Below are 115,343 nucleotides of genomic sequence, written 5' to 3' on the forward strand. Positions count from 1 at the left end.
TGCCCGAGGGCCGGATCTTCGGAGATCTTTTCCAGATCTTCAGCTCCGATGAGCGACTCTTGCCGCACGTCCACAGGAAGGGCGACCGGGGCGAGTACCACGGGACTTTCCAGCGACGAGAGGATGTCCGACACTCTCTGTTCTGGTGTGCTCGTGTCGATCGGAACATAGGGATGGCCGGAGCGTGTACAGGCCAGAAAGCAGACCGGCATGAGCGCCGATTTATGGCCGTAGACCGGAACGGGCTGATGCTCTTTCAGGCCTTTAAGCTGGAGGAGATAATTGGCCAGGCGTCCCGATTTTTCCCAGAGCTGGCCGTAGGTGATCCCTTCACCGGAGAACTGAAAGGCCGTCTTGTCCGGGTCGGATGCTGCGTGTTTTCTGATGGTTTCTATAATGTCCATAGATATGGCTCCTTTGTTTTACTTTCAGGATACGGCAGGCTTCTCCACGGCCGTGAAAAGACCGCCGCCGCTTTTGAACAGTGCCAGTATAGAAGCTTTATCTTAATTGCCCTTAAATTGATTCTTAAGTCTTGATTAATGTTACAATGGCATGTATAAAAAAAGACCTGAGGCAGTTCGACGTGAAACGGATAAGCGACGAAGGAGACAGAGGGGTAATACCGGACAGGATGGAAGGCGAAATGGAAACGAAACAGAAAAAAAGAGAGACTGATCAGGGGCTCCGCACGCTTCCTCTGTCGTGGCGCCCTGACAGAGGAAGGCTGAACAGGCCAATATACAGATCGATCGCCCAGATGATGGAATCGGACATAGAGAACGGATACCTGACGCCGGGGACCAGGCTCCCCGCTCAGAAGGAACTGGCAGAGTACCTGGATGTGAACACGACCACCGTTACCAGGGCCTACAGCTTCTGCCAGGAAAAGGGGATGGTGTATTCCGTGCCGGGGAGCGGCACGTACGTGGCTGGATCCGTCCACTTTCCGGAGCCGGAGGGTGTCATAAAGTTTCGCAGAGATCAAGTGGACCTTGCATCACCTGCGTATTTTGACAGGTTCAACGACGTGGTCACCGAAGGGGTAAGGAATGTCGTGATAACCTCAAGCCTGAGGGACCTTCTCGACTATTCATGTCCCGAGGGGATACCATCTCACAAGGCTGCCGGCATCAGCTGGCTGAGGAACGTGGGTCTGCGCACCGTGCCGGACCACCTTGCAATAGTTCCCGGCGCGGCCGAAGCACTGAGCATAGCGATGCTCACTCTTTTCCGGGCGGGAGACAGGCTGGCGGTGGATCCATTCGTGCCGGAGCGTCTGATAACTCTGGCGCGGCTCATGGGGATACAGCTGGTGCCCGTGCCTTCAGATAACCACGGGATGATCCCTGGGGAGCTGGAGATCATCAACAGGCGGACACCTATTACGGGAGTGTATCTCATGCCGTCATGCAGCGACCCGGCCGCGATCTATATGACGGAGGAGAGGAAGCGGGCACTTGCGGGCGTCATACTGAGAGGGTCCATGATACTGGTGGAGAACGATCCGTTCGCCTTTTTCACCGCGGACGTGAATCCCGACTACCAGGGGCCTGTGGCCAGGCTGGTGCCGAACCGGGCGGTGTACATCAGTACCGCGGCTGAGCCGGTGAGCGGCAGCCTCAAGGCGGGGTACATGGTGGCCGGAGACATGGTGAGAGGCCGGCTTTTCAGGGGCCTGGAGGCCATGGACCTCAGGACATCTGCAGTGAGTGCCGCGGTCCTCACCAGACTGGTGACCAGCGGAGCGGCGAGGGAGATAGTGGGCAGGAAGCGGAGGCTGGCCATCGCAGCCAACAACATCTTCGACTCCTGCATGAACAAGTTCTACTCGCCGTCGAAGAGGAACGTGGGCAACCCGCTTTCCTTTTACAGGTGGATCCCCCTCAAAGGGCGGACCAGCGGGACAACGATAGAGAACGACCTGGAGGATCTGGGAGTAAAAGTCGCCCACTCCTCCCGGTTCGCAGCGGATCCGGAGAACAGGGACTCGTTCCTGAAAATAACACTGTCAGGAGCCCACACAGACCTTCAGCTGGAGCTGGGCCTGGAGACTGTTTTCAGATATATTAAGAGCAAAGGACTGTAAACTTAGGAAAGCTTTGATTCGAAGGGAGAGACCACAATGAGAAGCATCATTTCAGTTATCGGGAAAGACGAGGTAGGGATCCTGGCCAAGGTCAGCACGCTCTGCGCAGAACACAACGCCAACATTGAGGCGGTGACACAGCATGTCGTGGAAGGCTATTTTTCCATGACGATGATAGCCTGCGTGGACGACATGGACTGCTCCATCGGGGAGCTCCAGGAATTCCTGGACAAGGTCCTGCCGGAGACCAAGAACCACGTGATGCACGAGGATATTTTTCACGCCATGCACAGGATCTGAGCCCGAGTGGAGGAGAACATGTTTGAAGTAGGAGAAATAAGAGAGACCATCGACATGATCGATGAGGAAAATCTGGACGTCAGGACCATAACCATGGGCATATCCCTGCTCGACTGCGTGGACAGCGACATCGACCGGTCCTGCCGCAAGGTGGTGGAAAAGATAAAAAAATGTGCCGGAAAGCTCGTGGAGACCGGCGAAATAATAGAAAAGAGGTACGGGATCCCGATCGTCAACAAGAGGGTGTCCGTGACTCCGATAGCCATGCTGGCCGGTGCCAGCGGCGGCGACCCGGTTAAATACGCAAAAGCTCTGGACGAGGCAGCCCGGGCCATCGGGGTGAACTTCATCGGAGGTTATTCCGCACTTGTGCAGAAGGGCTTCGGTCCTGGAGACAGGGAGCTGATCGAGTCCATCCCGAGAGCCCTTGCGGAGACCGAAAGAGTGTGCTCTTCGGTCAACATAGGGAGCACGAAGGCGGGCATCAACATGGATGCTGTAAAAACCATGGGCACCGTTGTCCGTCAGTGTGCGGAGCTCACGGCTGACAGGCAGTGCGTGGGCGCCACAAAGCTGGTGGTTTTCTGCAACGCGCCGGAGGATAATCCGTTCATGGCGGGAGCCTTCCACGGAGTGGGAGAACCTGACTGTGTTATAAATGTTGGAGTCTCCGGCCCGGGAGTGGTGAGGGCCGCCATCGCTTCCATGGACGATGATGCGGACCTCCAGCAGGTAGCTGAGAAGATCAAAAAGACCGCATTCAAGGTCACCCGTATGGGCCAGCTGGTGGGTACAGTCGCCAGTGAGATGCTGGGAGTTCCGTTCGGGATCGTGGATCTGTCCCTGGCCCCGACCCCTGCCGTGGGAGATTCGGTGGCCCACATCCTGGAGGAGATCGGCCTGGAAAGAGTAGGTGCCTGCGGCACCACCGCGGCTCTCGCCATGCTTAACGATGCCGTGAAAAAGGGCGGTGTCATGGCCTCCAGCACCATCGGCGGCCTGTCCGGTGCCTTCATCCCGGTGACAGAGGACGCGGGGATGATAAGGGCTGCCAGGGAGGGAGTCCTGACGGTCCAGAAGCTCGAGGCCATGACCGCCGTCTGCTCGGTCGGCCTGGACATGATAGTCATCCCGGGCGACACCACGGCCGAGGTTATATCCGCCATCATCGCAGACGAGGCAGCCATCGGCATGATCAACTCCAAGACCACCGCGGTCAGAGTGATCCCTGGCATCGGTCTCAAGGAAGGCGATGAGTTCGACTACGGCGGCCTCTTCGGATCCGGCCCTGTGATGCCTGTCTCAACACTTTCGCCTGCGAAGATGATAAACAGAGGCGGGCGGATCCCGGCACCGATACAGAGCCTGAAGAACTGATCGGCTTGTGGATCTGACGGCTGGGAAAAATCGTTGGATAGAATATAGAAATAAGCAGAAAGATCTCCCTCTCGGGTAATGTAGAAGCACCCGGGAGGGAGATCTTTCATTTTGTCACGAAAAGGAAGGCGGCAAAACCACCCGTCCCTCTAAAAACGTAAAAAACTTTTTTCCAGAAAACTCTTGACATACCGTACAGCATGTATTAATGTCTTATTGTATTAAACACGTAATACAATAAGACAGACCAAAAGAGAAACACCTGTAGCGCCGCAGGCCCGGAGCAACGCAAGCGTCGCGGGCGTATGCAGGCACTGGAGGCCAAGTTATCAGAAAAAGATTGGGAGGAAACAGATGGCATGGGAATTTAAGAACGGCATTCCCATCTATACACAGATAGTGGACGAGATGGTAATGCGCATCGTCTCAGGCAAGTACAAACCAGGGGAAAGGCTCCCTTCCGTAAGGGACCTGGCTCTTGAGGCAGGAGTGAATCCGAATACTATGCAGAGGGGACTCGGAGAGCTGGAGCGCCGGAAGCTCATCTACACAGAGAGGACGAGCGGGAAATTCATCACAGAGGATGAAGAGGTTTTGAAGGAGTTGAACAACAAGATGGCAGAGAAATACGTATCCCGGCTGATCGAGGAGCTCAGCAGCATGGGACTGGACAGGGATCAGATCATACAGGCGGTGATGGCCGGGCTGGAAGAAGAGAGTGCGAGATCCGGAGAGAGCGAGTCGTCCGGGAGAGGTGAGAAAGAAAGGAAGGAAGCGTAATGGGCATTTTGCAATACAGGGAAGTAACAAAGAGATACGGAAGCAGCCTGGCCCTCGACCACCTGGACCTGGATCTGGAGCCTGGAAGGATCGTAGGGCTCCTGGGGCCGAACGGAGCCGGCAAGACGACCATGATCAAGATGGCGGCCGGACTTATCAAGCCATCTGCGGGGACCGTCCTGGTGGACGGCATGGAGCCCGGGAAGGAGACCAAGGCCGAGACGGCCTACCTGTCCGACAGGGTGGTCTTCAGCGATTACATGACCGCGCAGGACCTGGTGAAGATGCATGAGGAGTTCTTTAAGGACTTCGACAGGAAAAAGGCCGTGGACATGCTCATCTCCCTGGGGATAAAGGGGAGCATGAAGGTCGGCGAGATGTCCAAGGGCACGAAGGAAAAGCTCCAGCTGATCCTGGTGATGAGCCGCAGGGCAAAGGTTTATCTGCTGGATGAGCCGGTCGGGGGCGTTGACCCGGCGGCCAGGGACTACATCCTGGACACAATAATCACCAACTACTCTCCGGACGCGCTGGTGGTGATCTCCACCCACCTCATCAGCGAAGTGGAATCCGTGCTGGACGACATCGTCTTCGTCAAGGAGGGAAAGATCTTCCTCCACAGACCGGCGGACGAGCTGAGAGAAGAAAACGGCAAGAGCGTAGAAGAACTGTTTAAGGGGGTATTCAAATGCTAGGACATCTTTTGAAATACGACATTCGCTGGACAGGGAGAAGGATGCTCCCTCTGTACGGACTGATAATCGCGGTGACGGCCGCCATGAGGATAATGGATCTGATAAAGGTCGGAGGGCCGGTCTCCACACTGCTCCAGATCGGCTACGTAGTACTGGTGACGGCCATCTTTGTGATGACCCTGGTGGTCATCGACAGGGGCATCAAAAATCTCCTGGGCGATCAGGGATACCTTTTCCTCACCCTGCCGGTAAAGACGAGCACGCACCTGTGGTCCAAGATCATAAACGGTCTCCTTTGGGTCATCCTGTCCATGATCACAGGGTTTATCACCATCGTTATCATGACGCCGTACGAATCGGGAGAGTTCTTCAGTTTGGATTCCAATCTCCAGTGGAGCAGCGAGCTCACTCGATATACCGTATACGGTGCAGGCATCATCATCTGGATGCTGCTGGCGCTTTCCCTGGGGATCCTGATGATCTACGCCGCAGAGACGATCGGACACCTGGTGAGAAAATACAGGGCACTTCTCAGCGTGGCGGCCTTCCTGGTGATGTTCATAATAGAGGTCAACATCACGGTGAAACTGTTCTCAGTTCCGACGGATGTCCACTCTGTCGGGATCTTCCTGGGGGCGAATATAGCGATCACGACAGCGTTTTTCGCAGTGCTCTTCCTGATCACGAATTACCTGCTCAAGAATAAGATAGATCTTGATTAAAACACGCCGGGAGCTTATATGGCTCCCGGTTTCTGTTATACTGGTGCCGTAGCTAACATGCGAGGAGGCCATATGAAGATTTTTCACCTGTCAGATCTGCACATCGGTAAGCGTGTATACGAGTATTCCATGATATCGGACCAGGAGTACATCCTGGCCCGGATCCTGGAGATGATCCGTGAGGAAAAGCCGGACGCACTGATCATAGCCGGCGACGTGTACGACCGCCCGGTGCCGCCGAGGGAGGCTGTGACCCTGATGGACGTTTTCCTGGAAAAGGCAGCGGAGCTGTGCCCCGCTGTTTTCATGATCAGCGGCAATCACGACTCTGCGGAGAGGATCGCCTTTGGCGGGGGCCTCATGGAAAAATCTGGCGTCTATCTCTCCCCGGTGTACGGCGGCAGCCTGAAGAGGGTCAGGCTGGAGGACGGAGAGGGGCCGGTGGACTTCTACCTGCTGCCTTTTGTGAGGCCCGTCAACATACGGAAGGCTCTGGAAGCGCAGGGGTCTGAAAACGGAGGATCGGCTGAAACGCCGGATGCGCCGGAGTCTCTGGGTGAACTGGAGATCGCGGGAGCCCAGGAAATGCAGGATGCGCAGGAGATCCACACGTATACGGAGGCTGTGGCCCGCGCCCTAGAGGGTCTACCTGTGGATCATGAGGCCAGGAACGTGCTGGTCTCCCACCAGTTCGTCACAGGAGCTTCCAGGTGCGAGTCCGAAGAGGTGAGCATCGGAGGCCTGGACAACGTGGATGCCAGCGCATACAAGGGCTTCGACTACGTGGCACTGGGCCACATCCACAGCCCGCAGAACGTGGCGGGGGAGGAAGACCAGGTCATCAGATATTCGGGTACGCCGCTGAAATATTCTTTTTCGGAGGCCGGCCAGGAGAAGACGGTCACTGTCGTAAACCTGGAAAAGGGGAAAAAGCCCGCGGTGGAGACGCTGAACCTCACTCCTCTCAGGGAGATGGTGGAGCTGAGGGGGAGCTACGAAGAGGTGACGGCGAGGAGTTTTTACAAGGGGACGACCTGGCAGGAGGACTACGTCCACATCACCCTCACGGACGAGGAGGACGTTCCGGATGCCGCGGCCAGGCTCAGGACCATATACAAGAACCTGATGCGTATCGATTACGACAACAGGAGGACCAGGAGCAGCTGGACGCCGGATGGCGGCGAAGAAATAGCAGAGAGGTCGCCTGAGGAGCTGATAGACGAATTTTTCCAGAAGATGAACGACCGGGAGATGAGCCGGGACCAGAAAGACTTGTGTACAAGTATACTGAGATCCCTGGACGAGCAGGAGCCGGAGAGATAGGAGGGGAAGTATGAGACCTGAGAAACTTGTTTTGTCCGCCTTCGGACCCTACGCCGGGGAGACCGTGATCGACCTGAGCAAGCTGGGCACTTCCGGACTCTATCTCATAACCGGAGACACGGGAGCGGGAAAGACCACCATTTTCGACGGGATAATGTACGCGCTCTACGGCAGGACCAGCGGCGACGACCGCTCCGGGGCTATGATGCGCTCCCGCTACAGCTCGCCGGACACCGCGACCTACGCAGAGCTCTTTTTCCAGTACAGGGGAAAGCACTACAGGGTCAGGAGGAACCCGGGTTACATGCGCCCTAAGAAGCGGGGGATGGGCATGGTCGAGGAGAAGGCCGACGCCCAGCTCGAGCTGCCCGACGGCACAGTGGTCGCGGGGATCTCCAACGTGAACCGTGAGATCCAGAGCATCATCGGGCTGGACGACAGGCAGTTCTCCGGGATCGCCATGATCCCACAGGGTGAGTTCCGTAAGCTCCTGTACGCCTCGACGGATGAGAGGATAAAGATATTCAGGCAGCTTTTTCACACGGAGCTTTTCAGCGATTTTCAGAGGGAGCTGAAAAAAAGGGAGATGGAGCTGCGGAGGGAGAACGAGGACCTGCACACGAGGATCAGGCAGATAGGCGACGGCGCAGACAAGAGGGTGATCGGGATCCCTGCTGAGCCAGGCTGCGAGGGCGGAAAGGACGGTGGCACCGCTGATGCCGCGGCGGATGTCGGGCCGGACGAGACCGAAGCGGCAGAGGCTGAGACTTATGAGGCAGATACGGCAGAAGCCGTCGAGGCCATAGAGAAGGCTGCCGCAGGCGATGCGCCACTGGAGGACATGCTCACCGCCATGGACGTGCTTATAGCAGCCAACGAAGAGAATTCCGGGCGGCTGGAAAAGGCCAGAAAAAAGCTGGACGGTGAGATCTCTGAGCTGGACCTCGTGATCGAAAAGGGTCGCCGGCGGGACGAGCAGGTCAGAGAAAAGGAACAGGCACTGAAGGACATCGAAAAGTGGCAGGCGTCACTCGAGACCGCCGAAGGGATCCGCAAGGAGTGTCAGAAGAAGGTCAAGGATGCCGCGGATCTGGACCGGAGGGCGGCGCTGCTGCAGGACTCGCTCGGTGATTACGAGAAGCTGGATGGACTTTGTTCCAGGATAAAGAGGCTGAAGTCCCGGGGAGATGAGCTGGCCGGGGAGTCGGAAAAGCTGAAGGAGGAGGAACAGGAGGTCGCCGCCGGGATCCAGCGGGGACAGGATAGAGAAGCGGCCGTCCAGGGATGCGAGGGCAGGCTTTCAGAGGCCTTCAACGCCGGGACCATGCTGAAAAAGGAGATACAGGACCTCCAGCAGGCCGTGGATTCAGCGGAAAAGGTCGGGAATCTCATGGAAAAGAGGAAGCTGGCCGTCGGGCGCTTCGGCAGGGCGCAGTCCGCGGAAAAAGAGGGAGATCGTAGATACGAGGAGCTGTATCACGGCTTCCTTGAGTCCCAGGCCGGGATCATGGCGGGCGAGCTAGAGGAGGGCCGGCCGTGTCCGGTGTGCGGGTCTGTGGAGCACCCGGCCCCGGCCGTCAGGAAGGAGGGCGGCCCGGAGAAGGCTGATGTGGAGGCCGCCAGGAAGGATCTGGAGGGCCTGCGCAAGGCTCTTGACCGGTGCAGCCGTGAGGCGGCCCAGGTTGGCGGTGAGCTTTCAGCGGCCGCTTCTGAGCTCAACAACAGGGCCGGGGCCCTGGGGCTCGAGGCAGCTGTTGACATTTCGGTGCCGGCCTCTGTGGAGGCTGTAATAAGCGAAGCCTCTGAGATAATTAATAAGAAGGAAGAGGAAAAAGCTGAAAGGGTCAGGGAATACAAAGCTGCAAAGGCGCAGGTCGACGAGCTGGAGAAGCTCAGAGATACCCTACCGAAGCTCAGGGAGAAGGAAGCGGACATCAGGAACAGCATAGCCGGGAACCGGGCGGAGTCTGTGAAGAATGAGACCGAGATGAAGGCGGCACAGGATTCTGCCGGGCAGCTTTCTGGCAAGCTGGAATATTCTGGCAAGGCAGAGGCGGAAAAGGAGATAAGGAGGATACAGGATCTGCAGGGCCAGCTCAGGAAGGCAGCTGAGGATGCAGATAAGAGATCCAGAGATGCAGAGGGCGAACTCAGGAAGGCAGAAGCCCGGCTCGGAATGCTGGAGGGGGCGCTGGCCCGCCTGCCCGTTGTGGATACGGAAAAGGAAACGGGCAGGCGGCAGGTCCTTGCCGCCAGGCGCGAGCGGCTGGAGGGCCTGGCGGCGGACCTGGCAGGCCTCGTCCGAGGCCTGGACCTGGCAGGCCTCGTCCGAGGCCTGGCCGGCGCCCGGCGCAACGGCGAAAAGCTGATCCGAGAGGAAAGCAGAAACCGGGAACAGTGGAAAGAAGTGAAAGACCTTTCCGACACCTTCAGCGGAAGCGTGACCGGCCGTGACAAGATCCAGCTGGAGACCTATGTCCAGATGCACTACTTCGACAGGATAATAGCCCGGGCAAACACCCGGTTCATGGTAATGTCGTCAGGGCAATATGAACTGAAGCGCAGAGCCGCTGCCTCAGACAGAAAAAGCCAGGCCGGCCTCGAGCTGGACATCATCGATCATTACAACGGCGCGGAGAGGGAAGTTAATACCCTCTCCGGAGGCGAATCCTTCATGGCTTCGCTTTCTCTGGCCCTCGGCATGGCCGACGAGATACAGGCATCGGCGGGAGGCGTTCAGCTGGACACCATGTTCGTCGACGAGGGCTTCGGGACGCTGAGTCCCGAGTTTCTGGATCACGCCATACAGGCGCTGGGAGGTCTGGCCCAGGGGAACCGTCTGGTAGGGATCATCTCCCACGTGGCGGAGCTCCGGAATCGCATAGACAAGCAGGTCGTCATAACAAAGACCCCGTCACAGGGCTCGGTCGTAAACATAATAAGCTGACAGCACCGCGGCGGCCCCGGGCAGCCGATGCCTGGTTATAGCATTGCGCGGCGGCGGTTCCGGGCCGCCGATCCGGAACACTGATCTCGAGCTGATTATCTGTAATTTGTGCTTTTTGCTATTTCTTTGAAGTACAGATCCCTCGCAAACGGCCGTTGTACTGGGGAATACGAAAAAAACTCTTTTCATCTGTATCTTGAAGGAAGACCGGAAAAAGCTTAACATATTCAATGACGTTGGTGGCGCTGAACGTGCCGCTGTTTTTTTGGAGGATGATGATGAAAAGGATAGTGACGATCCAGGATATTTCCTGTGTAGGCCGGTGTTCCCTAACGGTGGCTCTCCCGATAATATCGGCAATGGGCATCGAGACGGGGGTCATCCCCACGGCGGTGCTCTCGAACCACACGGCATTCGAGGAGGGATTCACATTCCACGATCTCACCGATGAGATCCCGGGGATCCTGGACCAGTGGCACAAGAACGGGTTCAGATTCGACGCCGTATACAGCGGATACCTGGGCTCGAAGGAGCAGTGCGATCTGGTGATAAGGCTGTTTGACGAATTCACGGACGAGGATGCCCTTCGCTTTGCAGATCCTGCCATGGCAGACTTCGGCAAACTGTACCCGGGCTTTTCCCGGACTTTTCCACAGGACATGAAGCGCGTCTGCGAAAAGGCGGATGTGATCGTTCCCAATCTCACGGAGGCATGTCTGATGACGGGGACTCCCTACAGGGAGGACTACTCCAGGGACGAACTGAAGGAGCTGATCAGGTCTCTGGCGACCGGCAACGTTAAGTACAGCGTTCTCACCGGTGCGCCCAACGGGGATGACCGGCTCGGCGTGCTGTGCTACGACAGGTTCGCGGACGACTTCCACGAGTACTACAACGAGAAGGTGCCGATGCAGTTCCACGGTACGGGGGATATTTTTGCAAGCACCATGGCGGGTGCTCTGACAAAGGGCCTCGGCATTGACGAGGCCATGAAGCTGGCGGTGGATTTTACACTTGAGTGTATGAAGAAGACCATGGCAGATCCCGACAGAAAATGGTACGGAGTGAATTTCGAGGAGGCGATCCCTTTCCTCGTGGGAGAGCTGGAAAAGCGCGCTCAGAGCGGAAAATCTGTATAACGTGCACAAAAAGTGAAAGGCTTTTTCACAGACCTGTCACAACAAATGAATATAAAACCGATATCTTTTTAACTGATAGCAGAAGTTTTATGACCCATCGGAGAAGGACAGCGGTTTTATATGAACAAAAGAGTAAAAAAGTTGACTGACGAGCTGCTTATCACTTTCATCGCCATGGCCATGGTGCTGCTGTTTTCCATGACTCAGATGGTCCTCGTGGCCCACGCCCAGAGCGAGCCTGAGGTCGATGTCGTGGAAGGGATCGGGGACGTGATCACCCAGGCGGGGACCGATGCTGCGGTGAACGCCGGAGGCCAGAAGTCGGTGGTACAGCGGTCAACAGAGCAGATCGCGGCGTCCACTGAAGTCCAGAGCGTTATTCAGGAACAGGAAAAACAGAAGGAAGAGGAGGCCAAGGCTGCGAAGAGGCAGGAGGTCGTGGACTTCGCCATGCAGTTCATCGGCAATCCGTACAAGCTGGGAGGCATCAGCCTCACCGACGGATGTGACTGCTCAGGCTTCGTTTACTCCGTCTACCGCCACTTCGGATACGACATGCCGAGGGTTGGCTTTGAGGACCGGTTCACCAGGGTGTCCTTCGACGAGCTCCAGCCTGGAGACATCATCTACTACACAGGCCACTACACCATCTACATCGGCAACGGCCAGGAGATCAGCGCGGAAAACGAATCCAACGGCATTCGCGTCAGGGACCTGAGCTTCAGGTACGGCAGGAGGATCTGCGCCTGCAGAGTCATCGTCTAGGTCAGCCCGGTGAGGGGTTGCCATAAGCAGTGTGCCGCACCACAACACAAAAGAAGAACGGCCGGGGATCGTCTCTCAAGCGAGAGGTGCTCCCCGGATTTTTTATGTGGCCAGCCCCGCCCGGCTGTTATAAAATGTTTCCGAAGGTTGCACTCTACAGAAAACAACAGCGAGGTAACAGCTATGAAAAAATACAGATGTCTGGTCTGCGGAGCGGTTTTCGAGATCGAGGACGGCAGGGAACCGGTATGTCCTGTCTGTGGCGCTCGGGGAAAAGACCTTGAGCTTCTGTCGGCAGATGGCGAGAATGAGTCGGAAGTGCGGGCTGCGGCCGCTGCGGAAGCCGCGGGAGTGTTCGAGTCCCACTGCGAAGATGAGCCGGATCTGAATTTTACAGCACCGTACGAGCGACACGACGATTCCATCCCTCACATGGACGACATCCACCGCATGGCGGTGACGGGGGAGCCGATTTCGGGTGCAATGGCCACGGATCTGCCCCTTCCGAAGTGGGACGATATCCTCATCCTGGGCGGGCAGCTGGCACACATGCCTCTCGAGAACGACGAGCCCGTGTCCACCACTACGGTCATCGGCAAAAATGCGAAGAAGCCCATGATCCTCGACAGTCCTGTTTACGTCACCCACATGTCCTTCGGAGCCCTTTCAAAGGAGGCGAAGGTGGCTCTCTCCAAAGGGAGCGCCATGGCGCATACGGCAATGTGCTCCGGCGAAGGCGGCATTCTTCCGGAAGAGATGGCGGCTGCGTACAAATACATTTTCGAGTACGTCCCAAACCGATACAGTGTGACGGACGAGAACCTTAAAAACGCCGATGCCATCGAGATCAAGATCGGCCAGGGCACGAAGCCGGGGATGGGCGGTCATCTCCCCGGGGAAAAAGTCACTCCGGAGATCGCCAGGATCCGGGGAAAGAAGGAGGGGGAGGACGTGCAGAGCCCTTCCCGTTTCCCTGGCATCAACAGCAGAGAAGACCTTAAAGCTCTGGTGTCTGAGATCAGGAGCCGCTCCGACGGACGCCCTGTCGGCGTGAAGATCGCCGCCGGACACATCGAGGAGGATCTGGACTTCATACTCTTTTCCGAGCCCGACTTCATAACCATCGACGGCAGAGGGGGAGCCACCGGCTCCAGCCCGAAGCACCTCAGGGACGCCACCAGCGTGCCTACTATATATGCTCTCAGCCGTGCCAGAAAATTCCTGGACCAGCGCAAGTCCGACGTGGAGCTCGTGATCACGGGAGGCCTGCGGATCTCCTCTGACATAGCAAAAGCCCTGGCCATGGGCGCCGACGCCGTCGCCATTGGCACAGCCGCAATGATCGCTGCGGGCTGTCAGCAGTACAGGATATGCGGTTCCGGAAAATGTCCGGTCGGGATCGCCACACAGGATCCCGAACTGAGGAAGCGCTTCGACGAGGACGCCGCGGCCAAGAGAGTAGGCAACTTCCTGAACGCCACGAAGGCGGAACTCAGGACTTTTGCCAGAGTCACCGGCCACAGGATCATCCACGACCTCACCACAGGAGACCTCATAACTCTGGACAGAGACATCGCAGAGATAACGGGGATAAAGAGGGGCTGACAACGGCAGTGAGATCAGTAGAAAGATCCTCTTCCGGATGCTGATCATCCGATTAGAACAGAAACATGATACTGTTCTGTCTCGATAAAACAATTTAAAAGAAGCTCATCCTTCAGCCTCTCTGGCCATCGGATGAGCTTCTTTCAATTACCCGATCATTCAATTTTTGAACGATTCAGCTTCGATCACCGTGTGCCGTAGCTAGACGATGACTCTGCATGCGCAGATCCTTCTTCCGAACCTGAAGCTCAGCGTCCTGATCTGTATGCCGTTTCTCTCGTTCTCTGCACTGATCTCCTGGTTGTTTCCAATGTAGATCGTATAGTGGGTGTCGTAGCGGATGATGTCTCCCGGCTGCAGGTCGCTGAAGGAGACCCTCGTGTACTTGTTCTCGAATCCCAGTCTTGGCACGTTGTATCCGAAGTGCCTGTACACGTAGTAAACGAATCCGGAGCAGTCGGCGCCACCCTTTGTAGGGTCGGTGCCGCCCCACTTGTAAGGGTAACCTACATATTGTTTAGCAAAAGCGACCAGATGGAGGCGCTTCTGTGCGGTGCTCTGAGCCGCAGCCTTTTGAGCGGCCTCCTGAGCGGCCTTCTGTGTAGCGGCCTTAGCAGCAGCTTCTTGGGCAGCCTTCTGTGCAGCGGCCTTCTGCGCGGCTTCCTGAGCGGCCTTTTCCTGGGCAGCCTTCTGTGCGGCTTCCTGAGCGGCCTTTTCCTGAGCAGCCTTCTGTGCGGCCTTTTCCTCTGCTGCCTTCTTAGCAGCAGCTTCCTGGGCAGCTTTCTGAGCTGCGGCCTCCTGAGCAGCCTTTTCCTCTGCTGCCTTCTTGGCAGCGGCTTCCTGAGCGGCCTTCTGCGCGGCCTCCTGAGCAGCCTTTTCCTCTGCTGCCTTCTTGGCAGCGGCTTCCTGAGCGGCCTTCTGCGCAGCAGCATCCTGTGCGGCCGTGCTGTCAGAAGAAGCAGACTGACCGGAAGAACCGGACGTCGTGGATCCGCTGGTCTGTGTCTCCTGGTTGGTCGTGCCGGAACTCTGGCCATTGCTCTCGTTCTTAGCCGATTCTTCCTTTGCGGCCTCGGCAACGTTGAGCGGTGCGTTCACGCTGGTCTCGATCACTGCCTTGCAGGAACTCAGGGCCGTATTGGAGCCTGTTGTTACCGTCGCCACATCCGTGCTGGAGATAACTCCATCAGAGGAAGCCTCTGATGTCTCAGTCCCCTCATCTGTGGAGGCTGTGGCTGTTGAAAGCCCGCTGAGCCCGGCGCTGTCCGCCGCCTTGGAAAGGATCTGAACGGCCGGCTGTGACTTATCGGCGATCGTCGTGGTGGCGTTTTCCAGGAAAACACCTACTGTATCTGCTGCCTCAGCAGAACTTGTTTTTGCCACCGATACCACGTGGCCAAACTGAGCCTGCTGGACCCAATCAGCGTCTGCGTAAGGCTGAATGATGTCCATAGCCATGAAAAACACGGCTCCCGTAGCTACCGCAGTAAATGTGGCCAGGTACTTTTTAGTCTTTCTCTTCATCTCTCCATCCTCACAAATAACGAATTATAAAATATTATCGTCAAATCACTGAGATAATACCATAAAACTTTTATTGTAACAATACCAAATTAATATTATCGTAAAGTTATCGGCAATGAGCATGAGGCGCCAGCACTTAGCAGTTGCGAAAGGATGGGATTATACGAAGCTTTTAGGTTTGCCGCGGCATTTGCGGGCTGTCTGCTGATCTGAACACATGCTTTTCCAGTAAAAATTGTTGTTTTTCGGCGTTTCCCTGGAAAATTGCCGCCGTTTATCACGTGAAAAAAGTACATGAGCGTACAATCTAGTGTGTTTATCCTTATTACTACATACATATTCACATCGTGCGATATTTGCCATAGCCTGTACCATAAACATCACACGATTTGGTCACAGCAGAATAAATATCTACCTTACTGTGACCGCACTGTGAGACACCTTGTAGATCTCTGAGCCTCAGCATCTCAACTATTCCCAAAAATTCCAGGGGAAACGCCGAAAAACGGGCATGTGGAGTGGAATCAGGATTCTGCATAAATATTATTTCGAGGATCTGACAACTGTACTCATCGTTTTAGCAGAAATTCTATGGAACTGTATATTGACTTTTTTGCAGATCTGAGATCTGCTCCATCCGGATTCTAATAGTTTTCAATTAAGTTCACGATCATGCCATCTGACAGCCTTGAGGTCGGCCACATCAGCACGAATTCGCATTTGACATGCACATTCCTGGTAGTGTACTATGACATAACATGTGACAAGACAGTTAGATCCCGTTGGCACGCGACGTTTCGCGATCCACAGAATCTACGGGCAGGAAGAGTTCATCTGATCAGCCCGCCAATTCGCTGCGTCTTGCGATCCACAGCGCTTAGCTTCATTGTGCGATCGCAGTATCTTGCGCACCGCAGCGCCACCTACCAGAACATCAACAGAAAGGCATGACACTCATATGGAAAATTTCAGAAAGTTTCTCAAACGCAAAAACATAGAGATATCCCTCCGGCGATACGGGATCGACGCCCTGGGCGCCATGGCCCAGGGCCTTTTCTGCTCGCTGCTGATCGGAACGATAATCAACACCATAGGAACCCAGTTCGGCATACGGGTACTCTGTGACCCGGTGGCCACCGTTGGAGGAATAGAGTATACGGTGGGAGGTCTCGCTTCCGCCATGAGCGGACCTGCCATGGCCTGTGCGATAGCCTACGCGCTGCAGGCGCCGCCGCTGGTGCTCTTTTCCATGATAGCAGTGGGCTTTGCCTCTAATGCCCTCGGAGGAGCGGGCGGGCCGCTGGCCGTGCTCTTCGTGGCCATCGTCACAACAGAAGTGGGAAAAGCCGTTTCCAAGGAGACGAAGGTAGATTTGTTGGTGACACCGCTCGTGACAATAGGTCTGGGCGTCGCGCTTTCCGCCTGGTGGGCGCCGGCGCTGGGGGCCGCGGCAATGAAAGTGGGGGCCGTCATCATGTGGGCTACGGAGCAGCAGCCGTTCCTCATGGGAATGATAGTGTCCGTCGTTGTGGGCATCGCTCTCACGCTTCCGATATCCTCGGCGGCCATCTGCGCGGCGCTCAATCTCACTGGCCTCGCCGGCGGTGCTGCGGTGGCGGGATGCTGCGCACAGATGATAGGCTTTGCGGTGATATCCTTCAGGGACAACAAGTGGGGAGGTCTGGTCTCCCAGGGCATTGGAACGTCCATGCTCCAGATGGGCAACATCGTGAGGAACCCTAGGATCTGGATAGCCCCGACTCTTGCCTCGGCGGTGACAGGACCGATGGCCACATGCCTTTTCCACCTTGAAATGAACGGAGCCGCCGTTTCCTCCGGCATGGGCACCTGCGGCTTCGTGGGACAGATCGGAGTCTACAGTGGATGGGTGGCGGACATTGCCGCGGGAACCAAGGCCGCCATCACGGGTATGGACTGGGCCGGACTCATACTCATCTCCTTCGTCCTGCCGGCGGTACTGTCGCTCGTGATAAACGGCTTTCTCAGAAAAGCCGGTTGGGTAAAAGACGGCGACATGAAGCTGGACTGATGGCCAGGGTGGATCGGCGGCATTACTTGGTGATATTGTATAAAATAATGTGTAAGATTTTATTGAAAAAGACAAAGCCATTTGCCCCACAATACGGTATAATACTTTAGCGCGTTAAAGCAACGCGCTTTTTGAATATCGCAAATCGGAGGGTATTATGGATGAGATGAAGAAGGCCGGGGGCGGCATGGAGACCACGACCCTGGCGGAAGTTCCCATGGAGGAACGAAAGAGCTGGATAGATGTGGCGATGATCCAGGCCGGGATCATGATCTGCGTTCCGAGCCTGATGCTGGGGGGAATGCTCGTCGAGGCGATGTCCTTTAAAAACGCTATCATATCTGGCGTGATCGGGTATATCGTAGTCGCGGTGCTGTTCTGCCTCATGGGAGTGATCGGCAGCGACATCGGCCGCCCGACCTGCGTTACTGCGATCGCAGGATTTGGCAGGACGGGTACCCGCTATGTAATCAGCACGCTGATCTTCATCTCGATGATAGGATGGTTCGCGGTGCAGACGAGCGTCTGCGGAAATGCGTTTTCAAACCTGATCAAATCGTCATCGGGAGCGGACTTTCCGCCTCAGGCCAGCATGGCGATATGGGGACTTATCATGCTGGTCACCGCGGTATATGGCATCAACGCACTGGACTGGCTGAACAGGATCTCGGTACCTGCTCTGTTTGTGATCACGATCGTGGGAACGGTCCTGGCTGTACGCAAATTCGGCACGGGCAATCTGTTCAATGACCCTGCGGACCCGAGCATGACTATCGCAGACGGGATCGTCCTGACCGTCAGCTTCATGGCGGCAGGGTGCCTGGCGGCTTCGGATATCACTCGTTTTCAGAGAACGAGGAGAGACACGATCCTCTCCAGCGTTCTCGGCGTTTCGCCGGCGGGGATCCTCATGGTCGTTCTGGGAGCCATCATGACACGTGTCGCACAGCAGTACGACCTTACACAGGTATTTGTCATGGTGGGGCTGCCGATACTGGGAATGATAGTCCTGATCGCGGCAACGTGGACGACGAACACGACTAATGCATATTCAGGCGGCATCAATGCCGTCCTCATGCTGAGGCTTGCAGATGACAAACGCTGGCTGGCGACGATGGTCTCCGGAGTCCTTGGGACGATCTGTGCGCTGCTCGGGCTGGCTGATCACTTCGAGGCGTTCCTGTATATCCTCGGCGACCTGCTCCTGCCGACGATGGGCGTGATCCTGGCGGACTACTGGATCCTGGGAAGAGGAAAGCCCGAGAACTTCCACATGCCTATGGGCTTCAACTGGCTCGGGATCGTATCATGGCTCGCAGGTTATGCGGTGATCAAGCTGATACCTTACGGCATCCCGTTCGCACAGGGGATCATCGCAGCCGGACTGCTTTATGTAGTTCTGACGAAGCTCATCGGGCGGCCGCAGGATAAGCCGGGTTACGTTGACACTGAGCTGACGGACAGGCTGTAGCGGATCCGTTTCTTGATAAAGTATTGGTATATACGGGAGGTAAAAAATGTTCAAGTATGAGCTGCAGAATGCGGCGGACTGTCTCGTGAAGGACATGTTCCAGGTGAAGAGAGGGGAGACCGTGGTGATCACTGCGGATACCTGCTCCTATGAGGACGTGGTGGATGCGGTGGCCTCCAGTGCGACGGCGGCCGGTGCGAAGCTGCTGGTCATCAACATGCCGACACCGGGAGGCGTGGGAAAGGCCGCCGATCCGGATCTGCCGGTAGAGGCGCTGTCGGCGGTGCTCACGGCGGCAGACGTCTGGATGGAGTTCAATCACCAGTGGCTGCTTTATTCCACGCCTTTTGAGAACGCCATGAGGGACAACGAAAAACTGCGTTACATGTGCCTCGTAGATATCGATGCTGCGGTATTCACCCGCATCATCGGATCTGTGGATCTCAAACAGCTGAAGAAGTTCATGATCGCGGCGAGAGAAAAACATCTTGGAGCGAAAGTCATGAGGGTGACCACGCCGGCCGGTACAGACGTGTCCTTCGAGATCGACCCAGACCATCTGATGCAGCTGGACTACGGTGACGCCTCGGCCCCGGGGATGTGGATGGCGCCGGGACAGTTCAACATCGTTCCGCGGTTCGGGACCGTTAACGGAAAGATCGTCTTCGACGGCACGGTGACGCCGCCTTTTGGCAAGAAGCTTTCGGAGAACATCTCTCTGACCGTGGAAAAGGGAGTGATCCAGAAGATCGAAGGCGGAAGCGAGGCGGCCCAGTATGAAGAATGGCTTAAGAGCTTCGACGATCCGGGAATGTTCAAGATGGCTCACATCGCCTACGGATTCAACCCTGGAGCGATCCTGACCGGGAACGTGGTGGAAGACGAGCGCGTATGGGGATGCACAGAGTGGGGCATCGGATACGTCAGCCCTGTGGATGCGCCTCCTGCCGGACAGGATGCCGCCTCCCACACCGACGGGATCTGCCTGAACACCAGCGTGTGGCTGGATGGAAAGCAGTTCCTGGAGGAAGGGCACGTCGTGGATCCTGAGCTTAAAGCTATTTCTCCGATCAAATAGAATAAGAAAAAACATCGTGAGTTTCATGTGATCACCAAAAGTCAGACTTTTTTCTCCAGCGTTGATCCGCTGGAGTTTTTTGCGTGGGCGCTGTGAAAAACCTGTTCGTTTTGCCCCTGTGCAAGTTGAAAAATTTTATCATGGCGAATAGAATGAAGAGGAGTTTATCCGGATAGCAGAGAGGAAGGTATTCATGACATCGGACAGTAAGCACTCAATTGATATGCTTAATGGACCAATACTGGGAAAACTCAGTTCACTCGCACTTCCAATAGCGCTGTCGAGCATTCTGCAGCAGCTCTTCAACTCCGCGGACACGGCGGTAGCTGGAAAATTCGCTTCCAGCCAGGCCATGGCGGCGGTGGGAAGCAACGCTTCCGTAATAAATCTGATAATAACCCTTTTCGTAGGGCTTTCCATAGGAGCCAACGTGGTGGTGGCCAGCTTCATAGGAAGAAATGAGCACCACAGGATCCGGAAGGCCATAAACACATCTATGATAGTTGCCGTTGCGAGCGGGGTGTTCCTCGCGGTCTTCGGCATGATCGTGGCTCCGGAGATCCTGAAGCTGATATCCTGCCCGCCTGATGTTATAGGAATGGCGACACAGTATCTCAGGATCTATTTCCTGGGCATGCCATTCGTGATGATATACAACTTCGGCAGCGCCATACTCCGGGCCGACGGGGATTCGAGAAGGCCGCTTTACGCTCTGATAGTGGCGGGGATCGTAAACGTCTTTCTGAACCTGTATTTCGTGATCGTGTGGCACATGGCCGCCGCTGGAGTCGGCCTCGCCACCACCATTTCCAATATCATCAGCTCCATGATGATCCTGACGTTTCTTTTGAGAGAAAAGGGCTATCTCCGCCTGGACCTCAGTAAAAAGCTGGAGTTCGACAAGGGCATTTTCAGGAAGATGGTGGCCATCGGCCTCCCGGCAGGCCTGCAGGGAGCGGTGTTCTCCCTTTCCAACGTCGTGATACAGTCGGCGATAAACAGCTTCGGCTCAGACGCCGTTGCGGGATCCGCCGCAGCCCAGAACTTCGAGTTCATCTGCTGGTTCATGATAAACGGCTTCGGCCAGGCGGCCACGACTTTTACCAGCCAGAACTTCGCCGCGGGCGACAGGGCGCGGTGCAGGAAGATATACATCAGAGCCACCATGGCGGGCCTGTCCCTGACGCTGGCGATGTCCCTGATATTTTTCATCGGGAGATATCCGTTCCTGCACATATTCACATCTAACGACGTCGTCATGAAATACGCACTGACGAGGCTGTGCGTTGTCGCGCTGTTCGAGCTCCTGACAGGTACCTACGAGATCCCTGGGGCCTGCCTGAGGGGAATGGGAATGTCCATGATACCGGCGGTGGAGACGCTCATCGGCTCCTGCCTGCTGAGGATACTCTTCGTTGTGACCATATTTCCGCACCACCACAGCTTTACGCTGCTCATGGCGGTGTATCCTATGAGCTGGGTGATCACGGGTATAATCGTGACGAGCACCTATCTCCTCACGAGAGAGAAGATCTTCGAAAAGATGTCGAAGCACATCTCTTGATCCGGATGACACACAGGAGGCTTTTTGAGAATGGAGACAAGAAGATTCACCATAGCCCAGATCCAGCAGAAGGTCAGGGCAGATAAAATGGAAAACGTGGAGCAGCTCGAGAGGGCGCTCGATTCTGTAAGCGGAAAGGCTCAAGTGGCAATGGCGGGCGAGATGTTCTGCTGCCCGTATGAGACGAAAAACTTCCCGGTCTACGCCGAGGAAGAGGGCGGCCCGGTATGGCAGCGCCTGAGCAGGGCGGCTCGTGACAACGGACTCTATCTGGTGGCCGGCTCCATGCCGGAGAGGGACGGCGCGGGAAGGATCTACAACACCTCCTATGTCTTCGATCCGCAGGGCCGCCAGATCGCGAAACACCGCAAGATATACCTTTTCGACATAGACGTGGAGGGTGGACAGAGCTTTCGGGAGTCGGACACCCTCACCGCGGGAGATCAGGTCACGGTCTTTTCCACGGAGTTCTGTACAATGGGACTCTGCATATGCTTCGACTTCAGGTTCCCGGAACTCGGTAAGCTCATGGCGAAAATGGGGGCAGAGGTGATTCTGGTGCCCGCTGCATTTAATATGACCACAGGCCCGGCTCACTGGGAGCTGATGCACCGCCAGCGTGCTGTGGAGGACCAGTGCTTCGTGGCGGCAACATCCCCGGCCAGAGACATGGCGGCTTCATACCACGCATACGGAAATTCCATGCTCGTATCCCCTTGGGGTGAGACAATATACAGGCTGGGAGGAGAAGAGGGCATCATGATCAACGAGGTCGACCTCGGCCAGGTGGACAAGGTCCGCCGGGAGATCCCGCTCCTGAGCAGTGCAAGAGATGATGTTATCTGTCTTGAGAAAAGAAGGAAGGAAAAGTAAAAATGGACGATCAGGAAAAAGCCCGAATACTGTCGGCGTGCGACCACACTCTGCTTAAGCAGACTGCGTCCTGGGACGACATCAGGATCCTGTGCCAGGAGGCTGTGAAGTGGAGGTGCGCATCAGTATGCATTCCCCCATGCTACGTCAGAGACGGAGCGGATTATCTCCGGGAACTCAAGGAAGAGCAAGGCGTGCCCGAGGATCAGGTGAAGGCCTGCACAGTGATAGGGTTCCCGAATGGCTACAGCACCACGGAGTCCAAGGTCTTCGAGGCCCGGGATGCCATCGAGAACGGCGCGGACGAGATCGACATGGTGATCAACGTGGGCCGGGTGAAAGCCGGGAACATCGGCCAGACCGCAGAGGAGATCCGCCAGGTGAAGGAAGCGGCAGGCGACAGGATACTGAAGGTCATCGTGGAGACATGCTTTCTCACGGACGAGGAAAAGAAGCAGATGTGCCACGCGGTGATGGACGGGGGTGCGGACTTTATCAAGACGTCCACAGGCTTTGCCACCGGAGGCGCCACCTTCGGCGACATCCGGCTCATGGCCGGAGAGATCCAGGGCAGGATCGGCATCAAGGCCGCCGGTGGTATCAGATCATTTGAAGATGCGGCCCGTTTCATGGAACTCGGGGCTACGAGGCTCGGCACCAGCCGCCTGGTCAGGCTGGCCGAGGCGGAGGAAAAGAAAAGATGATCTGCGGGCGTTTCCGGGAGCCTGAGATGGCGGCGTGAAGTGCAGGATTTAGCACTTCACCGGACACACCAATTGTGTTATACTTTTACGCAATCTAGCATTTTTCTGATGAGCTCAGTAGTGCCGGAACGCGTGCGCGCTGCAGACTCGTCATTTTTTGTAAATATAAATCTTTTATTTCTTTTTATTCTATCTTAGTAAACAATTTGGCACACCAATCACGCTGACCACCAGCAGGCACAAAGAAAGGAAAGGTACAAAATGGCAACAGTACTGTCGGAACCATCAAGAACTTTTAACGAGTATCTGTTAATTCCCGGATACTCCAGCGCAGAAGCAAGACCGGAAAACGTATCTCTGAGAACGCCGGTGACGAAGTTCAGGAAAGGCGAGGAGCCGGCCATTACAATGAACATTCCTCTGGTTTCCGCAGTAATGCAGGCCGTTTCAGACGACAATATGGCCGTTGCACTGGCCAAGGAGGGCGGCATCGCCTTCATCTACGGCTCTCAGTCCATCGAGAGCCAGGCCGAGATGGTGAGAAGAGCCAAGGCATACAAAGCAGGATTCGTGACATCAGATTCCAACATCAGGCCTGACCAGACTCTTGCGGACATCCTGGACCTCAAGAAGAAGACGGGCCACTCCACAGTAGCAGTTACCGAGGACGGCACATCCAACGGAAAGCTCCTCGGAATGGTGACGAGCAAGGATTACAGAGTAAGCAGACTATCCCAGGACACCAAGGTATCCGATTTCATGACGCCTCTGGACAAGCTGGTGTGCGGAAAGACCGGCATCACCCTCTCTGAGGCCAACGACATCATCTGGGAGAACAAGATCAACCAGCTTCCTATCATAGACGACGACATGAGACTCCAGTATTTCGTGTTCAGAAAAGACTACGATACCCACAAGGAGTATCCAAATGAGCTCCTTGACGAGAACAAGAGCTACGTCGTAGGCGCCGGCGTCAACACCAGAGACTATGAGGAGAGGATCCCGGCCCTGGTGGAAGCCGGAGTAGACGTGCTCACCATTGACTCCTCAGAGGGATATTCCGAGTGGCAGGCCAGGACGCTTAAGTGGGTGAGAGACACCTACGGAGATAAAGTGAAGATCGGTGCCGGTAATGTCGTTGACGCCGAGGGCTTCAACTTCCTGGTGGAGAGCGGCGCCGACTTTGTCAAGATCGGTATCGGCGGCGGCTCCATCTGCATCACCAGAGAGCAGAAGGGTATCGGCCGTGGACAGGCTTCCGCTGTTCTGGACGTTGCAAAGGCCAGAGACGAGTACTACGAGAAGACAGGCATCTACGTGCCGATCTGCTCCGACGGCGGCATCGTATACGATTACCACATGACGCTGGCCCTGGCCATGGGAGCTGACTTCCTCATGCTGGGCAGATACTTCGCCCGTTTCGACGAATCCCCTTCCGCAAGGCTCATGGTAAACGGAAACTACGTGAAAGAGTACTGGGGCGAGGGCTCCGCAAGAGCGAGAAACTGGCAGCGCTACGACCTGGGCGGCGACGCGAAGCTGAAGTTCGAGGAAGGAGTGGACTCCTACGTTCCTTATGCAGGATCCCTCCACGATAACGTGAATCTGTCTCTGGACAAGGTGAAGTCCACAATGTGCAACGTGGGCGTTCTCAGCATACCGCAGCTCCAGAAGGAAGCGAAGCTGACACTCGTATCTGCCACATCCATCGTGGAGGGCGGAGCACACGACGTTATCCTCAAAGAGAGCAGAAGCAATATCAGGTAGGTAGTAAACATGGCCCAGAACAAAATTTTGATCGTGGACTTCGGTGGTCAGTACAACCAGCTCATCGCCAGAAGAGTCAGGGAGTGCGGCGTGTACTCCGAGGTCCGGAGCTACGAAAACGTGACACTGGAGTCCATCAGGGAGTTCGACCCGAAGGGCATCATTTTCACGGGTGGTCCTCAGAGCGCATACCTCGAAGGCGCCCCGTCCATCGACAGCGAAGTCTTTTCCCTGGGACTCCCTATCCTGGGGATCTGCTACGGCGCACAGCTCATGGCATATAAGCTGGGGGGAAAGATCGCAACAGCTCCTGTCAGCGAGTACGGCAGAACAGATGTTGTTGTTACAGGAAAAAAAGGCCTGCTCAAGGGCGTAGATGACGAGACGGTATGCTGGATGAGCCACACGGATTATATCCAGCAGGTGCCTGAGGGCTTCGAGATAACTGCGCACACCGAAAACTGCCCTGTTGCCGCAATGGAGAACAGAGAAAAAAGATTTTTCGCAGTACAGTTCCATCCTGAGGTAAATCACACCATTCAGGGAAGCATGATGATCCGCACCTTCGTCAGGGACATCTGCAGCTGCGAAGACGACTGGCAGATGGGGTCCTTTGCGGAGAGGCAGATCAAGGCTATCAGAGAAAAAGTCGGTGATGGCAAGGTGCTGTGCGCTCTCTCCGGCGGAGTGGATTCCAGCGTTGCAGCGGTTCTTCTTGCAAAAGCCGTCGGCAAGCAGCTCACCTGCGTGTTCGTGGACCACGGCCTTCTGAGAAAAGACGAGGGAGACCAGGTGGAGTCCGTATTCGGACCTGACGGGCAGTATGACCTGAACTTTATCCGAGTGAACGCCCAGCAGAGATATTACGACAAGCTGGCAGGGATCACGGAGCCGGAGGCGAAGAGAAAGGCCATCGGAGAGGAGTTCATCAGGGTCTTTGAGGAAGAGGCAAAGAAAATTGGAAAGGTGGATTACCTGGTACAGGGCACCATCTATCCTGATGTGATCGAGAGCGGCCTCGGGAAATCCGCGGTGATCAAGTCCCACCACAACGTCGGCGGACTGCCGGATCACGTGGACTTCAGGGAGATCATCGAGCCACTGAGGATGCTTTTCAAGGACGAGGTGAGGGCGCTCGGCACCGAGCTGGGATTGCCTGACTACCTGGTGAACAGACAGCCGTTCCCGGGCCCTGGCCTTGGCATCAGGATCATCGGCGAGATCACAGCGGAAAAGGTGAAGATCGTTCAGGACGCAGATGCTATTTACCGTGAGGAGGTAGATAAGGCCGCGGCGGAGTATGCCGAGGCGCACGACGGACAGCAGCCTTCATGGAAGCCGGCCCAGTACTTCGCAGCTCTCACAAACGTCCGTTCCGTTGGGGTCATGGGAGACTTCAGGACCTACGACTATGCGGTGGTTCTGAGAGCCGTTGAAACATCAGACTTCATGACAGCCACGGCAGTGAATATTCCGTGGGACATCCTGCAGAAGGTAATGAACAGGATCACAAACGAAGTAGATCACGTAAACAGAGTATTCTACGACCTGACCTCAAAACCGCCGGGGACAGTGGAGATGGAATAACTTAACATTAAATATAAAGATCCCGAAAGCATTGAAATGTCAATACTTTCGGGGTTTTGCTTTTCTCTGGTAAGTTTTTTTCTGCTCATTGCTGAAGTGTCGCCTGAAGCAAAGAACTTATATGCACGGGCTCCAATGACTTTTGTTTCCGCCATGTTTAGACCGCCACCTATAATAGCACCTACGGATGAAGATGGCCTGTTTCGCAACAGATACAGGTCGTGGATAAATCCGGGCTCCCTTTGTATCTGTCGGTCAGGACGATGTATCACATTCACGGGGATGGAATCGAATTCGTTGTTGTAGAGCTTCCTGATCATTTCGACTTTCGTATTCGCCAACTGGAGAGACAAATCGAATTATACAAAGGACATTTTAAAACGAATGTGGCATTTTCACTCGAGCATATTTCCCGATATCAGAGAGAAGTACTGATTGGTAATGGAGTACCATTTGTATGTATCCCTGATCAGATCTATCTTCCGTTTCTGGGGATGCTGCTGACGAACCGGTTTCACGATAATGCATCAGTAGATGCGGACAGACTGTCGCCAACCGCCCAGGCTTTATTCTTGCTTCTGGCATACGGAAGTGAAAGCGATCGATACAGTAAGACCCGGGCTGCCAAAATACTTGGTGTTACAAATACCACGATGACCCGCGCCAGCAAACAGCTTAACGCAGCAGACGTAACTCTGGAGGAAACCGAAGGGACGAAGACATATATACGTAAGGCGGTTCAGGGGGCAGATTTTTTTGAGGCAGGAAAGCCATATCTTATCGATCCGATACAGCGAATTGCATATGTCAGAGAAGCCGATGATATGTGGGATCTACCGGAGGCAGGGGAGACAGCACTAAGTGTTTTGTCAATGCTCAATCCACCTGCAGTTAAAACCAGAGCGATCTGGAAGAATGACATGAAATCGAAAGACTATATCATGGTTGATCCGAAATTTGAGACTGCAGATGACTATATCCGTTTGGAGGAATGGAAATACTCACCAAAACTTTTTGCCAGAGATGGAAAAGTAGATCCGATTTCTTTGTACTGTGCCCTGCGTGATGATCCGGATGAGCGCATTCAGTGAGAATTAGAACAAGTGATGGAGAATATTAAATGGCTGTAATGGGAATGGAAGCCTTCAAAAGATCTTTTGAAGGTTATGAGGACTGCTACACAATTATAGGCGGAACTGCTTGCGATATTCTGATGTCTGAAGCACAACTGGATTTCAGAGCTACAAAAGATATCGATATGATTATCCTATTGGAAGACCGGTATCAGAAATTTGCTCAGAAGTTCTGGAGCGGGGGCAGAGTCAAGGGACAGTACGCTGGCCACAGGCGGGTCAGACTTGCTCAAACCAATTAGCAGGATGGGCAATTTACACACGATTCAAGACTTGACCAGTTCGCAAAGCCGATACAGAGGGATTTTAGATAGTACGCAAATTCCGCTGTAAAATCAGCAAAAAATACAGCGGAATAGAGAGAAAGTGCAAATCCCTCTGTACGGCCACACCTGCTCATATGTCAGCTCGCAAAGCCGATACAGAGGGATTTTAGGTAGTGCGCAAATTCCGCTGTAAAATCAGCAAAAAATACAGCGGAATAGAGAGAAATGTTGTGACCCCAAAAAGTTAGACCTGAGAGAGACTGTTTCAAAGTCTGTGTAAACTCAAAATTACTAACGTAAGATAAGTTGATATTTCTGTGGTCAGGCGGTCATTTCAGGCCATCCTAACCTTAACAGCATTGTAACGTAAGATTATTACATGTCAATATGGGGATTCTCTTTGGCTTTGTGTCGCCCAGAATCCCCGTATCAATGCCAGTCTGGACTGCCTTTAAACAGGTCCAGACTGGGCATTTTTAATAACTGTGTCCTTCTAGCCGTTCCTCAAAATAGATTTCCAGCTGGGAATGGATCTGCCCCCAATCCTGGCGGTGCCCCGTCCATTTCTTTGTAATATCGATTATCGCCAGATACAGCATCTTCAGCAGGCTGTCGTCCGAAGGAAAGACTGTTTTTGATTTCGTCACTTTCCGGAGCTGACGATTGAATCCTTCAATCGTATTGGTCGTATAGATCAGACGCCGCACAGCTTCTGGATATTTGAAATAAGTTGCCAGATTCGGCCAGTGTTCATTCCATGACTTTGAGATTTTTGGATACTTGACGTCCCATTTTTCTCCAAATTCATCCAGATTTGAAAGGGCAGTCTGTTCATCTGGAGCAGCATACACTTTTTTCAAATCGGCCATGAGCTTTTTCAAGTCCTTGTATGATACATATTTCGTAGAATTGCGAATCTGGTGGATAATACACTGCTGGACCTCCGCATGCGGATAGACGGCTTCGATCGCCTGTGGGAACCCGGTCAGGCCATCTACGCAGGTGATCAGTATCTCCTCCACACCGCGATTCTTCAGGCTGTTCATGATGGAAAGCCAGAATTTTGCGCTCTCGTTTTCCCCAACGTACATGCCCAGAACATCTTTTCTGCCGGACATATCAATACCGATAGCAATGTAAACGGCTCGTTTCACAATACGACCTTCGCTGCGTACATGGTAATGGATCGCGTCCATGAAAACAACCGCATAGACTTCTTCCAGGGGACGTTCCTGCCATTCTTTGACGATTGGAAGGATCTTGTCCGTGATCCTGCTGATCGTGCTGTCAGAGATCTCGATATCGTAAAGATCACGCATATGGCTCTCGATGTCCGCTGTTGTCATTCCTTTGGCGTACATAGAAATGATTTTCTCTTCCATGTCCTGCGTAATGGTATTCTGATACTTTTTGATAACCTGGGGCTCAAATTCCCCCTTTCGATCTCTGGGAACATCTATCTCCATGTCACCGTAGCTGGTATGCATGGTCTTCTTTGAATAACCATTCCGGCTGTTGTCCGTTTCTTTGTTCTTGTAATCATATCTGGAATAACCGAGTTCTTCGTTCATCTCAGCGTCCAGTGTACCTTCCAGGATGATGGACATCATATCTCTCATGATCGAATTGACATCTGTACCATCTTTGATGTGAACGTCATTCTCTTTCAGATAGTTGCTCATCATTTCTCGGAGAGCAGCCTTTTGCGGTGAATCTGATCTTCGTCTGGCCATAAAAAACCTCCATACTCGTAAGTCAATCTTACGTTAGTACAGAGGTTTACACAATCTTTGGGATACTCCCACCTGAGAGCGTAGCAGATTTGATTGCTGCTACTCAACTTATTTATGCGGCCTGATGACTGAGTCGGTATTGTACCGGACTCATCCAGCCAAGCTTCTCTTTGATTCGTCGATTATTGTAGTATTCAATATAGTTCTCAATCGCAGTTTTTAAGGATTCGTAACTGTAATAGATCACTCCATAGTATATCTCCTGCTTCAGGAGCCCGAAGAAGTTCTCCATAACAGCATTATCGTGACAATTTCCCTTGCGTGACATGCTCTGGAATATTCGTTCATCCTTCAGTCTCTTTGTATAATCTTTCATCTGGTAAGCCCAGCCTTGATCAGAGTGAAAAGTTCGTCTGAATTTGCAATCTGCAGTGATCTTTACAGCCTCATCAAATGCCTTCATTACATTTTCTGCCGAGGGTTTTCTATCGATTCCAAAGCTTATTATTTCTCCATTAAACAGATCCATGAATGGATCCAGATAGAGCTTTCGTGCTACGATCCTTCCGCCGGGTTTCCTCTCGTAATACTTGAATTCTGAGGTGTCCGTGGTTATCTTCTGGTGCACGATGCTTGTATCGAATCTTCTGTTGATCCTGTTCTTTGCAGTCTTTCCGACCTTTCCCTTGTAGGAGTTGTATTTCCGGTTCTTGCGGCCGAACGAAGTCACCTGCAGACCGTATTTCTGCATGACCCGCTGCACTCTCTTCTTGTTGACTCTGTATCCCTGATTCCTCAGCTCGGCTGTCATTCGCCGGTATCCATAATTCTTATTTTCTTTCTTGATCTCGATGATCTTTTCCACTAACTCCTTATCGGGGTCCGCCTTGCCAAAGCGTTTCTGCCAATACATGTAGGTAGCTTTTGGCATATGTGCATATGAGAGAAGGTCTTTTAGTTTGAATTCTCCTCGGAGGCTGTGGATGACGAACGCCGTTCTCTCATTTCCTTTTCGTCCTCCAAGCGCAGTCTCCTCACGGCTTTTAAAAAAGCATTCTCCAGCCTTAAATGCTCGTTTTCTTTTTCCAGTTCTTTTATGTACTCAGCAGCTGTTTCAGTAATATCTGTCTCTGCTGACTGCAATTTCTGTTCTTTTAATTGTTTTGCCAATACTTCTCTTTGACCTTTCCTGTAAGGCTTTAAAGCATCCGGACCAGCCGCACGATAACGCTGTACCCAGCTTGTGATCACGCTTGGGTTTCTGATACCTTCCTGTAAAGCCAGTTTTCTATACGACATGTTACTTGACAAATACAACTCTACAACAGAAAGCTTTTTTTCGAAAGTGTAAACTTCTGGCTTCGTTTGACGCTTGAGTCCCGCATCACCAAACCTTTCATATGCGTGGACCCAATTTCTTACACATGCGCAACCAAGCCCGTATCTATTTGCGAGGACCCGGAATCCTCCTTCACCGTTTAAATAAGAATTGATGACCTTCTTCTTAAATTCAAAATCGTACTTAGACATAAAGATTGACCTCCAATCGCTAGATTCTTGATCTAACTTTTTGGGGTCAGCTCAAAAGTGCAAATCCCTCTGTATGGCCGGATAACCCGGTTCGATTGGCTCCAAATCGCATTCTGTGTTATCAGTTATACAATGTGCAGAAAATAGCGTATAATATGACCAAAAGAGTCCATATACAAAATGTTGATTATCCATACTTTTTGTGAGCCCATAATGTTGATACAGGCAACGTATTGAATAAATAAAATGTTGGCTTAAGACAGAACGGGAAATACGATTGGATCGTGTGAAACCTGGAATGTCTGATCGTGCAGGGTGCAAGGCAGGTCGGAAAGACCTTTGCAGTTGAACGATTCTTTTCCAGACAGCTGCTGGACAAAGAAAATCATTAATTTCAGTACTTGGAAGGTATCTGTCACGTAAGTATCTAACATGGGTAAGAAATCATCCTGTCTGCTATATATTAAAAGGCAGTGGTTCAATTCCCACTCTGCGTAGATAGCATGGCTCCGAATGGTGTGCTAAGATTTTTTAGCAGAAGGGAAGCGTGCTTTTCCTGGAAAAAGAAAGTAGCTTTATGCGGAGGTTGGTTGAATGAATAGTTCGAAAATATCAAAACAAGACGGCCACATCGTTCCGGTGGTCTGCGAGGTGCCGGAGGAGGCGGATTCCGTCGTCATAATGGTCCACGGGTTTACCAGCAGCAAGGAATGTCCCACTGGGGAGCTCCTGCTCCGGAGGATGCCTGAGGCGGGGATCGGAGTCGTGCTTTATGATCAGCCGGGACACGGAGAGGAAGAGGCGAAGGAAGATCCGTTCAGGATAGAGAACTGCATGGACAGTCTGGCTGCCGTGGAAAAATATGTCCGGACGAACTGGCCGGAAAAGGAGATATTCTACTTTGCTTCAAGTTACGGGGCATATCTGACGGGACTCTATCTTGAAAGGAGAGACCACGTCGGCACACACCTGCTGATGAGGAGCGGGGCCGTGATAATGCCGTGGCTTTTCCTCGGTGCACCTGGATCGGATCCTGATCCGGCGACTTTGAAGGAGCTCGACGAAAAGGGATATCTCATGCTTGGGATGCCCGGGACAAAGCAGATCAAGGTCCCTAGGGGCATGTTCGAGGATATGATGCTTCCGGAGAATGACCTCTTTGGGAATTTTGGAGAGTCAGACCACGGAAATACCAGGGTAGCCATGGTCCACGGGGAAAAGGACCAGGTCGTTCCTGTTCAGTTCGCAAGACAATTTGCAGAAAAATACCATCTGCCGATCACGGTCTTTGAAGGACAGGGCCATTCGCTCAGCGACGACCCGGCTTGCCCCGATAAGGTGGCCGACCTGGCGATAGAATTTTTCAGGGAATAAAAGCTCTTTCATCGCAGCCGAAGAGATAAACAAAAGGCAGAAGGAGCATGATCAGCCCCTGTACCCCTCGAGCAGGTCTGCAACGCGGCGGGAGACCTCTTTTTCCAGGTCGTCCATCCCGTCCTGAGGGGTGTCAGGCCACAAAAACTGCGACACGAAATAAAGCCCGATCAGAGCGTCTGCGATTTCTGACGGGTCTATTTTTTTGTTCAGCTCGCCCTTTTCCTGGCCGCGCTCCACGATCCGCACGAGGATCTCGGACATCCGCCTGCCGGTGTCGTAGAGTTCGCTGTCGGTACGGGCGTTCATGTAGGTTATGCGGCGCGCCAGGTCCGGGTATTTTGCCGAGGCGCAGACGAAAACAGCCAGGGTCCTGCTGAGGCAGTCCACGGTGCTGAGCCCGTCGGAGTCAGCCACCAGCTGGGCCTCGCCGGCTTCCAGCACGTCCTCGCAGGTCCCGATGAGCAGGCTCTCCTTGTTCGGAAAATAATTGTAAACGGTGGCCTTCGTCAGCCCCACCCTGCCGGCGATGTCCTCCATGGTGGTCTGTTCATACCCTTTTGATGTGAACAGCCGCCGGGAGGCCTTCAGGATCTGCTCACGGTTATTGATCTTATTTTCTTCTCTTTTTGACAGTGTTTCGTTTCTCATACCCGGCCATTATAGCGTATCAGGTGAAAAAAATGCAATCGGTTTGCGGACTGGTCCGGCATCCCGCGGATGGAATGAGGGGCGGGTTGCTGTTTTGTACGTATTGACAAACAATTTTACTCAAGTATAATTATTACAAACAAATTTTACTCGAGTATAAAATTTTTTGAAGGGCAGTGAGACGGTGCAGAGCGGCACCAGGCAGGGGCGAATGAGGCCTGGGCGCCGGCTGCGATGACAGAGATGGTCGGATAACAACAAAATAATATGAGACAGTGTGATCAAGCTGGGAGGCGGTGATCTCTATGAAGGTTATCACTTACGATGTCGGCACCACGGGCTTCAAGACGGCAATGTTTGAAATATCCTCGGAAGAGGGTATCCGCCTTGTTGCGGATGCTGTAGGCCACTACAAGCTTACCATCCTCCCGAACGGAGGGACTGAGCAGGACCCGAAAGACTGGTGGCGCGCCATGTGCAGTGGGACTAATGAGGTCCTGGAGAAGTCGGGCGTACCAGCCTCTGAGGTCAAGGGTATTTCCTTCTGCTCACAGGTGGGCACCCTGGTCATGGTGGACGAGCATGGGAATGCCCTGAGGCCGGCGATGAACATAATGGACACCAGAGCCACAGCCCAGTTCGGCCGGATAATGGGCTCAGGAGTGAAGGTGGAAGGCCTCAATGCGAAGAGACTACTGACGTTTCTGAGGATCACAGGGCTGGCCTCCACCAGCGCAAAGGATTCTGTCTGGCGATATCTCTGGGTCAAGGAAAACGAACCGGAGATTTTTTCGTGTACTTATAAATGGATAGACACAAAGGAGTATCTGATATTCAGAGCCACAGGCAAACTGATGGCCAGTCGTGATGATGCCTATATGACATTTCTCTATGACTACAAGAAAAAAGAGTGGAGCCGGGAGCTTTGCAGAATGACCGGTGTAAACATGGACCATCTGCCGGAGGTCTGTGATTCTACGGCGGTGGTAGGGGAACTCCTGGAAGGTCCGGCAAAAGAGCTGGGACTGGAACCAGGCACGGCTGTAGTGTCCGGTGGAACTGATATCAGCTTGTGTCAGGTCGGTGCAGGAGCCGTCCGCCCTGGAGATGTGTCCATATGCGGAGGAACATCGGGATGGGTGTGCACCACAGTGGACAAGATGACGGTGGACGTAGCTTCGGGCATCGGAAGTGTCGTTTGTGCGGATCCCAGGACGCTGCTTTATACAGCAGACTGTGAGACAGCTGGAAAATGTCTTGAATGGGCAAAGGAGAGACTTCAGGGGACGCCATTCGACTCATACAGAGAGATGTTCGACGCAGTGGAAAGGGCTCCGGCGGGAAGCCACAATGTGGTGTTCTCACCGTGGATGCATGGTAACAGATGCCCGTTTGAGGATCCCCTTTCGAGAGGTGTTTTCTTCAACGTAGATGTGAACTGCCATTCGAGCGACCTCATCCGGGCTGTGGTAGAAGGCGTGGCCATGCACATGCGGTGGCTTCTGGAGACCAGCGAACGCAACGTGAAGACCAACCCTGCTCTACGATTCGTCGGAGGTATCGCGAGAACACCTGTCGTGGGACAGATCATGGCAGACGTTACGAAACGCACTATCGAGGTGCCTGAAGTCCCGGAACAGTCCGGTACGGCCGGGGCAGCTGCAGTCCTTGCTGTGGCCTTCGGTATGCTGGACAGCATACAGGATGTCCGGGAAATAATAAAGATCCGGGACAGATTCGAGCCGGATGAGGCGAATATAAGAGTATATGACCGCATTTTCCCGGTATTCAAGGAACTATATAAGGCTAACAAAAAAGCCTATCAGACGCTGAACGGGCAGGAGCCCGGAGCGGCGGGGGAATAGAATGATGGATGGCAACGACAACGAAGAAAGGGGATACAAGGTATATCCGTACAGATGGGTGGTACTGACCGTGTTCCTTCTGATCAGCGCCATGATCCAGCTGCTGTGGGCAACGTTTTTCTCCATTACCACTGCAGCGTGGAAGTATTTCGGGTTCGCGTCGGCAGACAGCGGAGAGAGGGCCATAAGCCTTTTGTCGGTGATATTCATGATCGGCATGGTGGCACTGTCAGTACCGGCATTTGCCGCCTTTGAAAAATGGGGATTCAAAAAAGCCGTGAGCTTCGGGGCAGCCGTAATGGGCGTCTGCGGAGTGATACGTGGCATCGGTGGAAACTCCTACAGGGTGGTGCTGGCCATGACCATAGGATTCGCCGTAGCCCAGCCGTTCATTATGAACGCTCCCGGCCTGGTGGCAGGAAAGTGGTTCCCGGAGAGCGAGAGGGCCACGGCGAATGGTGCGGGCCTGCTGGCGAACTACGTAGGAATGTCCGTGGGGCTGATCGTGACGCCCCTCCTGTACGAGCACGGGATGGGCATCAGAAGCATATTGCTTCTGTACGGCGCCGCCTCGGCAGTGTCGGCGGTATTGTTCATCGCCTTTGCGAGGGAAAAGCCGCCTACGCCGCCTTGCTCCGCAACGGACGCGGAGAGACTGGACTTTCGCGAGGGCCTGAGAGGCGCTTTCAAAAAGAAAAACTTCCGCGGATGCCTTCTCTCGTTTTTTCTGCTCTTCGGGATCTTCAATACGGTGTTCACCATGATAGAGCCGCTCATGCACACCATGTCTGGAGGTACGGTGGGCAGCACCCAGTCGGGAGTCATCGGCGTGGTGATCCTCATAGTTGGGATCGTCGGAAGCCTGGTGATCTCCATGATGTCTGACAGGGATACCCTCCACAGGAGGCTTAAGTATATCGTGGCAGTCAACATTGTTGGAATGATAGGGTTCGCCATGTTCCTCGTGCTAAGAGGCATTTCGGGGATGATCGTCGCAGGGTGCATATACGGTTTTTTCACCATAGGAAGTGCACCGGTGCTCCTGACCCTTGCGGCTGAGGAGGCGTATCCGACCAGCGAAGGAACCAGCGAGGGTATGATGATGCTCACTGGAAACATCGGAGGCGTAATACTCATCGGTATAGCGTCTCTTTTCGGGGACAGGCACATGCTGATAATGCTGCTCATGCTCTGTCTGACAGCCGTGTCCATCTTGAGACTGGCATTTATACGCGAATCAAAACTGAATAAGGAAAAAGTCAATGATATGGCCGATGGCCAATAGCTTTAAGTCTGTTGAAATGGAGGTGGAGATCGATGAAGGAGAACACAGGAAAGCTGGAGCACTACGCGCTTTCTCACTGGCCTGACGCGGATCATGTCGCTTCAAAGATGCAGAAACTGGTGGATGCGCCGCTGCTGCACATAAAGCCGGAAGCCATGAAGAGGTACCTGGCATACTTCGATGAAAAGTGCGCCCGGTCGAAGCAGATGATCGAGGAGGCAAAGGAATACATTCCGGGAGGCGTGCAGCACAATCTCGCTTTCAACTATCCGTTCCCGCTCGCCATGGAGAAGGCCGAGGGAGCATATCTGTACGACGTGGACGGGAACCGCTATGTTGATTACCTCCAGGCAGGAGGGCCGACCATGCTGGGGAGCAATTACCCCGGTATCAACGAGGCAGCGGAGAAGGTCCTGAAGGAGAACGGTGCGGTGATCGGCCTCTTCAATGAATACGAGATGAAGCTGGCGAAGATCATCCACGAGAACATGCCGTGGGTGGAGCGCTACAGGAGCCTCGCCAGCGGCACCGAATCGGACATGGTGGCCATCAGAATAGCGCGTACTTTCACGGGGAAGGCAAACATAGTAAAAGAAGGAGGCGCGTATCACGGGTGGAGCGATCAGCTGGTATACAGTTTGCATATACCGTATACCGGCAGGTTCGAGGCCCACGGGATTCCGAAGGAGTGCACGGCACACACACAGGAGTTTTATCCGGGCAATATCGACTCCCTGCGGAAGATCCTGGAGGAGAATGAAAACAACGGAGGCACGGCGGCAGTCCTGCTTGAGCCTTTCGGGCCGGAATGTGGCACGAGGGTCGCTCACAGAGACTTCTGCGCAAAGGTCCGCCAGCTGTGTGACGAGTTCGGAGCCCTCCTGATCTTCGACGAAGTCGTGACGGCGTTCCGCGCCGGCCCTGGCGGAGCACAGGGCTACCTGAACGTAAGACCGGATCTGACCGTGTTCGGAAAGATCGTCAGCGGAGGATTCCCGATGGCAGGAGGCGTCGGAGGAAGAGCCGACATCATGGACAGCATCGCCGCAGGAGTTGCGGGAGGGGCAGCAAAGGCCTACGTAGGAGGCACACTTTCAGCCAATCCGCTGACGTGCGCGACGGGGTATTATGCGATAAAGGAGATCGTAGAAAAGGATGCTGCGAAGATCGCGGGCGAGCAGGGCGACAAGCTCACCCAGGGTATTCAGAAGCTGATCGACCGCTATCATCTGCCGTTCGTGGCGTGGAATTTCGGATCGATCATCCATTTCGAGGTCTCTGGCGTGATGTATCTGTCCGTACAGGATCCGGACATCATGAAGAAGCTGCCTGAGAGATATGCCAACATCAAGGCATTTGGTGCGGCGATGACGGCAAACGGCGTGATAACTCTGGCGGGGAGCCGCATCTACACCAGCATGGCGGATAACGACGAGACATTGAAGGCCACACTCGACGCCTTCGATGAGGTGTTCAGCAACATAGAAGTTGAATAGAAGAGCAGCCGAAGAAAAACAGATTTATTATAAGGAGGTTAGAAATGATCAGAAAGCTCGAAGATGTGAACATGTCCCACGCATTCCCAGAGGTGGCATTCGATGAGGATTACATCATCGCAACTTATCAGGCGAGAGTGAAGACAGGAAATGTTGAGAGGCTGGCCATGGCTCTGGCCGATGAGCAGACCACGGGAACATGGATAAAGGTCAGCCATGAGACGGCCGACAAAAAGAAGAAATTCGGAGCCAAGGTAGTGTCTATCTACGAGGTACCCGACACCGGAAACGACGTGGTGGAAGACCTTCCTCCGATCTACATCATCCAGGTGGCTTTCCCTATCCGCAACATCGGCACAAGCATCCCGATGATGCTCAGCACTGTGTTCGGTAATATTTCGGCATCAGGAATGGTAAAGTGGATCGACGTTGCGTTCCCGCGCAAATACGTTGAGAAGTTCCAGGGCCCTAAGTTCGGCGTCGAAGGTATGAGAGAGGTTCTTGGTGTTCCAGACAGGCCGCTGCTGAACGCCATGATAAAACCTAATATCGGATGGACCCCTGACGAGGGTGCAGAGCTTTTCTATGAAGCCGCCTGCGGAGGGGTGGACATCATCAAGGACGACGAGCTGATGCCTGCAAACGAAGATTTCTGCCCGCTGGAAGAGCGTGTCAAGAAGTTCATGGCCATGGAAAAGAGGGCCTTCGAGGAGACCGGCGAGCATACTCTGTATGCAGTAAACATCACAGACAGCATCGACAAGCTGAAGGACAACGCGAAGAGGGCGATAGATCTGGGTGCAAATTGCATCATGGTGAACGCATACACGGCAGGACAGGCTGCGCTCAAGATGCTGGCGGACGATCCTGAGATAAACGTCCCTATCCTGGCGCATTCAGATTATGTGGGAGCCACCGTGGCAGGCACATATGTAGGCGTGAACCCGGCACTTCTCATGGGAAAGATAACCCGTCTCTGCGGCGGAGACTTCGAGATCAACGGCCATCCGTGGGGCAAATTCCCTATTCCTTACAAGATGTTTGCAAGGAGCTTCAGGGCGTTCACCCAGCCATGGTGGAACATCAAGCCTATGATGTATGCGGTCTCCGGAGGAACAACACAGCTGATAGTAAAGAACGCTATCGACGTCTGCGGAACAGATATAATCCTGGCTGCAGGCGGTGCCGTTCACGGTCATCCGGAAGGGAGCCGCGCAGGAGCTAAGTCCATGCGCCAGGCCATCGATGCGGCAGTTAAGGGCATCGATCTCGTTCAGTACGCTAAGGAGCAGGCAGCAGAGGGCCACGACGAGCTTCTCAAGATGGCGCAGATGCTGAACCCTGACATCAAGAAGAACTTCGACCTCATGGAATAGCAACGAGCTGCGACCGGCAGTGCGGGAGCCGAGGCTCCCGCACTTTTTTCAGAAAGGGCAGGGAAAACACTATGAGGGAAAATGCTATGTACGAAAAGATCTTGTTCGTAGACTTCGACGGGACGGTCACGTCTGAGGAGACCCTGGAGGGGATACTCAGGAGGTTCACGGATCCCGGGGAGTACGCCAAAGGAGAGGCGGAGTTCAGGGCGGGCCGGATAGGGCTGCCGGAGCTTCTGACATATGCTTTCTCCACCATACCGTACAGCCGCATGGAGGATATCATGGAGTATGTGCGCAGCGTTGAGCTCCGTCCCGGATTCGATGCGTTCCTCGACACAGCAGGAGCCATGGGGATACCGGTGGTGATCATTTCCGGAGGTCTGAGATCCTATGTGGAGGAGATCCTCGAGCCATACAGAGAGAAGATACTGGATGTGTACAGCATAGATTCGGATTGCGTTGACGGGTATATCAGGCTGCTTCCGGAGTACAGGAGCGATCGTGAGCTAATGAACAAGACAGCTGTCATGAAGCGTTACGACTTCGGACAGAGCATATGCATCGGAGACGGGTACACAGACATAATAATGGCAATGGCCGCTGATACGGTGTTTGCCCGGGACGTCCTGGCGGAGCACCTGGCAAAGGCGAAAAAGCCTTTTTACAGGTGGGGCGACTTTTTTGACGTGGAAAAGGTCCTGAAGGAGCTTTGATGCGGCGCTGGCGACCGGCGCATAACGACTGGTACAGCAAGAAAGTGGTGACGACGATGTCAGACAGAGATGATAAGAAAATCGTGCAGGAGCTGGTGGATGGGTACGGCAGCTGGTTCGCGGAGGAGGATTGGCGGGGAGGATCGTCCGGCAGGATGACCGCAGAGCTCTATCCATATGAAAAACTCTTTTCGCCTGTGATGATCAACAGGCTCAAGATCAAAAACAGGATCGTCATGGCGCCCATGGGGAATCTCAACATGTGCGACGAGACAGGAAGGCCGAATGACAAGATGCTGCAGTACTTCTTTGCAAGGGCGAAGGGAGGCGCCGGGCTGCTGACCACGGGCCTCATACCTGTGAGCCACGGGGTCGACCCGTCAGTGACTGAACCGGAGGGCCTGTCGTATTTTCCTCGCATCGACAGGAGCAGGACGGTGCTGGCGGGATGGAGAGACCTGGCTCAGGGAGTACACGCGTACGGAAGCCGGATCTTCATCCAGCTTACGCCAGGCATGGGCAGGGTCGGAAATCCGCAGTGCCTGATGACCCTGAAAAAACTTCCGGTATCGGCCTCGTGGAATCCGAACTACTATATGCCGGAGATCCCGTGCAGGCCTCTTTCGGATCACGCCCTCAAGAAGATCATAAAGAACACCGGACAGGCCGCGGCCGATGCAAAGGCGTGCGGCATCGACGGTGTATATCTTCACGGACACGAGGGGTATCTCCTCGAGCAGCTGACCAATCCTGCGTTCAACAGGAGGAAGACCGGGCGCTACAGCGACTGGCAGGAGTTCGGCATCGATCTGGTCAGGGAGATACGGGATCGTGTGGGAGACCGTTATCCCGTGATGTACAGGATAGACCTGTCCCTGGCTCTGCGGGAGACGTACGGCAGTGAAATGGAGAAGACGAAGGCGCTTCGGAAGTTCGGGAAGGAGCGCATGCCGGAGCAGACACTTGAATACATGGCGAACCTGGTGAAGGCAGGAGTGGATGTGTTCGATGTGGATCTCGGCTGCTATGACAACTGGTGGCTGCCGCATCCGCCTTCAGGAATGCCGGCGGGCTGCTATCTTGAGGTGTCACGGATCGTCAGGGATCACTTTGATGAAAATGGGATCAAGTCAAACGCAGGCATCAGGGTACCTGTGGTCGCTGTGGGGAAGCTTGGCTACCCTGATGTCGCCGAAAAAGCCCTTCGTGAGGAGAAGTGCGACATGGTGATGCTCGGCAGGCCGCTGCTGGCGGATCCGGACTGGCCTCTTAAGGCCTACTCAGGCAGAGTCGACGAGATCCGTCCCTGCATAGGCTGCCAGGAGGGCTGTATCAACGAATTCGTGAACGGAGGCCATCCACAGTGTGCGGTGGATCCGGTCACGGGATTTGAAGACGTGAAGCCCGCGCATCCGTCGCAGGCACATGTCAGGAAAAAAGTGGCCGTCGTTGGCGGAGGCCCTGCGGGAGTTGTGTTCGCTCTCACAGCTGCGGAGAGAGGTCACGAGGTGACTCTGTACGAGCCTGGAAAGATAGGAGGAAAACTCCTGGCTGCTTCGGTCCCTAAGATAAAGTTCGACGTGGAAAACTATGTTATCTACCTGCAGCACCGCGTGGAAAAGGCGGTCAGTCGGGGGCAGATCAGGTGGATAAGGGAGTACGCGACTGCCGAGGGCCTTGCCTCGGGTGGCTTTGACGCTATCGTCACCGCATCGGGAACTAAGGAGACTTCGCCGCATATAGAGGGCATTGAAAAGATCAGGACCGTGCAGGCCCCGGAGCTCCTGGCCCGTCCGGAGCTGCTTGGGGATGCGTCAAAGGTCGTAGTGATAGGCGGCGGGTCAACGGGATGCGAGACCGCATACTGGCTCAGGACAGAGAAAGGCTGTGATGTCGTGGTCGTCGAGATGATGCCAGAACTCATGAAGGGCGTCTGCACGGCGAACCGCGGATACCTCCTCTACTACATGAAGAAGAGCGGTATTCGTGTTTATAACTCGACCTGCGTTAAGAGCTTCGGAGAGAGCACCGTCAATATTGAGGTGAATACCGATAAGAACGTTCCGGATCCGTACAACACGTGGCAGCCGATCCTGCCGGAGAACGTCCTCAACCCATTGGCACCGAAAATAGGAAAGAGCATGAGGAGTGAGGAGCTTGAAGCGGACCTGGCAGTTCTCGCTATGGGAGGCAGGGCAGACGACAGCCTGTACGAGGCCCTGGTGAAGTGCAATGCGGCTCCCGAGATATACAACACCGGAGACAGCTTCAGCGGAGGAAGAGTGCTGGAGGCGGTGAGGGGAGCTTACGCATTGGCGGAAAGAATCTAGGAGAGGGTGTAATTCCTTTAGATCTGATGGTCGATGATCCAATGCAAAAGGTCGTTTAGTGACGATTTGCCTGTAGCAATATTGAGGAAAATATTGACTAATTCATCCTGTGAGTATTCTAGTTCGATGCCATTTAATGCCAGGAATACCAGCATTGCATGAGCTCCAATACGTTTGTTCCCGTCAATAAAAGCGTGATTTGTTACCAGGCCGAATCCGAGGCGCGCGGCCTTTTGCTGAATCGATGGATACATGTATTTGTTTGCATATGATTGGAATGGAGCGTGAAGTGCAGAATCCAGCAATCCGTCATCGCGAATGCCTGTTTCGCCTCCCGTTTCAGTGATGATTTGCGTATGTAAAGCAACGACTTGTTCTTTTGTCAGTACGATCATTTGGCGAGCACCTCATATGCAGTTCTGTTTTTGGCGATGATCCGTTTTGAGATATCGAGAACATCTTCATTGCTGGCAACTTGTTCACTTTCTGCATCATCAAAATCGATAAGAATATACCGCGGTGAATTGTTCTTCAGTATCACCACAGGGCCTTTTTCGTCTACCATACGCGCAACTTTAGAAAAATTCTGATTTGCCTCAGTGATGGAAATAAGATTGTCAGTGTTGATATTCATTTGATAAACCTCCTTTTCCACTATTGTAGACTTTGAATAGGTTAAATTCAACCTATTTGCAGAATCGAGGCAAGGAAACTAATATCGATCTGCTCAAACAGGCAAACAGAATAACTTCAATTCCTCCACGCGGGTAGATAAATGCTATATACTAAACATCATGAAGAAGAAGGAGCTGATCAGAAGCATCGATTTCAAAAACGTTCAATTGTCAGACGAGCAGCTGGAGGCGGTGGAAAATGTGAGCGGCCCTCAGCTGCTCCTTGCGGTGCCCGGAAGCGGTAAGACCACGACCCTGATCGCAAGGCTGATCCACATGATAAGAGATGAGAATATAGACCCCCGCGGCATCCTGGTGATAACCTTCACCAATGCGGCAGCGGCGGACATGAAAAACAGGTTTTTCCAGATGCATCAGGACGAGCAGGAGCCGAACGCATCGTCGGGACATGGCGATGTGAGCGGAGTGACCTTTTCCACGATAAACGGGCTGTGCCTCAGGATATGCCTGTCTTACGCCAGGATATACCACAGGGCGATGCCGGACCTGATATCCGAGCCGGACCGGCGGGCCGCCATCGCCGCCATACTGAGAAAGAACAGCGGTGAATACACGTCGGACAGCGACATACGGGACGCTTCCCAGAAGATCACGTACATCAAGAACATGGGCCTCACGGAAAAGGATATCAAGTCCGACAGGCTCATCGACAGCGGCGACTGGGACGTTTACCGGGAATACAGCAGGACCCTGAAAAGCCGCAAGCTCATGGATTACGACGACCAGATCGTCTTTGCTGCGCAGATATTAAGGGATCCGCGGTTTTCGCGGGTGCTGGACCGGTATCGCAGCAGGTTCCGGTGGCTTATGGTCGACGAGGCACAGGACACGTCGAAGCTCCAGCACCAGATCATCCGGACTCTCGCCGGAGGCCGCGGGAACATCTTCATGGTGGGAGACGAAGACCAGAGCATCTACGGCTTCAGGGCCGCTTTTCCACAGGCGCTCCTCGATTTCCGCGGAACCTGGCCGGAGGCGGAGATCCACCGGCTCCAGACAAACTACAGGTCGGGGAAGGAGATCGTGGAAGCAGCCTCAAGGGTCATCGTGCACAACAGGAACCGCTATGAAAAAAACATGGTCGCCGCCCGGACCGAAGCGGGAGCCTGCAGGGCCGTGGCCGTTCGCAGGAGGGAGGACCAGTACGATGAGATCATCAGGCTCATCGGAGAAAGTGACGAGAAAACAGCGATCCTCTACAGAGATAACTCCAGCGCGCTGCCCCTGATCCTTCGCCTTGAGAGAGCCGGCATCCCATATGAACTGAGGGGGCAGGATGCCGGATTTTTTTCCAACAGGATCGTGACGGAGGCCTCTGACATCCTCACCTTTGCCCTCGACCCGCTGAGGCGTGACATCCTGTGGAAGATATACTACAAATTCGGTGTGAAGATATCCAAGAAGGCAATGGCCCATGCGGTGGAAGCTCCCGGCTGGTCGGGCGATGACCCGTATCTCGATGCTCTCGCGGCTTCGCCCGCTCTAGGTAAGAGCGCCAGGGAGGACCTCAGGGTGCTCCAGGACCAGTTCAGGACCATCAGGCAGAGGAACGACGCGAGGTTCGCGCTGCGCTGTCTGAGGAACGCCATGTCCTACAGGAACGCTTCGAGCGAAAAGCTTTTTATAATGCAGGCCCTGGCAGAAGAGGGAGAAAGCATTCCGGAATTTTTTCAGAAGCTCCGCAGGATGTCTGAGGCTATGGACGGCGGGCATGGGACCGGCGGCGGGAATGTGGTCCTCAGCACGGTCCACGGCAGCAAGGGGCTGGAGTACCCGAAGGTGATCATAATGGACGCCGTGCAGGGGATACTGCCTTCCGGAGAAAACGATGAAGAGGAGGAGCGGCGGATCTTCTATGTTGCCGTCACCAGAGCGATGGACACGCTGGTGATGATGAAATACGGAGACGTGGAAACGCCTTTTCCGGATCAGGCGCTTGGGATCAGGAGAAATGGTCCCATCCGGATCAGTGAGGCGGACAGAAAGGAAGCGGAGGGCTTCGAGGCCGGTTCCCTGGTAAGCCACAGGAGTTTCGGTACTGGCCGGATAGTCAGCATTGACAAGGACGGCAGGGCGGATATCGACTTTGGCGGACGGGGAAAGAAGAAGATGTCTTTGCAGGCGTGTGTCGCCATGGGGATAATAAAGAAATTGAAATGAGATCTTAGTAAGTTGGCAAGTTGAAGTTGAATTTGCCAAACTTTAAGAAAACTTGGCAAATCACTTAAAATATTTGGTAAATCACTTGAAATGCTTGGCAAATCGTAAAATAATTTGGCAAACTGGGTGATCCGTCAAGCATTGAACTGGCAAGATCATTACCTGAAAAGCCGAAAAGTTCTAAACAGAAATTCTATTCCATATAGAAAAACATGGCATACAGTGAAGTGGTTAAAAACTTCAATAAGATCCGCCAATACATGCGCAGCTTCTACGTATATGGCTTCAGGAGCCGCAGCGAGTACACAGAGAAAAGCTCCCGGTCTTATGACGATGAACGGCGCAGGATCGAGAGCTGGCTTGGGGACTACATGCAGTTCCGGCAGGCGCCGGATGGCAGGATAGCGTTCATCTCCATCGACAGCCGTCGCGCTGCCCACAACCCGATGTATAAAGCATGGAAGGCGAAAAGTTTTACAGATGGTGACATCACATTGCACTTTCTCCTTTTCGATATCCTTTCAACTCTCGGAAAAATTTTTTCCATTAAGGAGATAATGAATTCTCTGGACGGATACCTTGCGCAGTTTAAAGAACCGAGGGTGTTTGATGTCTCAACGGTCCGGAAGAAGCTCAACGAATACGCAGCCGAAGGGCTGGTGAATGTGGAGAAAAGGGGGAGGACTGCATACTACAGCCGTGCAGATGACGTGCCGGTGCCTTGCGTGGACGTATTGAATTATTTCTCGGAGGTGATGCCCTGCGGAGTGATAGGTTCCTTCATCCTGGACGGGCAGTCAGGGCAAGTGAGGCAGGAAGATCGGGAAGACCGTGAGGAGTCTGGTCAGCACTTCGCCTTTAAGCACCATTACATTACGGGGACCCTGGACAGCCAGGTGCTGTACGAACTTTTTTCCGCAATACGGGAGAGGAGAGGCGTTGCGCTGGAGACCGTCAACAGGGACAGTGATCGGACTTCGGAGACACGTGTCATCCCCCTCAGGATAATGATAAGTGTACAGAGCGGACGGCAGTACCTGATGGCCTACGTGCCAGCACACCAAAAGATCACGCCCTTCAGGGCTGACAACATCCTTTCGGTCAGTCACGGGGAGATCTGCGAAAACTACGATGAGCTGCAGTGTACCTTCGAGGGCATGCGCCCACATCTCTGGGGCGTCAGCACCCGGAGCCGCTCGAATCAGAGGATGGAGCGCGTGGAATTCACAATAAGATACGCAGATGACGAGCAGTACATCAGGGAACGGCTGGAGCGGGAGAAGCGCTGCGGCACCGTGGAGCACATAGATGAAAACACAAGCAGGTTTACGGCAGACGTTTTTGACGCCTGGGAAATGATCCCGTGGATCAGGACCTTCATCTGCAGGATCACTGACATACATTTCTCTGACAGCAGGCTGGAGGAGCAGTTCTGGCAGGACATCCGGGAGATGTATGCCTTGTACGGCCTGGAAGGAGGCAATTAGATGTTTTTCAGCGAGCTGTACAGCGCGTATTACGTCACCGTTGCGAATGTGCTCAGAGAGGCGGTCACCCGTCCGGTATCCCAGGAAGATATCAGGATAATTGTGGAAAAATACGCCTTTGGTGAGAGCATCTTGTCTATTCCGACAGCTCTGAAGGAAGAACGGTGGCCGCTGCTACGCCCGGACGGGACAGCGGTCCTGAAACACCAGCCCTCAATGCCTCTCACGACCATGGAAAAGCGCTGGCTTAAATCGGTGGCCTGCGACCCCAGAATAAAGCTTTTCGGGGAAATTGACCTCGGCCCGGACTTCGACGGCGTGGAGCCGCTGTTCCTGCCGGAGGACGTGATTGTTTTCGACAGGTTCACCGACGGAGACGATTACACAGATGAGACTTACATTGCGAATTTCAGGCTCATTCTGGACGCCATACGGAAAAAGTATCTGCTGGATATCGAGAGTCTCAGCGGAAGAGGCCGGATGATCAAACAGACCGTCCTGCCGCGGTGCCTGGAGTACTCGGAAAAGGACGACAAGTTCCGCCTCAGGGGAGCGTGTGGCCGCTTCGGGAGCACCCTGAACCTCGGGCGAATCGTAAGCTGCAGGGCGTCTGAGGAAAAAACAGGGGCTTTTTCTGGAAAAGATCGTGCCGTCAGGTCCAGGACTGTGACTTTCCAGCTGGTGGACGAGAGGAAGGCGCTGGAGAGGGTGCTCCTTCACTTCGCACATTTCGAAAAGTCTGCTGAAAAGCTGGATGACAAGCACTACAGTGTGACCATCCATTACGACAAAGAGGACGAGACCGAACTGGTGATAAGAATATTATCCTTTGGACCGCTGATACGGGTCACGACTCCACAGCACTTCGTGGACCTGATAAAACAGAGACTGGCAGATCAGAGATCCATAGACCAGATAGACCATAAAAGTTGCGGGCAGTGAAAGCTCGCAACTTTTTTTCCGTGATTGAACGTGCCGCCGGCACTATACTGTCACCGTGAGCAAAACACAGGAAAGGCACTAACAGCAACCAGGTATAGATCAGGAAAATCCGGCGGAGGATCTGCATGATGCGGGTCCAGACTGCCAACAGTACTAAATGTGCCTTGTAAAGAGAACATCACGGGAAAGGAGAAGGGAAATGCTGGACAACCTCCAACAGGAAGCGAACATAGCTTTTACAGAGAATGGCGCAGTTTCAAACGGAACAACTGGTTCCTGGTGTCTGGATCTGTTTGCCACCATCGGCGCCCTTCGCCGTGAACCGGATGAAGAGATCATCCTGCGGTTTTTCCGGGCCTATGCCGAAGACCCTGACCTGGCAATGAAGACTGTTTTTTTTGCCAGAGACATCAGGGGTGGCCTCGGGGAGCGCCGGGTGTTCAGGATCATCCTCAACTGGCTCGGAAAAAACAAACCGGAAACCGTCAGGAGAAATCTGGAACGCATCCCGGAATACGGCAGGTATGACGACCTGCTTGCTCTGTTTGGCACGCCTTGCGAAAAGGACGTGCTGGAGCTCATAAGAAGGCTTTTCGAAAAGGATATGGACTGCCTTGGAAAAGGCGGGAGAGTCTCTCTTCTGGGGAAATGGCTTCCATCTGTGAATGCATCCAGCATGGAGACCGTCATGAAAGCCAGGAAGATCGCAAGATACATGGGCATGAGCGACGCAGCATACAGGAAGTCGCTGACCAGGCTGCGCAGGCAGATAGACATCATCGAGAACCACCTACGGGAAAAGGACTATTCATTCGATTATTCAAAGCAGCCTTCGAGAGCCATGTTCAAATACAGAAAGGCCTTTTTGAGAAACGACGGCAATCGCTACATGAACTTTCTCGAACAAGTAGAAAGCGGCGAGGCCGGACTGCACGCCGGCAATGTCGCTCCGTATGAGCTGGTGGCACCATATCTTTCAGATGATGTCTACAGTAGAGGAAAAGACGCCCATTCATTTATGCGTGACATAAGCCCGGAGGAGGCTGCTGCGCTCAATGCCACGTGGGCCGCTATGCCAGATTTTGGGGGAGATGAAAATGCTCTGGCCATCATCGACACATCCGGTTCCATGTACTTTGAAAGCAGGCCTCTTCCCGCAGCTGTGGCGCTGTCACTGGGCCTCTGTTTTGCGGAGCACAACGAGGGGATTTTCAGGGATTGCTTTATCGAGTTCTCAGCCAGACCGCAGCTCATAATGCTGAAAGGCGAGACCTTTGCGGATCGGCTCCGCTATGCTGCGTCGTTCAACACGGTGGCGGACACCGACCTTGAGGCGGTGTTCCAGCTGATCCTGGATGCGGCTGTAAAAAACCACGTCAGCCAGAAGGAGCTGCCGTCGAGACTCATCATAATATCGGATATGGAATTCAACTGCTGCGTGGAAAATGCCTCAGAGACGAATTTCCAGAACGCAAAGCGGAGATTTGCGGAAGCTGGCTACAAGCTTCCGGAGATAGTGTTCTGGAACGTTGCCAGCAGAAACCGCCAGCAGCCCGTATCCAAGAATGAGCAGGGTGTGACCCTGGTATCCGGGACGACCCCGAGGCTCTTCGATATGGTGGCTGGAGGAAATATTTCGCCATATGAGTTTATGATGGAGACACTAAACAACCCACGTTATTCGGCCATAGCCGCCTGAGCCCTCCAGGCCATCCAGCACTCAGGTGCTCGGTGGAGCGTTCTGGAGAGGCACTTTTAAAGGCAACGAAAGGATAATAACATGTTTGAGATAAAAGGAAAGGTCGGCACGGCCCGTTGCTACGCCAGTGTCGTCGAGGATGGCGCCGTCCAGCAGATACGCAGGATGTGCGACTACGAACTGACAGAGGGGAGTCGTGTCAGGATAATGCCGGACGTCCATGCGGGGAAAGGCTGTACGATAGGTACTACCATGACTGTAACCGACAAGGTGTGCCCGAATATAGTAGGCGTGGATATAGGCTGCGGAATGTATACGATTAGGCTTGAGGACACCAGTCTGGATCTGGAGAAGGTGGACGAGGCATGCCACTGCATTCCGTCCGGTATGAATGTCTGGCAGGGAAGAATGGAGCGTTTCGACTTAACAGGGCTGCGCTGTTACCGCTCTCTCCGGGATACCAGGCGACTGGAAAGGTCCCTTGGGACCCTTGGAGGAGGAAATCACTTTATCGAGATCGACAGGGCATCCGACGGGACGTACTGCCTTGTGATACACTCCGGCAGCCGTAATCTGGGGAAGCAGGTGGCGGAGATCTACCAGCGGCTGGCCGTAGACCTTCATCAGGGAAAAGAAGAGCTTTTCAGGAAGAGAGATCAGATCATCAGCAGCTACAAGGCCGCAGGAAGACGCTCTGAGATACAGGGAGCTCTGAATGAGCTGAATAAGAAATATGCTGAAAAGGATCCTGATGTTCCTTCTGATCTGTGTTGGCTTTATGGCTCCTTTCTGGAGGACTATCTCAACGATGTGGAGATCTGCCAGCGCTTTGCCCGCCGCAGCAGGGAGAGAATGGGAGAGATCATTCTCGACAGGACTGGCATGAGTCCGGTGGAGGCATTTCACACCGTTCACAACTATATAGATACCCACAAGATGATCCTCAGGAAGGGGGCGATAGCAGCCCATGCAGGAGAAAAGGTGCTGATCCCCATCAACATGAGGGACGGTTCGGTGGTGGCTGTGGGAAAGGGCGACCCGGAATGGAACTATTCCGCTCCTCATGGTGCCGGGCGGCTGATGTCCAGGACCCAGGCGAAAAAAGCCATCAGCATGGATGAATACAGAGAGTCCATGGAGGGGATCTACACAACATCTGTCAACGAGGCAACACTGGACGAGGCGCCTATGGCCTACAAATCTCTTGATGATATCATAGATGTGATCAGTGACACGGTGGAAGTGATAGACGTTATGAAACCGGTGTATAACTCTAAAGCTGCAGATGAGATGCCCCCTTGGAAGAAAAAATGACAGATCGAGGAATTGACCCCTTTAGCGATTTCGTGAGACGGCAGTTTGCCGTCCGTTTTTTTTGTTTTTGCCTGCCTCCGAAGCGATGCAACTGGCGGTGGGATCACCTGCGACTGTCTCTGGTAAAAGGCAGGGTACCAGATATCAGATTTGAGCTCCGCATCCGAAGAAATCATATATAATGAGTATGTCATCGGGGGCGTTTCCCGGTGGCACGTTTTGTAGAAGGAAACAGCTGCACTGGAGTCGCTGGCACGGTGGATAAAAAAGGATGGAACGGTAGTTCAGCCAGGTGAATTTATACCCATTCTGGAGGAGGATCATCTCATTCATCTGCTTGATCTTGCGATGCTTGACAGGATACTGGAGGATGAGCTCATGGCGAGAGCCCGAGGCGTAAAGCTTCCTTGAGCTTCTTTGAGGCGATGCAGCTTCTCGAGCTGCTCCCAGGGAAAGTTGGAGATGAGATCGAGATCCAGTTTCAGAGGGAGCTGGATCCGGAGTTTTGCGAGGCGGTGGATAGCTGTTTTGAGACAGGTGACTGGGAGGTGTATTCTTTTAACTATAAGGGGAAAGTGCCGGTAACAGGCCGCGTAAAGGAGTTGGCAGAAGATCCTGTCCATCATATTAAAGCAGTAATTACGGTGTTCTTCTCGGAAAAGATGGTCTCGTTTCTGAGCGGGACTGTAGTGGATGAAAATGAGTGAGTATGTGATGATCGAGGAGGCCGTTTAAGGTGGCAAGGCTGTAAAGAAGGCGGTAGAGATAATTCCAAAGGTGATCGTAAAATAATAGTGTCGCGCTACGATCGTTACAGATAGCTCTGCGATATCCAGACAAGAAGCGTCTCGGTCAGGGGACGCTTTTTTTTTTGCAAAAAAAATATAAATGTAACTATTGACATTACAACAGAACGATGCTAAATTATAGATGTAATCAATAAACTTACATCAAGCGACAGAACGTATACCTGACCCACAGAAAAATACAGGAGGGACCAAAATGAAGATAGCAGTAGTAGCAGCAAATGGAAAAGAAGGAAGACTCATCGTCAAGGAAGCGGCAGAGAGAGGCTTCGACGTCACAGCAGTGGTGAGATCTGAAAATCGCACGGTAGCGGATAAGGTGATCAAGAAGGATCTTTTTGATCTGACAGCAGAAGATCTGAAGGACTTCGATGCCGTTGTCGACGCCTTCGGCGCCTGGACCGAGGAGACGCTGCCGCAGCACAGCACGTCGCTGGCACATCTGTGCGACATTCTCTCGGGAACTGAGACAAGGCTCCTGGTGGTAGGAGGAGCAGGCAGCCTGTACGTGGATCCGGAGCACACCGCGCAGGTCGCTGACGGCCCTGATTTTCCTGATGCGTTCAAGCCTCTGGCAACAGCAATGGCAAAGGCGCTCGACGAGCTCAGGAAGAGGAGTGACGTAAGGTGGACTTATATCAGCCCGGCCGCTGACTTCCAGGCAGATGGAGAGAGAACAGGGGAGTACATCCTGGCGGGAGAGGAGCTGACGCTGAACGACAGAGGCGAGTCAGTCATCTCCTACGCAGATTTCGCCGTAGCCATGGTGGATGAGATCGAAAAGGGCGATCACATTCAGCAGAGGATCAGCGTAGTAAGGAAGTAGCCGCAGTTGAGGTCAGCCGTCGAGGCAAGCCTTGTCACTGAAAAATGCTCTGCGCCTGTCGCACGATCGCGGGGCAGACGCTGAAAAAGAGGCATCTGTATTCTTAGTATTTCTCGATTTTTCGAGATCACAAGGATACAGATGCCTCTTGCTTTTTCATGAGCCAGAAAATGACGAGGAGCGAAAGTGTGTCAGCTGAAATGATACGACATTTTGCAATACTGCGCAACCTCATGATAAAGAAAACAATTTCGTGACATATGTTACAGAAACAAGGAAATACCGTTGATATAATTGTTAAAAATACAGCAGTATCGTCATGCATTTTGTCAGTGAACGGAGGAAACATGGGCTTTGTATTTGACACAGATGGCTTTGATAAAGTCATGGAGGGCCTGAGGGAGAATTACCGGATCTACGCTCCGGTCAGAAAGACCGGCGAGGGCAGATTCACTGATACCGATGTCATCCGCTACGACTTCGTGGACACATTGGATCAGATCGAGCTGGACGAGCGCTCGGATTATTCCTTCAAGGAGATCCTGATGCCCCTCTCGGAGACGATGTTCTTCTTTACGGAGGACGAGATCAAGGAAGCCGGATTCGATGACCGTCCGGTGATAGTCCTCGCCAGGAGCTGCGACATCCACGGCCTCAGGCGCCTGGATCAGATCTACACCGGGAACGGTCCTAACGACGACTGGTTCTACGAGAGGCGGAAGGACAAAGTGAAGTTCGCGCTCATCGGATGTGGGGAGGCCTGCGCCAACAGCTTCTGCGTGGACATGGGGAGCAACCGCACGGATGACTACATCTTTTCCATCGACCAGATAGACGGTAAGATCTACTCGGACGTGAAGGACGAGGACCTCGTTCCGGTCTTTGAGAAGGCTGCGGAGTCTCAGGGAGAGGTCGCCCCGAGGTACGTGACGGAGGCGGAGTTCCGAGTGGAGCGCCCTGAAGAGGTGCCTTCGGAGATCTTCACAGACGGCATGTGGGATGAGTACACGAAGCGCTGCATAAACTGCGGACGCTGTAACTTCGTCTGTCCTACCTGCACCTGCTTCACCATCCAGGACCTTTTCTACACGGACAACGGAAAGGTGGGCGAGCGCCGCAGGGTGAACGCCTCCTGCATGGTGGACGGATACACCGACGTTGCCGGCGGGCTCCAGTTCCGCAAGAAAAACGGAGAGAGGATGCGCTTCAAGGTGCTCCACAAGGTATACGATTTCAGGAAGCGCTTTGGCTACGACATGTGCGTTGGATGCGGCCGCTGCGATACAGTGTGCCCTGAGTACATCTCTTTTTCCAACTGCGTGAACAAGCTGAATGCGAGAGTAAAAGAACTGGAGGCTGATGGCGATGAGAGATAACAACGAATACAGACCGGTGCCGTCCAGGATCCAGGAGATCGTGAAGCACACTCCTAACGACTGGACATTCCGCTTCACCTACGTCGGAGACGTGAAGCCGGGACAGTTTTTCCAGGTGTCGATCCCTAAGGTGGGGGAATGTCCTATCTCCGTCAGCGGAATAGGAGACGACTTCGTGGACCTTTCCATAAGAAAGGTGGGAAAGGTGACTGACTACCTTTTTGAGCACTGCGAGCCGGGAGACATGATGTTCATCCGCGGACCGTACGGCAACGGATTCGACGTGGAGGAATACGCCAGGAACGAGATCGTGATCGTGGCTGGAGGCACCGCCGTGTCGCCTATCAGGGGCGTGGTGCAGTATCTTTGCAAGGGAGACCACCCGGAGGACTGCCACCTCATCGCCGGGTTCAAGAACCCGGGAGAGATCATGTTCCGCAAGGACTTCGCCGAGTGGAAAGACAAGATCGACGTCGTGCTGACGGTGGACGGCGCTCCGGACGATTACGACGGTCCGGTGGGGATGGTCACGAAGTATATTCCTGATGTTCCGATCAAGGATCTCGACACTTGCAAGGTGATCGTAGTGGGACCGCCGCCGATGATAAAGTTCTCCATGATAGAGCTCATGAAGCGCGGCCTCAAGGAAGAGAACGTCTGGATCTCGGATTCCAGAAGGATGAGCTGCGGCATAGGAAAGTGCGGACACTGCCGTATCAACGACAAGTACGTCTGCATCGACGGGCCGGTGTTCAGGTTCTCCGAGCACAAGACACTGGTCGACTAGCGGAGGTGGCAGTATGAACAAGACAAATCTCGATTTCAATATGAAGAAGCTGAAGAAGAATGCCTACCGCTATTCCAAGGTCAGAGGCGAGACGGCTTCGAGAGTGAGGTGTCCGGGCGGCGAAATAGATGTCGACTCCCTGCAGAGGGTGGTGGACATCGCCAGGAAATACGGCAAGGGCACGGTGAATATCACTAACCGCCAGGGCTTTGAGATCCCCGGTATCGACCTGGCCGACGTGGAAGAGGTGAACAAGCTGCTCCAGCTGATCATCGAGAACCGCGGTGTAAACCAGGAAGAGTACGACGGCGGATATCCGGCGTCCGGGACCAGAAACGTTGTGGCGTGTCCGGGAAAACAGCTCTGTCCTTTCGGGTGCTACGACACCAAGGCCTTCGCCCAGGAGATCGACAAGGCTATCTATCCTAACGACCACCATGTTAAAATAGCCTTTACAGGATGCTCAAACGACTGCGCACACACCCGCCTCAACGACTTCGGCATCATCGGCCAGACCGAGCCGCAGTACAACAAGGACCGGTGCGTCAGCTGCGGGCAGTGCGTGAAGTACTGCAAGAAGCGTTCGGTAGGAGCCCTCAAGGTGGTGAATGGCAAGATCGAGAGAGATACCAACAAGTGCATCGGCTGCGGCGTCTGTATCAACTACTGCCCTACCAGGGCCTGGACTCGCAGCAAGGAGCAGTACTTCAGGGTCGTCCTGCTGGGCCGCACGGGCAAGAAGAACCCGAGGATGGCAGAGGACTTCATGAAGTGGGCGGACCACGACACGGTGAAGAAGATCATCACCAACGTGTACGCGTATCTCGACGAGTATCTGGATAGAGACGCGGTGGAGAGCAAGGAGCACATCGGCTACATCGTTGACAGAACGGGGTTCGAGGAATTCCTGAGCTACATAATGAAGGACGTCACACCTGGACCTAAGTGTGAGATCCAGGGCCGCCTGTACTGGGGCGGAAAGCGCTACGACCAGACCAACGAGCTCAGGCATTCCATGTTCCGCTTCTCCGAGAGAGAAGAGTGATATGTTTGATGGGCCAGGAAGAAAGTTGAGGGAGAATGGCAGGCAGCACGAAACTGATCAATGACAAAGAGGCATTGGTGCAGCTCGAGAGCTGTGTCCTGTTTCAGGGACTGGATCCCGAGGATATATACAAGAGCATGGAGTGCGCCGGTGCTGAATGCGCTGTCTTTCGCAAGGACGAGATGATCTTCACCGAAGACATGGAACCGAGGCGTCTCTACGTGCTGGTGAGCGGCATGGTCCGGGTGGGCCGTGATTCTGTGGACGGAAAGCGCAGCATCCTCGTGACCTACGGCAGGACCGGAGATATTTTCGGGGACGTTATCCTTTTTCTCGGAAAAAAACAGTACGGCTTTTTCGCCCAGGCCGGCGAGGAGAGCAAGGTGGTGAGCATCCCCCGTGGGTTCCTCAGCAGCACCTGCCCGCGCGGCTGCGGGTACCACACCCGGATGGTATCCAACATGCTGATGATCCTGGCTCAGACTGCGTATTCATTGAATGACAGGCTGGAGGTCCTGATGTGCCAGACCCTCAGGCAGAAGATCGGCAAGATGCTGCTTCTCTACTGCGAAGGGGACTACTCTCGCAAGCTGGTCATGACCAGGGAGGAGATGGCCCAGACGCTGAACGTCGCCCGGCCATCGCTGTCCCGTGAGCTGATGAAAATGGTTGAGGACGGGCTGATCAGGGTCGAGGGCAGGAAGATATCCATCGAGGATGTCCAGGCGCTGGAAGAACTTTTCTGACCCTTCAGAGACGTCGTTGCAACAAAAAAGATCTGCCTGTAGATTTCAGGCAGATAGGGATGAAGACGCACTAAAGCGTGGCCACTTACATCAGGACTTACGATGCGCTCCATCAGTGCGACTCTTTCGAACGGCATCATGAGGTATATACCATCTACGTATGGAAGCAGGCGGGCGGCTATGGACAGAGTGTATCTCTCTCCGAGCTTCTCGCCTTCTTCTCTGTTCAGGCCGGCGTAGCTCTGTATCATATCTTCAGGTATGTGTATCCCTGAGATCTCAGACTCCATGAACTGCCCGTTTCTCTGGGACACCACAGGAATGATGCCGCCCAGGATATATACGTCAGGAGGAAGCTCCCTCCTGGCCTTTTTAATGTTCTCGATCGCTTCATCGGACATTGCGGGCTGGGTGAGGAAGCCGTCGGCACCCTCCATGACCTTTTCCTGAGCGCGGCTCATTTCTACATCGAAGTTTGCCGCGTTGACGTTCAGTGCGGCGAAGATCATCATCGGCTCATCAAACAGTTCTTCGTTCAGCGAGCGGATGTAGGCTATGAGCTTACGCGAGTTGAACTGATATACACGCTGGACCTCGTCGCGCTCTGCGGTCGGGATCGGATCTCCGGTCACCACCAGCACATTCCTCAGCCCTTCTGCAGAGCCGCCAAGAAGAAGAGCTTTGGTGGCGTTGATGTTCCTGTCCCTGCAGGTCATGTGAGGGATGACGTCGAGATCCAGATCTCTCATGACCTTGCACGCCAGGAGAGTGGAATCCATCCTTGCTCTTGCTATAGGGCAGTCTGCTATTGTGAGAGTGTCAACGCCCGCGTCCTGGAGCCGCCTGGCCCCGTCGATGAACTTATCCAGGTTCGTATCTTTGGGGGAGTCGAACTCAACGGCTATTATCTTCTTTCCCGCGTTCAGCTTCTGCCATATACGATTCGTTATGGTGACGCCTTCCTTGAAGCCTCCGAGCTTTCTTGCGGGATATGACCCGCTTTCCGGTTTGCGCCTTTCAAATGAGGATTCGGCCGGGGTGAAACCGCAGAGATGACCGGCGAGTGTTTTTATATACTGAGGATCTGTGCCGCAGCATCCGCCCAGCACACGGACCCCGCTTTCGGCGAGCTCGAGCATCTCACGGGCGAAGAACTCCGGGGCTCCCTTATAGAATGTTCTGAAACCTCTTACCGTCGGGTAACCGGCGTTCGGCATGGCCGAGGTGTGTTTCAGTTCTTCAGGATCCATCTTCATGAGCAGCCTGGCCATGTGGCCGGCGCTGGACACGCAGTTGAGCCCGGTTATCTCAAAAAGACCCGAATATTCCGCCTCACCCATGAGGTTTCTGTAGTAGCGGCCCTCCCTCGAGTAACCGTCGGGAAGCACGCCAAACGAAGCTATTATGAAGGCGTCAGGGCAGATGTCTCTGATGTGCCTGGCGCACTCGAGAATGCCGTCGATGGATGAGAGGGTCTCGAAAATAAAATTCGTGGCGCCGGCCTTCAGGAAGATGTCCGCCGTTTCGATGTATTGCTTCTGCATCTCCTCGGGGGTCTTTCCCGGGGCCGGCCCTATGTCTGCAAAGACGTAGGCGTTTTTTCCAGATGCGGCGACTGCATCCACTGCGATCCTGTAACCGGCCTCGACGACAGAGTTCCTCTGTTCGATCCCCTCCATGACCTCGGGATATGCTCCGAAGGTGTTCGTCTTGATGGCGGTTGCACCAGCCTCGAGATATTCTCTGTGGACCTCGGTCACCCTCTCAGGCGCGGATATGTTGCTGAGCTCGCAGGCCTTCGTGTTGTCCCTGTACTTCATGGAAAAGTAGGTACCGAAGGCGCCGTCGAATAGCAGGACGTTGTTTTTGAGATATTCGCGTATGTTAGTGGTCTTCATCAGTAAATTCCTGTCTCGTATGTTTTCTGTCTGTATGTGCTGCGGTGAGGGTCACCGTGCCGTTACCCCAGCACTTCCTGGGCGGCCTTCACGCTGTCTCTGGCATCGCCGCAGTAGAAATCCGCGCCGATCTCGGCTGCGTATTCCGGAGTTACCACGGCACCTCCCACCATCACCTTCGTGTCCGGAGATGCCGATCTGACCGCCTCGATGGTCTCCTTCATCGCCGGGAGCGTGGTGGTCATCAGAGCTGAAAGCCCCAGGAGCCTTGCACCGCTGCTCTTCACGGCGTCGACCACCTTTTCCACCGGCACGTCCTTGCCGAGATCGATCATGTGGTAGCCGTAGTTTTCCAGCACGACCTTCACGATGTTCTTGCCTATGTCGTGGATGTCTCCCTTGACGGTGCAGATCACGATCGTACCTCTGGATATGTTCACGCCACCGGCGTTTCTGGCGCTGATCCGTTCCTTTATCATGTCGAAGGCGGCGGTGGCGGCGTTAGCGGAGCTGATGAGCTGAGGCAGGAACAAGATGCCCTTTTCATACTGCTCGCCCACCACGTCGAGGGCGGGGATGAGCTCCTTGTTTATGACCTCTTCTTCGCTCATGGTGAGAAGGGCCTTTTCCGCCAGAACCCTCGTCTCGTCCTTCAGTCCCTTGAGCACGGCGTGCTCGATGGTCATGTCTCCTGCGGATCCCGCATTGCTCCCGGCGTTGCCGGAAGCCGCAGACTTTTTCTTTTCCACGGCCTTTTCCTCGACCCTGTCGGCGAATCTCTCTATGTAGGAGGCGCAGTTCGCGTCCTCGCCGGACAGGACCTTGAAGGAGGCCACGGCGTCCATCATTTCCAGCTGGTTAGGATTAATTATCGGAAAATCCAGGCCGCAGGCCATCGCCTGCACCAGGAAGCTTTCTGTTATGTGCTTTCTGGCCGGCAGCCCGAAGGAGATGTTCGAGACTCCCAGGGATGCGTGGGTGTGGTGGTGCTCCGTGATGTAGCGCAGGGCCTTCAGAGTCTCCCGCGCCTGATCCTGCTGGGCTGACACGGTGAGGGTGAGGCAGTCAACGAGCAGGTCCTCAGGCCCGATCCCTTCTTGCGCACACCGGTCGATGACGTGCTCTGCTTTTTCTATTCTGCCCCGGGCGTCGGTCGGTATCCCGTCTTCGTCGAGGCAGAGTACGATGGAGGCGGCACCGTATTTCTTTATTACCGGTAGCATCCTGTCCAGGGTGGCGTCATCGGCGTTGATCGAGTTCACGATGGCTCGCCCCGGGTACAGCCTCAGGGCTGCTTCGATCGTCTCCGGATCCCTGGAATCGAACTGGAGAGGGAGAGAGATGACGCCGAGCAGGGCTCGGAGGACTTCCACCATGAGCTCTTTTTCGTCGCCGCCCGGGACTCCCACGTTGACGTCCAGGATGTCAGCACCGGCTTCCTCCTCCTGGAGGGCGACCTTGCAGATGTATCCCATGTCGTGCTCGAGCAGGGCCTGCTGGAACTTTTTCTTTCCCGTAGGGTTCAGCCTTTCGCCGATCACCCGCACGCCTCCGAACTCGCAAACGTTTGAAGGAGAGCATACGCCGCGCTTCCTGCGGTCAGGCCTTTTTCCGGGATCAGCCCACTTCGCGGCGGTGTCCGACAGCAGCCGGATGTACTCCGGATCTGTGCCGCAGCAGCCTCCGGCGAGCGCGATGGAAAGATCGCTGTACTTGTTCATCTGTGCCGCAAAATCCGCGGCCTTGAGGCGGTATTCTCCCGTTTTCGGGTCGGGGAGCCCGGCGTTCGGCTTGACTATGATCGGAAGCGACGTCCAGTCCTCCATCTCCTCGATGAGGGGCCGTATCTCCTCGGGTCCGAGGGAGCAGTTAATGCCGACGGCGTCCGCGCCCAGGCCCTCCATGGCCATTGCGAAGGAAGCGATGGTGGTCCCGGTAAAAGTCCGTCCGGATTCTTCGAAGGTCATCGTCACGGCGACGGGCAGGTCGGAATGCTCCTTTGCGGCCAGGACGGCGGCCCTGGCGTCCGACAGGTCGGTGAAGGTCTCGATCACGATGAGGTCGGCACCGTATCTGGCTCCTGCTTCGATCTCCTCGGCATATGCGGCATAGGCATCTTCAAATGTCACGGTGCCGAGTGGTTCCAGGAGTTCTCCGATCGGTCCGACGTCAAGGGCGATCGCGTGGTGCCGCCCTTTTTCGGAAAGGCGCTCCTTCAGCCCTTTGAAAATGGAAAAATCAGGGGTGGGCTGGCCCGTGGTGGCGGCTTCGTGCTCGGTCACGGCCTTTTCCGCGGAAGCCAGGGCGCATTTTACCGCCTCGTCCACCGTGATTCCGCAGCCCTGGAGCTTCTTGCTGTTCGCGCCGAAGGTGTTGGTGTAGATCACGTCAGAACCCGCGGCTAGGTATTTCTTTTCTATTTCTGTTATCACATCGGGATGCTGGCACCCGAACACTTCTGGATGCTCGCCCGGCCTGAGTCCGGCTGCCTGGAGCATGGTACCCATGGCGCCGTCCAGGATAAGTGGCTTTGACATATGTCCTTCTTTCTGTTCATCTGGTTGTGGCGTTATCTGTAAAAAATATCTTTTGCTCGGTTCCGTCCGCTGAGGGTAGGTCGTCGCCGGTCATTCGCTGCAGAAAAAGCCCATCCTGCGGAAGCGGCAGGCTCCTTTGAGGTTGCAGCTGTCGCACGACCGCTGATTCTTCTTGACCGGGTGATGCGCGATGCCGAGGACCGCCGTGACGGATTTTCTCGGCGTCATCAGGAAGTCGGCGGATACGGATATCCCGATACGCCTGATCTCGAGAACTTCGGAGAACTTCTGCTGTGCGTCCAGAGGCAGGTCGCCGTATCCAGGCGAGAACCTGCTGGTGAGGAAGAGTCCCTGTTCGCTCAGCCGGCTTCGAAGCACGGCCTCTGCGGTGTCGCACACCGCCTCCACCAGCACGGATCCGGCGGAGTCGATGATCACGGATCTCAGCGGATCCATGAGGCTCTGCTGCCTCGTCATCATATCCTGTCTGAGGCCGATGGTCGCAGCCATCAGCACGGCCTGTGTACAGCCCGCGAGGTGGACTTTTATGTCGTTTCCAGAAAGAAAAGACAGCTCATCGGGGAACACGGCCGCGGGGTATTTCCTGTCAGGGCCTGGTGTAAGGTGATCTTCATCCTGATGCAGATCATAGATGTTGTAAAGTGCCTTAGGCTGTGCGGCATCGTTCACCGATTCCATGCACTCCGAAAAGGTGTCCATGAGGTCCTGAGAGATCGTCTGCCCCTGATATCCGAGGTAGCGGAGGACCTCGTTTCTGTCACCATCTGACAGTTTCACATCTGATACGTCTATCACCGGCATATTCTTTCGAACTCCTGCGTTTTGTTTCATGCACAAAAAAATAAGATAAATCAAGGTAATTCTACCAAAATGGGACAGTTCCTTCAATTGAAAACGTGTACAGAAAGGAATACGTGATGTCCTTGTCCTTGACGAGCCGACCGCAGGACTGGACGTAGAAGCAAGGACCGAGATACTGGATATACTCCGGGACTATCTCGCCCGGAACGAAAAGAGGAGCATCCTCATCACATCCCACATAGCGACCGATCTGGAGAGCATCTGTGATGACATCTATCTGATCCACCAGGGACGGATCCTGCTCCACGAAGACACGGACGTGATCCTTTCCGATTACGCGGTGATCAAGGCGGATGAGGAGGCATACGAAAAGCTGGACAGGCGGTATCTTCTCACCGCCCGGAAAGAGGGCACCGTGTACAAGTGCCTGACGAAGGAAAAGGCTTTTTACGCAGAGAACTACCCGGGCCTGATCGTGGAGAACGGCGGCATCGATGACCTGATCCTGATGATGTCTGGGAGGTAAATATGAGCGGATTGTTCGAAAAAGATCTGAGGCTGATCCTCAGAAGAAAACTGACGGTTCTGGTTTTGCTCATGATACTGATCGTCATGGGACTGTCCTCGGACAACCTGTTCCTCACCGGATATGGAACGGCGATCTTCGGGTTCCTGGCGATGGGTACACTGAGCTGCGACGAGGCAGACAACGGCTTCGCCTTCCTGTTCACTCTTCCGGTCACGAGAAGACAGTACGTGACGGAAAAATTCCTCTTTACCGGGGCCTGCACTCTGGTTGGATGGCTGACATCCATGGTCGTCGCCGCTGCCGTGAGCGCTATCAGAGACACGGGATATGGGGTATCCGGTCAGATCCCGGAAAATGCCGCAATACTGTTTGTGGTATTCGCGATGATCGCCATTTCCACGACGATACAGATGAGATTCGGGGTGGAAAAAAGCCGTGTCGTCCTTCTGCTCTGCGTCGGTGCGCTGTGCGCAGCTGGCATGGTGGTCTCGAGAGCGGGAGGCGGCTCCGGTACAAGTGCCGGGCTTGGCACCGGTTACCAGGCGCAGGGCGCTGGCGTCCCGTCTGATGCTATGATACTGCTCGTGATCGCAGGTGCTTGTGCGATCGTGGTGTTCACTGCGTATCGGTGGGGCATCAGGATAATGGAGAAAAAAGAGTTCTAGCGGTCGTTCGGGCCGGTGCGGCTTTCGCATTTTGAAAAGAAAATGCGGAAGCCTGTTTTAGTTCCATGTATTTAGTAAACAGGTAGAAATGTGATGGATCGATGTCTGTGAGAACTCAAACACAGAAAAATCAATAAAAGTGTGGCACATGTCACATAAGCTGAACATCCCGCTGTTCATGGCGGACCATACCGACCGCCTGATCGGTATGGCGTTGGAACAGAGACGGCAACAGAGACAGTAATGACAGCAGCGCACCTCTGCGTCATTTCCTGAGGTCCTTTTCGTACAATGTGTATTTCCCGTCTATCGCGTCCTTCGAGAAGGTCTCGATCCACTCCAGGGCGCCGTCGTAGTCTCTGTCTTTTACAAGCCGCCACGACTCCATGGTGTGTTCATACAGAGTGTCGATCCCGTAGATCTTGCAGAAGCGCACCCACATCGCCAGACACGGGGTCCTGAAGGTGACGATGATAAGGCTCAACATCACGTTGCCGCCCATCTCCGCCAGCCTGCTCTGAAACTCAAGTGCGTGCCGGGCGGCCTCCACGTTGTTGCTTGAAGCTCCGATGCTCTCCACCACGGCCTCGATCTCCGGGATGGACTTCTCGTCCAGGTGCTGGATCGCGTTCTTGACCGTGAGCCTTTCCAGCGCCCAGCGGATCTCAAGGATGCTGCGGATGTCGCCGTCTGTCAGTATATCGCCCTTCAGGCGCATGATCGCATCGAGCGTCTCGGCGCTGGCCTTTTTTCTGTAGTCAGCCACGAAGGTGCCCTGACGTGGACGTACTTCGATAAAGCCCTGGTTTTCGAGAACGGCTATCCCGGTGTTCACCACCGTGCGGCTGATGCCCAGCTGTTCCGCCAGCTCCCGCTCCGGCGGTATCCTCTCGTTTACCGGCAGTTCTCCGGAGAGTATCATCTCCTGCATTTTCCTGATGAACAATTCCCGCTGAGAAGGAAGTGAGATCTTTTCGAATTTCATAGAGGCCTCCTGAAAAAAGCACCCGTCAGACATCATGCCTGCGGGTGCTTCTGCGATCAACGATGCACTGATACTGTATTCTATACCAAACTAGGCCACTCTTTCCATAGCTTCTTCGAAGTCTTTTGTGCCGGCGAAGATCTCGTTCTTATAAGGATTCTTGTGCTGAGCCTTTGCTCTCTTGATGATCACCGCCAGTGTGACTACGTTGACAGCGAGAGCCAGCAGAGCTACCACGCCCTGTGCCGTAGGGTCGGCAGTTACGCCGGCCTTCGTGAGCTCGGACACGGAATTAATGGTGGTCATGTCAAATGCCGATACCCCGTGAGCTACGGCTCCCTTGTAGAGGGAAGGCAGCACCGAGAACGGCTCTGTGATCTGGAAAAGAGGGAATACCTGTGCGAACATGCACCATACCGCCAGGGTGTTGGCGCGGTTCTGGATCCAGCCGCCCTTGTTCCAGAAGGCGTTTGCGAAGGTTGGGGCCAGGAGCAGCGCGACTCCGCAGTACCAGGTGTGAGTCGGCAGGTTGCAGTATGTGTAAGTGAAGTTCCACACATCGTAGGCCAGGATGAACCAGATGGTCATGTCAGGCCAAAGCATGTCGTCCTTCTTCTTGGATGTGTAGATGCCCCACCATCCGGTCATGCACAGGATGTTCAGCAGTCCGGCGATGCCGTTCACAACGTTCCACCAGCCGCCGTAGAGCCACACGTCCTCGGTGGACTTCCACCAACCGCCTGCCATTCCGCCTGCAGCGAAGCCGTTGAATGCGGACTCGAAGTCCGAAGCTACCGCGATGAGGATGTTGATGGCCACGATGATGAAAGGCCAAGGCTTGAACCATTCCTTTTTTCCAAGACCCCACTTGTACTTCAGCATCAGGAAGCCCACGCACCCGATGTCGGCCGCATAGAGCTTAGCGTAGTGGAACCATCCGTTCATGTAGATGTGAGTCGGGTTGCTCAGCGCCCAGGACGCTCCGTTCATTGCGCCGATCTTGATAGCGATGAAGTAGGCCGTCAGTGCCAGAGGAAGAATAACGAAAACTGCGATCCCGCCCTTGACGGTGCGCCTCCCGATCTCGTTCATGAGGATCAGGCCGGTGAAGACGAGGATCCATCCCAGGATCTGCCATAGAGCCATGTCGCCATATAGTTGAAATAACATAGTACACCTCCCGAAAATTCTGGTGCCATCGTTGATGACCCTCACCAGGCTGTGGAACGTCCACATTTGGATTCTCCGCTGCATACAATATGTAAAATGCCTGCAAATCCTTGTAAACTTCGCCGTTGTAAGGGAGAATAGGAAAATATTTATCGGAATTTCGTGGTATTACCACGACTTGACAATAATTTAACACCGAGTCATCGCTTTGTCCATACGTTTTTCGAAAAAATGTGCCGCTCCAGGTGAAAAAAACATGTACGGACAGTCGGAGGCGTGCGGCCGGACCGATACGTTGCTCTGACCGGCACTGCTTTTTTCCTGGAGGGCAGGCCGTGTTCTGTGTAGGATTTGTATATATGCGGATCTCAAAATATAATATCCATTATTCCGGGGCGGCCCGTCGGCCGTCCCGACCGGATATAAACGAAAGGGACTGGAAAATGAGTGTAACTGTAAAGAGCCTCCTGAAGCTCCCATCCCTGGCCAACGCCAGGGTAGTGGCTGGAGCCGGAGGCCTGGACAAGATCGTGTCCACGGTCTCAGTGCTGGAGACCATGGACTATCAGCTGGTGGACGAGCAGGCGCTTGGAAACAAGGCCTTCACCGGCGGGGAGATAGTGATAACGGGGTTCGTCAACGGCGCCGAGGACGTGGAGGCGCAGTTCAATCTGATAAAAAATCTTTCTGCCATCGGAGAGGTGGGCCTCATCGTCTATTACGTGGGGATATTCGTGAAGAAGATAGATCCGGAGATCATAAAACTCGCGGATGACCTGGACTTTCCGATAATATCCATGCCGGAGAACCAGATCAACCTTAGATATGGCGAGGCCATCAACGACATCATGGGCCTGATCGTGCGGGATCAGTTTTCCGGCGAGCCGATGATCGTGAACCTGCTGGAATCCATATCCAAGCTCTCCCCGCGTCAGCAGACGGTGGACACCATGATGCGCCTGATCTCCAACCGGCTGAGGGCCAGCGTAGTCCTCACAACAGAAAGCGGCAGGACACTTTACGAAGCGGCGTGGCCGAGCGAGCTGGCCGGGATCCACCAGCAGGTGGAAAAATTCGCAGAAGTTGAGATGGGGGCCGAGCCGCTGGATTTTCCAGGGATGGACGACGCCAGTATATACAGAAGGGAAGTCCACGTTTCGGGGACCAACTACAAGCTCTACATCGTGAACGTGGGACAGGAGATGTCTCAGATCAACCTGCAGCAGGCGGTGGAGGGAGTGCGCATCGCCATAAAGCTATGGGGCAGCAGCGAAGGTATCGGCATAGCCTCCGAGATAATAGACGCTATTCTCACGGATCAGCCGCTGAAGATGAGGTCGCTCTCTTCAATGTTCGAACTGGACATCGCATCTGTGGACTCCATGTGGATCTTCACCGGGTGCGATCTCGGGCCGGAAGATGTCCGAAACGTCGCCGCAGAGGCGAATAAATTCTGCAGCACCGTCTGCACGGACGTCTACAAAGAACGGATCATACTTTTTACAGACACCATACGGAAGAAGGCAGATGTCGACGCACTGCGTACGAACCTGTCGGCCGTGCTTCCGCATGGAGTGAAAATGTGCTACTACACGGGTTTCAGGAACACCAGAGACGTAAGGCGCGCCTACCTGCTCAACGGTGAGAACTATGACAGCGCATTGAAGATACTGCCGGGCAGAGACTTTTTCATGAGAGGGGACATGGAGTTTGCCGGAAAGTGCAGGGAGATAGTGGAAAAAGGAAATGAGAGCGTCGAGGGGTATCTCCGGGTGCTCAGAGTGATCGACGAGACCGACAGCAACGATCTCATCCCCACACTGTGCATCTATCTCCTGGACACCGACAGGAACGTTCAGAAAACGGCTGATAAATTGTTTGTTCATAAGAACACAGTTAAATACCGCATCAACACCATCAGTGACCGGCTCGGCTTCCACGCCGGGAGCATGCCGGAGTCCATGAACCTTTATATCGCCTGCGGTATCAGGAGACTTCTACTGTAGGCTGCATTGCCGACGAAATTGAATATCTATGAAGCATTGCTGCGGCCTTTGTCCAGATGGACAAAACGCCGCGGTTTTGTTTTGCCCTGGAGATAAGGAAATGGATGCACAGCAGAGACTACAATCAATGCATCGATCATATTTAAGGAAAAGGGGTAGAGATCATGAGTAAAAAGGGTACTGGGTTTGAGGTAAAACCCGAACAGCGACAGAAGTGGACTTCCATAGCGGCCGTGTGGGCCGGCGGCATGATATGCGTGCCATCACTGATGATAGGCGGCGTTCTGACGGGAGGCGGGCTGTCGATCGCACAGATGATATTGTCCATATTGATAGGATACGGCCTGATCTGTGCCTACATGATAATGATAGGGATGCAGGCCTGTGACACGGGACTGCCGCTTGCGGTGATGGCCTCGGGATCGCTGGGGACGAAGGGCTCCAGATACATAATCAGCATCATCCTGGCCATCGCCTGCATAGGATGGTTCGGCATCCAGTCTGCCACATGTGGAAGCGCATTCGCGTCCATGACAGCATCCATGCTGGGTACCCAGGCGACCCCGGCGAGCACGGCTTTCTGGTCCGTAGTCTGGGGCGTGATCATGCTTGTTACAGCGTGTGTCGGATTAAAAGGACTCAAGTGGCTCAACTACGTGGCGGTGCCGCTGCTGGTGGCCGTGTGCCTTTACGGTCTGATCGCCGGCATCACGAAGAACGGTGGAGGAAGCGCCATCGCCAGCTATGCTCCTGAAACATCCTCGGGACTGGTCTTCGGTATCTCGATGGTAGTAGCGTCATTTGCGCTTGGAGGTGTTATCTCCGCCGACTACTGCAGATTTGCGAAGAACAGAGGAGACGTTATAAAGTCTTCTATCGTAGGAGTGATCCCTGCGGGGATCTTCATGCTGATGACCGGCGCACTGCTCAGCATCGTCACCGGACAGTACGACATTTCGGCAGTTCTCAGCTCACTGGGAGTTCCTTTCCTGGGACTGGTGGCTCTGGTGCTCGCTACGTGGACGACGAACGTTACAAACGCCTATTCCGGCGGGCTGGCGCTGAGCAACCTTCTCGGCCTCGATGAGAGTAAGTTCAAGATCACCACGGGAGTGGCCGGTGCAGCTGGTACCGTTCTGGCGGCGGCAGGACTGCTCAACGCATTCCAGGGATTCCTGTCCCTGATGTCCGGGATGATCCCGGCGCTGGCCGGAGTCATCATCGCGGAATACTGGATCGCAGGAAGAGGGAAGAAGGAACACTTCCAGATCAGAGACGGGTTCTCCGGCGTCGGCGTAACATCCTACATCGTAGGAGCGCTGGTCGGCTGCATCACAGGCGGGACATTCGCGAACTTCCCTGCACTCGTAGCTGCGGCGCCATTCCTGAACATCCCGTTCTTCGTGGGACCTGTGAACGGGATCGTCGTTTCACTGGTGGTGTACGTGGTGCTAGATAAGATAGCCAGCGCAGCGAAGGCCGGATCCTCGGCTGCCGCGGCAGAAGAATAGATCGTTTTTTAAACCGTTTTTTCAGCAGAAAGGAGACAGGAAATGCGTAAGCTTGGGATCCAGGAGATCCAGGACATAGCTAGAGGAGCTGCCCTTCTCGGGGCAGGCGGAGGAGGAGATCCTTATCTTGGAAAGCTGGTGGCCATCGGCGCCATCAACGAGTGCGGGCCGGTGACCCTTCTGGATCCAGAGGAGGTGCCGGACGACGCCCTCATAGTTCCGTTTGCCATGATGGGGGCGCCTACCGTCCTCAGCGAGAAGGGAATAGGAGGAGAGGAATATAAAGCGCTCTTCGACCTCGTGGAGAATCACGAGGGAAAAAAGATCTTCGCCACCATGCCGATGGAGGCGGGCGGCCTGAACTCCATGTTCCCTATCGCGGCCGCAGCGAGGCTGGGGCTCCCGATGGTGGACTGCGACGGCATGGGAAGAGCCTTTCCTGAGCTCCAGATGGTGACCTTCACCATCGGAGGGATCAAGAGCTCTCCGGTGGGACTCGCTGACGAAAAAGGAAACACCGTGATCTTCGACACCATCACCAACAAGTGGTCCGAGGAGCTGGCGAGATCCGTGGTCATGAGCTGCGGCGGTTCCGTCGCCGTGACGCTCTACAACATGACCGGAAAGCAGATGAAGGAATACGGAGTCAAGGGCATCGTGACCAGGAGCGAGAAGCTGGGCGCTGCCATGAGGAACGTGAAGAACGTCACCGACAAGACCCCGGAAGAGGCCTTCCTGGAATTCACAGAAGGTATAAGGCTTTTCAAGGGAAAGATCACCGACGTCCGCAGAGAGACCAGAGGCGCCTTCAACTTCGGCAAGGTAGTAGTGGACGGCATCGACGATTGCAAGGGCAGGAGCGCCTATGTGGAGTTCCAGAACGAGAACCTGGCCGCCGTCGTGGACGGAGAGATAGTGGCCACGACTCCAGACCTCATCTCGCTGGTGGACACGGAGACCTTTACTCCTGTGCCTACAGACGCCCTCAAGTACGGCAAGAGGGTCCTGATCGTGGGCCTCAAGTGTTATGATCTGTGGCGCTCGAAGCAGGGCCTCGACCTCGTCGGGCCGAGGTACTTCGGGCTGGATACGGACTACGTGCCTGTGGAAGTCAGAGGAAAAGGAGGTATCCGGTAATGTACAAGCTTGGAATAGATGTAGGCGGCACCAATACGGATGCCGTGATCATAGATGAGAATTACAACGTTGTTGCGAGTGTAAAGAACCCTACGTCCGGTGATGTCTACGAGGGCATCGTCGGGGCAGTTCAGAAGGTCCTGAATGAGTCCGGCGTCGACAGGAAGCAGATCGGCCAGGCGATGCTGGGCACAACCCAGTGCACCAACGCCATAGTCGAGAGAAAGAACCTGGCGAAGATCGGCTTCATGAGGATAGGAGCCCCTGCGTCCTGCGGCATCCTTCCGATGGTCGACTGGTCCGACGACATCAAGGCCGTCTGCGAAAAGGCCGTTATCATCCGCGGAGGCTTCGAGTTCGACGGCCGCGAGCTGGCGCCGCTGGACGAGGATGCCTGCAGGGACTTCTGCCAGGAGATGAAGGAAAAGGGTGTGCGGTCCATCGCCATCTCCGGCGTGTTCTCCACGATAAGGAATGACAATGAGCTCCGTGCCGCGGAAATAGCGAGAGAAGTACTGGGCGATGACGTCCACGTCTCCATCTCCAGCGAGATCGGCTCCATGGGCCTCGTGGAAAGGGAGAATGCCACGATCCTCAACGCCGCTCTCTGTCAGGTGGCGGAGAAGTTCACCGACGGCTTTGCAAAGAGCATCGCTCACGAGGGAATAGAAAACGCTAAGATCTACCTTTCCCAGAACGATGGCACCCTTATGACCATGGAATACGCGAGAAGATATCCTATCCTCACGGTCGCCTGCGGCCCGACGAACTCCATCAGGGGCGCCAGCTACCTGAGCAAGGTCGCTAACGCTATCGTAGTAGACGTGGGAGGCACCACCACGGATGTCGGTGTCATCCAGAACGAGTTCCCGCGTGAGTCCAGCGTCGCCGTTACCATCGGAGGCGTGAGGACCAACTTCAGGATGCCTGACGTCATGTCCATCGGACTAGGAGGCGGCTCCATCGTAAGAGAGCATGAGGACGGCTCCGTGACGGTCGGGCCTGATTCCGTGGGTTACGAGATAACCAGCAAGGCTATGGTGTTCGGCGGCGACGTGATGACGGCCACAGACGTGGCGGTCAGAACTGGAAAGGCCAAGGTGGGAGATCCTTCCCTGGTGGAGAGCATCCCTCTCGAGCTGGCGGAAAAGGCCATGTCGGTGATAAGGACCATGGCCGAGGACGCGGTGGACGCCATGAAGGTCTCCAGCGACGACAGCGATGTCATCCTCGTTGGAGGCGGATCCATCATCCTGCCTGACGAGCTGGCCGGCGCGTCAAGGACCATCAAGCCCGAGCATTTCGGATGTGCCAACGCCATAGGCTCAGCCATCTCCAAGGTGAGCGGCACCTACGAGACCCTGGTGGACTACGACGAGGTTCCGAGGGATGATGCCCTGGAAAAGGCAAAGCAGGCTGCCGCGGACATGGCGGCCGAGGCCGGTGCCGTGAGAGAGACCGTGGAGATAATCGATGTCGAAGATGTTCCACTTCAGTACTACCCTGGAAACACCAACCGTGTTAAAGTAAAAGCTGCAGGCGAACTGAGAGCCTGAAAGCAGCAAACTGAATAAACAGGAAAAGGGACGAAAAGGGGACTGAGAAAATGATCAACACACTGAAGGAAGTCGTTTCCATCGAGAGTGTCACCGACAGAGGGGAGGGCGGCTATCCTTATGGAAGCGGCCCTGCAAAGGCACTTGACTACATGCTGAAAAAAGCCGAAGAGCTCGGATTCAGGACGAAGAATGCCGATCACGAGTATGGCTACGCCGAGATCGGCCAGGGCGATGACATCATCGGGATCCTGGGGCACCTGGACGTGGTACCTGCGGGCAGCGGCTGGGATACCCCGGCATTTGAGGCCACGGAGAAAGACGGAAGGGTATACGGCAGGGGGACCATCGACGACAAGGGCCCGATGGTCGCCGCAATGTACGCCATGAAGGACATCCTGGATCAGGGGAAGCCCCTGAACAAGAGGATCAGGATGATCTTCGGCCAGACTGAGGAAAAGGGAGACTGGGACGACATCGAGGCTTACAAGGCCAACGAGGAGCTGCCGGTGTGCGGATTCACTCCCGATGCCATGTTCCCGGCGCTGTACGGGGAAAAGGGCATTCTTTTCGTGGAGATCGCCATGCCCCTGAAGGACAGCGGCCTCGAGGAAGCATCTGCGGGCAGCGCACCGAACGTGGTGCCGGCACTCTGTACTCTCAAGGTCGGTGGAGACACGATCGAGGGGACCGGCAAGTCCGCTCACGGCAGCACGCCGTGGAAAGGTGAGAACGCCATCGCCGACGCCGTTGAAAAAGCCGAAAGAGCAGGCAAAGCCGGAAAGTTCACAGAGATGTACTCAAAGCTCTTTTCCGGTAGCCACCACGGCGAGAAGTGCGGTGTACCGTTCGAGGATGAGGCCAGCGGAAAGATATCCGTGAATCCCGGTCTCCTGGAGTCCGAAGGTGAACAGGTGAGGCTGACTCTGGACATCCGGTATCCTGTCACTTATACGTCTGAGGATGTTTTTGAGGGGCTGAGAAAGACACTCGAGCCATACGGCGTTGAGATGAAGGTGGTCCACGACCTCCACCACGTGTACATGCCGAAGGAAGGCCCCGTGATGGACGCTCTTCTCGGCGCATACAGGGACGTGACGGGCGACATGTCGGAGCCGATAGTCATCGGAGGAGGCACCTACGCCAGAGGCATGGACAATATCGTTGCTTTCGGACCGGTGTACCCGGGGCAGGAGAGCGTGGAACACATCGCAAACGAATATGTCGGAATAGACCACATGAACGAGCTGAGGGAGATCTACAGGAGAGCACTGGAAAACCTTCTGAAGGATCAGGATTCCATCTCCCTGCAGATCTGCTCCAGGTGATCCGAATATATGCTGCCTTTTTCCCAGACGAAATCGAAGTCGTGGTACATGTGGAAATCTTCGAGTGGGATCTCTTTGAGGGTCCCCTTTTTGATTTCTTCTTCCGCGGCGATGCGGTAGAGGAAGGAGATGCCGCAGTCGTTCTCCAGGAGGCTGTTGATGGTGTGCATGTTGCCGACTTCCATTGAAGACCGGAAGTCGGAGACCCTGAGCCCCTGCACCGCCAGGTTCCTCTCGAGGATCTCCCTTGTGCCGGAGCCGGGCTCCCGGAGGATGATCCTCTCTTTTACCAGATCCTTCATGACGCGGACCTCTTTTTCTGCAAAGACGTGCCGGCTTGCGCAAACGCCCACGAATGGCTGTCGGCTGAAGGTGCGATGGGCGAACTTGTCCTCAGGATAATATCCCTCCACCAGGCCGAGGTCTATGGAGCCGGTCCTGAGCTCGGACAGGAGCTTTTCGGTGTTTCCGTAGACTACGCGGATGTTCCAGTCCGGGTGTTTTCTGAGCAGCCGGGCGAGAGGCTTTCCGATAGCGTATTCCCCGATGGTCATGGTGACTCCGAGGGACAGGGACAGGGCGTCTGTTTGGCAGGCCTTCATCTCACGCAGGATCCGGGCCTCATCGTTTTCCATGAGGAGGAGTCTGTCCCTGAAGATGTGCCCTTCGTCGGTGAGTGTCAGTTTGCGGTTTTCGTATTGGAAAAGGGAGACTCCGTACTCTTTCTCCAGGTAGCGGATGTGCTGGGAGACCGCGGGCTGTGTGATATGCAGCTCCTCCGCGGCCTTTGTGTAGTTCAGCGTCTGACATACCGTCAAAAACGTCTTTATCCTGTGATCCAGCATGTGCCCCTCCTTATAAATAAGCTAAATTTATTTAGCAATAAATAATCATAATTTTTACTTCTGATTGTTCTCCATTATACTACCATCGTGTGCAAAATCCACGCAGTAAACGCGCAAATGAAGTTTTAGCATAAAATGCAAATTAAGGAGAACCTATCGCAATGAACAGCTTCGTAAAAAAACACGCCTCAGGCATACTGCTGTGCGCCGCCATCGCCCTGCCGTCCTGGCTCCTGGGAAAAGTTTTTCCCATAGTAGGCGGTGCGGTGATCGGCATCATCGCAGGAATGGTCATCGCCCTGTTCTGGAACGACAAGAAAGGTTTTGACACGGGCATCCGATGGACCTCAAAGTACATCCTCCAGACCGCGGTGGTCCTCCTTGGATTCGGAATGGATCTGGGCGTGATCTTCGAGACCGGGCGTCAGTCCCTTCCCATAATAATCTGCACCATCACCACATCTCTGGTCATAGCGTGGAGCCTCCACCGTGCCCTGAAGATCCAGGGCAACACATCTGTGCTCATAGGCGTGGGGAGCTCCATCTGCGGCGGATCTGCCATCGCCGCCACAGCGCCGGTGATCGACGCGGACGACGACGAGGTGGCCCAGGCCATATCAGTCATCTTTTTCTTCAACGTACTCGCCGCCATACTGTTCCCTGTGCTGGGCCACGCCCTGGGCTTTTCCACGAACAGCGGAGACGCCTTCGGGATCTTCGCCGGGACCGCGGTGAACGACACGTCTTCTGTGACCGCAGCCGCATCCACCTGGGACAGCATGTGGGGCCTCGGGAATCAGACTCTGGACAAGGCCGTAACGGTGAAGCTCACCCGTACGCTGGCCATAATCCCGATCACGCTGGTACTTGCCATCGCTCAGGCGAGAAAACAGGAAAGGGAGTGCGAGGCCGACGGAAATAATAAGAGCAGCTTCAGCCTCAGGAGGGCCTTTCCGATGTTCATCCTGTATTTCGTGCTGGCGGCAGTCGTCACAACGGTCAGCATCGGGCTGGGCGCATCTCCGGCGGTGTTCGCACCCCTCAAGGAACTTTCAAAGTTTTTCATAGTGATGGCAATGGTGGCCGTGGGACTGAACAGTAACGTGGTAAAGCTGATCCGCTCCGGCGGGCGGCCGCTGATCCTCGGCGCCAGCTGCTGGGCGGGGATCACCGTAGTGAGCCTGCTGATGCAGCACGTAATGGACATCTGGTAGCTTTTTCCAGGAAAAAAGAGGATCTCGCCGTTCGGAATGTCCCGGCAACTGTGATAGAATATTGCGGCACCGGAAGGTATCAAAGAAAGACTTGATATAGATAACAGGACGAAAGGAAATCCGATCCACATGATAAAAACACTGGTCAAATACTTCAAACCCCACAGGAAGCTGTTCTTCCTGGACATGATATGCGCCGTGCTGGCGTCTCTCATCGAGCTGTCATTCCCGGTGATATCCAGGAAGGCCATGTACGACATGCTTCCGAACAAGGCGTTCCAGACTTTCTTTACCGTGATGGCCATCGTTGCAGTGGCATATGTCCTCAGGGCTGTGTGCTACTACGTCATGACCTACTGGGGACACACCTTCGGCATTCGCGTGGAGACCGACATGCGTGCCGACCTTTTCCGGCACCTCCAGACGCTCGACTTCGATTTCTACGACAGGAACCGCACGGGAAGCCTGATGAGCAGGCTGACGGGAGACCTTTTCGAGATAACCGAGCTGGCCCACCACGGCCCGGAGGACCTGCTGATCTCCACCCTCACCATCGTCGGCGCCCTGATCATGATGTTCACCATCGAGTGGAGGCTGGCGCTGGTGGTGTTCATCCTGCTGCCGATATTCATAGGAATAATAATGAAGCAGAGGACAAACCTCTCCACCACGTCAAAAAACGTCAAGGTCAGGCTTGCATCCATCAACTCCGATATCGAGTCCAGCCTTTCCGGCACTAAGACATCTAAGGCATTCGCCAACGAGGGCGTGGAGAGGGAACGATTCGACAACGTGAACAGCGGATACAGGAACTCCAAGAAGGATTTTTACAGAGCCATGGGCCTGTTCAACGCCTATCAGGAGTTTTTCATGGGCATTATGCCTGTGGTGGTCATCGCCTTCGGCGGATATCTCATAATGAAGGATGAGCTGAACTACATCGACCTGATCACATTCACATTGTACGTATCTGCTTTCGTCACACCTGTGAGAAAGCTGGCCCAGTTCGCCGAGGTCTTTGCGGGAGGGTACGCGGGCCTGCAGAGATTTTCGGAACTCATGGCCGTCGAGCCGACGGTCATAGAAAAAGATGACGCCGAGCCTCTCGTGGTGACCGAGGGAAAGATCGACTTCGACCACGTTTCCTTCGCCTACCAGAACGGCCAGCAGGTCCTCTCCAACATCGACCTCCACGTGACCGGGGGAGAGGTGACGGCGGTCGTCGGCACCACCGGCGGCGGCAAGACCACCCTGTGCCAGCTCATTCCGAGATTTTACGACGTGACTGCCGGTGACATCAGGATCGACGGCATGGACATCCGGGACGCCACTAAGGACTCCCTTCGCAGGGCCATCGGGATCGTACAGCAGGACGTTTTCATCTTTCCCGACACCATAATGGAAAACATCCGCTACGGCTGTCCGGAGGCTTCCGACGAGGACGTGGTGATGGCTGCGAGGGAAGCTGAGATCTACGACGACATCATGGAGATGGAGGATGGATTCCAGACCTACGTGGGCGAGCGGGGAGCAAGGTTGTCTGGGGGACAGAGGCAGAGGATAGCCATCGCCAGGATCTTCCTGAAAGATCCGAAGATACTGATCCTGGACGAGGCCACATCGGCCCTGGATACGGTCACCGAACAGAACATCCAGAAGAGGTTCGACCAGCTCATGAAGGGAAGGACTTCCTTCGTCATTGCTCACCGGCTGTCCACTGTTAAGAACGCCGACAGGATCGTGGTCATCGAAAAGGGCCACATCCAGGAGATGGGCACCGAAAAAGAACTCCTGGAGAAGAACGGAGTGTACGCGAAACTCAAGGAGACTCAGGAGCTTTTTGGAGAGTAGGCGGTCTTCAACTATATATGACAACAAACGCAGGGAAGGAGAAGACAATTTTGTCCTCTCCTTTTTTTCGGTCCGGACTGGCCCGTGATGAATACAGTTATCTGCTTACAAGAAGAAATGGATTGCAGTATATAATCTAAATTAACAGAACTGATAAGAAGTGTTGCGGTTATAAACCGAAATAATGTAGTATTATATTTATAAAATGTAATATAATCGCAACAATGATTGAAAATTTGCAATGATTGCGATAATATCTTAGCGAAAAAGGAGGTGGTGAACATGATTAGCAGACCGTTGTACACAGACAGGATCATGGCTTATGTTGATACTCCGTTTATCAAGGTGCTCACAGGTGTCCGCCGCTGCGGGAAGTCCACCATTCTGAAGCTGCTCATGGAAGAGCTTCAGCAGGGGCGTGGGATCCAGGCAGATCAGATCGTGTACATGAGATTCGATTCCATGGAATATGATGACATGACCGCGAAGGAGATGTTCGAGGCCGCTAAGGCCAGGCTGTGCGAGAACAAACGAACTTATCTTTTTCTCGATGAGGTCCAGGAGATCGAAGGCTGGGAGAAGGTCGTAAATTCGCTGGCCAGCGACTACGATGTCGACCTCTACGTGACAGGATCCAACTCCCGGATGATGTCCTCGGAGATCGCCACCTATCTGACGGGAAGATACGTTTCTTTTCACATTTTTACCCTGTCGTTCCAGGAGTGTCTGAACTTCAGAAGAGAATACTCGGAGACAGGAGATATATACAGGGAATTTGCAGATTACATAAGACTGGGGGGCTTTCCGGCCACACATCTGCAGGAATACTCTCAGGATGAGATATACACTATCGTTCGTGATATTTACAATTCCACGATCTTTTCTGACATCATCAGGAGAAACCAAATACGAAAGGTGGATCAGCTGGAACGTGTTGTCAAATTCACATTTTCCAATGTGGGGAATATTTTCTCGGCGAAATCCATCTCCGACTATCTCAAGTCGGAGCACAGAAAGATAGACAACGAGACTGTATACAGTTACCTGGAAAAACTGGAGAAAGCCTATCTCATTCACCGCTGTTCTAGATACGACTTGAAGGGAAAGGCAATCCTGAAAACTCAGGAGAAATTCTATCTTGCAGACACCGCTTTAAGATACTGCGTCCTTGGATACGACCCTGACAGCGTTGCATCCAGTCTGGAAAACGCTGTATATCTGGAGCTGCGCCGCCGGGGGTATGATGTGTATACTGGCATGACTCCAGGAGGAGAGGTGGACTTTATAGCCCAGCGCCAGGGCGAAAGGATCTATGTCCAGGTGACTCAGGAGATAGGCTCCGAAAAGACCCGCCGGAGAGAGTTCGACCGGCTCCTGGAGATACGGGACAACTACCCGAAATACGTCCTCAGGACAGACGAGTTTGCAGGAGGAAACTACCAGGGCATAAAGAGCATGCACGTAGCAGATTTTCTCCTGAGCAAAGAATATTAGTAAGGCGGCCAGCACGGGAGTTAAAGCTGTGGTAAGTATGTTGCAGCAAGCCTACTTTCTTATCTCCCCAGCCAGCCTGAATCCTTCCCTCGCGGCGATCACGGCGATGATCTCATTGACGACCGCTGCTGCGGCAATGGTCCCTCGTAGGATCTGGACCAGCTCAGGATAACCAGCCAGAGTGGCACAGGCTATCCCCGTGAAAACAAGAGACACCCCGGAGTGAGGAAGCAGGGTAAAGCCCAGATACTTCTGAACTGTCCGGGGCATTTTTGTTGCGGTGGAACCGATCCTTGCCCCGAAATACTTCCCTGCAGCCCTGGCCACGATGTACACCAGCGTGTATATCCCTGAACCCAGGATCAGGTGGAAATCCAGTGGCGCTCCCAGATTCACTATGGATATCAGCAGAGCCAGCCCCAGAACAGGGCTGTAGTACGAGGTGATCTGCTCCAGCTCTACATCCGATACCATGTTGGAGAATACAGTAGAGAAAACCACTCCGGTCATCATGTAGTTTTCAGGGACCATCGGTGCGACGAAGGTGTGAACTCCCCAGCACAGCAGATATGACGCGGTTATCCCGGAGAGCAGGCAGAACAGAACGCCCTTTTTTCCATGAAGCTTCCTCAGGGCCTTGCCGCAGACTACGCCTGGAAGGATCCCCTCCGCAACTGGGAGGAGCAGCATAACAGGGATCAGCGCCGCCGAGGATGAGGTGCCGGAAAAAATGTGGGCTGCCGCCGCGTTCACCGAGAAGAAAACGACTATGCCCACCACGTCGTCGAGCACGGCCATAGGGAGAAGGGTGTCGGTGACCGGACCCCTGGTGTGGAACTCCCGGACGATGGAGAGGGCCGGGGCAGGGGCTGTGGCCAGGGCGATGCTGCCCATGATGAGGCCCAGGAAAACAGGGACGTTTTCCATGCGGAATATGATCATGAACGCCGCGGACACCACCGCAAAGGTGCCCAGAGACTGGGTCAGTGTGGTTGCCATGAGGGCGCGGCCGAATTCACGGATCTTCCTCCAGACCAGTTCGGTACCCAGCATGAGGCCGAAGGCCACCTGCATCCAGTTGGTGATAACTATGTAGAACTGGTGATCCATGAGGTCCTGTGACATGATCTTAAGCCCGAATGGACCGAAGATCATCCCCGCGATGAGCCAGCCGAGGATGGCGGGGAGCCTGAGCTTCGATATAAGTTTTCCAAGAAGAGCTCCAAGGGCGAGCACGCACACCCACCCGAGGATCATTATTAACGTTGACATATCTTGACCTTCTTTCGGTATATTACTGTTTTCTGTTATCCGCGAGACCGTATATCATGATGTCCAGAAATTCCGGGACGCTTTTCTCGTGAAGAGCGATGCGCTCATCGACGCTCTTGTCCCGGACCGCAGCAGAGCTGAAATATTCGTTGAACATCTGTTGCATCAGGAGAAAATACCGCTCCCCCTGTTTCTCTGTGATGCCCTCTCGCAGCGGCAGCTGAGATAGCATTTTCCTGCAGACCCTGAGATTCTCGTCTTGCAGTGGGGCCAGGATGGAGGAGATCGTGTCGCGGAGATGTTCAGGAGGGTCAAGGAGGGCCTGGAAAAGGATGTGACTCTCCATCGGGTGAGCCTTCCCGAATTCCATACGGGTCTCCATCAGGAGGCTGACCGACTCGGTGCCAGAGTTGTCCGGGTGTTCGGAGTTTCTTCTTTCGATGGCGCCAAGAAGCATGTCCCGGCTGATCTTTACGCAACGCAGGTACAGGTCGTCTTTTCCCTCAAAATAATGGTATATCAGGCCTTTGTTTATCCCGGTGCGGCAGATGCTGCCAACCGTTCCACCCTCGTAGCCTTTGCTGCCGAACTCTTTCACAGCGGCGGCGATTATTTTTTCACGGGTGCGCTGAGAACGCTCTTCCTGCTTCATTCTGTGGTACCTCCAACTCTCGTTCAACAGATGTGAGGATAACATTTATTGACCGTACGGTCAATAAATGCGTGCGCTGAACACACAAAAAACACCCGCGGCCACCTGTTTCGTCGGCGATCATCGGTTATAATGAGAGAAAAGCCAGGGCGGGCGCTGCTCGTCCGCATGTATCCGGAGAGGAGGAGTATCATGCTGTTTTACAGATGCGAAGGATGCGGTAATTTTGTAACTTTTCTCGGAGAGAAGACCGTCTGTACGCCGAAGTGCTGCGGAGAGACTATGACCGAGCTGGTGCCTAACACCACCGATGCGGCCCAGGAAAAGCACGTGCCGGTAGTCGAGGTAGAGGGGAATACCGTTAAGGTCTCCGTCGGCTCAGTGGCACATCCGATGCTGGAAGAGCACTACATCCAGTTTATAATTCTCGAGACGAAACGGGGCTTCCAGAAGAAGGACCTTGCTCCCGGAGAGAAGCCTGAGGCGCAGTTCGCTCTGACAGACGGAGACCAGCCGGTTGCCGCATACGAGTACTGCAATCTGCACGGTCTGTGGAAGGCGGAGATCTAAGGGCACCGCGAATCAGCATCGCCCCCTGGGCCTGAGCCATGGACTTGGTTAAAAAACAAGAGGTCTTCCGCCTCGCCGTCAGTTGTGACGCTGCGAGGTGGAAGACCTCTTTCTATTGATACATGTGTCACTTATCACTCGCCGCACCAGCCGCCGCGACCAGCCGCACCAGCCTCGACCGCCCGCGATCCTAGTTACTGTACGAATAGAATCCTTTTCCTGCGTTGATACCTGTCTCGCCCTTGTCGATCTTTTCCTTCAAAAGGGTACCGATCTTGTGCATCGTGGATCCCTCTTTCTGGGCGTCAGGGTTCATGCTCACGATGTTGTACGCGGTCTCAAGACCCACGATGTCCAGGATCTTGAAAGGTCCCACAGGTGCACCCGTTCCCAGCTGCCAGGTCTTGTCGATGATCTCCGGGTCGGATACTCCGTTCGCCCACAGAGCTTCAGCGGCGTTGAGAAACGGCACCAGCATGGAGTTCAGAATGTATCCCGGCTGCTCCTTGTGGAGCTCCAGAGGAACCATGTTGATCTCGCTCGCGAACTCGACGGCCTTCTTGTAGCTCTCAGAGCTGGTGCCCTTGTGGCCCATGACCTCGGCGGTGTTGTTCTTCCAGATGGAGTTGGCGAAGTGGAGGGCCAGGTATCTGTCAGGCCTTCCCGTGTGCTCCGCGAACATGCTCGGGAGAAGAGTGGACGTGTTGGTCAGGAGCACGGTGTCCTGATCGAGGAGATCACGCATCTTCTCGTAGATGTCTATTTTGGCTTTCGGGTTCTCTGACATGGCCTCGATCACGATATCCGCTCCCTTCAGAGCCTCTTCCATGTCCAGAGTGATGTGAAGTAGAGACTGGAAGTTCTCCTTTGCCTGGTCCTCCAGGGCCTGGATATCCTCGGTGGTTGTGCCTTCCCACTTCCGGATCAGCCCCTTCGGGTACATGTACGCGCCCATCGGGTTTCCGATCAGTTTCTTGGACGCCTCGAGATCCGACATCATGGCTTCTTCGTATCCCTTCACCTTTGGCTCGGTCCTTCCGATGGAGCCCTCGCTCCTGAGCCAGATGGTGGTGTCGTGTCCTGTATATGCGCTCATGAGTGCGATCTGAGTTCCCAGAACGCCTCCGCCTATTATCGTTACCTTAGAAAATTTCATATCCCTATACCTCCAAAATGATCTGTTATGCTCTGTCGTTTGATAATGCTGAAGTTCAAATTCCTACTTCTTTAGTAGAGTATAACATGAAATGCTGTATGCACAACACTTTCTGATAGTGCACAATTAAAAATACAGAATTGGACCCTTCCCGTTTACGAAAAAAATGTTTTACACAGCCCGGCCTGTTTTATCCATTTTCGTTGTGATATCCTCAACAAGAAAGGTTATCGAAGAATCATCACATATCTGATGAGAGATGATGATCCTTCCGGGAGACCCGGGGCATGAGGGGACAGAAAAATGAAATACGAACTCACAGGAGATGCCGGATCCCAGCTGGCGAGGATCTTTCTCGGGCAGGGAGAGACCGTCAAGATCGAAAACGGATCGATGGTCTACATGCAGGATGTCACGCTTGAAGGAAAGTTCAACAGCGGGAAGAAGGGCCTCGGCGGTCTGATCGGAGCTATTGGAAAAAGCCTCACCAGCGGCGAGAGCATGTTTATCACGAATGCCACGGGAACGGCTCCGGACGGAGTGGTGGCGATCGCGCCGGCTGTTCCTGGAAAAATAACTTTGCTTGAGGTGGGTGCGCGCCAGTACCGGCTGAACGACGGCGCGTTCTTCGCCTGCGATGAGTCCATCAGCTACAACATGGAGAGGCAGAAGGTCAGCTAATACAGCGTTGGGTAGGTTTCAATCGAAGTCATAAATATAACGTTGGCGAGATTCCGATCGAAGACATTCGAATCATATATTACAATGAATGTCAATATACAGTTCTGGAGAATTTCTAATGATTCAAGGAGTACAGATACATGGATATTTATGCAAAATAATAATTCCACTCTACATGCCTCTTTTTCGGCGTATCCCCTGGAAAATATTAGAGTAGTTGAGCTGCGGCGATTCAGGAATTTTAAAGGGGTCTCATTGTCTGGTCTCAACGGCGTAGATAACTGCTCCAATGTGACCATGTCGTGTGACTTTTCTGGAACAGACAAGGCCAGAAGTCATATTATGCGAATAAATATGTAAAATAGGCATAAAAAAATACAGGATTGTTTGGCAATGTACTTTTTCTCAGGACTGAGCGGTATAATTTTTCCGGGGGATACGCCGAAAAACACGTCTTTTACTGGAAAATGGATCCACTCAAGAAATCAAGAAGCCAATTTCCTGCAACTAAAGGTCTCACAGCACTCGAACAGCAACATCTCCGCGTATAGTGTGAGACTCGATTTATACCTGAAGTCTCACGACTCGCGAATAGCCATATTCCCTTGTGCCGTGTGAGACCTGGCCGCGCGATTTGCGGCGAGACCTGTTCGAGCGCGCCGCCGCATCCAGCCTCCAGGGATCTAAAAAACCGAGATCAATAAAAAAGATTAGCCCGATCTAACTATTTGGTTGTTAATCCAACGTATTTTTCTTCCCTTCCGGATATAATTGAACCGTAAGCAAGAGAGCAAAGCAGACAAAGCGAACGAAACAAGATAAGACGCTTTTTCGAAGCAAAATATATGAGCAGGAGGAAACTGACATGGCAAAGAAGATAGATCTCAACAAGACCGTATACGAGCTGGTAAATGAATATCCCGAGCTGGTGGACATCATGGCGGGGCTGGGTTTCACGGAGATAACCAAGAAACCGGTACTCAATTCCGTTGGCAAGATGATGACCATCCCTAAGGGAGCCAAGATGAAGGGCATCTCCATGATGGACGTGGTGACCGCGTTCATTTCCAATGGCTTCGAGCTGGTGGGAGAGATGCCTGCAGTCGCATTCCCGGGTGCCGGGGCTGAGAAGCCGGCAGCAGCTTCCGCAGCAAGCGCTGAAAAGTCTGTGAACGAGGAACCTGTCGAAGTCGAGGAAGCTGCGTCTTCGACTCAGCCCGTTGCAGATAACAAAGAGGCGGAGCGCAGAACCCTCCTCAAGTCATACCTGGAAAGGCTCAGAGACGGAGAGGATCTGGAGACGGTCCGCGCGGACTTCGTGGAAAACTTCAGCGGCGTCGATGCCTCAGAGATCATGGCCGCAGAACAGGAAATGATGAAGGAGGGGACTCCTATAACAGAGGTCCAGAGACTCTGCGACATACATTCAGCCCTTTTCCACGGAGCCACGAGAGAAGAGAAGATAGCCAATGCCGAGAAGGCCGTCCAGGAGGAGATGATCAGAAAGAGAGCCCAGGAGGAGCTTGCCCACAGGGACTCCTATCCTAAGAAGGTCTACTCCGACAAGAACCAGAAGGCTGCGGCGCTGGAGGCGGTCAAAGGCCACCCGCTGTATACTTTCACAAAGGAGAACGATGCGCTCGCCGCACTCCTGGAGGAGTACAAAGAAAACGGGACGGACGAGCTTTTCCAAACGCTGCGCCAGATATCGATCCACTACGCCAAGAAGGGCGACCTGCTCTACCCGCTGCTGAAGGTGAAGTACGGCATCACCGGGCCTTCCGACGTTATGTGGACCGTGGATGACGAGATCCGCGACGAGATGGGCGACCTGGAAAAGGAGACTCAGCGCGGCGACGAGTGGAAGCAGCGCGTCGAGGCCGTGCTGAAGCGCGCCGACGAGATGATCTACAAGGAACAGAACATCCTTTTTCCTATATGCGCGGTGAACTTCACCGAGGAAGAATGGTACGGGATCTACCGCGATTCCAAGGACTACGCTGACAGCTTCGGCGTGAAAAACGAGACCTGGGACGAGGCCGAGGATCACGTGACCGCGGCTGCAGCGCCGGCAAAGGCGGGGGCCGGCGAGGTGGTGATGCCTGGCGGCCACATGACCGTAGAGCAGCTCACCGCCCTCCTGAACACCATTCCGGGAGAGATAACCTTCGTGGATGCGGACGATATCAACCGCTTTTTCGACGAGGGACCAAAGGTCTTCAAGCGACCGGGAATGGCCATAGACAGGAAAGTGTTCTCCTGCCATCCGCCTAAGGTGGAGCCGCTGGTGCGCTCGATAATCGACGGTTTCCGCAATGGGACGAGCGACGTCGTTCCGGTGTGGATGGAAAAGGGCGGCCGCACAATGCTGGTGAGATACATGGCGGTGAGAGACCGCGACGGCAAGTACCTGGGAACTCTGGAGTTCGTGGAGGACATGGAGTTTGCCAAGGAGCATTTCCTGGGATAGCTGCAGGGAGATCACCTCGAATATTCCAATAACAAATCTATAAGCCTCTGATCGGTGCTCTGGCGCCCGGCTGTACTGGCCGGGTACCGGGGCACTTTTTATGTGTGGTTTTGTGGGGCGGGCGGAAAAAAGATCTCGTTGACTGAGCGAAGGATCATTTCTCGTGTATAATTAACGCAGTTGTGTGACTTCAGGTCAGGAGAAAGAAAGGCGGATGTGTGTATGTGTTCGAGCGAAAGCCTGAGCAGAAGACTTTACATAAACGACGGATGGGAGTTCACCGAGAGTTGGACGGACGACTTCGGCGGAGTGACGGCGGATACGGAAGCCCATTCAGGTGGAGGCGCTGCAGAGGATCGTGATCAGGACGCGTCCATCCAGTCCGTCCGCCTGCCTCACACCTGCAGGGTCACTCCCTACGACTATTTCGACGAGAGCATTTATCAGATGGTGTGCGGCTACCGCCGCGTCATCGAGGTGCCGGAGGCGGGTGTGCCAGATGGAAAAAGGGTTTTTCTCGTCGTGGAGGCCGCAGGGCATTCCGCAGACGTGTTCGTGAACGGCAGACTGGCAGGCGGGCATCGCTGTGGTTATACGGCTTTTGAAGTGGAACTCACGGAATTTCTGAGACCGGGGGAAAACATGCTCGCCATTCGGGTGGATTCCCGGGAGCAGCAGAACATCCCGCCTTTTGGCTACGTGATGGACTACATGACATACGGAGGTCTGTACAGAGGCGTTTATCTCGAGGTGACAGGAGAGGCCCGGATGAAGGACGTCTTTGTGGCGCCGCAGGTGGCCGTCGATGAAAAGCTCCTGGAGGGCTGGAAGGGCGGCAGCGCCCGGGAGGCGCTCGGGGAGCTGAGACCCGGAGGAGAGATCCGCACCGGGTTCATCCTTGATGCTCCTGAAAGACCCGGCTGCAGCCATGCGGAAGACGAGTCCGCGAGGTTGTTTCTGAGGCAGCAGGTGTTTCCGTATAAAAGAGAAGGATCACGGGAGCCGCCGGTATTGGAAAAAGAAATGTCCCTTGCGGAGTGTTCGGTCGAGCAGACGGAGATCGGCGGGGCTCCGGAGAATAAATATTCATTCACTGTTAGCGTGGGTGAGGTGAGGCTCTGGGACGTGGATTCCCCCGAGCTGTACACCGTCGTCACCGAGCTTTTCAGTCGTAACGGCGACGGCAGTCCCGTAATTCTGGATCGATGCACCGTGACAGCAGGCTTCCGCAGGTCGGAATTCAGGGCCGACGGCTACTACCTGAACGGCAGGAGACTCCAGATAACGGGTTTGAACAGGCATCAGAGCTGGCCATATGTTGGTTACGCCATGCCGGAGTCTCAGCAGAAGCTGGACGCGGACATACTGAAGAACGAGCTTGGTGTGAACGCGGTACGCACATCTCACTACCCTCAGTCACAGAGCTTTTGCCGGAGATGCGACGAGCTGGGACTGCTCGTCTTCACGGAGATCCCCGGCTGGCAGCACATAGGGAATGAGATCTGGAAGGATCAAGCCGTGCAGAACACCAGGGACATGGTCGTCCAGTACAGGAACCACCCTTCGGTGATACTGTGGGGAGTGCGCATAAACGAATCGCTGGACGACGATGACCTGTATTCCCGGACCAATGACATCGCCAGGGAACTGGACGACACCAGGCCTACAGGCGGAGTGAGATACCTGAAGAAGAGCAGCTTCCTGGAGGATGTGTACACCTACAACGATTTCCTCCACGATGGCAGTAACGCCGGATGCGAGAAAAAGCGCAGCGTCACATCCGACATGAACAAAGCGTATATAATAAGCGAATACAACGGACACATGTATCCGACGAAGACCTTCGACAGCGAGGCTCACATGAGGGAGCACATGCTCCGCCACGCAAGGGTGCTGAACGACTCAGTGGCTCATGGAGACATAGCCGGGACCTTCGGCTGGTGCATGTTCGATTACAACACGCACAAGGATTTCGGAAGCGGGGATCGCATCTGTTACCACGGCGTCATGGACATGTACAGGAACCCAAAGCTGGCTGCAAGCATTTACGCCGCACAGCAGGAGGAATTCCCTGTCCTGGAGATAAGCTCCACCATGGACATCGGAGAGCATCCCGCGAGCAACCCGGGCAAGATATACATCGTCACCAATGCAGACGAAGTCCGGATGTACCGCGGTGACGAATACCTCAAGAGCTATTTCCCCGGGGATTCTCATTATAAGCACCTTGCCCATGGGCCGATCCTGATCGACGATTACATCGGGAGCAGGATGGGCCGTGAAGAGCACTTCACGGAAAAGCAGGAGCGCGACGTGAAAAAGATCCTTAACCATGCGGCAGTTTACGGCTACGGCAGCATTCCTGTGAGCAGCCTTGCGGCGGGCGTCAGGCTGATGCTCCGGTACAACATGAAGCCCGGAGACGGATACATGCTTTTCAACAAATACGTCGGGAACTGGGGCGGAGAGGCTTCGGGTTACCGTTTTGATGCGGTGAAGGACGGGAAGGTCGTGAAGACCATCGTGAAGAGGCCCGTCCAGGCCGTTCATCTCCACGCCGCACCCGATCACTTGACTCTGACAGAAGGGAGCAGCTACGACGTGGCGTCCGTCAGGATCGAGATGAGAGACCAGGACGAGAACAGGCTTCCGTTTTACATGGGGTCCGTGACACTTAAGACCCGTGGGCCTATAGAGATACTGGGCCCTGAGACCGCTCAGCTACGTGGTGGCTGCGGCGGCACTTACGTCAGGACCACGGGAGAGCCGGGAGAGGCAGCACTCATCATGGAGAACGAACAGGCAGAGGATGCGATCTGCCGGTTCAGGATAGACCGGCAAGATAGATGATCGAGATAGACAAGCAGGATCGGCAAACAAGACTAAAGAGCATGATCTGCAAAACAGAAAGGAAAGAAAATGACTGAGGGGAAGATCGACAGGGCCGCATCCATATTCGGCAATGTGATCAGCGCAAAAGACCACAGAAAGGCAGAAAGGTCCAAGAGTAAATTCATCCGCAGGTTCGGCGACGACAGTGGTGCGGATCATCCGGCGGTGGTGAGGAAAAATCCTTATATCGGCGATGCCCTGGGAGTCCGGGACATTCGTGTGGGCCAGGAGGAGGCCAGGAAGGTTCCCGTAAAGCAGAGAGAGGAGTTCGACAGAGAAAAGGGAGTGATAGTGGGGAACATCAGGATGGGATTCGGCCACTACCGCATATCCATGGCCATGGCCTCGGCCGCCAGCGCCCTGGGATACGTTCCATACTGGATGGATCTCAACTCTTTTCCCGAGACCACCTGCACCAAGGTGATATCCGCACAGAACGACCTCTATTCAAAAGGCTCAAGGATGTCCCAGAAGTCAAAGCTCTTCAACAGGCTGTTCTGGGAACCGATGAACTACGAGGGCTTCCGGAAGCTGAGCTACAACGCCTCAGACCAGAAGAACGCGGAGCTGATGGCGCCCGTTTTTCAGAACGTCCCGAAGGATATCCCACTGATCGGCACCCATGTGTGGCCGGCTCAGGCCGCGATCCACGGAGGCATGAAATACGTTGTGAATGCGATCCCGGATAACTGGCCGATGGCTCTTCACCTGGCAGAGGGGAGCGTCCACACTATACAGACTCATCAGGCGTATCAGGGATACCGGATCCTGAACGGAATGAGAGGCGACGAGGTCCTGAAGCCGATGCCGGCAGACAGCCTCGTTTACACTGGACATTACGTGGATCACGAGCTCGTTTCAAATATCGAAGAAGACTGCCGGAAAAGGCTCCTCAGGAAGAAAAATGGAAAGCCCATGCGCTTTCTTCTCACCATCGGCGGTGCGGGCGCCCAGAAGGAGATCTTTGCAGGTATAATACGCTACCTGCTTCCGATGGTCCGGGAGGGCAGAGCCGCGCTTTACGTGAACGTGGGAGACTACAGGAACGTGTGGGATCAGCTGACTTCCGAGATACGCGGGCTCAAGGACATTTCGGTTGAGCATTTCAACAGCTGGGAGAACACCGAGAACTTTGCCGCCGGGGCACTGGACGGGGACGTGGAAGGCATCCACGCTTTCTGGCATGAGAACATCTTCCAGGCGGTGTACTGCACTAACCTGCTCATGAGGAGCTGCGACGTGCTGATCACAAAGCCGAGTGAGCTTTCGTTTTATCCGGTGCCTAAGCTGTTCATCCACAGGATCGGCGGCCACGAAAAGTGGGGTGCCATCCACTCCGCGGAGATCGGTGACGGGACGCTGGAGTGTCAGGACATTCCTCACGTGATACAGATGCTGGAGCTCTTCATGAACGATCCGGTGCTGCTGGAGGACATGTGCCACAACATAGTCAGGAATAAGGAAATAGGAATATACGATGGAGCATACGAAGCGGTGAAGCTGGCCATGAGACTGAAGGAAGACCGCAGATAGGATGCTGAGAAAGGAAGAAGTACGATGGACGAACAGAAGACACTGACCGGAAGAGAAAAGGCATCTTATGGTCTTGGAGCGGTGGGAAAGGACATGGTGTACATGCTTTCCGCCAGCTATGTTCTGTATTATTTTCAGGACGTCATGGGAGTCAGCGCATACGCGATGGCCGTGATACTGCTGGCGGCCCGTGTTTTTGACGCATTCAACGACCCGATCATGGGTATCATAGTGGCGAAGACCCGGACGAGGATGGGCAAATTCCGTCCGTGGCTGCTGATCGGGACCCTGACCAACTCAGTGGTCCTCTTCGCCATGTTCGCATGCCCGCCGTCACTTGATGGCCCGGGGCTGGTGGCCTATGCCGCCGTCTCCTATATCTTGTGGGGCGTTACCTACACCATGATGGACATACCTTTCTGGTCGATGATACCAGCCTTCACGAGAGGCGGAAAAGAAAGGGAAAACCTGTCGGCCATGGCCCGCTCCTGTTCGGGGGTCGGAGCGGCTATCGTGACGATACTGACCATGATCGCGGTACATGCACTGGGGACGAGGTTTGGCGGCACCACCGCGAACGAGATAGAGAGGCTCGGGTTCAAGTGGTTCTCGCTGATAATTGCAATATTGTTTTCTGTATTCATCATCATCACCTGCGTGAACGTCAAGGAGAAGTCGACGGTTTCCATGGAGACGGCAACCGTCAGGGAGATGTTCAGATCCCTTATCAGGAACGACCAGGCCATGGCCGTGGTGGTCACCATTGTCCTGGTGAACACAGCCATGTACATCACATCGAATCTGGTGATCTACTTCTTCAAGTACGACCTCGGAGGAACGGGCTGGTATAACGATTACACACTTTTTAATACAGTTGGAGGAGCGGCTCAGATACTGGCCATGATGCTCCTGTATCCTGTACTCAGGAGGGTGGCGAAGGTCACGAATACCGGTATCTTCTACATTGGCCTTGCCATGTCCGTGATCGGATACGTGATCCTGCTGGTGTTTGCGTCCTCCGGCGCCAAGACGCTCGCCTTTTTCCTGATCCCGGGGATCCTGATCATGGCGGCGTCGGGGATAAACAACGTCCTCACCACTGTGTTCCTTGCAAACACGGTGGACTACGGAGAGATCAGCAACCACAGGAGAGACGAGTCGGTCATCTTCTCCATGCAGACATTCGTAGTAAAGCTGGCGTCTGGTATAGCCGCCTTCATCGCATCCATCACTCTTGGAGTGCTGGATCTTTCGGACAGTGCCATCACCTCGTCACAGCAGACGGTGGACTTCGCTTCGGCGGTCTCCGTCTCCCAGAAAATGGGGCTTCGAATGGTGATGACGCTCCTGCCTATCGCCGGGCTGGTGGCGGCATTCTTCTGGTTCCGCAGGAGATATAAGCTCACGGACAAGAAGGTGGAAGAGCTGGCTCAGCAGGTGGCGGAGCTCCATGCAGGAGATACAGAACCGGAGGTGTAGAAAGTGATAAAGATCCTGGACCAGAGCATCTTCTGCTTGAGCACCAGAAACACCACATACATGTTTCAGAAGCTTCCGTCGGGCCACCTGGAGCACCTCTATTACGGCGCTCTGCTGCCCGGCGTGACCGGAGAAGAGGCAAGGGCCTTTTCCGAGAAAAGGGGCTGCGAGACCGGCAACATGATCGTCTACAGTCAGGATGACAAGACCCTGCTTCTGGAAGACACATGCCTTGAAGTGTCAGGAGAGGGCAAGGGCGACATCAGGGAGCCGTTTCTTGAGGTGATCCGTTCCGACGGGAGCAGGACCACCGACTTCGTGTTCGAGAAGGCGGAGGTGCTTCAGGAAAAGGAGTCCTACGACGATCTTCCGGGGTCTTACGGCATGGAGCCGGGAGAACACCTGTGTGTTATACTTCGGGATGCCGCCGGGGACCTGGCTCTCGAGCTCCATTATTACGTTTACGAAAATGAAGACGTCGTCTGCCGCAGCGCCAGGCTCCTGAACCAGAGCGACTCGGTAGTCTGCGTAGAGCGTCTCATGAGCGCCCAGCTGGATCTGAGGAGATCCGGCTACGTCATGAGCACATTCACAGGTGCCTGGGCGCGGGAGATGGACCGTGTGGATACCGTCGTGTCGGCCGGAAAGCACCAGGTATCATCCTGTGGGGGAGCGTCCTCAAACAGGGCGAATCCTTTCGTGATGTTCAGCTCTCCTGATGCGGGAGAGGATCACGGCCGGTGCATAGGGATGAATCTCATATACAGCGGTAACCACTGTGAGCTTGCAGAGGTGAACGCCTACGGCAAGACCAGGATCCTAACGGGCATCGAGCCACGCGGCTTCTCCTGGACGCTGGAGCCTCAGGAGTCGTTCCAGGCCCCAGAGGCGGTGCTCACATTTTCAGGAAAAGGCTGGACTGGCATCAGTCTCAACATGCACAGGTTTATTCGCGAGCACATCGTGAGGGGGAAGTGGAAAGACAAAGAGAGACCTGTCCTCCTGAACAGCTGGGAGGCCGCGTATTTCCAGTTCGACGAGGGCCGGCTGATGAAGCTGGCAAAGGCGGCGGCCGACGCGGGAATAGAGCTCTTCGTGCTGGACGACGGCTGGTTCGGAAAGAGAAATGACGACACGTCTTCCCTGGGAGACTGGACCGAGAACAGGAAGAAGCTTCCGGGCGGCCTGAAAGGGCTGTCAGGAAAGATAAAGTCTCTCGGCATGGACTTCGGCATATGGGTGGAGCCTGAAATGGTAAACGTGGACAGCGACCTGTACCGGAATCACCCGGAATGGGCGCTTGCCATACCGGGCCGGGCCCATTCCGAAGGGAGAAACCAGAGGATACTGGATCTGACGAACCCGGATGTGGTGGACTACCTCACAGAGACAATGACCAGCGTGTTTTCATCGGGAGATATCTCATATGTCAAGTGGGACATGAACAGGATCTTTTCCGATGCCTTCTCACAGTACCTGCCGGCAGAACGTCAGGGAGAGGTGTTCCACAGGTACATCTGCGGGCTGTACAGGCTCATGGGACGTCTGGTCGAAAGCTTCCCGGACATCCTGTTCGAGGGATGCGCGTCCGGCGGCTGCAGGTCGGACCTTGGGATACTGTGCTATTTTCCTCAGATATGGGCCAGCGACAACACGGATCCGCTGTGCAGAGCAGCGATCCAGGAGGGATACAGTTACGGCTATCCGCAGTCGGTGGTATCAGCCCACGTTTCAGCGAGCCCGAACCATCAGACACTGAGGGCGACACCGCTGGAGACGAGATTCGGGGTCGCCGCCTTCGGGCTCCTGGGCTATGAGCTCAACCTCTGCGACTTGAGGAAAGAAGAGCTGGATGAGGTCAGGAACCAGATCAGGTGGTACAAGAAGTGGCGCGATGTCCTCCAGTTCGGGGACTTCTACCGCGGCATGGAAACAGCGTGGCTCAATTCCGGTGACACCTCGAGCCGGTATCCGGGAGCTACAGATGCTTTTCCGGCGGAATACAGCTGGACCTGCGTTTCTGCGGATAAGTCCAGGGCTGTGGGATTCACACTGCAGCCGCTCGTCAGACCGAACGTACAGTACCATAGGTTCGTTGCCAGAGGACTGGACCCGGATAAGAGATACTCCTTCTCGAACATTCCGAGAAAGGTCGACATACGCAGGTTCGGAGACCTTATCAACACACAGTCTCCGGTCCACATACGCCAGGATTCCCTGGGTCACAGAGTGGCGGCGAAATTCGTCAAGATGGACGGAGAAAAAGAAAAGTACACATCGCTTTCCGGAGCGGCTCTGATGGAGGCGGGAGTCAGCCTGACAGGATCATATACCGGGACCGGGATGAACGATCAGACACGGTGCTACCAGGACTTCGACTCCAGGATCTATATTATTAAAGAAGTTGAAGGCGCAGAGGACGAGTCCTCCGGGGATGTGGAGAAGGAAAATGTCTGAAAACATGAAAGAGAAAGCGTTACACGCTTACAAAGATAATTTCAGAGAGCCTGAAGGAGGAAAGCTCTTCTTCGCCCCCGGGAGGGTGAATCTCATCGGAGAGCACACCGACTACAACGGCGGTCATGTTTTTCCGTGCGCGCTGACTCTTGGAACATACGGAGTGTTCAGGAAAAGAAATGACCGCATCCTTCGGTTCTACTCGGCGAACGAGCCGGAGGTGGGAGTGGTCGAGACATCCTTGGATCAGCTGGCTCCCGGGCGCAGCAGAGAGTGGACTGCATACCCTGAGGGAGTGGTGTTCACCCTGCTCAGTCACGGATACCAGGTGAATACAGGATTTGACATGGCTATATGCGGTGACCTTCCGGGAGGAGCGGGACTCTCGTCATCGGCATCCCTCGATGTGCTCACTGCCTTCGCAGTCAGGGAACTTTTCGGCCTGGACATCGCGGACCATGAGCTGGCGATTTTTTCCAAGGAGGCCGACAACAGCTACTGCGGAATAAACTGCGGGATCATGGACCAGTTCACCGTAGCTATGGGAAAGAAAGACCACGCCATCTATCTGGATACGTCCGATCTTTCCTATGAATGCGTGCCGCTGAAGCTCGACGGCATGAAGATAGTGATAAGCAACACCAACAAAAAACACAGTCTCGTGGATTCCCAATACAACCAGCGCTGGTCGGAATGCAGGCAGGCGCTGGCGGAGCTCCAGACGGTAGTGGATATCGAAAACCTGTGCGACCTCTCTCCGGAGGAGTTCGAGAAATACAAGGACGCCATCAGCGAACCGGTGATCAGGAGAAGGGCAAAGCATGCTATTTACGAAGACGCCAGGTGCAGAGAGGCCGTGCGGGTCCTGAAGGCTGGAGACATCCGTGGCTTCGGCCGCCTCATGAACGAGGCGCATATCTCCGTTAGCCGGGATTACGAGGTCACGGGACCCGAGCTGGACACCCTCCAGGAGGAGGCCCTGAAGCTCCCCGGAGTGATCGGCTCCCGCATGACGGGCGGTGGCTTCGGCGGATGCACTGTATCCATTGTGGAGGAAGGTGCAGTCGAAGAGTTCAGGAAAAAAGTCGGAGATGCCTATCTGAAAAAGATCGGCTATCCCGCGGACTTCTACGTCGTGGAGGTCGGCGGCGGCCCGGCGGTGCTGGAGGTGCTGTGATGAATTTGCTCTTCGCTTCGGATTCCTTCAAGGGCTCGCTCTCCAGCGACGACACCGCGCGATTGCTGACGAGGGCCGCGGAGGAAGTCTTTCCGGGCTGCACCGTGAAATCACTTCCAATGGCTGACGGAGGAGAGGGAACGGCAGAGGCCGTTATCCGTGCGCGCGGAGGAGAGCGCGTGGAAGTTCCGGTCCACGGGCCGCTGATGGAGGATGAGACAGCCTTTTACGGAAGGCTCTCGGGCGATGAGGCCATATTCGAGATGGCCTCGGCTTCCGGCCTGCCGCTCCTCGCAGAGGACGAGCGGGACCCGCTGAAGACCACCACTTATGGAACGGGGGAACTTTTTCGTGTTGCCCTGGATTCCGGTGCATCTAAGATCACCATGGCCATTGGCGGAAGCGCTACAAACGATGGCGGCATGGGCTTCGCAAGAGCCCTCGGGATCAGGTTCCTGGACGTTGACGGTCGTGAACTGGAAGGCCGGGGAGAGGAGCTGGAAAAGGTGGCAGACATCGATACCTCAGGCCTTGATCCGAGGATCCGCGACGTGTCGGTCGCTGTGATGTGCGACGTGACGAATCCGCTGTGCGGCCCCGATGGCGCCACCATGACCTTCGGCGGGCAGAAGGGCGGTTCGCCTGAGGTCCTCGACCGGTTGGAAAAAGGGATGATCAATTACAGGAACGCGATGATCCGAAGGTTCGGCGTCGATCCGGACTCCATACCCGGGAGCGGGGCCGCCGGTGGACTTGGCGCGGCACTTTCGGTTTTCCTCGGAGCGGAGATGAGATCCGGGATAGATACTGTGCTGGACCTCGTGGGATTTGACAGTTATCTGGAAGATACAGACCTTGTGGTCACGGGAGAGGGCCGCACCGACTGGCAGAGCTGCTGCGGCAAGGTGCTCCAGGGAGTTGGAGACCGGGCGAAGAAACATGGAGTTCCTGCGGTTGCGCTTTGCGGCTCGCTGGGTCCCGGATACGAGGCGATCTACGATCACGGGATCCAGTCCCTGATGACCACCGTGGATGCGCCGATGATGCTGTCCCAGGCGCTGGAAAACGCAGAGCCGCTGTATTACAAGGCCGCGATACGACTTTTTCGGATGATAAAGGCGGCGAAGTAGACGCTTGCTTTTCTTCTTGAACTGCGGCATAATATTTCTGACATATGTCAGAAATAAAAAGAGGTGACGGCATGGCAAGACCCAGCAAATGCAGAAGAATATGCATGGAGCCGGCATACGACAGCTTTGCCCCGGACGGGATCCCTTCCGGAGAGGAGGTCGTTCTGTCGCTCGATGAGTACGAGGCGATCCGTCTGATAGACCTGGAGAAGAAGACACATGTGGAGTGCGCGGCACAGATGAACGTTGCCCGTTCCACTGTGTCCGACATCTATGAGACGGCAAGAGAAAAAATCGCGGACAGCATCGTCAACGGGAAAGTCCTGCTTATCGCCGGAGGGAACTACGTGCTGTGCGACGGCGGTCCTGCTGGCGCCTGCGGCAGAAAGTGCTGCAGAGTCGCCGGAGCAGGTGGCGCCGGTATGCAGCAGATAAGAGGAAAGGCGGATGATCAGATGAGGATCGCAGTTACATACGACAACGGAGAGATTTTCCAGCACTTTGGCCACACAGAGCAGTTCAAGCTCTACGATGTGGAGGATGGCAGAGTCGTCGACAGCCAGGTCGTCGATACGAACGGTCAGGGCCATGGAGCTCTTGGCGGATTTCTTGCACAGGCAGGTGCAGACGTGCTGATCTGCGGCGGGATCGGCGGAGGAGCTCAGGCAGCGATGGCTGAAGCAGGGATAAAGCTTTTTGGAGGCGCATCGGGAAGTGCCGACGAGGCAGTTCAGGCGTATCTGGCAGGAGACCTGAACTATGACCCTGAGGTCCGCTGCAGCCACCACGGACACGACCACGGTCATGGCGACGGACACGGATGCGGCCACCATGGCGGGCAGCATGAAAACGGAAATGGGTGTGGTCACCACGACGGACAGCATCACTGTCACGAAGACAAGCACGGGTGCTCGGGAAAGTAAATACAGGAGGGATAAGTACAAAAAGTGTAGAATTCTACACTTTTTGTTATTTGGGAGATGGCAATTTGCCGTCTCCCTCGTTTTTTTCTCTGATTCGTCTAAATCATGTGTGGATGATCAGGTTTCATTACTTCCTTTTGTGTTTTTCGCTATCAATGTTATTAATATCTTTATGCTGTCTATCGTGTCCTGATAGGTTATTTCAGATGCGTAAGAAAATTTTATGCGATAAGATTCCCAATGGTTCCGGAGTCGCTCATCAGACTCAATGCTTGACAGTATTTCGCCGTATTGTTCTAGTAAATATTCTGTCCTGCGTTTCCTGCAAGTTTGAAGAAATGCATTATGAAAAATTTGAGCATCGATATCTGCTTCATAAGTAGAATGCAACATCCAGAGATCGTAATAATCACGCATTCTGGTGTTTAATACACCCCTTGCAAGCACGGTCTGCAACTTTTCTGCAAGGATCGTTTCCAGATTATATGACCATAAACTAATAGAACGTTTTTCGAGAAGCAAATCATAATGGAATTCGGTTTCTCTTGGCGTAACCTGATCTCCGGTGGAAATATCGATCTTTATCGGAGTCACAAGCTTTCCAAGATACGAATTGAGCGAAATACGGATTCCAGGATATTCCATATCATCCATGATAGTGGAAATTCCTATTACCTCAAATGTGACGTCATCACCGACATCGATGGACATTATTTCATTCGCAACATTTAATGCATCTTCAGCGGACAAATTCAGGTTTTTAATAGTTGCATCGATATCCATCGTAGATCTGTGCGCAACTCCGACCATTGCGGTCACAAGAATTCCGCCTTTTATAATGAAGTTATCTCGGTACCTGGAATTTGCTAAACGTTCAAGGAATCTCTCCATCATATATATTCTCATGAGCGTACGTGCATCAGCATTACTCTTCGCAGCAATGTTTTTTATTCGCCCTTTTACTTGTTCTGGTGTTAATGACATTTAAAGCAGCACCTCCATATAGTTCTGGATGACTTTATTCACTTTGAACAACCTGGCATATTTCATCAACTTGTTAAAGTTCCTGTCTTTCCTGGAAACGTACGATTTAAGTACGGAGCTGAAGTCCTGTACTTCGATCGAATTACGACTTCTGACAAGGTCGCAGACCGTCCTCTCCAGGTCATACATTGGAATCTCATTTCCACAGTTATCCAGTACCATTATTTTGCCGACATTTAGCAGCTCTTTCTTTACGAAGTAGACCTTGCATCCGGCAGATTTAATTCTATGGGCATTGTATCCGGAGTATATCGTTAGTGTGTGGGTCAGAGGTTCCCGGTCTGTCAGGCCGTGAAAGTAAAAGGCTTCATCGTGTGAAAAAACAGCCTGTGGGCATCTTTCATGAAGCACCAGCAGTTCATCTACCCATTCATTTTTTGCAGCGTACATTCCATGGCCGACCTTTTCATATTGGTTCTCCTCCAGGAATTTATAGAATTTATACTTGGATATTCCGGCTTTTTTTGCATCTTCCGTTGTGAGTAAGCTGGCATCTCGCAAAACTATCTTCGCATTGTCCATGGGTTCACCGCCTTTCGTGCTTATATAATATATAAAATTAGCACAAACGTCAATTCAATATTTGATCATTGTGCTTATCTTGTGCGCTATGTTAGCACGAATTTCCTCCGCACATTATGTTAGCGAAAATGTCTTTCTCTGGGGATCTCTCGTAATGCGCCACGGATCGTCCTCTCCGCCGACCTCCATCACCGCTGCCCTCACAATAACTGCCGATTATAATAAATTCAGCTTTCAGCATTTTACCCCGGATGATTTCTGCTCTATAGTATGAACTGTCAAAGGGAGCGCGAGGCGTGGCCGGCCGTTGGCTACACCGCCGGTAACTTCAGGGCTGGGAACGACGCGGAGTTCCTGAAAAAAGTCGTTTCGGCCTGCGTTCCGTTCATCGGGTTCCAGAGAAGTCTGAACGCGATCGCCATCATAGGCGAGTGCAGCGATAAAATTGAATAATAGGAGCGCTGTGTAAAGCCGCCGTGACTCCATAAATATTTTTTATAAAAATTTCGCATAATTTGCTTGCAATTTTTGCATTTCGCTTAAAAAAACGAAACGGTTATCCTAAGTATAACTTAAGTCGCATAAACAACGGCTTGCGTAAGATGCTTTTTTCGTAAACAGAAAGGGAATTGGATTTATGTTAGGGATTATCGGAATCGTCGTCGGGATCGCCCTGCTGATCTACGGCGCCTACAAGGGAGTTTCCACCATCATACTTGCTCCTTTGTGCGGGCTGCTCATCGCGCTCTTCAACGGGATGGAGCTGCTCAAGACCTTCACCGGCGTAATGGTGCCGGCGGTGTGCAACTATGTTACCGCCATGCTGGGACCGGTGCTCTGCGGATGCGTGATCGCCGCCATCTACAACAAGAGCGGCGCCGCACTCTCCATCGCGAATGCGCTGTACGACCTTTTCACGATCGGAGCGAGGAAGAGAGCCGCCGAGGGTGAGACCGTCACGATGCACCCGATCGCCGCGATCATCACCATCTACGTCATCGGAACAGTGCTGGCCTACAGCGGCATGAACCCTGTAGTCCTCATGTTCATTCTTTTCCCGATCGCCATGGACCTGTTCGAGAAATCCCTCATCCCTAGAGAGATGGGCCCTGGAGTAGTTCTTGGAGCCCTGGCCACGGCCGCATGCAGCATGCCTGGAACCACTTCTGACCAGAACGTCATCGCCGTCCAGATGCTGGGAACATCTCCAATGGCAGCCGCCATCCCTGGATTCCTCGGAGGCGCGCTGGTGCTGGCCATGAACATCATCATCATGAACGTGATCTCCAAGAAGGAGATCGCCAAGGGCCACGTTTACACAGCGCCTAAGGAGCTGGCAGGACGTCCTACAGACGTCAAGACGCCTAACTGGTTCATCTCGCTCATCCCTATCGCGGCCACGCTGATCACGTTCAACGGCTTCGGATGGAACATCCTTGTCGCAATGGCGCTGAACATCGTCCTGGCACTGGTGTTCTTTTATAAGTACTACGGCGGTCTCGCCGGCCTGAAGGAGCTCCTCGGACCTGTCGGTGACCAGACCACGAGCCTCGTGCTCCAGGTAGGACTGCTGGGAGCCATCGGAGGAATCGTTGCCGCATCCCCGGCCTTCCCAGTGCTCACAAAGGCGCTGCTGTCGATGAAGGGACCTGCCCTGTTCAAGGTCGTTCTCGCCGTTGCAATCATCACAGGTGCATCCGGATCCGGCCCTGCGGGACTGTCTGCAACACTGCCATATCTGTCAAAGACATTCACCAGCATGGGCGTGAGCCTGAACGCTCTCCACAGAGTTTCGGTATTCTCGTCACAGACGCTGGACACTCTGCCGACCAACCCAGGATATATCATTTCCACGGGCATCGCAGAGGTGGACATCAAGGATTCTTACAGATACGTGTTCATCACAACGGTGCTGAACACCACCATCACAGCCCTGTTCGTAGCGCTGCTGCTCACGATCTTCCCAGGCTGGGCATAAGATACAAGTTATATGGAAAAAACCAGAGCCGCGGCTTCTGGGGCATATCGCCCCCGGGCCGCGGCTTTGTCGTGCCGGCGAGTCGGAGAATGGCGGGTGTTCGCATGACCCCGCTCTCACGTATGCTTTCAACTCTCCCGCAGGCTGCCGCCGTTCCGCCTGTATTTTTCCCGGCGTCCATGTTTCCGCAATGCGAAAATCTGATACAATAGCCATAGTGTTGACAAAGACAAGGCGGAGGGGCAGATGAATATAAGACAGGTAAAAGGATTTTGCAAGCTGGTGGAGACCATGAACTTTTCACGGGCCGCCGAGCAGATGTACATGTCCCAGCCTGCCTTCAGCAGGATGATCGAGAGTCTGGAGACGGAGCTGGAGACCAAACTCATCGAGAGGGGAAAGCCGGGGCCGCGGCTGACTGAGGCGGGCGAGACCCTGCTGCCGAACATGAGGCGGATCCTGGACGAGTACAACGAGATCACGGAAAAAGTCCACAGCATGAGCATGAAGAAGGGCGCCCTGACCGTGGGGATCCTTGAGGAGGGACTGCAGGGGAGGAGGGCGGAGCTCCTCAGAGGGTTTTCCCAGGAAAATCCGGACATAGACATAAACTTCGTGGAGGTCAGCGAGAGCAGCGCCTTCGACGCGGTCCTCGAGAGAAAGGTAGACTGCGCTCTGGTCACACACTTCCCGGAGTCACTGCGGGACAGGCTGGAGGGGGACATCATGGGCCGGGTGCCGAAGTGCGCCGTCATCAACAGGTCGAATCCCCTTTCCGGCAGGGACGTTATATCGGTGGCCGACCTCAAGGACGAGTCCTTCGTGGTGATCGACGAGAACAAATCCAGATACGGATATTACGATACCATCGGCCTCTGCATGAAGAGCGGCTTCAAGCCCCGGATCGTCAATAAGGCTTCTTCCCTCAGCACCGCCCTCTCCGAGGTGGAGATGAACGCCGGCGTCATGATACTTTCTCAGGACCTCAAGCTGGCACAGGCGGCCAATGTGGCCTTCATCCCTCTGAAGGACGAGGACCTGTGCAATCTGTGGTGCGTCCACGTTGGGGAGAGCGACAGCCAGAACATGAAAAAGTTCAGCGAGTTCATCCGGGAAAAGGTCCCTCAGGAGTAGCGGCCGGGAGCATGGCGGGAGAGAGACGTTCGGCTAAGAGTCACAAAAAAATCATGTGTAATATATCCATATAACAAAATGTGACCGGATATGACTGTATACAGCCCATCTGATATTGTCAAAAAAAACAAGCGTATCATTAAACGTAGAAGCAAATACAAACTTTTGCGTTTTTTTATGCAGAAAAACTGTAAGTCAAAGTTAAACGATTTCGTTTATGACTATAAACGGAACTCAAGACGCGAGACCACAGACCGCCAGGACCCTTTTCCGGCTCATGGACGACACCCAGAAAAAGGTCGAAGGAAACAACTTCGCTATCAGGAAGAACGTCCTGAAATACGACGACGTGCTGAACAGACAGAGACGGATCATCTACGACCAGCGGGACCTCATCCTGTCCGGCGGAGGGATAGACGACATAATGGAGGACATGATCGGCAGGGTCGCGGAGTCCATCGTCGCCTCGGTGACGTGCGCCTCGAGGTTCCCGGAGGAATGGGATTTTCAGCGGCTGGCGGAGGAGATCGAGACTGAGTTCGCGGACATCAGCATCGTTCAGCCGGAGAGCCTGGAGGAGCGTAAGCGCTTCGAAGAGAACTCGCTGATCCGGCAGATCACCGATATACTGATAAAAAATCACAGGAAGCGCAGGGACCTCGGAGGCGAAGTGTTCGATCTGACCGAGCGGTCTATTCTGCTGCAGGTGGTGGACAGGCTGTGGGCAGACCACCTGGACGCCATGGAACAGATGAGGAAGGGCATCGGGCTGATGTCACTGGGTCAGAAGGATCCGGCTGTCGAGTACGCAAAGCAGGGCTCGGCCATGTTCGAGAGGCTCAACAGGCAGATCTGCCGCGATACTGTAAAATACTGCTTCCAGATCAACGTGGGGCTGGCGGGACTTTGATGGCACAGGGCCGGACGCCCAGGTCGCGGCGCGCTGGTGCGTAGTCGGTATTGTCGCTGAAGACGCGCGCTGGTACACGGTCGACCTGTCGCTGAAGATGTTCGCGCTGGTACACGGTCGGCCTGGTCATACAAAAAATCTATGGCCAGACACTGCTGCGAAAACGTCTCGAAATATTACATTATTCTTTTGCTGGAAAACCATAAAATCACGGCTCAAAAAGGCTCAAAATCTGGCGGTTCCATTTCTCCTCTGGCGATGATATAAAGAACTCAGGGCTTTTCTCGGATCGCTCTGGAAAATACATTCCCGTTTCTGATTTTCAGCTTGCGAAGGACCTCGCAGAAAAAGAATATAACAAGTGTGTGTTGGAACTGGCCAAGGCGGAATTGAAGTTGCTGAAGAAGGCAGGAAAATCGAACTACGAGAATATCCTCGTGACGGCCTATGGAATGGTACCCGGGAGAATACGGGAGTTGCTTGATCTCGAGCTGGAATCAGATCAGGAATATGGACGCCAGTGGGCTTCGCAGCCTTACAAAAAGAGAAAATTCCGCGAGGGGGAGAAGGTGTATATCTCGCGCAGAGGCGAGAAAATGCTCTCGAAGTCTGAGTGTCTGATCTCCGGGATCTTCGATGATCTGGGGCTTTTTTACCTCTATGAAAGACCTCTGCTGCTGGAGGGTCACGAGCCCGACGACCCTGTCTTCCCGGACTTTACGATCCTGGATGTTGTGAACAGGAAGGAAATCTTCTGGGAGCATTTTGGCATGATGGATAATCAGCACTACGTGCAAAAAAACATGAAGAAGATCATGGAGTATCAGCGCAACGGGATCAAGGTTGGAGAAAACCTCATAGTCACCTTTGAATCATTGGAAGACCCGATCGACCTCGAATTAGTGGAAATGCTGGCTGGAAAAATCGCTTCAGGGCTCTGGTCGGCAGGTGGCGGCTTTGCGTAGGTGCATCTGCGATATAGTTCATGCAGCGATGATACAGCAGCTTGCAATGCCGGTATAAAGCCGATTCAGCTCTGGTGCAACGCTGATACAACGCCGATACAGAGGAATTTGAGGCAGTTGAGCTGACCCCAAAAAGTTAGACCAAGAATCTAGCGATTGGAGGTCGATCTTTATGTCTAAGTACGATTTTGAATTTAAGAAGAAGGTCATCAATTCTTATTTAAACGGTGAAGGAGGATTCCGGGTCCTCGCAAATAGATACGGGCTTGGTTGCGCATGTGTAAGAAATTGGGTCCACGCATATGAAAGGTTTGGTGATGCGGGACTCAAGCGTCAAACGAAGCCAGAAGTTTACACTTTCGAAAAAAAGCTTTCTGTTGTAGAGTTGTATTTGTCAAGTAACATGTCGTATAGAAAACTGGCTTTACAGGAAGGTATCAGAAACCCAAGCGTGATCACAAGCTGGGTACAGCGTTATCGTGCGGCTGGTCCGGATGCTTTAAAGCCTTACAGGAAAGGTCAAAGAGAAGTATTGGCAAAACAATTAAAAGAACAGAAATTGCAGTCAGCAGAGACAGATATTACTGAAACAGCTGCTGAGTACATAAAAGAACTGGAAAAAGAAAACGAGCATTTAAGGCTGGAGAATGCTTTTTTAAAAGCCGTGAGGAGACTGCGCTTGGAGGACGAAAAGGAAATGAGAGAACGGCGTTCGTCATCCACAGCCTCCGAGGAGAATTCAAACTAAAAGACCTTCTCTCATATGCACATATGCCAAAAGCTACCTACATGTATTGGCAGAAACGCTTTGGCAAGGCGGACCCCGATAAGGAGTTAGTGGAAAAGATCATCGAGATCAAGAAAGAGAATAAGAATTATGGATACCGGCGAATGACAGCCGAGCTGAGGAATCAGGGATACAGAGTCAACAAGAAGAGAGTGCAGCGGGTCATGCAGAAATACGGTCTGCAGGTGACTTCGTTCGGCCGCAAGAACCGGAAATACAACTCCTGCAAGGGAAAGGTCGGAAAGACTGCAAAGAACAGGATCAACAGAAGATTCGATACAAGCATCGTGCACCAGAAGATAACCACGGACACCTCAGAATTCAAGTATTACGAGAGGAAACCCGGCGGAAGGATCGTAGCACGAAAGCTCTATCTGGATCCATTCATGGATCTGTTTAATGGAGAAATAATAAGCTTTGGAATCGATAGAAAACCCTCGGCAGAAAATGTAATGAAGGCATTTGATGAGGCTGTAAAGATCACTGAAGATTGCAAATTCAGACGGACTTTTCACTCCGATCAAGACTGGGCTTACCAGATGAAAGATTATACAAAGAGACTGAAGGATGAACGAATAATCCAGAGCATGTCACGCAAGGGAAATTGTCACGATAATGCTGTTATGGAGAACTTCTTCGGGCTCCTGAAGCAGGAGATATACTATGGAGTGATCTATTACAGTTACGAATCCTTAAAAACTGCTATTGAGAACTATATTGAATACTACAATAATCGACGAATCAAAGAGAAGCTTGGCTGGACGAGTCCGGTACAATACCGACTCAGTCATCAGGCCGCATAAATAAGTTGAGTAGCAGCAATCAAATCTGCTACGCTCTCAGGTCTAACTTTTTGGGGTCACAACAAAAGTGCAAATCCCTCTGTATCGCCACGCCAGCCCATCTGTCAGCTCGCAAAGCCGATACAGAGGGATTTTAGGTAGTGTGCAAATTCCGCTGTAAAATCGATCAAAAATACAGCGGAATAGAGAGAAAGTGCGGATCCCTCTGTATCGGCGGATAACTCGGTTCGATTGGCCCTGAATCGCATTATGCGTTATTATATTCAATGTCATGTGATCCGCTGCACGCAGCCCGCGCAGTAACCGCAGCGTGCAGCGCACGCAGCCCGCGCAATAACCGCATCGTGCAGCCACACAGCGACCACAGCGCGTGCAGCCACACAGCGACCTCAGCGCATGCAGCCACACAGCGACCGCAGCGCGAGCGGCCCACACAGCGACCTCAGCGCACGCAGCCACACGGCGACCGCAGCGCGAGCGGCCCGCACAGCAGCCGCTGCGAGTGGATCACATAGCATCACATCACATAACATAATGAAAAATCTATATGAGAAGGAAATGGGGCAGGATCATGAAACTGTATCAGCTGGAGTATTTTTGTGCGGTGTGCGAGGCCGGCAGCATAACAAATGCGGCGGAGCGCATGTTCGTGACCCAGCCGGCGGTCAGCGCGGCGGTGCACGCTCTTGAGAACGAATATTCTGTCCAGCTTCTGATCAAGGACGGGAAGAACGCCCGCCCGACCGCTGAGGGCCGGAAATTCTACCAGTATGCACGGCAGATGCTGAAGTACGCAGACCAGTTCGACACCAACATACACACCATGGTCTCCGGCCGCGGGATACTACGCATAGGCGTCGCACGCTTTTCCGGCGTCTCGGCCTTCGCTGACTACTACTCAGAGAACCGGCAGAAATACAGCGCCGTCAGCATCAGGATCGCGGAGGCCATTCCCCATGTCCTCCTGGAGAAGCTGCGCCGGGAGGAGCTTGACCTCATCATCCTGCCCGACCACGGGATCGACAAGATGGAGGACCTGGACGCCCGCACGCTCCGGTACACCGACATGGTCTACTGCGTCTCCACATCAGATCCGCTGGCCCGGAAGACATCCGTCACAGTGGAGGAGATCGCGGACCGGAAGATGGTCTCCTTCGAGGACAGCTATAAGGACGATTACCTGAAAAAGCTTTTCGCCGCCGCGGGGGTCGACGATGAGCCGATGATCGTGAGCCGGTTTGAGCAGGTTAGCACCATGCTGGAGATGATCGAGGCCGGACTCGGCACCGGATTCATCCCGCGGGAGGGCCTGCGCTACTACACCGGGATAGCGGCGCTCCACATAGAGGGAGACACTCCGGTGCCTGTCAAGCTGGTCCAGAAGAACGCCGCCGGCGCCAGAAAAGAGGTGGCGGAGTTCGTGGAGGACATCACGAGGTTTTTTGTGGAAAAAGCGATGTCTCATTAGCATTACATTGCGGCAGCGCGGATGCTGTGACGACGCCCTACGGCGAACACCATGTGCCTTGTGCGGTTTTACAAAAACGATGCGAAGAATAGCGATAAATTTGTGAAAAACCACTGTACTTTTTGCCAGAACTGTGATATCCTTCGCACATAGTTGATTTCGAAAGGAAAATACCATGATAAAGGGCTTCAGAAACGCAGCTGAATACTATTACTACTATCTTTTCTGCGACAACAGAAGAGATGGTTTTGCTGCACCCTGGATCAGGGCATGATGACTGGAGCTTAATGATAGACTGAAGAGGATCGGACGGGCTTCGCAGCGGACGCTGTGAGGCTCTTTTTTTATGGTTCGCAGGTAAGGAGGCGGCAGACGATGTCGCACCTGCAGGCAACTGTGCGTGGCGGAATGAAAGGGAGGAATTTGAAAATGGTCATAGGTATCGTGGGACTCGGACTTATAGGTGGTTCTCTGGCTAAGGCGTTCAGTGCGGCGGGCGCACGGGTGATGGGATACGATGCACAGCCGTCGACCCTGCAGGTGGCCGTGGACATGGGTATATGTCACCAGATCCTGAGCATGGAAAACGCCGGCCGGTGCGACTTCATTTTCCTCGCTGTCCCGGTAGGTGCGGCGGAGAGCTGGCTCACGGAAAAGGCCTTCAAGCTGGGATCGCCTGGCGCCTGTGCAAAAAAACCTGTGATCATGAACTGCTGCGGCGTGAAGCGACGGATATGCCAGGTGGGTTTTTCACTTGAGAAGACTAGCGGCATCAGATTCGTCAGCATCCACCCCATGGCTGGCCGGGCGGACTGGGGCCTGAAGTTCAGCGACGAAGATCTCTTCCGGGGGGCTATGTGCGCGGTGATACCCGGCGAAGAGAACAGGCGCGACATCGCGCTCATGTCCGGCGTGGAGAATGTGCTCGCAATGGCCGGCTTCTCCAGACTGCGGGTCATGACACCTGAAGAGCACGACAGCGTCATCGCCCTCACGTCTCAGCTGTCCCACCTGGTGTCCAGCTCCTTCGTGAAGTGCGACGAGGGGATAAGAGAGCAGGCGCAGGTGGCCGGCGGCAGCTTCCGGGACATGACGCGTGTGGCTTTCCTGAACGAAAACGTGTGGGCGGACCTTTTCCTGGAGAACCGTGACAATCTCCTGGACCGCCTCGACCTGCTCACGGTAGAGCTGCAGAAATACAGAAGAGCCCTGGAGGACAACAACAGGGACACGCTCACGGATCTCCTGGCCCGGGGCCGCGAGGAAAAGGAGAGGCTGACGGTCGCCGCGATGTGACCGCGAGGGACGGAGCAGAAAAGGTTGACAGAAGTGGTATAACTACGGTCTGAGACTGCTGTTTTATGTCAGCCCGGGAGGTAGAGATGATAGAGTGTCTGATCGTAGGACTTGGTGGAGCGATAGGGGCCGTGGGACGATATCTCATAGGCCTTTTTCCTTTGGATCCGGGGAGCGGGTTCCCGGTGAAGACCCTGCTCATCAACGTGGCAGGAGCCTTTGTTATCGGCATCATCGGTGCCCTTGCCGCAAAGGACGCCATGAGCCCGAGGATGGTGATGTTCATAAAAGTGGGAATATGCGGAGGTTTCACCACCTTTTCATCCTTTGCCCTTGAAACTCACCAGTTGATAGGAAAAGGCCAGAGCTTTACGGCGCTCATGTACATGGCACTCAGCATTTTCCTGGGATTGGCGGCGGTTTGGACCGCCGACCGGATGATCGGCTGAGATCGCCCGCTGACTGCAACAGCCGCAACCAGCAGCGACCGGCCGCAGGACGTGTTTTTTACAGAAGACAACGAACGGGTGTTTTCCGTGTCAAGAGTTGGTGAAGTGGTGGAAATGCGACCAGAAGAGTGTTATTTTACAATTAAGCATTTATCACAGGCTTAAGAAAGCCGGTCACAAAATGGAGGGACTGTTTTGAACGAAGTTAAGACGCCAAAGAGACCTCTTATCAACTTCTGGATCATCGCGCTGATGGTCCTCCTGTGCATCAACTTCATGCTCGTGCCGTACATGCAGAAGGCACAGATCAAGGAGGAGAACTACAGCGCATTCCTGAACCAGGTGGAGAAAGAGAATGTAGATAAAGTCCAGGTGGACGATGACAAGATAACCTATACGCTGAAAGGGAGCGACCAGGTATACGAGACCGCCAAGATGGATGACCCCGATCTGGTGAGCCGTCTCGACAAGGCCGGTGTTACATTCACCGGTAAGATCGACCAGACCATGTCGCCTGTGCTCAGCTTCATCCTGACATGGATCCTGCCGATACTGATATTCATCTGGCTGGGTCAGTACATGCAGAAGCAGATGATGAACAAGGCCGGCGGCGGCCCGGGTTCAATGATGTTCGGAATGGGCAAGTCCAACGCCAAGGTCTACGTCCAGTCCACCGACGGCATCAAATTCGATGACGTTGCCGGAGAGGACGAGGCTAAGGAAAACCTGCAGGAGATCGTGGACTATCTCCACGACCCTGGAAAATACAGGTCCATCGGAGCATCAATGCCTAAGGGCGTGCTCCTCGTGGGCCCTCCGGGAACAGGAAAGACCATGCTGGCAAAGGCCGTAGCCGGAGAGTCCAACGTGCCTTTCTTCTCCATCTCGGGCTCCGAGTTCGTGGAGATGTTCGTGGGAATGGGAGCCTCCAAGGTGAGAGACCTGTTCAGCCAGGCCAAGGAGAAGGCCCCGTGCATCGTCTTCATCGACGAGATAGATACCATAGGAAAAAAGAGGGACGGGCAGATCGGAGGCAACGACGAGCGTGAGCAGACCCTGAACCAGCTCCTCACGGAGATGGACGGTTTCGAGGGCAACAACGGCGTCATCATCCTGGCGGCCACCAACCGTCCTGACTCACTGGATCCGGCGCTCACACGCCCGGGTCGTTTCGACCGCCGCGTGCCTGTAGAGCTTCCGGACCTGCAGGGCCGTGAAGCCATTTTGAAGGTGCACGCCAGAAAAGTCCGCATGGCTGACAACATCGACTACAACAAGATCGCCCGCATGGCCTCCGGTGCCTCCGGAGCCGAGCTGGCGAACATGGTGAACGAGGCGGCGCTCAGGGCCGTGAGAGACCACAGGTCCTTTGCCACTCAGGAAGACCTGGAGGAGAGCATCGAAGTGGTAATCGCCGGATACCAGAAGAAGAACGCCATCCTCACGGATCAGGAGAAGTGGACCGTCTCCTATCACGAGATCGGCCACGCCATGGTGGCGGCCTGCCAGACCAATTCCGCTCCGGTCCAGAAGATCACCATCATTCCGAGGACATCTGGAGCCCTGGGTTACACCATGCAGGTGGACGAGGGCAATCACTACCTGATGACCAAGAAGGAAATGGAAAACCGCATAGCCACGTTCTGCGGCGGAAGAGCCGCGGAGGAAGTGGTGTTCGGAGACGTGACCACTGGAGCCTCAAACGACATCGAACAGGCCACCAGAATGGCCAGGGCCATGATAACCCGCTATGGAATGAGCACCGACTTCGACATGGTCGCCCTGGAGACGGTGAACAACCAGTACCTCGGCGGAGACACATCCCTTGCCTGCTCCAGTGACACGCAGAAGGAGATCGACAGACAGGTCGTCGAGCTCGTAAGGAGACAGCACAAGAAGGCCGGGGAGATCCTGGTGGAGCACAGAGAGAAGCTGGACGAGCTGGCCAGGTACCTCTACCAGAAGGAGACCATCACCGGAGAGGAATTCATGAAGATCCTGAACGCCTAGGGAGACCCGGGAAAAAGAAACGGTCGCCGTGTGCTGCTGCGGCCGTCACATGAAAAACTGAACAGAAACCGAAAGGAAAGCCGGTCATGAACCACACTTCAGCACGCTGGAAAGGTCAGCTCCGTCAGACTCTGGTGCTGAGCCTGATCACCATCTGCGCAGCCCAGATCAATCTCCATGTATTCACGGAGACCTTTACCATATCGCTGGGCTCGGTGTGCATACCGGCTTTTCTTTATTTGCTGGACGATGTTGCGGTGATCCCACTTTCGGTGATCTCCGGATTCGGTGTGTTCGGAAGCCGTGTGCTCATCCACGCCCTCAGGACCGGCAGCACCGCGGGAGCGGTGTCGGATTACCTGCCTGAGGTCATTTTCTACGTGGCACTGGGGACGCTCCTCTATCTCTTCGATCGGATCGGGGGCCACAGGAAAAAACTTTTTCCATATATCGCAGGCGTCGTCTGCATCGACTACCTGTCGAACGTGCTGGAACTCTTCGCCCGTCTCCAGGGGTCGCCATACAGCTGGGATCCACAGATCCTGCTGGTGATAGTGGCCTGCATACGCGGGCTGATACTTGCTCTGGTGCTGGAGTCTCTGGACCGGTACCGGGTAATGCTCCTCACAAGAAACCACGCCAGGCGTTATCAGCGGCTGGTAATGCTGATCGCTCAGCTCAAGGGTGAGATGCTGTGGATGGACAAGAGCGCCTCCACGATAGAAGAGACCATGAATACTTCATATGATCTTTACGGCAGGCTTCAGGGAGACAAGACGCCGGAAGGGCAAGAGCTGGCGAGACAAGCCCTTAGCGTGGCGAAGGACGTCCACGAGATCAAGAAGGAGTACCTGCTGATAAAGCAGGGGATATCCAAGGCCATACAGAACGAGACCGGGTCGGAGGGAATGACCATGGGGGAGATATTTGCGATCCTGTCACGGTCCGTCAAAGACGAGTTTCCCCAGGCGGCCGCTCCGCCGCAGGTCTCGTTTGAGGGGGAGGACAGGCTTTACACCAGGGATCCGTATCTCTTCCTGTCTATATTCCACAATTTGATCGCCAACGCCGTGGAGGCCTGCGGCGACAAAGGCTGCACCGTACGCATCACCGGGACTGAGGAACATGAGAACTATATTTTTTCCGTGCAGGACAACGGGCCGGGAGTACCTCCTAAGTACAGGGACAGCATCTTCATACCCCGGTTTTCCACCAAGATAGACCCGAATACGGGGGCAGTGAGCCGAGGCCTCGGACTTTGTATCGTCAGGGACATGGTCGAGCAGGACCTGGGCGGGACGATACGCCTCGCCGACTCGGACGGCGGCGCGTGCTTCGTCATCTCCATACCGAAAGACAGACTGGAGGCGGTAACATGATCAGAATTTTCCTCGTCGACGATGACCCTTCGGTCACGGGCATCCTTCAGATCATCATCGAGGAGCAGGGGCTCGGCGCGGTGTGCGGGGCGTCCAACAACGCCGTGGACGCCCTGGAGGACCTGCCGTACCTGAAGCCGGACATCGTGGTGGTGGATCTCCTGATGCCCGACATGGACGGGGTGACATTCGTGGAAAAAGCGAAAAAGCAACTGCCGGGAGTTGCTTTCATCATGCTGTCACAGGTGTCTTCGAAGGACATGGTGGCGAAGGCCTACGAAGCCGGCGTGGAGTTCTTCATCCAGAAGCCGGTGAACGCCATCGAGGTCAGGCAGGTCATCGAGAACGTGTCCCGGAAGCAGAGCCTGGAGAGGACCGTGGACAAGGTGCGGGATATCTTTGCGGTCTCCGGTCTGGACGCCGGTGTTGACGGGGATCCAGCGGAGGGCAGCAGCAAGGCCGGAAAAGTTGGAAAAACGCCGGAGCGCCTGCGCCGAATCCTCCAGGACATCGGCCTTTCCGGAGAGCTGGGCAGCGAGGACATCATCACCGTGGTCAGCTACTTCTGCGATCACGAGGACAAGATTTCAGGCATGACCCTCAGGGACATCTGCAGCTTGTTCTCAGATTCTCCAAAGTCCATGGAGCAGCGCATTCGCCGCGCAGCGGCCGCGGGCCTGGCCAACATGGCAAACCTGGGCCTGGACGACTACGGAAACGAGATCTTCAACGAGTACGCCAGCCGGCTCTTCAACTTCCAGCAGGTCAGGAAGGAGATGGACTTCATCCAGGGTAAGTCCACACAGCACGGCAACGTCCGCATCAAGAAGTTCATCGTGGCACTGGTGGACGCGTGCACGGAGTGATAGGTGCACGGAGTGACAGGCACATAAAAGAGGACACCGCATTTTTCCCTTTGATGCGGCGTCCTCTCTTTTATTTTGCGCCATCTGGCGGCTTGCGTCATCGGATGGTCTGCGCCATCTGTCTTACGCTATTTAATTTCTGCAAAAGGCATTTCCACCTGCACCAGTGCTCTTTTTCTGTGGCCCTGGTATTCCCTCAATGCCATGAAACCGAACAGTATCAGCCCCATATAGCCGCTGAGAGGATAGATGATATTCACGAGAGTCTTGAAATTCGTCATTCCGAGGAACAGTCCGACCGCGGAGACCACGAGTGCGATGAGCACGAATTTCTTTGTGCCCTCTTCTGCGAAAGTCCTCACCACGCTCCAGAGCATAGGCACCGTGGTGGTGTAGATGCCGCAGCAGATGATGATCGAGAAGATCACACCGAAGATCGGGCTTAGCCTGTCAGCCAGCACGAGGGTAGGGACCTCAGCGCTGTAGATGTCATGTATGTTTGCCATAAGTCCGAGATCCAGTGCCAGCACGCCGGCCCCGAAGAGGATCCCTCCGAGCGTACCGCCGAGGGCAGCTTCCTTTGCGCTGTTGGCGCTCTTTCCGATGCTGCAGGAGAGCATGATCACTATGATGGCGTTATACGCAGGATAGAGGATCGAAGACCACAGCCAGCCTCCCTGGGTCTTGGTGATGTCCAGAGCCGGGATGATGTCAGCGGCCGCCGCGAGGCCCGTGGTGCTGCTGAGGAAGCTGTAGATGCCGATGCCCACAGAAAAAATTATTATGACATTTCCGAGGCTTCCGAGGATGTCCGTCAGCTTCGTGATGCCGAGGATCACGGTGAAAAAGGCGACTGCCGCCATGGCGATCCTGCCGATCGCAGGGTCAAGACCGAAATACTGTGCCAGCGTGGCTCCCGCCCCGGCGATCATGATCACGTAGATCCCGAAGATGAAGATCTGGAAGATGATCTCGCACGCCTTTCCGAGCCGGTCGCCGAAGTAGAAGCTGATGATCTTTCCCGGATCGCCGAGCTGGTGCTCGTATCCGTGCTTCATGAACATGGCGCCCACCCAGGAGAAGATGATGGTCGTCACCACTGTCCCCGCGATGCTCCAGATCCCCTGGCCGGAAAAGAACTGCATGACTTCCTGCCCTGTGGCGAACCCGGATCCGATGGCGCAGGCAATGTAGGCGCCTGCAAACTTGATAACATTTCCAATACTTACATTGTCCTTCATTTCATTCACACTCCAATTCACTTTCAGCGGCCGGAAGACCTCTGTTGTTCTTTTTTATGTGCACAATATAAACGCCGGGTTTCAAAAGGTTTCAGAAGGTGACAAAAAATATTTTAAAAAAATGTTTTTGCTGCTAAAATCGATTGTTGCCCTTTACCAAAAATTTGACGAGTGGCTTGTGTACAATATACCGTAGCCGTCGCTCGTCGAAGAGGGGCGGTACTGCGCGGAGTCCAGGTCCCTGCAGGCCGTAGGTGAAAAGCCGAGGCTGATCCACGAGGCGGTGGAGTCGGCGCAGAATTGAAATACAGAGAAAACAGATCGGAAATATCGGAATTGAAAAGGAGGTGCCGCGATGACACCTCCTTTTCTTTAGCCTTGGTTTTTAATGGTGGTTAGCTTGGTCAGTTAAGCAGCCTTGCTCATGTGAGCGTGCGAAGATCCGGAAATGTTCTCCCGGTGAGTATCCTCGACCTCTGCGTCATATCCTTTGCCCACAGTAGCTACGAACACTGCTCCGAAAACGAGGGAAGCGATCATGAATCCCGTAAACAGTGCCGGAGTGCTATCAAACACGCAGGCGATAACAGCTGATGCAATACCCAGTACAAACGATGCAATAGATGTTCTGAAACTTCTCATGACATATTCCTCCTTTTCTTAAATTGCCTCTTAAGGAAATTATCTGTATGTGTGAGTTATGGGGTCCGGGATCTCTCCCGTCGCCCTTGAGGCCTCTTTCCTTGTTGCAACTATAATATAGCAGGGTACAATCAATTTGTTAAACTAATTGATTTGATTGAAGCAATCAGTTTTTCTGATCGCTGGAAACGATGCAGATGGAGATACATATATGGAGATAAGAAACGTGAGGACGTTCATGATGGCCGCCGAGCTGCTGAACTTCACGAAGACGGGAGAGGCCCTTGGATATTCTCAGGCTTCGGTGACGGCGCAGATCAGGCAGCTGGAGAACGAGCTGGGGGTACGGCTCTTCGACCGGCTCAAAAACGGGGTGATCCTCACCCACGAGGGCCGGCGATTCATACCCTATGCCACGTCTCTCCTGAACGCGGTCGAGGAGGCGGAGAACTTCGGTGCGGAGGATGTGGAGCCGGAGGGTAACATCGTGATCGTCACCGGAACATCGATATCCGACAATCTATTGCCCGGGATAATCGGAGACGTGTGCCGGGACTGGCCGAAGCTGCGCTTCCAGGTCAGGGTCATGGACGACGCCGAGGCTTACAACGCCGACCTGGACGACGGCACGGCGGACTTCGCGGTATCCATCAAGGCCTCCACGGAGATGATCCGCCATCAGGTCTTTGGAGAATTTTCCTGCAAAACCGTTTTCATCTGCCGCAGTGATGATAAACTGGCGGGGAAGAAAAAAGTCCCCCTGGAGGAGATCGTAAAACAGCCCTTCATAACCACCGACAGAGACGAAAACTACGGCCACGACTTCGAGCGCATCCTCTCTTCCAAGGGACTGTATATCGATCCGATCGCCGAGTTCAGCTCCACTACCGCGGTCATGAACATCATAGCTGAGCGGGGCGGCGTGACGTTCCTGCCGGAGTACGTGGTCCGGACAGGGGTGAACAACGGCACTTTTGCGGTCATCGATGCCGAGGAGGACATCGGCCTGGATCTGCTGATAAGGTTCTACAGGAACAGCGCCCGCTGGGTCTCCCCGGCCATGAGGGCGTTCATCGACCACATAAAGTCCATGGCAGACAACGACGTCCAACTGTAGCCGGGCCGGCCGTACTGGTCGGGAGCGCCGCAGCACTGGACGGGCGAAAAAGTCTTTTTCATGAGCGAACAAGGGCGATACATCGCAGCCTGCGACTGGTCCGTCTCATCTGCACGCGATGGTTAGGCGCTAATGCGCAGCAGTACAGCGCGATAACACGATCTGCGCGATGATACAGCAAGAAAACGATACAGAAAAAAAGGAGAAGAGCATGTCTGATACAGTTGCGAAGGCCGTCGAAAAGATGGTGGCCTTTTACGAGGAAGAAAGCACGATGGTGGTACACGATGTAAACCATTTCATGAAGGTCTGGGGGTTCGCCAGGACCATCGGGACCCTGGAAGGCCTGGATCCTGAGACCCAGGAGACCCTGGAGCTGGCCGCAGTAGCCCACGACATCGCCTGCCCGTTGTGCCGCAGAAAATACGGGGCGGCCGACGGCAGACACCAGGAGCTGGAAGGAGAGGGGCTGACCAGGGAGTTCTACCAGGGTTTCGGCCTGCCGGAGGAGCAGCTTGACAGGATCTGCTATATCGTGGCACATCACCACAGTTTTACTGGGGTCGACGGCCTCGACTACCAGGTAATGCTGGAGGCCGACTTCCTGGTGAACGCCGACGAGTCCGACGTGAGCCGCGAGGGGATTTTGAGCTTTCGCGAAAAGGTCTTTCGGACCGCCACGGGGCTCCGGCTGCTGGATCAGATGTATGGATTGTGACCTGGGTGCGGAGGCCTTCGGCGCGATCGATCCGCCGGAAGGCTGCGGCCGGGGACTAAGACGAGGGAAAGGCAGA

At 54.3% G+C, this 115,343-nt stretch carries 94 protein-coding genes and 1 pseudogene (1 of these 95 running past the window's edge); 74 read left to right on the forward strand and 21 right to left on the reverse strand.

Features of this window, described 5'->3' with window-relative positions; all coding sequences use genetic code 11:
• Positions 1 to 404: the start of a D-alanine--poly(phosphoribitol) ligase subunit DltA gene (gene dltA / locus BQ7382_RS02000; RefSeq protein ID WP_077390467.1), read on the reverse strand. 1,108 nt of this gene lie to the left of the window's left edge; 404 of the gene's 1,512 nt are visible here — the first part of the coding sequence; it begins with the start codon at positions 402 to 404; its stop codon lies off the left edge, out of view.
• 146 nt (positions 405 to 550) lie between these two features.
• Between dltA and BQ7382_RS02005 the strand changes: the two genes are divergently transcribed.
• The 11 genes from BQ7382_RS02005 (at position 551) to BQ7382_RS02055 (ending at position 13,742) form a co-directional block, all read left to right on the forward strand.
• Positions 551 to 2,089 (forward strand): aminotransferase-like domain-containing protein, encoded by a 1,539-nt coding sequence (locus BQ7382_RS02005; protein ID WP_077390468.1) that lies wholly within the window; start codon positions 551 to 553, stop codon positions 2,087 to 2,089.
• 36 nt (positions 2,090 to 2,125) lie between these two features.
• Positions 2,126 to 2,389: an ACT domain-containing protein gene (locus tag BQ7382_RS02010; protein ID WP_077390469.1), complete on the forward strand. Its 264-nt coding sequence runs from the start codon at positions 2,126 to 2,128 to the stop codon at positions 2,387 to 2,389.
• A gap of 18 nt (positions 2,390 to 2,407) precedes the next feature.
• Positions 2,408 to 3,766: a PFL family protein gene (locus BQ7382_RS02015; protein ID WP_077390470.1), complete on the forward strand. Its 1,359-nt coding sequence runs from the start codon at positions 2,408 to 2,410 to the stop codon at positions 3,764 to 3,766.
• Positions 3,767 to 4,120: 354 nt separating this feature from the next.
• A complete protein-coding gene (locus BQ7382_RS02020) occupies positions 4,121 to 4,546 on the forward strand; it encodes a GntR family transcriptional regulator (protein ID WP_077390471.1) in 426 nt (141 codons plus the stop codon).
• Complete coding sequence (locus tag BQ7382_RS02025) at positions 4,546 to 5,241, forward strand: ATP-binding cassette domain-containing protein (RefSeq protein ID WP_077390472.1); 696 nt, start codon at positions 4,546 to 4,548, stop codon at positions 5,239 to 5,241. The genes BQ7382_RS02020 and BQ7382_RS02025 overlap by 1 nt, the downstream gene beginning before the upstream one ends.
• Positions 5,235 to 5,963, forward strand: a complete 729-nt coding sequence (locus BQ7382_RS02030) for a hypothetical protein (RefSeq protein WP_144082059.1) — start codon at positions 5,235 to 5,237, stop codon at positions 5,961 to 5,963. Before BQ7382_RS02025 ends, BQ7382_RS02030 begins: the two co-directional genes overlap by 7 nt.
• 72 nt (positions 5,964 to 6,035) lie before the next feature.
• Positions 6,036 to 7,286 (forward strand): exonuclease SbcCD subunit D, encoded by a 1,251-nt coding sequence (locus BQ7382_RS02035; RefSeq protein WP_077390474.1) that lies wholly within the window; start codon positions 6,036 to 6,038, stop codon positions 7,284 to 7,286.
• Between the two features lie 10 nt (positions 7,287 to 7,296).
• Positions 7,297 to 10,233 carry an AAA family ATPase gene (locus BQ7382_RS02040; protein WP_077390475.1) on the forward strand — a complete coding sequence of 979 codons (2,937 nt, stop codon included), beginning with the start codon at positions 7,297 to 7,299 and terminating at the stop codon, positions 10,231 to 10,233.
• A gap of 278 nt (positions 10,234 to 10,511) precedes the next feature.
• A complete protein-coding gene (locus tag BQ7382_RS02045; RefSeq protein ID WP_077390655.1) occupies positions 10,512 to 11,372 on the forward strand; it encodes a pyridoxamine kinase in 861 nt (286 codons plus the stop codon).
• 120 nt (positions 11,373 to 11,492) lie between these two features.
• Positions 11,493 to 12,137, forward strand: coding sequence for a C40 family peptidase (locus tag BQ7382_RS02050; protein ID WP_077390476.1), 645 nt, complete (start codon positions 11,493 to 11,495; stop codon positions 12,135 to 12,137).
• A 183-nt stretch (positions 12,138 to 12,320) separates the two neighbouring features.
• Positions 12,321 to 13,742 (forward strand): glutamate synthase-related protein, encoded by a 1,422-nt coding sequence (locus tag BQ7382_RS02055; protein WP_077390477.1) that lies wholly within the window; start codon positions 12,321 to 12,323, stop codon positions 13,740 to 13,742.
• A 201-nt stretch (positions 13,743 to 13,943) separates the two neighbouring features.
• Here the strand turns inward: BQ7382_RS02055 and BQ7382_RS02060 are convergent, their stop codons facing one another.
• Positions 13,944 to 15,266: a C40 family peptidase gene (locus BQ7382_RS02060; protein ID WP_077390478.1), complete on the reverse strand. Its 1,323-nt coding sequence runs from the start codon at positions 15,264 to 15,266 to the stop codon at positions 13,944 to 13,946.
• Between the two features lie 958 nt (positions 15,267 to 16,224).
• Here BQ7382_RS02060 and BQ7382_RS02065 point away from each other — a divergent pair.
• The 10 genes from BQ7382_RS02065 to BQ7382_RS02110 all read left to right on the forward strand — a co-directional run bounded on the left by BQ7382_RS02065 (position 16,225) and on the right by BQ7382_RS02110 (position 27,735).
• Positions 16,225 to 17,316, forward strand: coding sequence for a PTS transporter subunit IIC (locus tag BQ7382_RS02065; protein WP_077390479.1), 1,092 nt, complete (start codon positions 16,225 to 16,227; stop codon positions 17,314 to 17,316).
• A 157-nt stretch (positions 17,317 to 17,473) separates the two neighbouring features.
• A complete protein-coding gene (locus tag BQ7382_RS02070) occupies positions 17,474 to 18,787 on the forward strand; it encodes a cytosine permease (RefSeq protein WP_077390480.1) in 1,314 nt (437 codons plus the stop codon).
• A 46-nt stretch (positions 18,788 to 18,833) separates the two neighbouring features.
• Positions 18,834 to 19,865, forward strand: coding sequence for a M29 family metallopeptidase (locus tag BQ7382_RS02075; RefSeq protein ID WP_077390481.1), 1,032 nt, complete (start codon positions 18,834 to 18,836; stop codon positions 19,863 to 19,865).
• A 223-nt stretch (positions 19,866 to 20,088) separates the two neighbouring features.
• Positions 20,089 to 21,429 (forward strand): MATE family efflux transporter, encoded by a 1,341-nt coding sequence (locus BQ7382_RS02080; protein WP_077390656.1) that lies wholly within the window; start codon positions 20,089 to 20,091, stop codon positions 21,427 to 21,429.
• A 30-nt stretch (positions 21,430 to 21,459) separates the two neighbouring features.
• On the forward strand, positions 21,460 to 22,302 hold the full coding sequence (locus BQ7382_RS02085) for a carbon-nitrogen hydrolase family protein (protein WP_077390482.1): 843 nt from the start codon (positions 21,460 to 21,462) through the stop codon (positions 22,300 to 22,302).
• 2 nt (positions 22,303 to 22,304) lie between these two features.
• Positions 22,305 to 23,006, forward strand: coding sequence for a deoxyribose-phosphate aldolase (deoC, locus tag BQ7382_RS02090; RefSeq protein WP_077390483.1), 702 nt, complete (start codon positions 22,305 to 22,307; stop codon positions 23,004 to 23,006).
• A gap of 261 nt (positions 23,007 to 23,267) precedes the next feature.
• Positions 23,268 to 24,773, forward strand: coding sequence for an IMP dehydrogenase (locus BQ7382_RS02095; protein WP_077390484.1), 1,506 nt, complete (start codon positions 23,268 to 23,270; stop codon positions 24,771 to 24,773).
• 9 nt (positions 24,774 to 24,782) lie between these two features.
• On the forward strand, positions 24,783 to 26,360 hold the full coding sequence (guaA, locus tag BQ7382_RS02100) for a glutamine-hydrolyzing GMP synthase (RefSeq protein WP_077390485.1): 1,578 nt from the start codon (positions 24,783 to 24,785) through the stop codon (positions 26,358 to 26,360).
• 263 nt (positions 26,361 to 26,623) lie between these two features.
• Positions 26,624 to 27,451 (forward strand): hypothetical protein, encoded by an 828-nt coding sequence (locus BQ7382_RS02105; protein ID WP_144082061.1) that lies wholly within the window; start codon positions 26,624 to 26,626, stop codon positions 27,449 to 27,451.
• Positions 27,452 to 27,480: 29 nt separating this feature from the next.
• The gene (locus BQ7382_RS02110) at positions 27,481 to 27,735 is read left to right on the forward strand and encodes a hypothetical protein (RefSeq protein ID WP_205408156.1); all 255 of its coding nucleotides are present in this window, start codon (positions 27,481 to 27,483) and stop codon (positions 27,733 to 27,735) included.
• 500 nt (positions 27,736 to 28,235) lie between these two features.
• Here BQ7382_RS02110 and BQ7382_RS02115 read toward each other — a convergent pair whose 3' ends face one another.
• Together BQ7382_RS02115 and BQ7382_RS09395 are read right to left on the reverse strand one after the other, a co-directional pair.
• Complete coding sequence (locus tag BQ7382_RS02115; RefSeq protein ID WP_162840634.1) at positions 28,236 to 29,444, reverse strand: IS256 family transposase; 1,209 nt, start codon at positions 29,442 to 29,444, stop codon at positions 28,236 to 28,238.
• Positions 29,445 to 29,604: 160 nt separating this feature from the next.
• Positions 29,605 to 31,022 (reverse strand): IS3 family transposase gene (locus BQ7382_RS09395; protein WP_144082062.1). Its coding sequence is split into 2 segments (ribosomal slippage): positions 29,605 to 30,458 and positions 30,458 to 31,022, totalling 1,419 coding nucleotides; the frame shifts between segments, so codons are not numbered across the junction.
• A 594-nt stretch (positions 31,023 to 31,616) separates the two neighbouring features.
• On the opposite strand from BQ7382_RS09395, the gene BQ7382_RS02135 reads away from it, so the two are divergent.
• Positions 31,617 to 32,396 (forward strand): alpha/beta hydrolase, encoded by a 780-nt coding sequence (locus tag BQ7382_RS02135; protein ID WP_077390490.1) that lies wholly within the window; start codon positions 31,617 to 31,619, stop codon positions 32,394 to 32,396.
• Positions 32,397 to 32,447: 51 nt separating this feature from the next.
• Here BQ7382_RS02135 and BQ7382_RS02140 read toward each other — a convergent pair whose 3' ends face one another.
• A complete protein-coding gene (locus tag BQ7382_RS02140; protein ID WP_077390491.1) occupies positions 32,448 to 33,047 on the reverse strand; it encodes a TetR/AcrR family transcriptional regulator in 600 nt (199 codons plus the stop codon).
• A gap of 305 nt (positions 33,048 to 33,352) precedes the next feature.
• Here BQ7382_RS02140 and BQ7382_RS02145 point away from each other — a divergent pair, with 305 nt between their 5' ends.
• From BQ7382_RS02145 to BQ7382_RS02170, 6 genes are all read left to right on the forward strand, one after another.
• Positions 33,353 to 34,912 carry a xylulokinase gene (locus BQ7382_RS02145; RefSeq protein WP_235847916.1) on the forward strand — a complete coding sequence of 520 codons (1,560 nt, stop codon included), beginning with the start codon at positions 33,353 to 33,355 and terminating at the stop codon, positions 34,910 to 34,912.
• 1 nt (position 34,913) lies between these two features.
• The gene (locus BQ7382_RS02150) at positions 34,914 to 36,197 is read left to right on the forward strand and encodes an MFS transporter (RefSeq protein WP_077390492.1); all 1,284 of its coding nucleotides are present in this window, start codon (positions 34,914 to 34,916) and stop codon (positions 36,195 to 36,197) included.
• A gap of 32 nt (positions 36,198 to 36,229) precedes the next feature.
• Positions 36,230 to 37,693 carry an aspartate aminotransferase family protein gene (locus tag BQ7382_RS02155; protein WP_077390493.1) on the forward strand — a complete coding sequence of 488 codons (1,464 nt, stop codon included), beginning with the start codon at positions 36,230 to 36,232 and terminating at the stop codon, positions 37,691 to 37,693.
• 44 nt (positions 37,694 to 37,737) lie between these two features.
• A complete protein-coding gene (locus tag BQ7382_RS02160; protein WP_077390494.1) occupies positions 37,738 to 39,069 on the forward strand; it encodes a RuBisCO large subunit C-terminal-like domain-containing protein in 1,332 nt (443 codons plus the stop codon).
• A gap of 86 nt (positions 39,070 to 39,155) precedes the next feature.
• Positions 39,156 to 39,785 (forward strand): HAD-IB family phosphatase, encoded by a 630-nt coding sequence (locus BQ7382_RS02165; RefSeq protein WP_159437199.1) that lies wholly within the window; start codon positions 39,156 to 39,158, stop codon positions 39,783 to 39,785.
• 56 nt (positions 39,786 to 39,841) lie between these two features.
• A complete protein-coding gene (locus BQ7382_RS02170) occupies positions 39,842 to 42,115 on the forward strand; it encodes an oxidoreductase (protein ID WP_205408157.1) in 2,274 nt (757 codons plus the stop codon).
• Positions 42,116 to 42,132: 17 nt separating this feature from the next.
• On the opposite strand, the gene BQ7382_RS02175 is transcribed toward BQ7382_RS02170, so the two are convergent.
• Positions 42,133 to 42,510 (reverse strand): type II toxin-antitoxin system death-on-curing family toxin, encoded by a 378-nt coding sequence (locus BQ7382_RS02175; RefSeq protein ID WP_077390496.1) that lies wholly within the window; start codon positions 42,508 to 42,510, stop codon positions 42,133 to 42,135.
• On the reverse strand, positions 42,507 to 42,749 hold the full coding sequence (locus BQ7382_RS02180) for a type II toxin-antitoxin system Phd/YefM family antitoxin (protein WP_077390497.1): 243 nt from the start codon (positions 42,747 to 42,749) through the stop codon (positions 42,507 to 42,509). Before BQ7382_RS02180 ends, BQ7382_RS02175 begins: the two co-directional genes overlap by 4 nt.
• Before the next feature lie 160 nt (positions 42,750 to 42,909).
• Here BQ7382_RS02180 and BQ7382_RS02185 point away from each other — a divergent pair, with 160 nt between their 5' ends.
• From BQ7382_RS02185 to BQ7382_RS02240, 12 genes are all read left to right on the forward strand, one after another.
• Entirely contained in the window at positions 42,910 to 44,970 is a 2,061-nt protein-coding gene (locus tag BQ7382_RS02185; protein WP_077390498.1) for an ATP-dependent helicase, read from the forward strand.
• Between the two features lie 212 nt (positions 44,971 to 45,182).
• Positions 45,183 to 46,457: a WYL domain-containing protein gene (locus tag BQ7382_RS02190; protein WP_077390499.1), complete on the forward strand. Its 1,275-nt coding sequence runs from the start codon at positions 45,183 to 45,185 to the stop codon at positions 46,455 to 46,457.
• On the forward strand, positions 46,458 to 47,399 hold the full coding sequence (locus tag BQ7382_RS02195) for a WYL domain-containing protein (protein ID WP_077390500.1): 942 nt from the start codon (positions 46,458 to 46,460) through the stop codon (positions 47,397 to 47,399). It begins immediately after the preceding gene.
• 199 nt (positions 47,400 to 47,598) lie between these two features.
• Positions 47,599 to 49,098: a DUF2828 family protein gene (locus BQ7382_RS02200; protein ID WP_077390501.1), complete on the forward strand. Its 1,500-nt coding sequence runs from the start codon at positions 47,599 to 47,601 to the stop codon at positions 49,096 to 49,098.
• A gap of 81 nt (positions 49,099 to 49,179) precedes the next feature.
• Positions 49,180 to 50,412 (forward strand): RtcB family protein, encoded by a 1,233-nt coding sequence (locus BQ7382_RS02205; RefSeq protein ID WP_077390502.1) that lies wholly within the window; start codon positions 49,180 to 49,182, stop codon positions 50,410 to 50,412.
• 240 nt (positions 50,413 to 50,652) lie between these two features.
• Positions 50,653 to 50,823 carry an EAL domain-containing protein gene (locus tag BQ7382_RS09810; protein WP_077390660.1) on the forward strand — a complete coding sequence of 57 codons (171 nt, stop codon included), beginning with the start codon at positions 50,653 to 50,655 and terminating at the stop codon, positions 50,821 to 50,823.
• Positions 50,820 to 51,119 (forward strand): hypothetical protein, encoded by a 300-nt coding sequence (locus BQ7382_RS02215; RefSeq protein WP_077390503.1) that lies wholly within the window; start codon positions 50,820 to 50,822, stop codon positions 51,117 to 51,119. Before BQ7382_RS09810 ends, BQ7382_RS02215 begins: the two co-directional genes overlap by 4 nt.
• Positions 51,120 to 51,414: 295 nt before the next feature.
• The gene (locus tag BQ7382_RS02220; RefSeq protein ID WP_077390504.1) at positions 51,415 to 52,044 is read left to right on the forward strand and encodes an NAD(P)-dependent oxidoreductase; all 630 of its coding nucleotides are present in this window, start codon (positions 51,415 to 51,417) and stop codon (positions 52,042 to 52,044) included.
• Between the two features lie 347 nt (positions 52,045 to 52,391).
• The gene (gene asrA / locus BQ7382_RS02225) at positions 52,392 to 53,420 is read left to right on the forward strand and encodes an anaerobic sulfite reductase subunit AsrA (protein WP_077390505.1); all 1,029 of its coding nucleotides are present in this window, start codon (positions 52,392 to 52,394) and stop codon (positions 53,418 to 53,420) included.
• Positions 53,410 to 54,207, forward strand: coding sequence for an anaerobic sulfite reductase subunit AsrB (gene asrB, locus BQ7382_RS02230; protein WP_077390506.1), 798 nt, complete (start codon positions 53,410 to 53,412; stop codon positions 54,205 to 54,207). The genes asrA and asrB overlap by 11 nt, the downstream gene beginning before the upstream one ends.
• A 13-nt stretch (positions 54,208 to 54,220) precedes the next feature.
• Positions 54,221 to 55,252, forward strand: a complete 1,032-nt coding sequence (gene asrC / locus BQ7382_RS02235) for a sulfite reductase subunit C (protein ID WP_077390507.1) — start codon at positions 54,221 to 54,223, stop codon at positions 55,250 to 55,252.
• 35 nt (positions 55,253 to 55,287) lie between these two features.
• Entirely contained in the window at positions 55,288 to 55,998 is a 711-nt protein-coding gene (locus tag BQ7382_RS02240) for a Crp/Fnr family transcriptional regulator (protein ID WP_077390508.1), read from the forward strand.
• A 110-nt stretch (positions 55,999 to 56,108) separates the two neighbouring features.
• On the opposite strand, the pseudogene BQ7382_RS02245 reads toward BQ7382_RS02240, so the two are convergent.
• The 4 genes and pseudogenes from BQ7382_RS02245 to BQ7382_RS09425 all read right to left on the reverse strand — a co-directional run.
• Positions 56,109 to 57,896: pseudogene (locus BQ7382_RS02245) on the reverse strand (bifunctional homocysteine S-methyltransferase/methylenetetrahydrofolate reductase); the annotation flags it as partial.
• Positions 57,897 to 57,958: 62 nt separating this feature from the next.
• Complete coding sequence (locus BQ7382_RS02250) at positions 57,959 to 60,433, reverse strand: homocysteine S-methyltransferase family protein (RefSeq protein WP_077390509.1); 2,475 nt, start codon at positions 60,431 to 60,433, stop codon at positions 57,959 to 57,961.
• A 90-nt stretch (positions 60,434 to 60,523) separates the two neighbouring features.
• Complete coding sequence (locus BQ7382_RS02255; RefSeq protein WP_144082063.1) at positions 60,524 to 61,285, reverse strand: vitamin B12 dependent methionine synthase, activation domain protein; 762 nt, start codon at positions 61,283 to 61,285, stop codon at positions 60,524 to 60,526.
• A gap of 31 nt (positions 61,286 to 61,316) precedes the next feature.
• On the reverse strand, positions 61,317 to 61,562 hold the full coding sequence (locus BQ7382_RS09425; RefSeq protein WP_144082064.1) for a hypothetical protein: 246 nt from the start codon (positions 61,560 to 61,562) through the stop codon (positions 61,317 to 61,319).
• A 12-nt stretch (positions 61,563 to 61,574) separates the two neighbouring features.
• On the opposite strand from BQ7382_RS09425, the gene BQ7382_RS09430 reads away from it, so the two are divergent.
• Both BQ7382_RS09430 and BQ7382_RS02265 read left to right on the forward strand, forming a co-directional pair.
• Positions 61,575 to 61,781, forward strand: a complete 207-nt coding sequence (locus BQ7382_RS09430) for a hypothetical protein (RefSeq protein ID WP_144082065.1) — start codon at positions 61,575 to 61,577, stop codon at positions 61,779 to 61,781.
• 2 nt (positions 61,782 to 61,783) lie between these two features.
• Positions 61,784 to 62,449 (forward strand): ABC-2 transporter permease, encoded by a 666-nt coding sequence (locus BQ7382_RS02265; protein WP_077390512.1) that lies wholly within the window; start codon positions 61,784 to 61,786, stop codon positions 62,447 to 62,449.
• Between the two features lie 265 nt (positions 62,450 to 62,714).
• Here the strand turns inward: BQ7382_RS02265 and BQ7382_RS02270 are convergent, their stop codons facing one another.
• Together BQ7382_RS02270 and BQ7382_RS02275 are read right to left on the reverse strand one after the other, a co-directional pair.
• Positions 62,715 to 63,434 carry a FadR/GntR family transcriptional regulator gene (locus BQ7382_RS02270; protein WP_159437200.1) on the reverse strand — a complete coding sequence of 240 codons (720 nt, stop codon included), beginning with the start codon at positions 63,432 to 63,434 and terminating at the stop codon, positions 62,715 to 62,717.
• Between the two features lie 90 nt (positions 63,435 to 63,524).
• Positions 63,525 to 64,604 carry a DUF5692 family protein gene (locus BQ7382_RS02275; protein ID WP_077390661.1) on the reverse strand — a complete coding sequence of 360 codons (1,080 nt, stop codon included), beginning with the start codon at positions 64,602 to 64,604 and terminating at the stop codon, positions 63,525 to 63,527.
• Positions 64,605 to 65,047: 443 nt separating this feature from the next.
• Here BQ7382_RS02275 and BQ7382_RS02280 point away from each other — a divergent pair, with 443 nt between their 5' ends.
• The 5 genes from BQ7382_RS02280 to BQ7382_RS02300 all read left to right on the forward strand — a co-directional run bounded on the left by BQ7382_RS02280 (position 65,048) and on the right by BQ7382_RS02300 (position 72,142).
• Positions 65,048 to 66,610, forward strand: a complete 1,563-nt coding sequence (locus BQ7382_RS02280; RefSeq protein WP_159437201.1) for a PucR family transcriptional regulator — start codon at positions 65,048 to 65,050, stop codon at positions 66,608 to 66,610.
• Positions 66,611 to 66,774: 164 nt separating this feature from the next.
• Complete coding sequence (locus BQ7382_RS02285; protein ID WP_077390515.1) at positions 66,775 to 68,121, forward strand: cytosine permease; 1,347 nt, start codon at positions 66,775 to 66,777, stop codon at positions 68,119 to 68,121.
• A gap of 42 nt (positions 68,122 to 68,163) precedes the next feature.
• Entirely contained in the window at positions 68,164 to 69,258 is a 1,095-nt protein-coding gene (locus BQ7382_RS02290; RefSeq protein ID WP_077390516.1) for a DUF917 domain-containing protein, read from the forward strand.
• Positions 69,258 to 70,814: a hydantoinase/oxoprolinase family protein gene (locus tag BQ7382_RS02295; RefSeq protein WP_077390517.1), complete on the forward strand. Its 1,557-nt coding sequence runs from the start codon at positions 69,258 to 69,260 to the stop codon at positions 70,812 to 70,814. The genes BQ7382_RS02290 and BQ7382_RS02295 overlap by 1 nt, the downstream gene beginning before the upstream one ends.
• A 50-nt stretch (positions 70,815 to 70,864) precedes the next feature.
• On the forward strand, positions 70,865 to 72,142 hold the full coding sequence (locus tag BQ7382_RS02300; RefSeq protein ID WP_077390518.1) for a Sapep family Mn(2+)-dependent dipeptidase: 1,278 nt from the start codon (positions 70,865 to 70,867) through the stop codon (positions 72,140 to 72,142).
• Here the strand turns inward: BQ7382_RS02300 and BQ7382_RS02305 are convergent.
• Positions 72,106 to 72,987 carry a LysR family transcriptional regulator gene (locus tag BQ7382_RS02305; protein WP_077390519.1) on the reverse strand — a complete coding sequence of 294 codons (882 nt, stop codon included), beginning with the start codon at positions 72,985 to 72,987 and terminating at the stop codon, positions 72,106 to 72,108. The two genes, BQ7382_RS02300 and BQ7382_RS02305, sit on opposite strands and share 37 nt — an antisense overlap.
• Positions 72,988 to 73,148: 161 nt before the next feature.
• Between BQ7382_RS02305 and BQ7382_RS02310 the strand changes: the two genes are divergently transcribed.
• The 3 genes from BQ7382_RS02310 (at position 73,149) to BQ7382_RS02320 (ending at position 77,546) form a co-directional block, all read left to right on the forward strand.
• On the forward strand, positions 73,149 to 74,201 hold the full coding sequence (locus BQ7382_RS02310) for a YeiH family protein (protein ID WP_077390520.1): 1,053 nt from the start codon (positions 73,149 to 73,151) through the stop codon (positions 74,199 to 74,201).
• 129 nt (positions 74,202 to 74,330) lie between these two features.
• The gene (locus BQ7382_RS02315; RefSeq protein ID WP_077390521.1) at positions 74,331 to 76,052 is read left to right on the forward strand and encodes an ABC transporter ATP-binding protein; all 1,722 of its coding nucleotides are present in this window, start codon (positions 74,331 to 74,333) and stop codon (positions 76,050 to 76,052) included.
• 282 nt (positions 76,053 to 76,334) lie between these two features.
• On the forward strand, positions 76,335 to 77,546 hold the full coding sequence (locus tag BQ7382_RS02320) for an ATP-binding protein (protein ID WP_077390522.1): 1,212 nt from the start codon (positions 76,335 to 76,337) through the stop codon (positions 77,544 to 77,546).
• Positions 77,547 to 77,597: 51 nt separating this feature from the next.
• Here the strand turns inward: BQ7382_RS02320 and BQ7382_RS02325 are convergent, their stop codons facing one another.
• Positions 77,598 to 78,818 (reverse strand): cation:proton antiporter, encoded by a 1,221-nt coding sequence (locus BQ7382_RS02325; RefSeq protein WP_235847918.1) that lies wholly within the window; start codon positions 78,816 to 78,818, stop codon positions 77,598 to 77,600.
• A gap of 22 nt (positions 78,819 to 78,840) precedes the next feature.
• The gene (locus tag BQ7382_RS02330; protein WP_159437202.1) at positions 78,841 to 79,470 is read right to left on the reverse strand and encodes a TetR/AcrR family transcriptional regulator; all 630 of its coding nucleotides are present in this window, start codon (positions 79,468 to 79,470) and stop codon (positions 78,841 to 78,843) included.
• A 192-nt stretch (positions 79,471 to 79,662) separates the two neighbouring features.
• On the opposite strand from BQ7382_RS02330, the gene BQ7382_RS02335 reads away from it, so the two are divergent.
• A complete protein-coding gene (locus tag BQ7382_RS02335) occupies positions 79,663 to 80,040 on the forward strand; it encodes a desulfoferrodoxin family protein (protein ID WP_077390525.1) in 378 nt (125 codons plus the stop codon).
• 190 nt (positions 80,041 to 80,230) lie between these two features.
• On the opposite strand, the gene BQ7382_RS02340 is transcribed toward BQ7382_RS02335, so the two are convergent.
• Entirely contained in the window at positions 80,231 to 81,196 is a 966-nt protein-coding gene (locus tag BQ7382_RS02340) for a 3-hydroxyacyl-CoA dehydrogenase (RefSeq protein WP_077390526.1), read from the reverse strand.
• 303 nt (positions 81,197 to 81,499) lie between these two features.
• Between BQ7382_RS02340 and BQ7382_RS02345 the strand changes: the two genes are divergently transcribed.
• From BQ7382_RS02345 to BQ7382_RS02385, 9 genes are all read left to right on the forward strand, one after another.
• Positions 81,500 to 81,877 (forward strand): AIM24 family protein, encoded by a 378-nt coding sequence (locus tag BQ7382_RS02345; RefSeq protein WP_077390527.1) that lies wholly within the window; start codon positions 81,500 to 81,502, stop codon positions 81,875 to 81,877.
• A gap of 865 nt (positions 81,878 to 82,742) precedes the next feature.
• Complete coding sequence (locus BQ7382_RS02350; protein WP_077390528.1) at positions 82,743 to 84,347, forward strand: DUF438 domain-containing protein; 1,605 nt, start codon at positions 82,743 to 82,745, stop codon at positions 84,345 to 84,347.
• Positions 84,348 to 84,569: 222 nt separating this feature from the next.
• A complete protein-coding gene (locus BQ7382_RS02355; RefSeq protein ID WP_077390529.1) occupies positions 84,570 to 87,197 on the forward strand; it encodes a glycoside hydrolase family 2 protein in 2,628 nt (875 codons plus the stop codon).
• 69 nt (positions 87,198 to 87,266) lie between these two features.
• Positions 87,267 to 88,772 (forward strand): DUF6937 domain-containing protein, encoded by a 1,506-nt coding sequence (locus BQ7382_RS02360; protein ID WP_077390530.1) that lies wholly within the window; start codon positions 87,267 to 87,269, stop codon positions 88,770 to 88,772.
• A 24-nt stretch (positions 88,773 to 88,796) separates the two neighbouring features.
• Positions 88,797 to 90,251 (forward strand): glycoside-pentoside-hexuronide (GPH):cation symporter, encoded by a 1,455-nt coding sequence (locus BQ7382_RS02365; protein ID WP_077390531.1) that lies wholly within the window; start codon positions 88,797 to 88,799, stop codon positions 90,249 to 90,251.
• 3 nt (positions 90,252 to 90,254) lie between these two features.
• Positions 90,255 to 92,708 (forward strand): alpha-galactosidase, encoded by a 2,454-nt coding sequence (locus tag BQ7382_RS02370; RefSeq protein ID WP_328587310.1) that lies wholly within the window; start codon positions 90,255 to 90,257, stop codon positions 92,706 to 92,708.
• On the forward strand, positions 92,701 to 93,885 hold the full coding sequence (locus tag BQ7382_RS02375) for a galactokinase (RefSeq protein WP_235847919.1): 1,185 nt from the start codon (positions 92,701 to 92,703) through the stop codon (positions 93,883 to 93,885). The genes BQ7382_RS02370 and BQ7382_RS02375 overlap by 8 nt, the downstream gene beginning before the upstream one ends.
• Entirely contained in the window at positions 93,885 to 95,015 is a 1,131-nt protein-coding gene (locus BQ7382_RS02380) for a glycerate kinase family protein (RefSeq protein ID WP_077390532.1), read from the forward strand. Before BQ7382_RS02375 ends, BQ7382_RS02380 begins: the two co-directional genes overlap by 1 nt.
• 44 nt (positions 95,016 to 95,059) lie before the next feature.
• Positions 95,060 to 95,938, forward strand: coding sequence for a DUF134 domain-containing protein (locus tag BQ7382_RS02385; RefSeq protein ID WP_331465906.1), 879 nt, complete (start codon positions 95,060 to 95,062; stop codon positions 95,936 to 95,938).
• A 117-nt stretch (positions 95,939 to 96,055) separates the two neighbouring features.
• Here the strand turns inward: BQ7382_RS02385 and BQ7382_RS02390 are convergent, their stop codons facing one another.
• Positions 96,056 to 96,922 carry a nucleotidyl transferase AbiEii/AbiGii toxin family protein gene (locus BQ7382_RS02390; protein WP_077390534.1) on the reverse strand — a complete coding sequence of 289 codons (867 nt, stop codon included), beginning with the start codon at positions 96,920 to 96,922 and terminating at the stop codon, positions 96,056 to 96,058.
• Complete coding sequence (locus BQ7382_RS02395; RefSeq protein WP_077390535.1) at positions 96,923 to 97,504, reverse strand: type IV toxin-antitoxin system AbiEi family antitoxin domain-containing protein; 582 nt, start codon at positions 97,502 to 97,504, stop codon at positions 96,923 to 96,925.
• 270 nt (positions 97,505 to 97,774) lie between these two features.
• Between BQ7382_RS02395 and BQ7382_RS09580 the strand changes: the two genes are divergently transcribed.
• The 12 genes from BQ7382_RS09580 to BQ7382_RS02460 all read left to right on the forward strand — a co-directional run bounded on the left by BQ7382_RS09580 (position 97,775) and on the right by BQ7382_RS02460 (position 111,549).
• Positions 97,775 to 97,957 carry a hypothetical protein gene (locus BQ7382_RS09580; RefSeq protein WP_077390536.1) on the forward strand — a complete coding sequence of 61 codons (183 nt, stop codon included), beginning with the start codon at positions 97,775 to 97,777 and terminating at the stop codon, positions 97,955 to 97,957.
• Between the two features lie 184 nt (positions 97,958 to 98,141).
• The gene (locus BQ7382_RS02405) at positions 98,142 to 99,482 is read left to right on the forward strand and encodes a GntP family permease (protein ID WP_077390537.1); all 1,341 of its coding nucleotides are present in this window, start codon (positions 98,142 to 98,144) and stop codon (positions 99,480 to 99,482) included.
• A 246-nt stretch (positions 99,483 to 99,728) separates the two neighbouring features.
• Positions 99,729 to 100,616, forward strand: a complete 888-nt coding sequence (locus BQ7382_RS02410) for a LysR family transcriptional regulator (RefSeq protein ID WP_077390538.1) — start codon at positions 99,729 to 99,731, stop codon at positions 100,614 to 100,616.
• 217 nt (positions 100,617 to 100,833) lie between these two features.
• On the forward strand, positions 100,834 to 101,526 hold the full coding sequence (locus BQ7382_RS02415; protein ID WP_077390539.1) for a hypothetical protein: 693 nt from the start codon (positions 100,834 to 100,836) through the stop codon (positions 101,524 to 101,526).
• A 389-nt stretch (positions 101,527 to 101,915) separates the two neighbouring features.
• A complete protein-coding gene (locus BQ7382_RS02420) occupies positions 101,916 to 102,491 on the forward strand; it encodes a hypothetical protein (protein WP_159437203.1) in 576 nt (191 codons plus the stop codon).
• Positions 102,492 to 102,663: 172 nt separating this feature from the next.
• A protein-coding gene (locus BQ7382_RS09400) for an IS3 family transposase (RefSeq protein WP_144082068.1) occupies positions 102,664 to 104,081 on the forward strand; the annotation gives its coding sequence in 2 pieces (ribosomal slippage) (positions 102,664 to 103,228 and positions 103,228 to 104,081; 1,419 coding nt in all).
• A gap of 571 nt (positions 104,082 to 104,652) precedes the next feature.
• Positions 104,653 to 105,549: a LysR family transcriptional regulator gene (locus tag BQ7382_RS02435; RefSeq protein ID WP_159437204.1), complete on the forward strand. Its 897-nt coding sequence runs from the start codon at positions 104,653 to 104,655 to the stop codon at positions 105,547 to 105,549.
• A gap of 408 nt (positions 105,550 to 105,957) precedes the next feature.
• Positions 105,958 to 106,845, forward strand: a complete 888-nt coding sequence (locus BQ7382_RS02440) for a prephenate dehydrogenase (RefSeq protein WP_268874713.1) — start codon at positions 105,958 to 105,960, stop codon at positions 106,843 to 106,845.
• An 86-nt stretch (positions 106,846 to 106,931) separates the two neighbouring features.
• Positions 106,932 to 107,294: a fluoride efflux transporter CrcB gene (gene crcB, locus BQ7382_RS02445; RefSeq protein WP_077390543.1), complete on the forward strand. Its 363-nt coding sequence runs from the start codon at positions 106,932 to 106,934 to the stop codon at positions 107,292 to 107,294.
• 195 nt (positions 107,295 to 107,489) lie between these two features.
• Positions 107,490 to 109,304 carry an ATP-dependent zinc metalloprotease FtsH gene (ftsH, locus tag BQ7382_RS02450; RefSeq protein WP_077390544.1) on the forward strand — a complete coding sequence of 605 codons (1,815 nt, stop codon included), beginning with the start codon at positions 107,490 to 107,492 and terminating at the stop codon, positions 109,302 to 109,304.
• Between the two features lie 86 nt (positions 109,305 to 109,390).
• Positions 109,391 to 110,683, forward strand: coding sequence for an ATP-binding protein (locus BQ7382_RS02455; protein WP_077390545.1), 1,293 nt, complete (start codon positions 109,391 to 109,393; stop codon positions 110,681 to 110,683).
• Positions 110,680 to 111,549 carry a DNA-binding domain-containing protein gene (locus tag BQ7382_RS02460; RefSeq protein ID WP_077390546.1) on the forward strand — a complete coding sequence of 290 codons (870 nt, stop codon included), beginning with the start codon at positions 110,680 to 110,682 and terminating at the stop codon, positions 111,547 to 111,549. Before BQ7382_RS02455 ends, BQ7382_RS02460 begins: the two co-directional genes overlap by 4 nt.
• A 128-nt stretch (positions 111,550 to 111,677) precedes the next feature.
• On the opposite strand, the gene BQ7382_RS02465 is transcribed toward BQ7382_RS02460, so the two are convergent.
• Both BQ7382_RS02465 and BQ7382_RS02470 read right to left on the reverse strand, forming a co-directional pair.
• Entirely contained in the window at positions 111,678 to 112,790 is a 1,113-nt protein-coding gene (locus BQ7382_RS02465) for a YkvI family membrane protein (protein ID WP_077390547.1), read from the reverse strand.
• Between the two features lie 408 nt (positions 112,791 to 113,198).
• Positions 113,199 to 113,432, reverse strand: a complete 234-nt coding sequence (locus tag BQ7382_RS02470; protein ID WP_077390548.1) for a hypothetical protein — start codon at positions 113,430 to 113,432, stop codon at positions 113,199 to 113,201.
• A 211-nt stretch (positions 113,433 to 113,643) separates the two neighbouring features.
• Between BQ7382_RS02470 and BQ7382_RS02475 the strand changes: the two genes are divergently transcribed.
• Together BQ7382_RS02475 and BQ7382_RS02480 are read left to right on the forward strand one after the other, a co-directional pair.
• Entirely contained in the window at positions 113,644 to 114,549 is a 906-nt protein-coding gene (locus BQ7382_RS02475; RefSeq protein ID WP_077390549.1) for a LysR family transcriptional regulator, read from the forward strand.
• Positions 114,550 to 114,760: 211 nt separating this feature from the next.
• Complete coding sequence (locus tag BQ7382_RS02480; protein ID WP_077390550.1) at positions 114,761 to 115,267, forward strand: HD domain-containing protein; 507 nt, start codon at positions 114,761 to 114,763, stop codon at positions 115,265 to 115,267.
• Positions 115,268 to 115,343: the final 76 nt, after the last annotated feature.

Source organism: Mobilibacterium timonense, from assembly GCF_900155555.1.
Classification (GTDB): Bacteria; Bacillota; Clostridia; order Peptostreptococcales; family Anaerovoracaceae; genus Allobaileyella; species Allobaileyella timonense.

Bases quoted from the DNA above. Each gene is read 5' to 3' on its own strand.
- BQ7382_RS02005 (WP_077390468.1), top strand. From the start codon at position 551: ATGGCATGTATAAAAAAAGACCTGAGGCAGTTCGACGTGAAACGGATA.
- BQ7382_RS02010 (WP_077390469.1), top strand. From the start codon at position 2,126: ATGAGAAGCATCATTTCAGTTATCGGGAAAGACGAGGTAGGGATCCTG.
- BQ7382_RS02015 (WP_077390470.1), top strand. From the start codon at position 2,408: ATGTTTGAAGTAGGAGAAATAAGAGAGACCATCGACATGATCGATGAG.
- BQ7382_RS02020 (WP_077390471.1), top strand. From the start codon at position 4,121: ATGGCATGGGAATTTAAGAACGGCATTCCCATCTATACACAGATAGTG.
- BQ7382_RS02025 (WP_077390472.1), top strand. From the start codon at position 4,546: ATGGGCATTTTGCAATACAGGGAAGTAACAAAGAGATACGGAAGCAGC.
- BQ7382_RS02030 (WP_144082059.1), top strand. From the start codon at position 5,235: ATGCTAGGACATCTTTTGAAATACGACATTCGCTGGACAGGGAGAAGG.
- BQ7382_RS02035 (WP_077390474.1), top strand. From the start codon at position 6,036: ATGAAGATTTTTCACCTGTCAGATCTGCACATCGGTAAGCGTGTATAC.
- BQ7382_RS02040 (WP_077390475.1), top strand. From the start codon at position 7,297: ATGAGACCTGAGAAACTTGTTTTGTCCGCCTTCGGACCCTACGCCGGG.
- BQ7382_RS02045 (WP_077390655.1), top strand. From the start codon at position 10,512: ATGAAAAGGATAGTGACGATCCAGGATATTTCCTGTGTAGGCCGGTGT.
- BQ7382_RS02050 (WP_077390476.1), top strand. From the start codon at position 11,493: ATGAACAAAAGAGTAAAAAAGTTGACTGACGAGCTGCTTATCACTTTC.
- BQ7382_RS02055 (WP_077390477.1), top strand. From the start codon at position 12,321: ATGAAAAAATACAGATGTCTGGTCTGCGGAGCGGTTTTCGAGATCGAG.
- BQ7382_RS02060 (WP_077390478.1), bottom strand. From the start codon at position 15,266: ATGAAGAGAAAGACTAAAAAGTACCTGGCCACATTTACTGCGGTAGCT.
- BQ7382_RS02065 (WP_077390479.1), top strand. From the start codon at position 16,225: ATGGAAAATTTCAGAAAGTTTCTCAAACGCAAAAACATAGAGATATCC.
- BQ7382_RS02070 (WP_077390480.1), top strand. From the start codon at position 17,474: ATGGATGAGATGAAGAAGGCCGGGGGCGGCATGGAGACCACGACCCTG.
- BQ7382_RS02075 (WP_077390481.1), top strand. From the start codon at position 18,834: ATGTTCAAGTATGAGCTGCAGAATGCGGCGGACTGTCTCGTGAAGGAC.
- BQ7382_RS02080 (WP_077390656.1), top strand. From the start codon at position 20,089: ATGCTTAATGGACCAATACTGGGAAAACTCAGTTCACTCGCACTTCCA.
- BQ7382_RS02085 (WP_077390482.1), top strand. From the start codon at position 21,460: ATGGAGACAAGAAGATTCACCATAGCCCAGATCCAGCAGAAGGTCAGG.
- deoC (WP_077390483.1), top strand. From the start codon at position 22,305: ATGGACGATCAGGAAAAAGCCCGAATACTGTCGGCGTGCGACCACACT.
- BQ7382_RS02095 (WP_077390484.1), top strand. From the start codon at position 23,268: ATGGCAACAGTACTGTCGGAACCATCAAGAACTTTTAACGAGTATCTG.
- guaA (WP_077390485.1), top strand. From the start codon at position 24,783: ATGGCCCAGAACAAAATTTTGATCGTGGACTTCGGTGGTCAGTACAAC.
- BQ7382_RS02105 (WP_144082061.1), top strand. From the start codon at position 26,624: ATGTATCACATTCACGGGGATGGAATCGAATTCGTTGTTGTAGAGCTT.
- BQ7382_RS02110 (WP_205408156.1), top strand. From the start codon at position 27,481: ATGGCTGTAATGGGAATGGAAGCCTTCAAAAGATCTTTTGAAGGTTAT.
- BQ7382_RS02115 (WP_162840634.1), bottom strand. From the start codon at position 29,444: ATGATGAGCAACTATCTGAAAGAGAATGACGTTCACATCAAAGATGGT.
- BQ7382_RS02135 (WP_077390490.1), top strand. From the start codon at position 31,617: ATGAATAGTTCGAAAATATCAAAACAAGACGGCCACATCGTTCCGGTG.
- BQ7382_RS02140 (WP_077390491.1), bottom strand. From the start codon at position 33,047: ATGAGAAACGAAACACTGTCAAAAAGAGAAGAAAATAAGATCAATAAC.
- BQ7382_RS02145 (WP_235847916.1), top strand. From the start codon at position 33,353: ATGAAGGTTATCACTTACGATGTCGGCACCACGGGCTTCAAGACGGCA.
- BQ7382_RS02150 (WP_077390492.1), top strand. From the start codon at position 34,914: ATGATGGATGGCAACGACAACGAAGAAAGGGGATACAAGGTATATCCG.
- BQ7382_RS02155 (WP_077390493.1), top strand. From the start codon at position 36,230: ATGAAGGAGAACACAGGAAAGCTGGAGCACTACGCGCTTTCTCACTGG.
- BQ7382_RS02160 (WP_077390494.1), top strand. From the start codon at position 37,738: ATGATCAGAAAGCTCGAAGATGTGAACATGTCCCACGCATTCCCAGAG.
- BQ7382_RS02165 (WP_159437199.1), top strand. From the start codon at position 39,156: ATGTACGAAAAGATCTTGTTCGTAGACTTCGACGGGACGGTCACGTCT.
- BQ7382_RS02170 (WP_205408157.1), top strand. From the start codon at position 39,842: ATGTCAGACAGAGATGATAAGAAAATCGTGCAGGAGCTGGTGGATGGG.
- BQ7382_RS02175 (WP_077390496.1), bottom strand. From the start codon at position 42,510: ATGATCGTACTGACAAAAGAACAAGTCGTTGCTTTACATACGCAAATC.
- BQ7382_RS02180 (WP_077390497.1), bottom strand. From the start codon at position 42,749: ATGAATATCAACACTGACAATCTTATTTCCATCACTGAGGCAAATCAG.
- BQ7382_RS02185 (WP_077390498.1), top strand. From the start codon at position 42,910: ATGAAGAAGAAGGAGCTGATCAGAAGCATCGATTTCAAAAACGTTCAA.
- BQ7382_RS02190 (WP_077390499.1), top strand. From the start codon at position 45,183: ATGGCATACAGTGAAGTGGTTAAAAACTTCAATAAGATCCGCCAATAC.
- BQ7382_RS02195 (WP_077390500.1), top strand. From the start codon at position 46,458: ATGTTTTTCAGCGAGCTGTACAGCGCGTATTACGTCACCGTTGCGAAT.
- BQ7382_RS02200 (WP_077390501.1), top strand. From the start codon at position 47,599: ATGCTGGACAACCTCCAACAGGAAGCGAACATAGCTTTTACAGAGAAT.
- BQ7382_RS02205 (WP_077390502.1), top strand. From the start codon at position 49,180: ATGTTTGAGATAAAAGGAAAGGTCGGCACGGCCCGTTGCTACGCCAGT.
- BQ7382_RS02220 (WP_077390504.1), top strand. From the start codon at position 51,415: ATGAAGATAGCAGTAGTAGCAGCAAATGGAAAAGAAGGAAGACTCATC.
- asrA (WP_077390505.1), top strand. From the start codon at position 52,392: ATGGGCTTTGTATTTGACACAGATGGCTTTGATAAAGTCATGGAGGGC.
- asrB (WP_077390506.1), top strand. From the start codon at position 53,410: ATGAGAGATAACAACGAATACAGACCGGTGCCGTCCAGGATCCAGGAG.
- asrC (WP_077390507.1), top strand. From the start codon at position 54,221: ATGAACAAGACAAATCTCGATTTCAATATGAAGAAGCTGAAGAAGAAT.
- BQ7382_RS02240 (WP_077390508.1), top strand. From the start codon at position 55,288: ATGGCAGGCAGCACGAAACTGATCAATGACAAAGAGGCATTGGTGCAG.
- BQ7382_RS02250 (WP_077390509.1), bottom strand. From the start codon at position 60,433: ATGTCAAAGCCACTTATCCTGGACGGCGCCATGGGTACCATGCTCCAG.
- BQ7382_RS02255 (WP_144082063.1), bottom strand. From the start codon at position 61,285: ATGAAACAAAACGCAGGAGTTCGAAAGAATATGCCGGTGATAGACGTA.
- BQ7382_RS02265 (WP_077390512.1), top strand. From the start codon at position 61,784: ATGAGCGGATTGTTCGAAAAAGATCTGAGGCTGATCCTCAGAAGAAAA.
- BQ7382_RS02270 (WP_159437200.1), bottom strand. From the start codon at position 63,434: ATGAAATTCGAAAAGATCTCACTTCCTTCTCAGCGGGAATTGTTCATC.
- BQ7382_RS02275 (WP_077390661.1), bottom strand. From the start codon at position 64,604: ATGTTATTTCAACTATATGGCGACATGGCTCTATGGCAGATCCTGGGA.
- BQ7382_RS02280 (WP_159437201.1), top strand. From the start codon at position 65,048: ATGAGTGTAACTGTAAAGAGCCTCCTGAAGCTCCCATCCCTGGCCAAC.
- BQ7382_RS02285 (WP_077390515.1), top strand. From the start codon at position 66,775: ATGAGTAAAAAGGGTACTGGGTTTGAGGTAAAACCCGAACAGCGACAG.
- BQ7382_RS02290 (WP_077390516.1), top strand. From the start codon at position 68,164: ATGCGTAAGCTTGGGATCCAGGAGATCCAGGACATAGCTAGAGGAGCT.
- BQ7382_RS02295 (WP_077390517.1), top strand. From the start codon at position 69,258: ATGTACAAGCTTGGAATAGATGTAGGCGGCACCAATACGGATGCCGTG.
- BQ7382_RS02300 (WP_077390518.1), top strand. From the start codon at position 70,865: ATGATCAACACACTGAAGGAAGTCGTTTCCATCGAGAGTGTCACCGAC.
- BQ7382_RS02305 (WP_077390519.1), bottom strand. From the start codon at position 72,987: ATGCTGGATCACAGGATAAAGACGTTTTTGACGGTATGTCAGACGCTG.
- BQ7382_RS02310 (WP_077390520.1), top strand. From the start codon at position 73,149: ATGAACAGCTTCGTAAAAAAACACGCCTCAGGCATACTGCTGTGCGCC.
- BQ7382_RS02315 (WP_077390521.1), top strand. From the start codon at position 74,331: ATGATAAAAACACTGGTCAAATACTTCAAACCCCACAGGAAGCTGTTC.
- BQ7382_RS02320 (WP_077390522.1), top strand. From the start codon at position 76,335: ATGATTAGCAGACCGTTGTACACAGACAGGATCATGGCTTATGTTGAT.
- BQ7382_RS02325 (WP_235847918.1), bottom strand. From the start codon at position 78,818: ATGTCAACGTTAATAATGATCCTCGGGTGGGTGTGCGTGCTCGCCCTT.
- BQ7382_RS02330 (WP_159437202.1), bottom strand. From the start codon at position 79,470: ATGAAGCAGGAAGAGCGTTCTCAGCGCACCCGTGAAAAAATAATCGCC.
- BQ7382_RS02335 (WP_077390525.1), top strand. From the start codon at position 79,663: ATGCTGTTTTACAGATGCGAAGGATGCGGTAATTTTGTAACTTTTCTC.
- BQ7382_RS02340 (WP_077390526.1), bottom strand. From the start codon at position 81,196: ATGAAATTTTCTAAGGTAACGATAATAGGCGGAGGCGTTCTGGGAACT.
- BQ7382_RS02345 (WP_077390527.1), top strand. From the start codon at position 81,500: ATGAAATACGAACTCACAGGAGATGCCGGATCCCAGCTGGCGAGGATC.
- BQ7382_RS02350 (WP_077390528.1), top strand. From the start codon at position 82,743: ATGGCAAAGAAGATAGATCTCAACAAGACCGTATACGAGCTGGTAAAT.
- BQ7382_RS02355 (WP_077390529.1), top strand. From the start codon at position 84,570: ATGTGTTCGAGCGAAAGCCTGAGCAGAAGACTTTACATAAACGACGGA.
- BQ7382_RS02360 (WP_077390530.1), top strand. From the start codon at position 87,267: ATGACTGAGGGGAAGATCGACAGGGCCGCATCCATATTCGGCAATGTG.
- BQ7382_RS02365 (WP_077390531.1), top strand. From the start codon at position 88,797: ATGGACGAACAGAAGACACTGACCGGAAGAGAAAAGGCATCTTATGGT.
- BQ7382_RS02375 (WP_235847919.1), top strand. From the start codon at position 92,701: ATGTCTGAAAACATGAAAGAGAAAGCGTTACACGCTTACAAAGATAAT.
- BQ7382_RS02380 (WP_077390532.1), top strand. From the start codon at position 93,885: ATGAATTTGCTCTTCGCTTCGGATTCCTTCAAGGGCTCGCTCTCCAGC.
- BQ7382_RS02385 (WP_331465906.1), top strand. From the start codon at position 95,060: ATGTCAGAAATAAAAAGAGGTGACGGCATGGCAAGACCCAGCAAATGC.
- BQ7382_RS02390 (WP_077390534.1), bottom strand. From the start codon at position 96,922: ATGTCATTAACACCAGAACAAGTAAAAGGGCGAATAAAAAACATTGCT.
- BQ7382_RS02395 (WP_077390535.1), bottom strand. From the start codon at position 97,504: ATGGACAATGCGAAGATAGTTTTGCGAGATGCCAGCTTACTCACAACG.
- BQ7382_RS09580 (WP_077390536.1), top strand. From the start codon at position 97,775: ATGAACTGTCAAAGGGAGCGCGAGGCGTGGCCGGCCGTTGGCTACACC.
- BQ7382_RS02405 (WP_077390537.1), top strand. From the start codon at position 98,142: ATGTTAGGGATTATCGGAATCGTCGTCGGGATCGCCCTGCTGATCTAC.
- BQ7382_RS02410 (WP_077390538.1), top strand. From the start codon at position 99,729: ATGAATATAAGACAGGTAAAAGGATTTTGCAAGCTGGTGGAGACCATG.
- BQ7382_RS02415 (WP_077390539.1), top strand. From the start codon at position 100,834: ATGACTATAAACGGAACTCAAGACGCGAGACCACAGACCGCCAGGACC.
- BQ7382_RS02435 (WP_159437204.1), top strand. From the start codon at position 104,653: ATGAAACTGTATCAGCTGGAGTATTTTTGTGCGGTGTGCGAGGCCGGC.
- BQ7382_RS02440 (WP_268874713.1), top strand. From the start codon at position 105,958: ATGAAAGGGAGGAATTTGAAAATGGTCATAGGTATCGTGGGACTCGGA.
- crcB (WP_077390543.1), top strand. From the start codon at position 106,932: ATGATAGAGTGTCTGATCGTAGGACTTGGTGGAGCGATAGGGGCCGTG.
- BQ7382_RS02455 (WP_077390545.1), top strand. From the start codon at position 109,391: ATGAACCACACTTCAGCACGCTGGAAAGGTCAGCTCCGTCAGACTCTG.
- BQ7382_RS02460 (WP_077390546.1), top strand. From the start codon at position 110,680: ATGATCAGAATTTTCCTCGTCGACGATGACCCTTCGGTCACGGGCATC.
- BQ7382_RS02465 (WP_077390547.1), bottom strand. From the start codon at position 112,790: ATGAAGGACAATGTAAGTATTGGAAATGTTATCAAGTTTGCAGGCGCC.
- BQ7382_RS02470 (WP_077390548.1), bottom strand. From the start codon at position 113,432: ATGAGAAGTTTCAGAACATCTATTGCATCGTTTGTACTGGGTATTGCA.
- BQ7382_RS02475 (WP_077390549.1), top strand. From the start codon at position 113,644: ATGGAGATAAGAAACGTGAGGACGTTCATGATGGCCGCCGAGCTGCTG.
- BQ7382_RS02480 (WP_077390550.1), top strand. From the start codon at position 114,761: ATGTCTGATACAGTTGCGAAGGCCGTCGAAAAGATGGTGGCCTTTTAC.